At 53.1% G+C, this 115343-nt stretch carries 100 protein-coding genes (2 of these 100 running past the window's edge); 43 read left to right on the top strand and 57 right to left on the bottom strand.

Going from position 1 to position 115343, the window contains the following annotated elements:
* A protein-coding gene (rlmD, locus tag NC856_RS06650) for a 23S rRNA (uracil(1939)-C(5))-methyltransferase RlmD (protein ID WP_264089636.1) crosses the window boundary here: on the bottom strand, nucleotides 1-586 show its start. The gene continues 776 nt to the left of window position 1, outside the view; the window shows 586 of its 1362 coding nt (coding positions 1-586); the start codon lies at nucleotides 584-586; its stop codon lies beyond the left edge, outside the window.
* A 134-nt stretch (nucleotides 587-720) separates the two neighbouring features.
* Between rlmD and barA the strand changes: the two genes are divergently transcribed.
* Complete coding sequence (gene barA, locus NC856_RS06645; RefSeq protein ID WP_264089635.1) at nucleotides 721-3510, top strand: two-component sensor histidine kinase BarA; 2790 nt, start codon at nucleotides 721-723, stop codon at nucleotides 3508-3510.
* A gap of 29 nt (nucleotides 3511-3539) precedes the next feature.
* On the opposite strand, the gene NC856_RS06640 is transcribed toward barA, so the two are convergent.
* The 6 genes from NC856_RS06640 to NC856_RS06615 all read right to left on the bottom strand — a co-directional run bounded on the left by NC856_RS06640 (nucleotide 3540) and on the right by NC856_RS06615 (nucleotide 11075).
* Nucleotides 3540-4682, bottom strand: a complete 1143-nt coding sequence (locus NC856_RS06640) for a glycerate kinase (RefSeq protein ID WP_264089634.1) — start codon at nucleotides 4680-4682, stop codon at nucleotides 3540-3542.
* A 151-nt stretch (nucleotides 4683-4833) separates the two neighbouring features.
* Complete coding sequence (gene garR, locus NC856_RS06635; protein WP_264089691.1) at nucleotides 4834-5724, bottom strand: 2-hydroxy-3-oxopropionate reductase; 891 nt, start codon at nucleotides 5722-5724, stop codon at nucleotides 4834-4836.
* A gap of 56 nt (nucleotides 5725-5780) precedes the next feature.
* The gene (gene garL / locus NC856_RS06630; RefSeq protein WP_264089633.1) at nucleotides 5781-6551 is read right to left on the bottom strand and encodes a 2-dehydro-3-deoxyglucarate aldolase; all 771 of its coding nucleotides are present in this window, start codon (nucleotides 6549-6551) and stop codon (nucleotides 5781-5783) included.
* A 71-nt stretch (nucleotides 6552-6622) separates the two neighbouring features.
* Entirely contained in the window at nucleotides 6623-7963 is a 1341-nt protein-coding gene (gene gudD, locus NC856_RS06625; protein WP_264089632.1) for a glucarate dehydratase, read from the bottom strand.
* A gap of 39 nt (nucleotides 7964-8002) precedes the next feature.
* A complete protein-coding gene (locus NC856_RS06620) occupies nucleotides 8003-9346 on the bottom strand; it encodes a glucarate dehydratase family protein (protein WP_264089631.1) in 1344 nt (447 codons plus the stop codon).
* 376 nt (nucleotides 9347-9722) lie between these two features.
* Complete coding sequence (locus NC856_RS06615) at nucleotides 9723-11075, bottom strand: MFS transporter (protein WP_264089630.1); 1353 nt, start codon at nucleotides 11073-11075, stop codon at nucleotides 9723-9725.
* Between the two features lie 526 nt (nucleotides 11076-11601).
* Between NC856_RS06615 and garD the strand changes: the two genes are divergently transcribed.
* Both garD and NC856_RS06605 read left to right on the top strand, forming a co-directional pair.
* Nucleotides 11602-13176: a galactarate dehydratase gene (garD, locus tag NC856_RS06610; protein WP_264089629.1), complete on the top strand. Its 1575-nt coding sequence runs from the start codon at nucleotides 11602-11604 to the stop codon at nucleotides 13174-13176.
* Nucleotides 13177-13615: 439 nt separating this feature from the next.
* Nucleotides 13616-13969, top strand: coding sequence for a FlxA-like family protein (locus NC856_RS06605; protein WP_264089628.1), 354 nt, complete (start codon nucleotides 13616-13618; stop codon nucleotides 13967-13969).
* A gap of 78 nt (nucleotides 13970-14047) precedes the next feature.
* Here NC856_RS06605 and NC856_RS06600 read toward each other — a convergent pair whose 3' ends face one another.
* The 6 genes from NC856_RS06600 to NC856_RS06575 are packed head-to-tail and all read right to left on the bottom strand — an operon-like array spanning nucleotide 14048 to nucleotide 22230.
* Nucleotides 14048-14260 carry a DUF3820 family protein gene (locus tag NC856_RS06600; protein WP_264089627.1) on the bottom strand — a complete coding sequence of 71 codons (213 nt, stop codon included), beginning with the start codon at nucleotides 14258-14260 and terminating at the stop codon, nucleotides 14048-14050.
* A gap of 4 nt (nucleotides 14261-14264) precedes the next feature.
* Complete coding sequence (gene ligA / locus NC856_RS06595) at nucleotides 14265-16319, bottom strand: NAD-dependent DNA ligase LigA (protein WP_264089626.1); 2055 nt, start codon at nucleotides 16317-16319, stop codon at nucleotides 14265-14267.
* Nucleotides 16320-16347: 28 nt separating this feature from the next.
* Nucleotides 16348-17781, bottom strand: coding sequence for a bifunctional D-glycero-beta-D-manno-heptose-7-phosphate kinase/D-glycero-beta-D-manno-heptose 1-phosphate adenylyltransferase HldE (gene hldE / locus NC856_RS06590; RefSeq protein WP_264089625.1), 1434 nt, complete (start codon nucleotides 17779-17781; stop codon nucleotides 16348-16350).
* A 48-nt stretch (nucleotides 17782-17829) separates the two neighbouring features.
* Nucleotides 17830-20682 (bottom strand): bifunctional [glutamate--ammonia ligase]-adenylyl-L-tyrosine phosphorylase/[glutamate--ammonia-ligase] adenylyltransferase, encoded by a 2853-nt coding sequence (gene glnE / locus NC856_RS06585; protein ID WP_404802310.1) that lies wholly within the window; start codon nucleotides 20680-20682, stop codon nucleotides 17830-17832.
* A 55-nt stretch (nucleotides 20683-20737) separates the two neighbouring features.
* Complete coding sequence (locus tag NC856_RS06580) at nucleotides 20738-22072, bottom strand: CYTH domain-containing protein (protein WP_264089624.1); 1335 nt, start codon at nucleotides 22070-22072, stop codon at nucleotides 20738-20740.
* 8 nt (nucleotides 22073-22080) lie between these two features.
* Nucleotides 22081-22230 carry a hypothetical protein gene (locus NC856_RS06575; protein ID WP_264089623.1) on the bottom strand — a complete coding sequence of 50 codons (150 nt, stop codon included), beginning with the start codon at nucleotides 22228-22230 and terminating at the stop codon, nucleotides 22081-22083.
* A gap of 135 nt (nucleotides 22231-22365) precedes the next feature.
* Between NC856_RS06575 and NC856_RS06570 the strand changes: the two genes are divergently transcribed.
* The gene (locus NC856_RS06570) at nucleotides 22366-22986 is read left to right on the top strand and encodes a TIGR04211 family SH3 domain-containing protein (protein WP_264089622.1); all 621 of its coding nucleotides are present in this window, start codon (nucleotides 22366-22368) and stop codon (nucleotides 22984-22986) included.
* A 129-nt stretch (nucleotides 22987-23115) separates the two neighbouring features.
* Nucleotides 23116-24354 (top strand): multifunctional CCA addition/repair protein, encoded by a 1239-nt coding sequence (locus NC856_RS06565; protein ID WP_264089621.1) that lies wholly within the window; start codon nucleotides 23116-23118, stop codon nucleotides 24352-24354.
* Nucleotides 24355-24425: 71 nt separating this feature from the next.
* On the opposite strand, the gene bacA is transcribed toward NC856_RS06565, so the two are convergent.
* On the bottom strand, nucleotides 24426-25244 hold the full coding sequence (gene bacA / locus NC856_RS06560; protein ID WP_264089620.1) for an undecaprenyl-diphosphate phosphatase: 819 nt from the start codon (nucleotides 25242-25244) through the stop codon (nucleotides 24426-24428).
* 244 nt (nucleotides 25245-25488) lie between these two features.
* A complete protein-coding gene (gene folB / locus NC856_RS06555) occupies nucleotides 25489-25842 on the bottom strand; it encodes a bifunctional dihydroneopterin aldolase/7,8-dihydroneopterin epimerase (protein ID WP_264089619.1) in 354 nt (117 codons plus the stop codon).
* 107 nt (nucleotides 25843-25949) lie between these two features.
* Between folB and plsY the strand changes: the two genes are divergently transcribed.
* On the top strand, nucleotides 25950-26582 hold the full coding sequence (plsY, locus tag NC856_RS06550) for a glycerol-3-phosphate 1-O-acyltransferase PlsY (protein WP_264089618.1): 633 nt from the start codon (nucleotides 25950-25952) through the stop codon (nucleotides 26580-26582).
* Between the two features lie 93 nt (nucleotides 26583-26675).
* Here plsY and NC856_RS06545 read toward each other — a convergent pair whose 3' ends face one another.
* Nucleotides 26676-28262, bottom strand: coding sequence for a methyl-accepting chemotaxis protein (locus NC856_RS06545; protein ID WP_264089617.1), 1587 nt, complete (start codon nucleotides 28260-28262; stop codon nucleotides 26676-26678).
* A 290-nt stretch (nucleotides 28263-28552) separates the two neighbouring features.
* On the opposite strand from NC856_RS06545, the gene ppa reads away from it, so the two are divergent.
* On the top strand, nucleotides 28553-29083 hold the full coding sequence (gene ppa / locus NC856_RS06540) for an inorganic diphosphatase (protein WP_039350246.1): 531 nt from the start codon (nucleotides 28553-28555) through the stop codon (nucleotides 29081-29083).
* 112 nt (nucleotides 29084-29195) lie between these two features.
* Here ppa and NC856_RS06535 read toward each other — a convergent pair whose 3' ends face one another.
* From NC856_RS06535 to tamA, 3 genes are read right to left on the bottom strand one after another with little or no spacing between them, the layout of a single operon-like run.
* Nucleotides 29196-29543: a gamma-glutamylcyclotransferase family protein gene (locus NC856_RS06535; RefSeq protein ID WP_264089616.1), complete on the bottom strand. Its 348-nt coding sequence runs from the start codon at nucleotides 29541-29543 to the stop codon at nucleotides 29196-29198.
* 2 nt (nucleotides 29544-29545) lie between these two features.
* Complete coding sequence (tamB, locus tag NC856_RS06530) at nucleotides 29546-33559, bottom strand: autotransporter assembly complex protein TamB (protein WP_264089615.1); 4014 nt, start codon at nucleotides 33557-33559, stop codon at nucleotides 29546-29548.
* Nucleotides 33556-35274, bottom strand: coding sequence for an autotransporter assembly complex protein TamA (tamA, locus tag NC856_RS06525; protein WP_264089689.1), 1719 nt, complete (start codon nucleotides 35272-35274; stop codon nucleotides 33556-33558). The genes tamB and tamA overlap by 4 nt, the downstream gene beginning before the upstream one ends.
* 451 nt (nucleotides 35275-35725) lie before the next feature.
* On the opposite strand from tamA, the gene msrA reads away from it, so the two are divergent.
* Entirely contained in the window at nucleotides 35726-36367 is a 642-nt protein-coding gene (gene msrA, locus NC856_RS06520) for a peptide-methionine (S)-S-oxide reductase MsrA (protein ID WP_404802309.1), read from the top strand.
* A gap of 314 nt (nucleotides 36368-36681) precedes the next feature.
* The gene (locus tag NC856_RS06515) at nucleotides 36682-37983 is read left to right on the top strand and encodes a hemolysin family protein (RefSeq protein ID WP_264089614.1); all 1302 of its coding nucleotides are present in this window, start codon (nucleotides 36682-36684) and stop codon (nucleotides 37981-37983) included.
* 51 nt (nucleotides 37984-38034) lie between these two features.
* Here the strand turns inward: NC856_RS06515 and NC856_RS06510 are convergent, their stop codons facing one another.
* Together NC856_RS06510 and cysQ are read right to left on the bottom strand one after the other, a co-directional pair.
* Nucleotides 38035-38241: a DUF1107 domain-containing protein gene (locus NC856_RS06510; protein ID WP_264089613.1), complete on the bottom strand. Its 207-nt coding sequence runs from the start codon at nucleotides 38239-38241 to the stop codon at nucleotides 38035-38037.
* Nucleotides 38242-38527: 286 nt separating this feature from the next.
* Nucleotides 38528-39268: a 3'(2'),5'-bisphosphate nucleotidase CysQ gene (gene cysQ, locus NC856_RS06505; RefSeq protein ID WP_264089612.1), complete on the bottom strand. Its 741-nt coding sequence runs from the start codon at nucleotides 39266-39268 to the stop codon at nucleotides 38528-38530.
* A gap of 244 nt (nucleotides 39269-39512) precedes the next feature.
* Here cysQ and NC856_RS06500 point away from each other — a divergent pair, with 244 nt between their 5' ends.
* Nucleotides 39513-41468, top strand: coding sequence for a bifunctional 2',3'-cyclic-nucleotide 2'-phosphodiesterase/3'-nucleotidase (locus tag NC856_RS06500; RefSeq protein ID WP_264089611.1), 1956 nt, complete (start codon nucleotides 39513-39515; stop codon nucleotides 41466-41468).
* A 276-nt stretch (nucleotides 41469-41744) separates the two neighbouring features.
* On the opposite strand, the gene NC856_RS06495 is transcribed toward NC856_RS06500, so the two are convergent.
* Both NC856_RS06495 and fklB read right to left on the bottom strand, forming a co-directional pair.
* Nucleotides 41745-42176, bottom strand: a complete 432-nt coding sequence (locus tag NC856_RS06495; RefSeq protein ID WP_264089610.1) for a DUF2502 domain-containing protein — start codon at nucleotides 42174-42176, stop codon at nucleotides 41745-41747.
* Between the two features lie 241 nt (nucleotides 42177-42417).
* Nucleotides 42418-43038 (bottom strand): FKBP-type peptidyl-prolyl cis-trans isomerase, encoded by a 621-nt coding sequence (gene fklB / locus NC856_RS06490; RefSeq protein ID WP_264089609.1) that lies wholly within the window; start codon nucleotides 43036-43038, stop codon nucleotides 42418-42420.
* A 257-nt stretch (nucleotides 43039-43295) separates the two neighbouring features.
* On the opposite strand from fklB, the gene NC856_RS06485 reads away from it, so the two are divergent.
* Complete coding sequence (locus NC856_RS06485; protein ID WP_264089608.1) at nucleotides 43296-44009, top strand: LysM-like peptidoglycan-binding domain-containing protein; 714 nt, start codon at nucleotides 43296-43298, stop codon at nucleotides 44007-44009.
* 82 nt (nucleotides 44010-44091) lie between these two features.
* Here the strand turns inward: NC856_RS06485 and rplI are convergent, their stop codons facing one another.
* From rplI to rpsF, 4 genes are read right to left on the bottom strand one after another with little or no spacing between them, the layout of a single operon-like run.
* Nucleotides 44092-44544, bottom strand: coding sequence for a 50S ribosomal protein L9 (rplI, locus tag NC856_RS06480; RefSeq protein WP_264089607.1), 453 nt, complete (start codon nucleotides 44542-44544; stop codon nucleotides 44092-44094).
* 41 nt (nucleotides 44545-44585) lie between these two features.
* Nucleotides 44586-44813, bottom strand: a complete 228-nt coding sequence (gene rpsR / locus NC856_RS06475; RefSeq protein ID WP_048637617.1) for a 30S ribosomal protein S18 — start codon at nucleotides 44811-44813, stop codon at nucleotides 44586-44588.
* 4 nt (nucleotides 44814-44817) lie between these two features.
* On the bottom strand, nucleotides 44818-45135 hold the full coding sequence (gene priB, locus NC856_RS06470) for a primosomal replication protein N (protein WP_264089687.1): 318 nt from the start codon (nucleotides 45133-45135) through the stop codon (nucleotides 44818-44820).
* An 8-nt stretch (nucleotides 45136-45143) separates the two neighbouring features.
* Nucleotides 45144-45536: a 30S ribosomal protein S6 gene (rpsF, locus tag NC856_RS06465; protein WP_264089606.1), complete on the bottom strand. Its 393-nt coding sequence runs from the start codon at nucleotides 45534-45536 to the stop codon at nucleotides 45144-45146.
* Between the two features lie 123 nt (nucleotides 45537-45659).
* On the opposite strand from rpsF, the gene tssD reads away from it, so the two are divergent.
* Both tssD and NC856_RS06455 read left to right on the top strand, forming a co-directional pair.
* A complete protein-coding gene (tssD, locus tag NC856_RS06460) occupies nucleotides 45660-46040 on the top strand; it encodes a type VI secretion system tube protein TssD (protein WP_264089686.1) in 381 nt (126 codons plus the stop codon).
* A 4-nt stretch (nucleotides 46041-46044) separates the two neighbouring features.
* Nucleotides 46045-46788, top strand: a complete 744-nt coding sequence (locus tag NC856_RS06455) for a DUF4225 domain-containing protein (protein ID WP_264089605.1) — start codon at nucleotides 46045-46047, stop codon at nucleotides 46786-46788.
* A 337-nt stretch (nucleotides 46789-47125) separates the two neighbouring features.
* Here the strand turns inward: NC856_RS06455 and yjfP are convergent, their stop codons facing one another.
* Complete coding sequence (gene yjfP, locus NC856_RS06450; protein ID WP_264089604.1) at nucleotides 47126-47878, bottom strand: esterase; 753 nt, start codon at nucleotides 47876-47878, stop codon at nucleotides 47126-47128.
* 85 nt (nucleotides 47879-47963) lie between these two features.
* Between yjfP and bsmA the strand changes: the two genes are divergently transcribed.
* Nucleotides 47964-48269, top strand: a complete 306-nt coding sequence (bsmA, locus tag NC856_RS06445; RefSeq protein WP_264089603.1) for a biofilm peroxide resistance protein BsmA — start codon at nucleotides 47964-47966, stop codon at nucleotides 48267-48269.
* 72 nt (nucleotides 48270-48341) lie between these two features.
* On the opposite strand, the gene NC856_RS06440 is transcribed toward bsmA, so the two are convergent.
* From NC856_RS06440 to nsrR, 4 genes are all read right to left on the bottom strand, one after another.
* Entirely contained in the window at nucleotides 48342-48740 is a 399-nt protein-coding gene (locus NC856_RS06440) for a DUF350 domain-containing protein (protein ID WP_264089602.1), read from the bottom strand.
* A 39-nt stretch (nucleotides 48741-48779) separates the two neighbouring features.
* Nucleotides 48780-49511 carry a 23S rRNA (guanosine(2251)-2'-O)-methyltransferase RlmB gene (gene rlmB / locus NC856_RS06435; RefSeq protein ID WP_264089601.1) on the bottom strand — a complete coding sequence of 244 codons (732 nt, stop codon included), beginning with the start codon at nucleotides 49509-49511 and terminating at the stop codon, nucleotides 48780-48782.
* A gap of 69 nt (nucleotides 49512-49580) precedes the next feature.
* Nucleotides 49581-52019, bottom strand: coding sequence for a ribonuclease R (gene rnr / locus NC856_RS06430; protein ID WP_264089600.1), 2439 nt, complete (start codon nucleotides 52017-52019; stop codon nucleotides 49581-49583).
* 41 nt (nucleotides 52020-52060) lie between these two features.
* Nucleotides 52061-52486 (bottom strand): nitric oxide-sensing transcriptional repressor NsrR, encoded by a 426-nt coding sequence (nsrR, locus tag NC856_RS06425; protein ID WP_264089599.1) that lies wholly within the window; start codon nucleotides 52484-52486, stop codon nucleotides 52061-52063.
* A gap of 302 nt (nucleotides 52487-52788) precedes the next feature.
* On the opposite strand from nsrR, the gene NC856_RS06420 reads away from it, so the two are divergent.
* From NC856_RS06420 to NC856_RS06410, 3 genes are all read left to right on the top strand, one after another.
* Nucleotides 52789-54345, top strand: a complete 1557-nt coding sequence (locus tag NC856_RS06420; RefSeq protein ID WP_264089598.1) for a methyl-accepting chemotaxis protein — start codon at nucleotides 52789-52791, stop codon at nucleotides 54343-54345.
* A gap of 89 nt (nucleotides 54346-54434) precedes the next feature.
* Complete coding sequence (gene codA / locus NC856_RS06415) at nucleotides 54435-55679, top strand: cytosine deaminase (protein ID WP_264089597.1); 1245 nt, start codon at nucleotides 54435-54437, stop codon at nucleotides 55677-55679.
* Nucleotides 55680-56066: 387 nt separating this feature from the next.
* Nucleotides 56067-57917 (top strand): sensor domain-containing diguanylate cyclase, encoded by a 1851-nt coding sequence (locus tag NC856_RS06410; protein WP_264089596.1) that lies wholly within the window; start codon nucleotides 56067-56069, stop codon nucleotides 57915-57917.
* 60 nt (nucleotides 57918-57977) lie between these two features.
* Here NC856_RS06410 and NC856_RS06405 read toward each other — a convergent pair whose 3' ends face one another.
* The gene (locus tag NC856_RS06405) at nucleotides 57978-58973 is read right to left on the bottom strand and encodes a type IV pilus twitching motility protein PilT (protein WP_264089595.1); all 996 of its coding nucleotides are present in this window, start codon (nucleotides 58971-58973) and stop codon (nucleotides 57978-57980) included.
* Between the two features lie 21 nt (nucleotides 58974-58994).
* On the opposite strand from NC856_RS06405, the gene NC856_RS06400 reads away from it, so the two are divergent.
* The 7 genes from NC856_RS06400 (at nucleotide 58995) to NC856_RS06370 (ending at nucleotide 63436) form a co-directional block, all read left to right on the top strand.
* Nucleotides 58995-59702 (top strand): YggS family pyridoxal phosphate-dependent enzyme, encoded by a 708-nt coding sequence (locus NC856_RS06400; protein ID WP_264089594.1) that lies wholly within the window; start codon nucleotides 58995-58997, stop codon nucleotides 59700-59702.
* Nucleotides 59703-59756: 54 nt separating this feature from the next.
* Nucleotides 59757-60578, top strand: a complete 822-nt coding sequence (gene proC, locus NC856_RS06395; protein ID WP_264089593.1) for a pyrroline-5-carboxylate reductase — start codon at nucleotides 59757-59759, stop codon at nucleotides 60576-60578.
* 54 nt (nucleotides 60579-60632) lie between these two features.
* Nucleotides 60633-61187: a YggT family protein gene (locus tag NC856_RS06390; RefSeq protein WP_113864915.1), complete on the top strand. Its 555-nt coding sequence runs from the start codon at nucleotides 60633-60635 to the stop codon at nucleotides 61185-61187.
* Nucleotides 61184-61474, top strand: a complete 291-nt coding sequence (yggU, locus tag NC856_RS06385) for a DUF167 family protein YggU (RefSeq protein WP_264089592.1) — start codon at nucleotides 61184-61186, stop codon at nucleotides 61472-61474. The genes NC856_RS06390 and yggU overlap by 4 nt, the downstream gene beginning before the upstream one ends.
* 17 nt (nucleotides 61475-61491) lie before the next feature.
* Entirely contained in the window at nucleotides 61492-62085 is a 594-nt protein-coding gene (gene rdgB / locus NC856_RS06380) for an RdgB/HAM1 family non-canonical purine NTP pyrophosphatase (protein WP_264089591.1), read from the top strand.
* Nucleotides 62078-63214 carry a radical SAM family heme chaperone HemW gene (gene hemW, locus NC856_RS06375; RefSeq protein ID WP_264089590.1) on the top strand — a complete coding sequence of 379 codons (1137 nt, stop codon included), beginning with the start codon at nucleotides 62078-62080 and terminating at the stop codon, nucleotides 63212-63214. Before rdgB ends, hemW begins: the two co-directional genes overlap by 8 nt.
* 114 nt (nucleotides 63215-63328) lie before the next feature.
* The gene (locus NC856_RS06370; RefSeq protein ID WP_404802308.1) at nucleotides 63329-63436 is read left to right on the top strand and encodes an entericidin A/B family lipoprotein; all 108 of its coding nucleotides are present in this window, start codon (nucleotides 63329-63331) and stop codon (nucleotides 63434-63436) included.
* Nucleotides 63437-63492: 56 nt separating this feature from the next.
* Here the strand turns inward: NC856_RS06370 and NC856_RS06365 are convergent, their stop codons facing one another.
* The 7 genes from NC856_RS06365 to lysA form a co-directional block, all read right to left on the bottom strand.
* Nucleotides 63493-63951, bottom strand: a complete 459-nt coding sequence (locus NC856_RS06365; protein WP_264089589.1) for a GNAT family N-acetyltransferase — start codon at nucleotides 63949-63951, stop codon at nucleotides 63493-63495.
* Nucleotides 63952-63958: 7 nt separating this feature from the next.
* The gene (gene lplT / locus NC856_RS06360) at nucleotides 63959-65188 is read right to left on the bottom strand and encodes a lysophospholipid transporter LplT (protein WP_264089588.1); all 1230 of its coding nucleotides are present in this window, start codon (nucleotides 65186-65188) and stop codon (nucleotides 63959-63961) included.
* Nucleotides 65185-67401 (bottom strand): bifunctional acyl-ACP--phospholipid O-acyltransferase/long-chain-fatty-acid--ACP ligase, encoded by a 2217-nt coding sequence (aas, locus tag NC856_RS06355; RefSeq protein WP_264089587.1) that lies wholly within the window; start codon nucleotides 67399-67401, stop codon nucleotides 65185-65187. The genes lplT and aas overlap by 4 nt, the downstream gene beginning before the upstream one ends.
* 559 nt (nucleotides 67402-67960) lie before the next feature.
* Complete coding sequence (locus tag NC856_RS06350) at nucleotides 67961-68266, bottom strand: YjeO family protein (protein ID WP_264089586.1); 306 nt, start codon at nucleotides 68264-68266, stop codon at nucleotides 67961-67963.
* Between the two features lies 1 nt (nucleotide 68267).
* On the bottom strand, nucleotides 68268-68972 hold the full coding sequence (locus NC856_RS06345; protein WP_264089585.1) for a hypothetical protein: 705 nt from the start codon (nucleotides 68970-68972) through the stop codon (nucleotides 68268-68270).
* A gap of 10 nt (nucleotides 68973-68982) precedes the next feature.
* A complete protein-coding gene (locus NC856_RS06340) occupies nucleotides 68983-69462 on the bottom strand; it encodes an Hcp family type VI secretion system effector (protein ID WP_264089584.1) in 480 nt (159 codons plus the stop codon).
* A gap of 341 nt (nucleotides 69463-69803) precedes the next feature.
* Nucleotides 69804-71066, bottom strand: coding sequence for a diaminopimelate decarboxylase (gene lysA, locus NC856_RS06335; protein ID WP_264089583.1), 1263 nt, complete (start codon nucleotides 71064-71066; stop codon nucleotides 69804-69806).
* A 143-nt stretch (nucleotides 71067-71209) separates the two neighbouring features.
* Between lysA and NC856_RS06330 the strand changes: the two genes are divergently transcribed.
* The 3 genes from NC856_RS06330 (at nucleotide 71210) to pspG (ending at nucleotide 73870) form a co-directional block, all read left to right on the top strand.
* Nucleotides 71210-72136, top strand: a complete 927-nt coding sequence (locus NC856_RS06330) for a LysR family transcriptional regulator (RefSeq protein ID WP_264089685.1) — start codon at nucleotides 71210-71212, stop codon at nucleotides 72134-72136.
* Nucleotides 72137-72358: 222 nt separating this feature from the next.
* Nucleotides 72359-73375: a tRNA dihydrouridine(20/20a) synthase DusA gene (gene dusA / locus NC856_RS06325; RefSeq protein WP_264089684.1), complete on the top strand. Its 1017-nt coding sequence runs from the start codon at nucleotides 72359-72361 to the stop codon at nucleotides 73373-73375.
* 222 nt (nucleotides 73376-73597) lie between these two features.
* Nucleotides 73598-73870: an envelope stress response protein PspG gene (pspG, locus tag NC856_RS06320; protein WP_113864938.1), complete on the top strand. Its 273-nt coding sequence runs from the start codon at nucleotides 73598-73600 to the stop codon at nucleotides 73868-73870.
* Between the two features lie 22 nt (nucleotides 73871-73892).
* Here the strand turns inward: pspG and NC856_RS06315 are convergent, their stop codons facing one another.
* Together NC856_RS06315 and NC856_RS06310 are read right to left on the bottom strand one after the other, a co-directional pair.
* Nucleotides 73893-74105: a hypothetical protein gene (locus tag NC856_RS06315; RefSeq protein ID WP_264089582.1), complete on the bottom strand. Its 213-nt coding sequence runs from the start codon at nucleotides 74103-74105 to the stop codon at nucleotides 73893-73895.
* Nucleotides 74106-74223: 118 nt separating this feature from the next.
* The gene (locus tag NC856_RS06310) at nucleotides 74224-75213 is read right to left on the bottom strand and encodes a quinone oxidoreductase (protein WP_264089581.1); all 990 of its coding nucleotides are present in this window, start codon (nucleotides 75211-75213) and stop codon (nucleotides 74224-74226) included.
* Nucleotides 75214-75340: 127 nt separating this feature from the next.
* Here NC856_RS06310 and dnaB point away from each other — a divergent pair, with 127 nt between their 5' ends.
* Nucleotides 75341-76747 carry a replicative DNA helicase gene (gene dnaB, locus NC856_RS06305; protein WP_264089580.1) on the top strand — a complete coding sequence of 469 codons (1407 nt, stop codon included), beginning with the start codon at nucleotides 75341-75343 and terminating at the stop codon, nucleotides 76745-76747.
* Between the two features lie 34 nt (nucleotides 76748-76781).
* Entirely contained in the window at nucleotides 76782-77861 is a 1080-nt protein-coding gene (gene alr, locus NC856_RS06300) for an alanine racemase (RefSeq protein WP_264089579.1), read from the top strand.
* Between the two features lie 87 nt (nucleotides 77862-77948).
* Here alr and NC856_RS06295 read toward each other — a convergent pair whose 3' ends face one another.
* Entirely contained in the window at nucleotides 77949-78713 is a 765-nt protein-coding gene (locus NC856_RS06295; RefSeq protein WP_264089578.1) for a transporter substrate-binding domain-containing protein, read from the bottom strand.
* A gap of 282 nt (nucleotides 78714-78995) precedes the next feature.
* On the opposite strand from NC856_RS06295, the gene NC856_RS06290 reads away from it, so the two are divergent.
* The 4 genes from NC856_RS06290 to NC856_RS06275 all read left to right on the top strand — a co-directional run bounded on the left by NC856_RS06290 (nucleotide 78996) and on the right by NC856_RS06275 (nucleotide 82296).
* Nucleotides 78996-79460, top strand: a complete 465-nt coding sequence (locus NC856_RS06290) for an Lrp/AsnC family transcriptional regulator (protein ID WP_264089577.1) — start codon at nucleotides 78996-78998, stop codon at nucleotides 79458-79460.
* 76 nt (nucleotides 79461-79536) lie between these two features.
* Entirely contained in the window at nucleotides 79537-80730 is a 1194-nt protein-coding gene (locus tag NC856_RS06285; protein WP_264089576.1) for an amino acid aminotransferase, read from the top strand.
* Nucleotides 80731-80907: 177 nt separating this feature from the next.
* A complete protein-coding gene (locus tag NC856_RS06280; protein WP_264089575.1) occupies nucleotides 80908-82143 on the top strand; it encodes an NRAMP family divalent metal transporter in 1236 nt (411 codons plus the stop codon).
* A 12-nt stretch (nucleotides 82144-82155) separates the two neighbouring features.
* Entirely contained in the window at nucleotides 82156-82296 is a 141-nt protein-coding gene (locus tag NC856_RS06275; RefSeq protein ID WP_264089574.1) for a hypothetical protein, read from the top strand.
* On the opposite strand, the gene NC856_RS06270 is transcribed toward NC856_RS06275, so the two are convergent.
* The gene (locus NC856_RS06270; protein ID WP_264089573.1) at nucleotides 82280-82699 is read right to left on the bottom strand and encodes a secondary thiamine-phosphate synthase enzyme YjbQ; all 420 of its coding nucleotides are present in this window, start codon (nucleotides 82697-82699) and stop codon (nucleotides 82280-82282) included. The genes NC856_RS06275 and NC856_RS06270 overlap by 17 nt on opposite strands.
* An 86-nt stretch (nucleotides 82700-82785) precedes the next feature.
* A complete protein-coding gene (uvrA, locus tag NC856_RS06265; RefSeq protein WP_264089572.1) occupies nucleotides 82786-85617 on the bottom strand; it encodes an excinuclease ABC subunit UvrA in 2832 nt (943 codons plus the stop codon).
* 250 nt (nucleotides 85618-85867) lie between these two features.
* On the opposite strand from uvrA, the gene ssb1 reads away from it, so the two are divergent.
* Both ssb1 and NC856_RS06255 read left to right on the top strand, forming a co-directional pair.
* Nucleotides 85868-86407, top strand: a complete 540-nt coding sequence (ssb1, locus tag NC856_RS06260) for a single-stranded DNA-binding protein SSB1 (protein ID WP_264089571.1) — start codon at nucleotides 85868-85870, stop codon at nucleotides 86405-86407.
* 231 nt (nucleotides 86408-86638) lie between these two features.
* Entirely contained in the window at nucleotides 86639-88585 is a 1947-nt protein-coding gene (locus NC856_RS06255; RefSeq protein WP_264089570.1) for a TonB-dependent receptor domain-containing protein, read from the top strand.
* Here the strand turns inward: NC856_RS06255 and NC856_RS06250 are convergent.
* The 5 genes from NC856_RS06250 to acnB all read right to left on the bottom strand — a co-directional run bounded on the left by NC856_RS06250 (nucleotide 88582) and on the right by acnB (nucleotide 94220).
* Nucleotides 88582-89955: an ATP-binding protein gene (locus NC856_RS06250; protein WP_264089569.1), complete on the bottom strand. Its 1374-nt coding sequence runs from the start codon at nucleotides 89953-89955 to the stop codon at nucleotides 88582-88584. The genes NC856_RS06255 and NC856_RS06250 overlap by 4 nt on opposite strands.
* Nucleotides 89952-90701 (bottom strand): response regulator transcription factor, encoded by a 750-nt coding sequence (locus NC856_RS06245; protein ID WP_264089568.1) that lies wholly within the window; start codon nucleotides 90699-90701, stop codon nucleotides 89952-89954. The genes NC856_RS06250 and NC856_RS06245 overlap by 4 nt, the downstream gene beginning before the upstream one ends.
* 182 nt (nucleotides 90702-90883) lie before the next feature.
* Nucleotides 90884-91099 (bottom strand): hypothetical protein, encoded by a 216-nt coding sequence (locus NC856_RS06240; RefSeq protein ID WP_264089567.1) that lies wholly within the window; start codon nucleotides 91097-91099, stop codon nucleotides 90884-90886.
* Between the two features lie 30 nt (nucleotides 91100-91129).
* Nucleotides 91130-91492, bottom strand: coding sequence for a protein YacL (gene yacL, locus NC856_RS06235; RefSeq protein WP_264089566.1), 363 nt, complete (start codon nucleotides 91490-91492; stop codon nucleotides 91130-91132).
* 130 nt (nucleotides 91493-91622) lie between these two features.
* Nucleotides 91623-94220 carry a bifunctional aconitate hydratase 2/2-methylisocitrate dehydratase gene (gene acnB / locus NC856_RS06230; protein WP_264089565.1) on the bottom strand — a complete coding sequence of 866 codons (2598 nt, stop codon included), beginning with the start codon at nucleotides 94218-94220 and terminating at the stop codon, nucleotides 91623-91625.
* Between the two features lie 392 nt (nucleotides 94221-94612).
* Between acnB and NC856_RS06225 the strand changes: the two genes are divergently transcribed.
* Nucleotides 94613-96238 (top strand): methyl-accepting chemotaxis protein, encoded by a 1626-nt coding sequence (locus NC856_RS06225; RefSeq protein WP_264089564.1) that lies wholly within the window; start codon nucleotides 94613-94615, stop codon nucleotides 96236-96238.
* Nucleotides 96239-96324: 86 nt separating this feature from the next.
* Here NC856_RS06225 and NC856_RS06220 read toward each other — a convergent pair whose 3' ends face one another.
* Nucleotides 96325-98580, bottom strand: coding sequence for a TonB-dependent siderophore receptor (locus NC856_RS06220; RefSeq protein WP_264089563.1), 2256 nt, complete (start codon nucleotides 98578-98580; stop codon nucleotides 96325-96327).
* Nucleotides 98581-99011: 431 nt separating this feature from the next.
* Here NC856_RS06220 and NC856_RS06215 point away from each other — a divergent pair, with 431 nt between their 5' ends.
* Both NC856_RS06215 and NC856_RS06210 read left to right on the top strand, forming a co-directional pair.
* Complete coding sequence (locus tag NC856_RS06215; RefSeq protein WP_264089562.1) at nucleotides 99012-99998, top strand: helix-turn-helix transcriptional regulator; 987 nt, start codon at nucleotides 99012-99014, stop codon at nucleotides 99996-99998.
* Between the two features lie 98 nt (nucleotides 99999-100096).
* A complete protein-coding gene (locus NC856_RS06210; RefSeq protein ID WP_264089683.1) occupies nucleotides 100097-101437 on the top strand; it encodes an MmgE/PrpD family protein in 1341 nt (446 codons plus the stop codon).
* Between the two features lie 96 nt (nucleotides 101438-101533).
* On the opposite strand, the gene lpdA is transcribed toward NC856_RS06210, so the two are convergent.
* The 4 genes from lpdA to pdhR form a co-directional block, all read right to left on the bottom strand.
* On the bottom strand, nucleotides 101534-102958 hold the full coding sequence (gene lpdA / locus NC856_RS06205) for a dihydrolipoyl dehydrogenase (RefSeq protein WP_264089561.1): 1425 nt from the start codon (nucleotides 102956-102958) through the stop codon (nucleotides 101534-101536).
* Nucleotides 102959-103172: 214 nt separating this feature from the next.
* Complete coding sequence (gene aceF / locus NC856_RS06200) at nucleotides 103173-105062, bottom strand: pyruvate dehydrogenase complex dihydrolipoyllysine-residue acetyltransferase (RefSeq protein ID WP_264089560.1); 1890 nt, start codon at nucleotides 105060-105062, stop codon at nucleotides 103173-103175.
* 14 nt (nucleotides 105063-105076) lie between these two features.
* Nucleotides 105077-107740: a pyruvate dehydrogenase (acetyl-transferring), homodimeric type gene (gene aceE / locus NC856_RS06195; protein ID WP_264089559.1), complete on the bottom strand. Its 2664-nt coding sequence runs from the start codon at nucleotides 107738-107740 to the stop codon at nucleotides 105077-105079.
* Nucleotides 107741-107875: 135 nt separating this feature from the next.
* Entirely contained in the window at nucleotides 107876-108640 is a 765-nt protein-coding gene (pdhR, locus tag NC856_RS06190) for a pyruvate dehydrogenase complex transcriptional repressor PdhR (protein ID WP_264089558.1), read from the bottom strand.
* 638 nt (nucleotides 108641-109278) lie between these two features.
* On the opposite strand from pdhR, the gene NC856_RS06185 reads away from it, so the two are divergent.
* Nucleotides 109279-110637: an amino acid permease gene (locus NC856_RS06185; protein WP_264089557.1), complete on the top strand. Its 1359-nt coding sequence runs from the start codon at nucleotides 109279-109281 to the stop codon at nucleotides 110635-110637.
* A gap of 72 nt (nucleotides 110638-110709) precedes the next feature.
* Here NC856_RS06185 and ampE read toward each other — a convergent pair whose 3' ends face one another.
* Together ampE and ampD are read right to left on the bottom strand one after the other, a co-directional pair.
* Nucleotides 110710-111564, bottom strand: a complete 855-nt coding sequence (gene ampE / locus NC856_RS06180; RefSeq protein WP_264089556.1) for a beta-lactamase regulator AmpE — start codon at nucleotides 111562-111564, stop codon at nucleotides 110710-110712.
* A gap of 4 nt (nucleotides 111565-111568) precedes the next feature.
* Nucleotides 111569-112135 (bottom strand): 1,6-anhydro-N-acetylmuramyl-L-alanine amidase AmpD, encoded by a 567-nt coding sequence (gene ampD / locus NC856_RS06175; RefSeq protein ID WP_264089555.1) that lies wholly within the window; start codon nucleotides 112133-112135, stop codon nucleotides 111569-111571.
* Between the two features lie 429 nt (nucleotides 112136-112564).
* Between ampD and NC856_RS06170 the strand changes: the two genes are divergently transcribed.
* The 4 genes from NC856_RS06170 to gspE form a co-directional block, all read left to right on the top strand.
* Nucleotides 112565-113425 carry a nucleoside-specific channel-forming protein Tsx gene (locus NC856_RS06170; RefSeq protein ID WP_264089554.1) on the top strand — a complete coding sequence of 287 codons (861 nt, stop codon included), beginning with the start codon at nucleotides 112565-112567 and terminating at the stop codon, nucleotides 113423-113425.
* 220 nt (nucleotides 113426-113645) lie between these two features.
* Nucleotides 113646-114536 (top strand): carboxylating nicotinate-nucleotide diphosphorylase, encoded by an 891-nt coding sequence (gene nadC, locus NC856_RS06165; protein ID WP_264089553.1) that lies wholly within the window; start codon nucleotides 113646-113648, stop codon nucleotides 114534-114536.
* Between the two features lie 300 nt (nucleotides 114537-114836).
* Nucleotides 114837-115283, top strand: a complete 447-nt coding sequence (gene ppdD / locus NC856_RS06160; RefSeq protein WP_264089552.1) for a prepilin peptidase-dependent pilin — start codon at nucleotides 114837-114839, stop codon at nucleotides 115281-115283.
* Between the two features lie 2 nt (nucleotides 115284-115285).
* Nucleotides 115286-115343, top strand: the 5' portion of a protein-coding gene (gene gspE / locus NC856_RS06155) for a type II secretion system protein GspE (protein ID WP_264089551.1). 1385 nt of this gene lie beyond the right edge of the window; 58 of the gene's 1443 nt are visible here — the first part of the coding sequence; its start codon is at nucleotides 115286-115288; its stop codon lies off the right edge, out of view.

Here is a 115343-nt window from a genome sequence, read left to right as displayed (position 1 = left end):
AGTCACGCAGCGGCAGCAACAGGCTTTCCAGTTCCGGGCGTAAGATCGGACAGGCGTTAATGTCCACCAGATCGTGGGAACCAGACTGTCGATACCCCATAATCAGCCGTTGCTGTTTTCCCTGAGGCTGTTTTCCTTGAGACTGTTTTCCTTGAAAATAGTATAACGCAAGCCGGGTGCGCCGCCGGTAGGCATAAGCAGGGCCGGCGATCGTCGTCACTGGCAGTGAAGCCTCATCCATGTCATGGGACATCATGCGCCGCAACGCCGACGCTTTACTGCGCTGCTGCAATGCGATATCGGCATGTTGTTGCTGACAACCGCCACAGGTAGTGAAATGCGGACACCGCGGTTGAACGCGTTCAGCGCTGGGCGACAGAAGGCGTATTAGTTTAGCATGAGCGAACTGGCGCTTTTCTTCGGTTAGCTGGATTTCCGCCCGCTCTCCCGGCAAGACACCCGTCACAAAAATGGTTTTGCCCTGATGCCGCGCCACCCCTTGCCCAAAAGGATCGAGGGAGTCCACCGTCACGGTAAGCATTTGCCGGGTCGTCACGCGCCGGTTTGGAGAGTAGAATTGCGCCATAGTTTACAATCGTTTTTTCAGTACCATAATTTTACACGTTATCTACCCACTTGATTTCACGTTGCAGGCGCGATACATCTGCAATTTACAAAATAACGGGTAAGCCGGGCTTAATTCTCCCACATTGGAACCTCATGACCAAATACAGTCTGCGCGCGCGTATGCTAATCATGATTCTGGCACCGACATTAATCATCGGGCTGCTGCTCAGTGCCTTTTTCGTCATACAGCGCTATAACCAACTCCAGACTCAACTGACCGAGTTCGGCACCACCATCATTGAACCGCTGGCCATCACCAGCGCCTATGCCATTACGCAGAAACAACAGAAAACCATCCAGCCGCTGATTAATACCATCCACCGGAGTCATTCCACCACGATTCGAACCATCAGCGTATTTAATGAAAAAAACCAACTGCTGGCCAGCACCAACATTCGCCATAATAATTTACTGATGTCGTCGATAAATGACGTCCCCTTCTATCATGGTCTGCACCAACATTCGTCTGAAAATTTTCTGATCCTGCACATGCCCATCATCGCCGATAGTGAAATTACTATCGGCACTGTCACACCGCCCATCCACGATATAATTAAGCCGATCGGCTATATCGTCATCGAATTGGACATCACGGCGCTAAAACTCCAGCAATATCAAGAGATTTTCGTTGCCGTTCTTCTACTGCTGCTTTGTCTGGCGATTGCGGTGCTGTTTGCCTACCACTTGATGCGGGACGTAACCGCACCGATCCGCAATATGGTTGAAACGGTCGATCGAATCCGACGCGGACAACTGGACAGCCGGGTGGAAGGCCATATGTTGGGCGAACTCGATATGCTGAAAAACGGCATCAACTCCATGGCGATGTCATTGACCGCCTATCACGAGGAAATGCAGCAGAATATCGATCAGGCGACATCCGATTTGCGTGAGACGCTGGAGCAGATGGAGATCCAGAATGTGGAACTGGATATCGCCAAAAAACGCGCTCAGGAAGCGGCGCGTATTAAATCCGAATTTCTGGCCAACATGTCGCATGAGCTCAGAACACCGCTGAACGGGGTGATCGGCTTTACCCGCCAGACATTGAAAACGCCGCTGAATAACACGCAAACTGATTATCTGCGCACCATTGAGCGCTCCGCCAACAACCTGCTGAACATCATCAACGATGTGCTGGATTTCTCAAAACTGGACGCGGGCAAACTGGCGCTGGAGCATATTCCGTTTTCGCTGCACGACACGCTGGATGAAGTCGTGGTGCTGCTGGCTCATACCGCCCACGAAAAAGGTCTGGAACTGACGCTGGATATTCAGAACGATATCCCGGAACAGTTTATCGGCGATCCGTTACGCATTCAGCAAATCATCACCAACCTGCTGGGCAACGCGATTAAATTCACCGAACAGGGCAACATTGATATCCGGGTGGAGAAACGCCGACAGGAACACAACGAAGTCCACTTGGAAATTCAAATCCGCGACACCGGAATCGGTATTGCCAAAACACAGCAGGCACAGCTGTTTCAGGCTTTCCGTCAGGCCGATACCAGCATTTCCCGACGTCATGGCGGTACAGGGCTTGGTCTGGTGATTACCCAACGGCTGGTCAAAGAGATGGGCGGCGATATCAGTTTCCAGAGCCAGATGAATCAGGGATCGGCTTTCTGGTTCCATATCAGTTTGCCGCTGGATCCGCATGCGACGCCAGCCCAGCCGGTTTACCGGCTATTGCACGGCAAACATCTGGCTTATGTTGAAGGTAACCCGTCGGCGGCGCAGGCCACGCTGAACATTCTTGGTCAGACGCCGTTGACGGTCAGCTACAGTCCGACGCTGGAACAGCTTCCCGAAGAGGCATTCGATATTATGTTGCTCGGCATTCCGGTGCATTACCGCAACACCCTGATGGACTATACGCCGAAGTTGCGCGATGTCTGCCGTCGCGCGCCCTGTGTCATTCTGGCCCTGCCCAGCCTGGCGCAAATGGATGCGGAACAACTCAAGCGCTTTGGCGTTCACGCCTGCCTGAGCAAACCTCTCTCGTCGACGCGTTTATTGCCGCTGCTGCAAGATAGTTCCCTGTTTCAATCGTCACTGCTATCGGAAAATACGCCGCCGGTTGGAGAGCAGACAGCGCATGCGCTCCGGCTGCCACTGAACGTGATGGCGGTGGATGACAATCCGGCCAACCTGAAACTGATCGGCGCCTTGCTGCAAGAGCAGGTCGAACAAATTATTCTCTGCGAAAACGGCGCCGACGCCATCGAGCAGGCTAAACGTCAGGAAATCGACATCATACTCATGGATATCCAGATGCCGGAAATGGACGGTATCCGCACCAGCGAACTGATCCGCCAGTTGCCCAACCATATAGAAACCCCGATCGTCGCGGTTACCGCGCACACCCTGGATGACGACCGCGAGCATCTGCTGCAAGCAGGAATGGATGATTATCTGGCCAAGCCGATCGACGAGCAGATGCTAAGAAATGTACTGATCCGGTATGCGCATATTGAAGAGACGACGCCGCCGCTTGATGAACATGATAAGAGCCAGTTATCGCTGGACTGGACGCTGGCGCAGCGTCAGGCCGCCAATAAGCCCCAGTTGGCGCACGATCTGTTACAGATGCTGCTGGATTTTCTGCCGGAAGTCCGTTGCAGAGTTGAAGACGTGTTAAACAATCAGTCTGACGACAACATCGTTGATTTAATTCATAAACTACACGGCAGTTGCAGTTATAGCGGCGTTCCACGCCTGAAAAGCATTTGCTGCTATCTGGAACAGCAGTTACGTCAAGGCGTTGATGCCAGTGAGTTGGAACCAGAGTGGCTGGAACTGCTAGATGAAATAGAAAACGTCATTGAAGCCGCGAATTTACATTTTCAGCATGTCTCCGCACGTGAGCAAGCGCTTTAGGCAAAGCGCTTGCCGCTGATCCTGACGCACTACGATAAATCTTTCGACAACTTGATAACAGCGGCAATATTACGCGCGGTCATCCGTACATTGTCTGCGGCATTATCCAATGCTTCCTCCAGCGAACAAATGTTGTACAGCACGCTGAATACGGCATCCAAACCGTGCTCATGAACCCCCCCCACATCCGCCGTCAGGCTGCCGGCAATGCCGATCACCGGTTTATCGTAACGTTTAGCCACCCGCGCCACACCAATCGGCACCTTGCCGTGGATCGTCTGGCTATCGATCCGGCCTTCACCGGTAATAACCAGAGTGGCGTCTCTGACCAGTTCATCCAGCCCCAGGGCCTCGGTTACGATCTCAATGCCCTGCCGTAATTCGGCGCCGCAGAAAGCCTGCAACGCCGCGCCCATGCCGCCAGCCGCGCCAGCGCCAGGCACCTGTTCAACGTCCATATCCAGATCACGACGGATCACTGCCGCATAATGTTTAAGGGCGTTGTCGAGTTGTTCGATCATCCCGGTCGTCGCGCCTTTCTGCGGACCAAATATCGCCGAGGCGCCCTGTTTCCCGGTTAGCGGATTGGTGACATCACAGGCCACTTCAAAGCGACAATCGTTAATGCGCGGGTCCAGTTCATGAATATCTATACTTGCCAGTTCATCAAGCGCGCCGCCGCCATAGCCAATCTGGTTACCGCTATCATTGAGCAGTCTGGCGCCCAGCGCCTGCGCCATTCCCGAACCGCCGTCATTGGTGGCGCTGCCGCCAATACCGATGATGCAATGTTTCACGCCATGATCCAATGCACAACGAATCAGTTCTCCCGTTCCGTAACTGGTGGTCAGCAATGGGTTGCGCTGTTGGGCGGGTACGCGCTCCAACCCGCTGGCCGCCGCCATCTCGATAAACGCCGTTTTCTCATCACCCGACAGGCCGAAAAACGCCTCGATCCTGTCCCCTAGCGGCCCCGTCACTTTTACCTGCACTATTTTGCCGTGTGTGGCCGCAACCATGGCCTCCACCGTCCCCTCGCCCCCATCGGCGACCGGCAGTTTGATGTAGCAGGCATCGGGAAAGATGTCACGAAATCCCTTTTCGATCTGAGTAGCCACTTCGTGTGCGGACAAGCTCTCTTTATAAGAATCCGGTGCGATAACTATTTTCATAAACCATCCGATATCAAAAACCATCCGATTTCATAAACGTTCCGATTGCATCAATAATTCGCGCGCTACTGAATCGGCGCTTATCAGAATGATTATCCTCAGCCAGACAAGTGCCGACGGCGCGCTTGTCTGGCTGGGAGCTCGTCACGATTTAGCGTGATACTTCCACTTTAGCCAATTTTTCATAGTAGCAGGCCAACGCACTGTGATCGGCGCTACCCAAATCATCCGCTTTCAATGCCTGCATCATCTCCATCACCGTGGCCGTCAGCGGCAGTTGCGCCCCCACGCCGTGTGACGTATCCAGCGCATTGGCCAGATCCTTGATATGCAAATCGATACGGAAACCCGGCTTGAAGTTGCGATCTAATACCATCGGCGCTTTGGCATCCAGCACGGTGCTGCCCGCCAGACCACCGCGGATCGCCTGATAAACCAGATCCGGGTTGACGCCGGCTTTGGTCGCCAGCACCAACGCTTCCGACATCGCCGCAATGTTCAACGCCACAATCACCTGATTCGCCAGTTTGGTCACGTTGCCCGCGCCGATATCGCCGGTGTGCACCACAGAACCAGCCATCGATTTCAGGATGTCGAAACAGCGGTCGAACTGCGCTTTATCGCCGCCGACCATGACCGACAGGGTGCCATCAATCGCTTTGGGTTCGCCGCCGCTGACCGGCGCATCCAGCATCGCGATCTCTTTTTCCGCCAACACGCAGGCGATCTCCCGGCTGGCGAGCGGCGCGATCGAACTCATGTCCACCACAATGCTGCCGGCGCGCGCGCCTTCGATAACGCCGTTTTCTCCCAGCACCACCTCTTTGACATGGGGAGAATTAGGCAACATGGTGATGATCACCTCACACTGTTCCGCCACCTGCCTTGGCGTTTGCGCGGCCAGTGCGCCTGCGGCGACAACCTCGGCGACGGCCTGCTGATTTCTGTCCATCACGACTAATGAGTAACCTGCTTGCAGCAGATTTTTACTCATCGGTTTTCCCATGATACCCAGTCCAATAAAACCAATTTTCATCGCTATAACCTCATTGTCTGATGTCTTGATCACTGCCGCTGTGCGCTTAACGCACAGCGGAGCTACGCTTTAAATTTGTCGCGCAACGCCTGTGTTGCGCCACGGAACACCCCCAGATCGCTGCCGACCGCCACGAAGGTCGCGCCCCATTCCAGATACCGGCGGGCATCGGCTTCCACCGGGGCCAAAATACCGCAAGGCTTGTGGTGCGCCGCGGCGCGTTCAAAGATATGACGGATAACCCGCTGGACTTCAGGATGGTTCGGCTGCCCCAGATACCCCAGCGCGGCGGACAGATCGCCCGGCCCGACAAAAATGCCGTCCACCCCGTCCACGGCGGCGATCTCATCCAGATTGTCCACGCCTTGCTGACTTTCAATCTGCACCATGACGGTAATGTGTTGGTTAATGGTCGCGAAGTAATCAGGTTCGGTACCGTAGCAGTTGCTACGATGCGCCACCGATACCCCGCGGATGCCGGCAGGCGGATAGCGGGTTGACGCCACCGCGCGAACGGCTTCCTCCTCGGATTCCACAAAGGGGATCAAAAAGTTATTGAAACCGATATCCAGCAAACGCTTGATGATGACCGGCTCATTACACGGCGGGCGAACCACTGGCGCGCTGTGGCTGCCTTGCAGCGCCATCAATTGCGGAATAAACGTCATGATATCGTTAGGCGCATGTTCGCCATCCAGTACCAGCCAGTCAAAACCCGCCAGCCCCAGCACTTCGGTGGTTATCGGATTCCCCAACGCGCACCAGCAGCCGATCAAAGTTTTTCCCTGCCGTAGATCCTGACGAAAACGGTTAGGTAACAACGGAGTCTTCATTTTTTATCCTCAGTCATTCCGGCGCCGCCCCGGTTGAGGCGACGTCAGCAAACAGCCAATAAAAGCAACGGTTAACGAACCAGACACGGGCGTTTGTGATCAAACGTCCAGCCTGGTATCAGATACTGCATGCCCATGGCGTCGTTACGCGCTCCCAGCCCCCTGTTTTTATACAGTTCATGCGCCTTCATCACCTGCGCCATATCCAACTCGATGCCCAGGCCGGGTTTCTTCGGTACTTCCACCATGCCGCCCGCGATCTGCAACGGCGCTTTAGTCAGGCGCTGATTGCCCTCCTGCCAGATCCAATGCGTATCAATCGCCGTGATTTTGCCCGGCGCCGCCGCCGCGACATGGGTGAACATCGCCAGAGAGACATCAAAGTGGTTATTGGAGTGCGAGCCCCAGGTCAGGCCCCATTCGTGACACATCTGCGCGACACGCACAGAACCTTGCATCGTCCAGAAATGCGGGTCCGCCAACGGAATATCGACCGATTGCAGCGAAATGGTGTGTCCCATCTGCCGCCAGTCGGTGGCGATCATGTTGGTGGCGGTCGGCAGGCCAGTGGCACGCCGGAATTCCGCCATCACTTCACGCCCGGAGAACCCCTGCTCCGCGCCGCAGGGATCTTCCGCATACGCCAATACGCCGCGCAACTGCTTGCCAAGCCGGATCGCTTCTTCCAACGACCAGGCGCCATTCGGGTCAAGTGTGATACGCGCCTGTGGGAAACGTTTTGCCAGCGCGGTCACCGCTTCGGCTTCTTCACTACCCGCCAGTACGCCGCCCTTCAGTTTGAAATCATTGAAGCCGTATTTTTCGTAAGCCGCTTCCGCCAAACGCACAATGCTTTGCGGCGTCAAGGCCTCCTCATGGCGCAGCCGATACCAGTCGCATTTTTCATCCGGCTGACTTTGGTACGGGAGATCGGTTTTGTTGCGATCGCCGACGTAGAACAGATAACCCAGCATTTCCACCGCATCGCGTTGTTGACCATCGCCCAGCAACGAGGCGACGCTCACATTAAGGAACTGTCCCAGCAGATCGAGCATCGCCGCCTCGATACCGGTGACGACATGGATCGTGGTGCGCAGATCGAATGTCTGTAAACCGCGCCCGGCCGCGTCGCGGTCAGCGAACTGAGCACGAACCCTGGACATCACATTCTTATATTCCCCCAGCGTCCTACCCACCACCAGTTCGCTGGCCTCTTCCAGCGTCTGGCGTATTTTCTCGCCGCCCGGAATTTCACCCACGCCCGTATGTCCGGCGTTATCCTTAATGATCACGATATTGCGGGTGAAGTAAGGCGCGTGCGCGCCGCTGAGGTTCAGCAACATGCTGTCATACCCGGCAACGGGGATAACCTGCATGCCGGTAATAACCGGCGTCGTACTTTGCAACGTCATATTTTTATCCTTTTTATCATTTAGCGGGGTCGCGTAGGGTTAGCGACCAAATACCGGGCGTTTGCGATCAAACGTCCAACCGGGGATCAGGTATTGCATCGCCGCCGCGTCGTTACGCGCGCCGCTTGGCAATTTTTTATGGCGTTCATGCGCCTTCATCACCTGATCCATATCCAACTCAATACCGAGTCCCGGACGGTCCGGCACCCGGATTTTTCCATTGACGATTTGCAGTGGTTCTTTGGTCAGATGTTGGCCTTCCTGCCAGATCCAGTGCGTGTCGATCGCAGTTGGATTGCCTGGCGCAGCGGCCCCCACATGCGTAAACATGGCCAACGAAACATCAAAGTGGTTATTGGAGTGACATCCCCAGGTGAGACCCCATTCATCGCACATCTGCGCTACGCGCACGGCGCCGTGCATCGTCCAGAAATGCGGATCGGCCAGCGGGATATCCACAGCCTGCAACATGACGGCATGATTCATTTCACGCCAGTTGGTGGCGATCATATTGGTGGCGACCGGCAGGCCGGTGGCGCGGCGGAATTCCGCCATCACTTCCCGACCGGAAAAACCCTGTTCAGCGCCACACGGATCTTCGGCGTAAGTCAGAACGCCTTGCATGTCTTTACACAGACGAATGGCTTCATCCAGTCGCCAGGCGCCGTTCGGATCGACCGTGATACGCGCATCCGGGAAACGTTGTTTAAGCGCCTTGACGGTGTCTATTTCCTGCTCGCCCGGCAACACACCGCCTTTCAGTTTGAAATCTTTAAACCCATAACGATCGGCTGTCGCTTCAGCCAGACGGACCACCGCCTCGCTATTCATCGCTGGCTGATGACGCAGGCGATACCACTCATGCTTGCCCTGTTCACCGCTCAGATAAGGCAAATCGGTTTTTGTGCGATCGCCAATGTAGAATAGGTAGCCCAGTACCGTAACCTCATCACGCTGTTTACCCGGCCCCAGCAGTTCTGCCACCGGCACGCCCATAAACTGCCCCATCAGGTCGAGCAAGGCGGCCTCCAGCGCGGCCACGGCATTCACCCGTAATTCAAACGTCCAGGCGCCTTTACCAAAGGAATCGAAATCCGAGGACTGGTTGCCCTTATGCACGTCATGCACCAGACGGTTCATACGGGCAATTTGCTGACCTTTCACGCGTGGAATCGCTTCTGCCAACGTGTTGTAAATCACTTCGCCGCCCGGCGCTTCGCCGACACCGGTATGGCCGGCGTTATCGGTCAGGATGACGATATTACGGGTAAAATAAGCGCCATGCGCGCCGCCGATATTTAATAACATGCTGTCATAACCAGCGACGGGAATAACTTTCATATCGGTAATGATGGGGGTTTCTGAAACGTTATTGCTGCCCATTACACTCTCCTGGAATTAAACCGGTGAATAACGCTCATCTTTATGTTGAATAAGTGAGGATTGGCTGATAAAGAAAAACCAGAGAGTGGCGTTATCAAAAAGGCGCATTGATGAAATCATTAATAAAACAACACCATCATTACTTTACTCTGTCAGCTTCGATTAAAATTATAAGTTTTCTTATTTCACAACTCATTGGGCAATAGCTCAGTATTCAACCGGAAAAATCAGATTAAATATGTCATCGGCACAACTCAATGGGATGTATTTCACGAAAACCGTATCACGAAAAAACCCGCCGCCTGAGCTAAAATAAATACCGCGCCGCGCTATTGGAAAATAGCGCGGCGTTTAAAATATCAGGTAAACACCCGTGTTATTGCCGGAAGGGTTTCAGTTCAATGCGCTTGATTTCACCCACAATAAACAAGTAACTGACGATGGCGACCAGAGCATGAATACCGACATACACCAGACCGCCGTTGAATGATCCCGTCATACCGATGATGTAACCAATGGCGATTGGCGTCACGATACCGGAAGCGTTGCCGCATGTATTAAACAAACCGCCGCTTAACCCGCTGATTTCTTTAGGCGCGGTATCCGCCATCACCGCCCAGCCCAGTGCGCCGATGCCTTTACCGAAGAAGGCGGCCGACATGACCGCAATAACCACCCATTCGGTTTCAACATAATTACAAATCACCATCGACATCGAGAGGAACATCCCCAGAACAATGGGGGTTTTACGGGCAAATGTCAGTGAATTGGTGCGGCGCATCAGGTAATCGGAAATCACGCCGCCCAGCACGCCGCCCACGAAACCGCAGATAGCGGGCACAGACGCCACAAACCCGGCCTTAAGGATCGACATACCGCGCGCCTGAACCAGATAAAGCGGAAACCAGGTGATAAAAAAGTACGTCAGCGCATTTATGCAATATTGCCCGATGTAAACACCAATCATCATGCGGGATTGCAGCAATTGCTTAACCTGATACCATTTTTCTCCTTTAACCGTTTCTTTCTTCACCCCCTTGGCATCCATATTGATCAGCGCGCCGCCCGCTTCAATATAATCAAGCTCCGCCTGATTGACGCTTGGGTGATCTTTCGGATCGTGGATCACTTTCAACCACAGAATACTGATGATGATCCCCAGCCCGCCCATAAACCAGAACACGTGCGCCCAGCCGACCGCATGCGTCAACCAGCCCATAATCGGCGCAAAAATAACCGTGGCGAAATACTGTGCGGAGTTAAAAATGGAAACCGCCGTACCACGCTCCTGCGCGGGGAACCAGGCAGCGACGATACGACTGTTGCCGGGGAACGAGGGAGACTCACACAACCCGACCATAAAGCGCAGGAAGAACAGCGCAATAACAATGGATGCGGTGGTGGGGAACAGATCGACGAACCCTTGCAACAGGGTGAACAACGACCAGGTAAAAATACTCCAGAAGTAAACACGTTTGGAACCGAAGCGGTCAAGCAGCCAGCCGCCAGGGATTTGCCCAATAACATATGCCCATGAGAAGGCGGAGAAAATGAATCCCATGCCCACGGCATCCAGCCCGATTTCCTGGGACATCGCCGAACCGGCAATGGAAAGTGTGGCACGATCGCCATAGTTAAATGACGTGACGATAAACAACATCACGACAATCCAGTAGCGGGCGTTGGTTCTCTTTTGTATAGCGCCAGCCGCTGAGCTTGCTGTATTCATGATGAACTCCTGCTTCAATCGCGGTTCGCTCATTCATTCCGACTAACAGATAATGCAGGTAGGATTATCAGAATGAAGATCAGTGGAAAGTAAATTGCCATTTATTTTTTTTGCGAATAGCCAGGCTATATAGCATCAGCGTAATTAGCTGATATTTTCACTCGCCGGATAATTATAATTTTTACCCACGCCTTGCTCACTAGAGAAAAGCACAACATTAAAATAATCGTTGTCAATATGTTGGTGCACTTGCCCTATATAGTGCGAGGCATTTCACGAAAACCGAACATTTCCTGCGATTGATAACATATTTAATCCCCCGAAGCTCAGCACCTGTTTTTATAAAAAAAGAGTGTGAGCGACTTCACCAAAGATTAGCAACTCGCCCTGAAAAATAGATTTTAAAACGCACTTCTTTAGTCAAATGCATAGTGCAAGACCATTTATTGCTCACGTATACTCATTAATGGCAATGTCGCTGATATCGCAAGACGTATTTTATAAATACACAATAAAGGTTTTCATCATGTCAGAAAAACCAGAAATTAATGTTGAAAAAGAAACCCCTCTTTATATTAAAGTTAATGACGCTGATAATGTGGCCATTGTCGTGAATAATAATGGCTTACGCGCCGGAACCCGTTTTAATAATGGTCTTGAATTAATTGAACATGTTCCTCAGGGCCATAAAGTTGCGCTGGTGGATATCACCATAGGGGCCGCCATTATCCGCTATGGCGAAGTTATTGGTTACGCATTACGCGATATTCCACGGGGAAGCTGGATCGATGAGTCGCTGGTCGCGCTCCCTCAGGCGCCAAAGCTAGGCGACCTGCCATTGGCGACCAACGTTCCCGCCCCGCTTCCGCCCCTGGAAGGTTATACCTTTGCCGGTTACCGTAATACCGATGGCAGCGTCGGCACCAAAAACCTGCTTGGCATCACCACCAGCGTCCATTGCGTCGCCGGAGTGGTGGATTATGTGGTGAGGATTATCGAGCGGGACCTGCTGCCGCGTTATCCGAATGTGGATGGCGTGGTGGCGCTTAACCATCTTTACGGTTGCGGCGTCGCCATCAATGCGCCTGCGGCGGTGGTTCCCATCCGTACCCTGCATAATCTGGCGCTGAACCCCAATTTCGGCGGCGAAATCCTGGTTGTCGGCCTTGGTTGTGAGAAGTTACAACCAGAGCGTCTGCTTGAAGGCACGCCGGACGTGCAGGCCATTTCGTTGGATGACAGCAGTATTGTGCGCTTGCAGGATGAGCATCATGTCGGCTTCAAATCGATGGTCGATGATATCCTGACGATGGCCGACAAACATCTGCGTAAGTTGAACGAACGCCAGCGTGAAATCTGTCCGGCATCGGAATTAGTGGTCGGGATGCAGTGCGGCGGCAGCGATGCCTTCTCCGGCGTGACGGCCAACCCCGCAGTTGGGTTCGCTTCGGATCTGCTGGTGCGCTGTGGCGCCACCGTCATGTTCTCCGAAGTCACCGAGGTGCGTGACGCCATTCATTTGCTGACGCCGCGCGCCGTTAATCAAGAAGTCGGTAAACGCCTGCTGGAAGAGATGGCCTGGTACGATAACTATCTCGACAGCGGGCAGACCGACCGCAGCGCCAACCCGTCACCCGGCAACAAAAAAGGCGGACTGGCCAATGTGGTAGAAAAAGCGCTCGGCTCGATTGCCAAGTCCGGCACCAGCGCCATCGTTGAAGTGCTATCGCCTGGGCAGCGCCCCACCAAACGCGGCCTGATTTTTGCTGCCACCCCCGCCAGTGATTTTGTCTGCGGCACCCAACAACTCGCCTCCGGGATCACCGTTCAAGTATTTACCACCGGACGCGGCACGCCTTATGGCTTACTTGCCGTCCCCGTCATCAAGATGGCGACGCGGACCGCATTGGCAAACCGCTGGTATGATCTTATGGATATTGATGCCGGAACCATTGCTACCGGCGAAGCGACAATTGAAGACGTAGGCTGGCAACTCTTCCATTTCATTTTGGAAATTGCCAGCGGCAAAAAGAAAACCTGGTCAGATCAATGGGGACTTCACAACGCCCTGGCGGTGTTCAATCCAGCCCCCGTCACCTGATTGAAACATCAGGTCTCTTTATGGCCGGGATTTATTCCGGCCATTTTATTTATTAATTCAATAAGTGACTGTTTGACCGGCAATCAATTTAATACAGATTAGCGAATTAAAAACACGCGCAGAAAAGGTAAAAAAGCCATAATCAGCAACATTCCACATAGAAATCGCCAATAACCGCTCAATAAAATTTAACAAATCCAATATTTCCCAGTCTGACCTACCGCCATTAACGTCTATGGTAATTAATCCGGTGAAATAAAAATATCTTGTTACATGTAATGTAATAAAACAGAGGCGATTCTCTCCATTTTCTACACTATTTAGCTAATGAATATGCTCAGATCGCCGATAGAAACAGTACCTATAGCCTAAATCATTCGAATTGCAGACAAGCGGCAATGTTAAGAATGATGGGTGTGGATTATTTTCTGGAGGGAACATGTCAAATACCATTAGTAGCATCAATGTATCGACAGCTACCAGCAGTAGTAAAAGCAGCAGTAATACTGAGCAACAGATTGCGCAGTTGAGTAAGCAAATTCAGACGCTGACGCAAAAAGCCAGTAAGTTGGCGGCCTCTGCCACCAGCGCGGGAACAGAAGAAGAAAGTAAACAGATAGAGAAACAGCAGCAAATCATTCAGTCACAAATCCAGATGTTACAGGCTCAAATCGCTCGCTTACGCAATGAAGAGGCGGAAAAACAGACGGATCAGGTTTCTCAGACTCAGGCGTCTAAACAAGAAAGCGTTAATCTTCCTAATGAAAAAGGCCAGATTAATATCTATGTCTAGTCTTATTTCTTTTTGCTAATAAAACAAGGGCATCGTTAAACGATGCCTTTGTCTTATCTGTACGAATATCTGGCGGCATCATCGTTTCAGCGGCTTAATCAACCCTTGCAAACCTTCTATTTTTATCGCCAACGTCAGTTGCATCAGTTCGCCTAATCGTCCTTTAGGAAACTCGCCTTTGCGGGCAAACCACAACAGATATTCCTCCGGCAAATCGATCAGAGCACGCCCCTGATATTTACCAAAGGGCATCGGCGTATTGGCAATCTCCAGCAGATCCTGTTTTTCCATCAGATCAAGCACCCAACAGGCGGATCATTTCCGCTTCATCAATAATCGGGATCCCCAGTTCCTGTGCTTTGTTCAGTTTCGATCCGGCCGCTTCCCCGGCAATCACCATATCGGTTTTTTTCGATACGCTGCCACTGACTTTTGCCCCCAACGCCGTCAGCCGGTCTTTGGCTTCATCACGGGACAAAATGCTTAACGATCCGGTCAGCACCACCGTTTTCCCGGCAAATGGGCTGTCGATCTCATCCGCTTTGATCACCACTGGCGCAGGCCAGTGAATGTTGATGCCTGCGGGATCGGTTAACTCGCGGATCACTTTTTGATTGTGATCTTCATCAAGGAAATGACGTACATGGGCTGCCACCACTTTCCCCACGTCAGCGACGTCAAGCAACGCCTCTTCATCCGCCGCGAATAACGCGTCCAGCGAACCGAAGTGCGCCGCTAGATTCGCCGCCGTCGCCTCACCGACATCACGGATCCCCAATGCATACAGGAACCGCGCCAGCGTGGTGCTTTTCGCTTTTTGCAATGCGTTCACCAGATTCTGCGCCGACTTCGGCCCCATACGATCAAGGCCGGTCAGAATACCCGCCGTTAGCCGGAACAGATCGGCTGGTGTTTCGACATACTGTTTTTCTACCAGTTGATCGATAATTTTGTCGCCCATACCCTCTACATCCAGCGCACGACGGGAAACAAAATGCTTCAACGCCTCTTTGCGCTGCGCACCACAGATTAGCCCTCCGGTACAACGCGTAACGACTTCGCCCTCAACGCGCTCCACATCGGAATGGCACACCGGACAGTGCGTGGGGAATTCAATTGCCCGGGCATCCGCCGGACGCTCCGACGCCACCACACCTACAACCTGCGGGATCACATCCCCCGCCCGGCGGACAATAACCCGATCGCCAATCTGCAACCCAAGACGTTCAATTTCATCGGCATTGTGCAGCGTCGCATTGCTGACCATCACCCCGGCGACCGCTACCGGTTCAAGACGGGCAACAGGCGTGATGGCCCCGGTGCGCCCAACCTGAAATTCGACATCGCGTATCCAGGTCAACTGTTCCTGAGCCGGAAATTTGAAGGCCACCGCCCAACGCGGGGCTTTGGCAACAAAACCGAGGCGCGCTTGCAACGCCAGATCGTCGACTTTGATCACCACGCCATCAATGTCGAACCCCAGCGAAGCGCGATCCTGTTCAACCTGATGATAGAAATCGAGGACTTCGGCGCTGCCGGTACAACGCTTGATGCGATCGCTAACCGGCAGTCCCCACTGTTTAAACCGCATCAGGCGTTCCCAGTGGCTGTCCGGCAACTCGCCGCCCTCCAGCAAACCGACGCCATAACAGAAAAAGGTCAGCGGGCGTTTGGCCGTAATGCGGGGATCAAGCTGACGCAACGATCCGGCGGCCGCATTACGCGGATTGGCGAACACTTTGCCGCCAGTGCGTCGCGCCTCGTCATTCAGTTTTTCAAAACCGCTGTGTTTCATGAACACCTCACCGCGCACTTCCATCCGCTGCGGGATGTTGTCGCCCCTGAGACGTAGAGGAATAGCGCCGATGGTGCGAATGTTGCTGGTAATGTTCTCGCCGGTGGTGCCATCGCCGCGCGTCGCGCCGCGCACCAGCACCCCATCTTCGTACAACAGGCTGACAGCCAAACCGTCCAGTTTCAGTTCGCAACAGAACGTCAGATCCTCAGCACTTTTCAGCCGATCGCCAATACGCTTGCTGAACGCCAGATAGCTGTCTTCATCAAAGACGTTATCCAACGACAGCATCGGCACTTCGTGCCGCACCGGTTCGAACGCGGCCAACGGCGCGGCGCCTACGCGCTGAGTCGGAGAATCGGCGGTCACCAACTGTGGGTAAGCCGCTTCCAACGCCTTCAGTTTCTGCATGAGCCGATCATATTCCGCATCGGGAATTTCCGGCGCATCTTCAACGTGATATTTGTATTCATGATGACGCAACAATCCGCGCAGTTCTTCGACGCGTAACGTTGCCTCACGCACTTCGGCTGACTCTACATTCAATGGTTTCATACCTGTATCAATGACGTGATATCATTCGTTAGTCGGGTTTGCCCGCTTTAATGATATTAATGATGTTGGTGGTGGAGCAGCCATCCTCAAAATTCAGGACTTTAACTTCCCCGCCGTTAGCCCACACTTCTTCGCTACCAGCAATCTGATGCGGCTGATAATCACCGCCTTTCACCAACACATCAGGCAGCACGTCGGCAATCAGACGCTGCGGCGTATCTTCCTCGAACGGTACGACCCAGTCCACGGCGTCCAACGCACCCAGTACGATCATACGCTGCGCCAGCGGATTCACCGGACGGGTTGGTCCTTTCAGGCGCTGTGTCGACGCATCGCTGTTTACCGCAACGATCAGCCGATCGCCAAGTTTGCGCGCATTCGCTAAATAGGAAACATGTCCCGCGTGCAGAATATCGAAACAGCCATTGGTCATGACAATCTTTTCGCCACGCGCCCGCGCCTGCGCAACCGCCTCTTTCAACTGTTGTTCGCTCATCACGCCAAAGCCCGTTTCGGCGCGACCACGAATGGCGTTTTCCAGTTCAATCGGGGTAACCGTTGACGTACCCAGTTTGCCTACCACCACGCCCGCGGCGGCGTTAGCCAGAAAACAGGCTTCCTCCAGCGTGTTGCCGGCGGCCAGCGACGCGGCCAGGACGCCAATCACCGTATCTCCGGCCCCGGTCACGTCATACACTTCCTGAGCCTGCGTCGGTAAATGCAAAGGTTCCTTGCCCGGTTGCAACAACGTCATCCCCTGCTCGGAGCGGGTAATCAACAGCGCCGACAGTTCATAGTCGGCCACCAGCTTCATCCCGCGGGACACTAATTCATCCTCAGTCTTACAACGCCCCGCGACCGCTTCAAACTCGGACAAATTGGGCGTCAGTAATGTCGCGCCGCGATAGCGGGAAAAATCAGTCCCTTTGGGATCGATCAACACCGGCACACCGGCGGCTTTGGCGGTCTGGATCATGGTCTGAACATGAACCAATGCCCCTTTCGCATAGTCAGACAATACCAACGTGCCGATATGAGGTAATGCCTGCTGAATGCGCTCAACCATCGGCTGCGGATCGACGCCATCAAATCCTTCTTCAAAATCCAGTCGGATAAGCTGTTGATTACGGGAAAGAACACGCAGTTTGGTGATGGTCGGATGCGTCGGCACGGACACGAAATCGCACTTCACGTTCACCTCGCCGAGCTTCGCACTCAAGGCCCGCGCCGCGTCATCGATTCCCGTCAGGCCAACCAGACGCGAACCCGCGCCCAATGAGGCGATATTCATCGCCACGTTCGCCGCGCCGCCAGGACGTTCTTCAATGGTGTCGACCTTGACCACCGGCACCGGGGCTTCGGGGGAAATTCGACTGGTTGGACCGTACCAGTAACGATCCAACATCACATCACCAACCACTAACACTCCCGCGTTGCGGAAGTCAGGCAGCGTAACTTTCATCCCATACTCCAAACTTATTCGCAGATTGCGCGTGATAATATCACAGCCTCAGCCCAACCACTTATTCCAGCTCTGTTGCACCTGCCGCCGTTCGGCTACAAATCGGTCTTGACTGACCCGGCCCGATAGCTCCTGTAATGCCAGATGATGAAGCTCATTGCGCAAAGTGACATAAGCAAGCTTGAGCGCATTCGCTTCAGACTCTTCCATCACGCCATACTGCGCCATCAATTCCAGAATACGAACGTTATCCGACCAACGCGTGAGGCGCGGTTCCTGCGCGGCATAACACAACACCAGATATTGCGCGATAAACTCAATGTCGGTGATGCCGCCGACATCTGTTTTCAGATCAAACAGCGAACGGTCTTTATTCGCCAGGTGTTGCCGCATTTTTTCACGCATTTCACGCACTTCTTTACGTAACGTGTCCGCATCGCGCACCCGGCGCAGGATTGCCCGCCGAATAGACTCGAACTGTTGCTGTACGCCTGATTCGCCATACACCATCCGCGCCCGCACCAAAGCCTGATGTTCCCAGGTCCAAGCCTCGTTGCGCTGATACTCGTCAAACGCCTCAATGGTACTGACCAGCATCCCCGCCGCGCCCGATGGCCGCAGGCGGGCATCCACTTCATACAAAATGCCCGACGAGGTGCGGGTACTGAACAAATGCATGACACGCTGCGCCAGACGCAGATAAAACTGACGGCCATCAATACAACGTTCGCCATCCGTCATCACATCGGATGGGCAATCAATCAGAAAGACCAAATCAAGGTCTGAACCGTAACCGAGTTCCCAACCGCCCAATTTTCCATAGGCAATAACCGCAAAACCGCGTCCTTCACGTTGCTGCAAATGTGAAGGCTGGCCGTAGCGCGCCACCATTTTTCCCCACGCCTGCTGCACCACCGCAGCGATAATCGCCTCCGCCAGATAAGTTAAGTGATCGCTCACTTTCATTACCGGGAGCACACCCGCAATATCACCGGCGGCAATGCGCAACTGTTGCGCCTGCTTGAACTGGCGCATCGCCTCCAACTGCTGTTCCTCATCATCGTCAGGGATGCGCATCAGATACTGGCGCAACTCGTCCGCATACGCATCCGGCGCGGTGGGTTGGTACAATGTCGCAGAATCGAGCAGCTCATCCAGCAGCAAAGGATAACGGGCTAACTGTCCGGCCACCATGGGAGAAGCGGCGCATAACCGGATCAATTGCGCCAGCGCCGCGCGCGATTCAAGCAATAATTCCAGATAGGTGGTACGCGTTACAATCCCCAGCAAGAGCGGCGTCAACCGTGACAGAATGGTATCCGCCTCCTGACGGGCGCAGACTTCCGCCAACAGGTTCGGCATCAGTTGATCCAGCACATCCCGACCACGCGGCCCAATCGTCCGTTTCGCCACATCCTGACGAAAACCGATGATCGCACGCAACAGTTGCTCCCGCACCGGTTCGGTTAAATGCGGCGTTAACGACGCCAGATCGGTGTCATCCAGCGAATCCTGCCACAAGCTGCAATAACCGCCATGTTCCGGGATCGCATTGCCATCCGGCGCATCGTCGCCAATCAATGCATTGAATACGTCACGCACCCCCTGCATATGCCGCGACAACCTAGCCTGCAACGCCGTCCAGTCGTCACACCCCATTCCCCACGCCAGCCGCTGCTGGTTTAATTCATCGTCGGGCAATGTCTGGGTTTGTTCATCCGCAATCGCCTGCAACAAATTTTCCAGACGACGCAAAAACAGATAAGACTCGCTAAGCGTGGTCACTTGTTCCGGGCCTAACAGCCCCAGCACGCCAATATGCCGGAGCGTCGGCAGCAACGCACGCTGTTGTAAGCCGGGTTCGCGTCCACCGCGAATCAGTTGAAAAACCTGGGTGATAAACTCAATTTCACGGATCCCGCCCGCCCCCAGCTTAATGTTGTGGCGTAAATCCCGGCGGCGAACCTCACGGGATATCATGCCCTTCATATTGCGCAACGACTGGATCGCGCTGAAATCAATGTAACGGCGGAAAACAAATGGCTTCAGGGTGTTGCGCAATTCCTGACTGTAATCGTCATCCATTCCCCCCAGCAGGCGAGCTTTGACCATCGCGTAACGTTCCCAGTCCCGCCCTTGCTCCTGATAATAATCTTCTATTGCCGAAAAACTGAGCACCAGCGGCCCGCTGTCGCCAAAAGGACGCAAACGCATGTCCACGCGATAGACAAAACCATCCACTGTCGGCTGATCCAGCACTTTAATCAGGCGCTGCCCTAAGCGGGTAAAGAACTGGGCGTTATCCAATTCACGCCGCCCGCCTTGCGTCTGACCATTTTCAGGATAGACAAAAATCAGATCGATATCGGAAGAGAAATTCAGTTCTTCCCCGCCCAGTTTCCCCATACCGAGGATCAACAAGGGCTGAGGAACGCCCTGCGCATTACAAGGGGTTCCCCATTCACGGCAACACGCCTGATACAACCAGTCGCGGGCAAAAACAATCAACGTTTCCGCCAGTTCACTCAGTTGTTTGAGGGTGTGTTCGGTCGTACTGGTGCGAAGTATCTGCGACCAGGCAATCCGCACCAGAATTCGGCGTCGGAACTGACGCAACGCGGTCATCAACGCGGCTTCATCATTGACCTCCGCCACCGCCTCCCGTAACCAATCCGGGTAGTGACGCCACTCCTCCGCCTGTGGCGGTTGCTGATGGAGCGACTGCCACCAGTCGGGATTCATCGTCAATGCATCGCTGACAAAGTCGCTTAATGCCAATACCGCCTGATCATGATCGGTGACAGGATCGAGACAAGGAAGCGTTTCCTGTAAGCGTAATAAACCCCGTTGAGACTGTTGCATCAATAATGCGGGTAACGATGGCAAAGGAAGTATCGACATGCTGATTCCCTTGGTATGCCACCCACCCATATTGGCGGGTGAACGCAGTTAACGGTTAATCCCCGGCGCTGTTTAACCAGAAGGGTGACTGACCCAGTGCCTCTTTACGGCAGGTTTCCAGATACGGCGACGGCGTGTGATCGACAGCAAGCTGTTCGATTGTCCGAATCAATGCCCGCCAGCGTTCGATATACGCTTCGACCTGTTCTGTCGGATAAGCGCCCGACAACAGATAAAACGCATAAATGCTGCGCTGCAATCTCGGCAATTGCTGCACGTATTGCACTTCGCTCAAGGGATTATTGAATGTACCGCGCAAGTCGGCGACGCTTCGGCTCAGCATAATATCGGCAAAGCGTTTATAGGAGCCCTGCAACCGCATACGGCCTTTGTTATCCATATAATCGCGCCAGCCTGCTTTAACCAACCACGAAGTGAGCACCAGCTTACTTTGCAGATAGTCGACGCTGTAGCACAGTGTTTCGGCCTCGCCCGGCCCGGCGATTTTCGTCTCCAGACTGGTCAGCGCAGCCCGGAAAAGCGTCGTCACCTTGCGGGGAACCAGCCCGCCCACCAGCACCAGCATCTCGCGCATCAATTCACTGGCCTGCGGCAAAACATCACGCGCGGCCTCATTGCCTCTGATCCAGAGTTCTTCATGATATTGCCAATGCGCCAAAGCATATTCCAGCGCGGCATTGATCGCCTGATCAATATTGGCTTTCGGCGCTACCGCGAGCACCCCGACAGAGCGACATTCACGCGCCGGATCCCCTTTGGCAAGATGATAGCCTCGCGCCGCCTTGCTGAGACTGCCCTGCCGCAAGCCGCCAAAGTCAGCAATTTCCGTTGCCAGATCCAGCAGATGCGCCGTCTGCCCGACTTTGAGCTCCATCTCCAGTTCGCAGAGCGGTTCGCTCAGTTCGCCCGTCCGAATCTCGCCGCGATCAAACGCCACCTCAATAATGCTCTGATGGTAAGTAAACAACCACTTTTCACGCGTAAAGTCCGTACTGAACAAGGGATTGAGCGATGATTGCAAGCGCGTTAAATCACAATTTTCCGGCCAGATATCCGCCGGAAACAGACTGAGGTCCAGTTCCGCTTTTTCCAGCGCCGCATTGTATTCCGGGTGCTGATGTAATCCGCCGACCACTTTACCGGCCGTTTTCGCCGTCATTTCATAACGTTCGTTCTCTCCGCGGATGCGCAGGCCAATCCCGTTGCGGCGCAGATAGTTGTCCGCCGTTTCATAGTAGGTATTGGTCAGCCGCCGGGCTTGCAGGTGTTCGCTCTGACTGTACTCGCTCTGCCAGCCAGCCAACTGCCTGAGCAACGAATCAACGCTGTCGGGATGAACGATAAACTTCAATTCTATTTCTTCACTCATAACATTTACTACACCGGATTCAGCGCCATTTGCGCCAGTAAATAACATTTTACTTCAGCTTGCCACTGTTGCGGCACACTCTCTTTTTCCCCTGCGAACAAGCGCGCATTTCTTGCCCGCCGCCAGGTTGGTGTTGCATCCTGAATACGGGAAAGCACCAGAAAACGCTGTATTCCGGCTTATCGCGCCGTCGGCGGCCCAAGAGTAAGATAGTTCTCATTCAGGTTTAATCATTGCCTCGTCAGACTTAAGCCTCTACTATCAGTCTACAATTCACGCAACACGATGATCTTATGCAGAAATTATGCCTAATTTGTTTTACCTTGATGACGTTCACCTTGGGTTCGACGGCCCATGCCGAAGAAAAACGCTATGTTTCCGACGAGTTACTAACCTATATCCACAGTGGCCCCGGTAACCAATACCGCATCATCGGCACGCTGAACGCCGGCGATCAGGTCACTGTGCTTAGCGTCAATGAAGGAGCAGGTTATGCGCAAATTCGTGATGAAAAAAACCGCACCAGTTGGATCCCGCTCAATCAGTTAAGCGAAACCCCCAGCCTGCGCACTCGCGTACCTGAATTGGAAAATCAGGTCAAAGACCTGACCGACAAACTGAGTAATATCGATCAGACCTGGAATCAGCGGACGTCTGAGATGCAGCAAAAAGTCGCCGCCAGCGACGAGATCATTAACGGATTGCGTAACGAAAATCAGGATTTGAAAAATCAGTTGATCGTTGCCCAGAAAAAAGTCAGCGCCGCCAATGTCCAGCTTGACGACAAACAGCGCACCATCATTCTGCAATGGTTTATGTACGGCGGCGGAGTGGCCGGCGCGGGACTCTTGCTGGGTCTGCTGTTGCCGCATATTATCCCGCGCAGGAAAAAGAATGATCGCTGGATGGGATAACACGACAGATTCGCTTATCCGTCAAAATGGTGCTTATCGATTTTGCCTGCTTATGCAGGCATTTTTATAACGATGACGCAACAATGTTAATATACAGTAAATATCACCACATCTCTCAGGAGCCCGGCATTGAAGATTTACCTTGTCGGCGGCGCTGTTCGGGACAGCCTGCTTGATTTACCCATCACCGAGAAAGATTGGGTGGTTGTCGGCGCTACGCCGGAGCAATTACTGGCGCAGGGCTATCAACAGGTAGGAAAGGATTTTCCGGTTTTTTTACACCCTGTCAGCCACGACGAGTACGCACTGGCGCGAACCGAGAGAAAATCAGGCAATGGCTATACCGGCTTTGTCTGCCACGCCGCGCCGGAGGTCACGCTGGAGCAAGATTTACTGCGTCGGGATCTGACGATTAACGCCATCGCGCAAACAGAGCAAGGCGAACTGATTGATCCCTTCCAGGGTCGTCGCGACCTGGAAAACCGCGTGCTGCGCCATGTTTCCGACGCATTCAGCGAAGATCCGTTAAGAATCTTGCGCGTCGCGCGCTTCGCCGCTCGTTTTGCCAGTCTGGGCTTTCAGATTGCGCAAGAAACGCTGGCGCTGATGCAAACCATGACCCGTGACGGCGAACTGGCTTATCTGACGCCGGAACGTGTCTGGAAAGAAACGGAAAAAGCGCTCGGCACCCGTTCGCCGCAGGTTTACTTTCAGGTACTGCGCGATTGCGGCGCGCTGGCGGTGTTGTTCCCCGAAATCGATAAACTTTATGGCGTCCCGGCGCCGGCCAAATGGCACCCGGAAATTGATACCGGCATTCACACCCTGATGACGCTGGAAGTTGCCGCCCGCCTCAGCCCGGATATTGACGTCCGCTTCGCCACACTGTGCCATGACCTGGGCAAAGGCCTGACCCCGCCGGCGTTATGGCCCCGGCATCACGGCCACGGCCCCGCCGGGGTCAAATTGGTTGAGTCGCTGTGTCAACGTTTGCGTATTCCCAACCATATACGGGATCTGGCCAAATTGGTGGCGGAATACCATGACCTGATCCATACCGTTCAGATATTGCAGCCCAAGACGTTGATGAAACTGTTTGATGCCATTGACGTCTGGCGTAAACCACAGCGGCTCGAACAACTGGCGATAACCAGCGAGGCGGATGCCAGAGGACGCACCGGCTTTGAAGAGCGCCCTTATCCACAGGGCGATTATCTGCGCGAAGCGTTCCGCGTCGTCAGCAACGTGACCAGTGCGGAAGTGGTCGCCGACGGTTATGAGGGCATAGCGATCCGCAACGAACTGATTCGCCGCCGAATCAACGCGCTGCAACAATGGAAAGCGCAACAGCCGGACAACACCGCGTAACCGGACAAAGGCCGCCAAATGCACGGCCTTTGCCGGTCCGTTCAGGTTTATATAAACAGCTAAACAAACCGTTACATAAACACCATGTACACCACGCCCGCGACAATAAAGCGGTAGATGGCGAACGGGACGAAAGAAATGCGTTTGATAATCTGGAGGAAGGTTTTAATCGCGATTAATGCAACCACAAACGCCGTCACAAATCCCACCGCAAACATCGGCAGATCCGCCAGCGACAGGAAATGCCAGCTTTTATAGAGATCCAGTACGGTCGCCCCCATCATCATGGGAACCGCCAGGATAAAAGAGAATTCTGATGCGGCATAGCGGCTGACGCCCATCAACATGCCGCCGGAAATAGTCGCGCCTGAACGGGAGAACCCCGGCCACAACGCCAGACACTGGAAGCAGCCGATCATGAACGCCTGACGATGGGTAATGTCATCCAACCCGACGGCGCGCGGTTGTCTGGGCTTCAGCCATTCTGCGGCCAGCAGCAGGAAACCACCGACAATTAACGCATACATCACGTTTTCGGGGTTGAATAATGATTTGATGACGTCATGAAAAACCAGACCGAGCACCACTGCCGGGATCATCGCCAACAGAATATGGGTCAGTTTCAGGCGGCCTGAGGTTTGCCCTTCGTGCGGAACCTGACCGAAATGAATACCGATCAAGCCAAAAAGCCGCCGCCAGAACATGACGACCACCGCGAGAATAGAACCCAACTGGATAATCACCTCGAAGGTTTTGGCTTTCTCATCCATAAAGCCTAACCAATGCCCCACGATAATCATGTGTCCTGTCGAGGAAACAGGTAAGAATTCCGTCAGTCCTTCCACTACTCCAAGAATAAACGCGATCAACAACGTATGCAGGTCTGCCATCTAAATTCCCTTGCCTCTTGTTGTAAACAATTTGTTGTAAAAACTTTATCGTAAAAAATGAAAACGAAACCCATAAAACCGCAATAACGTGGATGACAGGCAACAAGTCCGCCATAAAAAAGCGGCTGCGCTGCCGAGCGAGCCGCCAAATTCCCGCCAGAAGCATAGCGGGTATCTCCGTTATAGACCTGTGAGGTTACCGTTTAGTTGCAGATAAATCAGTATCAATTGAGCCAAATCAGATTTATCGCGTACCGCGCTCAATAATTACGCCCACCTGACGCGCCTGCGCCACCGCGCCCGGCTTACTGACTTTGATGCGCACCCAGGGGATTGAGAAACGCCGCATCAGAAGCTGCGCCACCTCTTCAGCCACCCGCTCCACCAACGCAAAACGTTGTCCGGCAACGTGTTCGATCACCGCATCGCTGACATCCGCATAGCTCAGGCAGTCGCTCACCTCATCACTGGCCGCCGCCCGACGATTATCCCAGCCCATTTCGATATCGAACACCAGCTTTTGCTGAATGGTCTGTTCCCAGTCGTAAACACCAATGGTGGTAATGACGGTAAGTTCTTCAATAAATACGATATCCATCACGCTGTTCTCTGTTTTTGTCGTTGTCGGATACCACTTCCGACGGAATGTGCGTATTATCCATAGATGCGAAGAGTAAAACGACCCCTATTAAACGGAAACGCATTATGAGTGCAACCGCGCTTGGTATGATGTTAATCGCGTATCTATGTGGCTCTATTTCCAGTGCGATTCTGGTGTGTCGCATCGCCGGGCTGCCGGATCCGCGCCAACATGGTTCAGGCAACCCTGGCGCCACCAACGTGCTGCGTATTGGCGGGAAAGCCGCCGCTGCCGCCGTATTGGTTTTCGATGTGCTGAAAGGTATGTTGCCCGTCTGGGCGGCCTATGCGCTGGGCGTTCCGCCGTTCTATCTCGGCTTAACCGCCATTACCGCTTGTCTGGGGCATATCTATCCCGTTTTTTTTCGTTTTCGCGGCGGCAAAGGCGTCGCCACGGCTTTCGGCGCCATTGCGCCGATCGGTTGGGATCTGACCGGTCTGATGACCGGCACCTGGTTGCTGACCGTGTTGCTGAGCGGTTATTCATCACTCGGCGCCATCATCAGCGCGCTGATTGCGCCGTTTTACGTCTGGTGGTTTAAACCGCAGTTCACCTTTCCCGTCGCCATGCTCTCCTGCCTGATCCTGATGCGTCATCACGATAATATTCAACGGCTGTGGCGGGGTCAGGAAGGGAAAATCTGGAATAAGATCGGCAAGAAAAAACCATCTGATACCCAGAAAGATGAGCAATGTTGATACGCGGATGCAATAAAAATAACGTGACGAAAAGCAAAAATGCGCAAGCGCCACATACAGCGCCTGCGCCCCAATCAGGTACTCAACAACGGATTAATGCTGACCGATAGCCATCATTTCCTGTCGGTCCAGCTTGAATAACGCCATACTTTGCGCCAGTTGACGCGCCTGCTCCTCCAGCGAGCGGGTGGCCGCGGCGGACTCCTCAACCAAAGAGGCATTATGCTGCGCGACCTCATCCATCTGGGAAACCGCCAGATTGACCTGCTCAATACCGTTGCTCTGTTCACGCGTCGCCGTCGAAATCTCCCGCATCAATGTTGTTACATGCGCCACCGAAGCGGAAATTTCATCCATGGTTTTACTCGCGATCTGCGCGATGTCCTCGCCTTCTTTTACCCGCGTTTGAGAATCAATCATTAACGTTTTGATCTCTTTGGCGGACTGAGCGCTGCGTTGCGCCAGATTACGGACTTCTCCGGCGACGACGGCAAACCCGCGGCCTTGTTCACCGGCTCTGGCCGCTTCCACCGCCGCATTTAGCGCCAGAATGTTGGTTTGGAATGCAATACCGTCAATGACCGACAGAATATCGCCAATACGAGCCGAACTGCTGGAGATCGTTTGCATTTTCTCAATCATCTGGTTCATCGCGTCGCTGCCTTTATCAGCGATATCAGAAACCGTCTGCGCCAGTTCATGCCCCTGGGCAGCATTTTCCGCATTGAGTTTCACTGTCGCGGTCAATTGCTCCATGCTGGCCGCAGTCTGTTCGAGCGACGCCGCCGATTCTTCGGTGCGGGCCGCCAGGTGCGTATTCCCCATGGACAGTTCGCCAGTACCGATATCAATTTGTCCGCCAGCGTCACGTACTCGTCCTACCGCCTGCGAGAGGGAGCGCTGCATGGTTTTCATCGACTGCATCAGCCGTCCAATCTCATTTCTGCCGCCTTCTTCAATCTCCTGCGTCAAATCACCGCTGGCAATAAACGCCAACTGCCCCACCGCACGCTCAAGCGGAGAGAGAATCAGACGCTTCAAGGCGATCCAGGCGATCAATACCAGCAGCAGGACCAGCCCTGCGGAAATACCGATGATGATCAGGCGGCTGAAAGCGAAGCTCTCTGCCTGAGAGACCATATCTCGCCCCACATTCAGGGCAAAATCGCGAAAATCGTTATTGGCCTTGTCCATGTCTACGCTAAGCGGCGGAACCACGTTTTCCAGCAGCCGATAATACTCATCCACACGACCACGTTTCAGCGCATCAACCATCGGCTGAATGCCTTTGTCGATATAGACGCTATAGCTGTTCTGCACCGCCGTGGCCAGAATCGTTCCTTCTTCCGTCACCGTGCCATACCCTAAAAAGCGGGCCATTTCCTGACGAGACAGTTCAATGTAGTTTTGCGCCCGCGTTACCGAAGACTCGGCCAACTCGGTCATTCCGCTTTCCATCTGGCGGGCAGCCAGCGCCGCGCCTGTCCTTGCACGTAACGAAGCGGTATAACTGCCTGCCAACGCAGTGACTTCTTTTCCCTGAATTTTATCAATAGTAGTAAGTGACTTTATTCCCTGATTGATAGCGCTGACGCCAATCCCGCTGACCAACGTCAATAGCAACACCATCACTCCCAACAAGACAATCAAATTCACTTTGATAGTGATATTTTTTAACATTACTTATTTCACACCTTGTATTAATGAGGAAAATTTTATTAAATAGAAAACCTATCCAGCGCAATTTTTACTCCACTTCTATCGGATTAATCTTTTTATTCTTTAATCCACCTACAATTTAGTAACTTAACTACGCGTTGAAAAATTTGTTTAATTGTTACGATTTTATTAAAAACAAGATTTTTCATCCTTCATTCAACACAAGCCCTCTTCTAAAAATCGACGACTTTCTCTGTGACTTGGCTATAATGACCGCCACGCAATTTCAGGTTGAAAAGAAGGAAACTGACATGAGTCTGAACAATGTCCCGGCGGGTAAAGATCTGCCAGAAGATATTTATGTGGTTATTGAAATCCCCGCGAATGCGGATCCGATCAAATACGAAATTGATAAGGACACCGGCGCACTGTTTGTAGACCGCTTTATGTCTACCGCCATGTTCTACCCATGCAACTATGGTTACATCAACCATACCTTGTCTCTGGATGGTGATCCGGTGGATGTGCTGGTGCCGACGCCGTATCCGTTACAACCGGGTTCGGTGATTCGCTGCCGTCCGGTCGGCGTACTGAAAATGACCGACGAAGCCGGTGAAGATGCCAAGCTGGTCGCCGTCCCGCACAGCAAGCTGACCAAAGAATACGATCACATTAAAGACGTTAACGACCTGCCGGAACTGCTGCGTGCGCAGATCGGTCATTTCTTTGAACATTACAAAGATCTGGAAAAAGGCAAATGGGTGAAGGTGGAAGGTTGGGATAACGCGGAAGCGGCGAAGGCAGAAATCGTTGCCTCCTTCGAACGAGCCAAAAATAAGTAAGCGTTACCGGGAATATGTCGGTAATCCGGCGTAAAAAAACACCGCTCCGCGCGGTGTTTTTTATTGCGGACAGCAAACGCCGTCCGGCTATGGGCTGCGGCGTTGCAGCGTGTTAAGGCGCCTCATCGCGTTTCAGCCAGTCCCCGCTGGCGATACGCGGCACCCCAGCTACCGAGTGCTTATAAAGATAGATCCAGGCGTTCCCCAAAGGGGTCGAAATCAACTCACGCTGATACTCGTGGCCGTCGCGCTTTAACGCATCAAGCTCTGTCAATATTGACGAACTGATGCGATACACTTCGCAATGAATCTCCCCATCACCCACAACTACCGCCGGATAATGGCCGAGGTTGTACAACTCATACCCATTGAGTTGACAATCCCCTAACCACTGCGCGTTGGTCATCCAGTGACTATTTCCCTGTTTGCGTCGTAAACTGCCGTAAACAATAATTCGCATCGTTAAAACTCAAACTGATAGAGCACATCTAATGCCTGGCTAATCCCAGACACCGCTTCCAAGTATAACTTTGGCATTAACCGGTAACGTAGCGTTAACGTCGCCAAAGAATCAAATATCCCCACACCATATTTGACTTGCAGGCCGGGAAGAACGTAACCGCTGACCACAACCTGAGAATTGTCGCCAACACCCTGTGTATCCAGAGCTAAATTACTTACGCCAAAGGCCTCGCCGATTTTACCCACAACTTGACCGCTTTGTGCAACCCCTAAACCAACCAACATCGAAGTCATGGCGGCGCTATCCGCGCCGCTGCTCTCCAGACCTTGCCCGCGCAGCAAATAAGACAAGGCTTCCTGCTGCGACATGGTGGGGTCGGAGAACACATCGAGTTTCGGCGTGCTTGCCATGCCGGTGACCCGAACGCCTACCGTCACGTCATCTTCCGTGTTGTCTGGGTTACGGATCGCTTCAATGTTCAGCACCGGTTGATCCGGCGGGCCGGAGAACAGGATCAGGCCCTTACGGACAATCAGATCCTGCCCGTAAGCCTTGAAGCGACCGGAAGGAATATCTATCTGGCCGTTCAAGCCCAACCCGCGCTCATCCTGAACCATGTTCAGATCGCCCTGCAAACGGGCGATCAAACCGAACGCATCCAGTCGCACATCATTGCCGACACGAATAGTCAGGTTACTGTTGATGGGGATGGCCGCGGAAGCCTTTTCCAGCGGCTGGCGCTGCGCATCCAGCATCACTTCATCGGATGAAACGCCCACCGCGCTTTCCGGCATATCCTTAACCACAATTCGCGCCCAGGGGATGCTGACGGAGCCGTTCAGCGCGAACAGTTGCGGCGTGGCCTCAAAGACGATATCCGGCGATACATCCAGACGCGCCGTCGGCGGCAGCGTAACGCGCAACCGCTGGCCTTTTGCCGCAATGCGCGCACGCCAGGCATCCGGCTGCGACCAGTCCGCGTTGCCGCCCAGATTCAACTGGCCGTTATCGGTTTTCAGGAATCCCTGCAATGTGGAGGACATCCCATTAAAACTCACCGCCAGACGCCCGGTGGTGAGATCAATCGGCATCCAACTGCCGTCAATATCCACTCTTTCCAATGCCATCTGACCGAATATCTGGGGCTGCTGCGCATTGCCAGCCAGACGCAGATTCGCACTCAGCATCCCCTCCGCTTTTTCCCCTGTGCGCAATATCGGGTTCAACAGCGCCAGAGAAAGCGCATTGATAGTGACATTACCGCCAAGATTGCGTTGTCCCTGCGGATCGGTGATCTGGATATCGCCGCTGAAACGTCCGTTATCCCGAATCGCCATCAGCCAGCCCAGTTGCGCTCGTCCGCGATCAAGACCGGCGTTCAGCGTGAAGGTGTCAAACGCCACCGGCAGCGTATTCCCCTGTACCTGCTGACGCACATTCACATTGTTGCCCACCAGCGTGATTTTCGCCTGCGGCAAATCCTGATCAGCCTGCCAACTGACGTCAGCGCCGCCGCTGAATGTTCCCGCCAGCACCGTATCCTCACTCAGGAACGGCTTGAGCATCGCCAAATCAAAGCGATTAAGGCGGATAGCGGCCTGTCCGCTCGGCCCGATCTCAATGGTTTGCGGCACGCAAAGTCCCGCATTGGGGTTACGCCAGCAATGCGTGCCGATACTGACTTTCTGCTGCGCATGCTGATAATCCAGCGCGATCGCCTGTGTCAGATTCCATTCCCCAACCGGGGTATCAAACCGGGTATTGCTCAACGAACCGCGCCAGCGCTGCGCCTGACGGTCAAAACTTCCCGACAACGCCAGTTGACCGGCAACCGGCTCGCCCTGAAGATTCAGACGTAGTTGATGCTGCTGCTCGTTACCTTCGGCATTCAGCGTCAGCAAACCGATGTTCAGGCTATCCTGACGCAATTGCTCAACGCGCACCGCAAGCTTGCCCGCAACCTGCCCGGTTGGAGACGATGGCGCGGCAGACGGTTGCCCGGAACGGACGTCAGCATCCACTTTTATCTGGCTGATGGTCATCGTCTGCCAGCGCAGGCCCGATGCGGTAAGATCCGCCAGGATCTGCGGCTCGCGTAAATTGCCGCGCAATCTCAGGGTTCCCAGCGCGCGACCGGCAAGACCGGGCAGTATGCCGGTTAACGCCGGCGCATTGAGATCGGCATCCAGTCGCCACTGATCACTCAGTTCGCCATTGATGTTCAATTGGTTACGTCCCAGCGCCAGATTCAGCCCCGGTATTTGCCACTGTCCCGCCGCGTTGCCGCGTAATTCGCCTCTGGCGGTCAGCTTGTTCTCCTTCACATTGCCATCCAGACGCAGTTCCGGCACCTGGAGTTGCCAGCTTCCGCCATAAACGCTGCCCCGCGTAGTGATCTTGCCATCCACCTTCGCGGGCCATTCCGACCATTGCTGCGCGGTATTGATCCCCTTGAGCAGCAATTCACTGCGCCAACTGATGGCTTTACTCCAGTCCACCAGCGCGCTCAGGTCGGCATTACCCTGCAAGACGGCGACACGCAGCCGGGTTAAATTGAATTGCTGAACATTGCCTTTACCGTCCAGCAGCAACGTAGCCGACGGCAAATCCGTTGCGCGAATATCACTGCGTAACGACAGCGCATAGTCCGTCGCTTTTCCGTTGAATCGCACGCGCAGATCGTTCGCCTGATATTGCGCCTCGCCGGTCAGCGGCCAGCGGACCTGTGCGGATTCCAGCGTCAGCGCCAACGGCAAGCCAGCTTCCGCCAGCTTGGTTTGCGCCGTTAACTGCGCGCGTTGCGGGCCAGACAGATTCAGCGCCACGTTGAGTTGTTCGCGCAACCCGCCATCGACCGTCAGCTTAAGTTTTTCGCCTTTCAATGGATCAACATTCAGTACGCCATTGGCCGACAGGGATACCGGCCAATTTTCACTAAGCGTCGCCTCGCCCCGGACATTCAGCCCGCCCTGCGGCGATTGCACCACCAACCGATCCAGACGCAGATGCTGATTTTGTGTGGATGCCTGCATCATCAGATCAGAAATCAGTATGTCCTGATCGCCGGTCAGCCGCAGTTGTTGCGCATGGATGTCTGTAATCGTCACATCCAGCGGTAACGTGAACTGCGGTAAATCCGGCAGGAGAGGTTTGGAGAATAGTTCGCTCAGACGCTCACCCAGCGGCGCTTCCTCCGGTTGCGTCGTTTCCTGACTCGCGGTTTTCAGCGGCGGCGATGCGGGGGAGACTGACCGTTTTTTGGCTATCTCAATCTCTTGCGAGGCGCCGTTTTCAATCGACTCGCGTACCGTGTTGGTGGTTTCCTTTACCACTGCGGCGACTTCGGCGGCGGTAACTTTTCCATCCTCCAGCACATCAACCGGCGTTTTCGGTAAGGCGACCAACAGCGCGCTGATTTTGGTTGGCAGCAGCGTAAGCGCCCGTTCCCGCCATTGCATCCCGGTGCGCAACGATGCCAGCGAAATGGCGGTGTCATCCACCGTGATCTTCACATTATCCAGCGTCAATTGACTCAGCGAGATGGGAAACGGCGCGGACAACGCCGTCAGCGGCTCGCCGGATGCCGGGGGCGTTTCTGTCGCAGGAAGCGCCGTGGTATCCACCGTTACGTCAACATCTTTTGCCGACAGGTCATTTATACAAAGCTGGCTTTTACGCAAACAACCGGTAGCCAGCGATAAATGGAACTCGCCCGCGCGCACCGTCACGCCGGGCATGTGATAACTGACCTGCCGGAGCGTGAGATCGCGCCAACCGCCGCTGACCTGCGCAATATCCAGTCCCGGCACAAAACGCGCCGCGCCGTTCAACAGCAGGTGCAAACCTGACGTCGTCCCGACCAGCAATACCAGCGAGATCAGGCTTAACAACAGGAAAGCGCTGATGCCAATGCCCAGTCTTTTAAGCCATTTACCCCGTTTTTTCGTGCTCACTTCGCGTGCCGCGTCGCCATCGTGGGTCGAGGTTTTGTTTTCTTTCATCTCTTCCGTCATAACTCAGGCCCCAACGCGATATAGAACTGCACGCCATTTTTTTCGGGATCGCCGACTGGCATGGCGATATCCAGCTTCACCGGGCCAATGGGAGAGGCCCAGCGAATACCCACACCGGCCCCGGTTTTGAAATTGTCTTCCTTGATGTCATTTACCGCCTCGCCGGAATCGACAAACATCGCGCCCCACCATTTCCCGGTAAAGTTGTACTGATACTCCAATGAACCGGTCGCCAGTTTAGAGGCGCCGGTCAGTTTGCCTTCGCTGTCACGTGGTGAGATCGATTTGTATTTGTAGCCGCGAATGCTGCGATCGCCGCCAGCGAAGAAACGCAGAGAAGGCGGGACACGCGAGAAACTATTGGTTTCAATCCACCCCAGATTGCCGCGGGCGACAAACCGGTGTTTCTCCGCCAGGGTTCTGATCCAGACGTTTTGCGCCTGAAAAATCGCAAAATCAATGTCCGATCCCCACAGAGTATCGGAAACATCGATCGAATAACGCTGGGAATCGCCCCAAACCGGCATTAATCCACCGCGCTGGCGGGTACGGTTAATACTCACGCCGGGATAAATCAGCATGGTCGTGTCGGTCACGCTGCCTTGTGTAAAGTGGTCGAGGCTCCAGCGCAGATTAATCGCCCGTTGCCAGCCGCTGGAGAGATCCCAGTAGCGCGCCACATTCAGCGTGGTGGCATCGGATTGGGTGTCGTTGAGGTCTTCGCGCTTAAAGCCGCCCTGCAACAGGTAATACTGTTCCAGCGGGTTTTTCAATAGCGGGATCTTATAGCTCAGGTCGAGCGATTGCTCTGGCGCCGATACGCTCAGACTGCTCTCAAGACTATGACCGCGAGAGTTAAGCCAGGGTTTGTTCCAGGTGGTTTTAAAACGCGGCCCCACATCGGTCGCGTAGCCTACCCCGGTTTCGATCTGATTACGGGTTCGCGGGCTGACCACCGCTTCCAGAGGCAGAACCTTGGTGGTTTTCGATTGTTCAAAATCAGGCGAAACCACCACCGAATTGAACCAGCCCGTCGCGGACAGACGGCGGTTTAGCTCGCCTAATTCTTCACTGCTGTAAACGTCGCCCGAATGGAAGGGCACCAGATTTTGCAGATAATCGTCGCGGATTTGCGCGCCATGAAATGTTACCTTGCCAAAGCGGTAACGTTCGCCGCTATCGAAATCGATATCCCAGAATGCCAGTTTCTCTTCGCGCTGGATCCCTAACTGACTGCGTTGGAAATGAGCATCGAAATATCCTTTACGCAGGGAGAGATTATTCAGCCCGCTTTTAAAGCTATCATAGTCACTGTGGTTCAACACTGAACCGATCGCGGGCTTATCGTCCCGCAATCGTTGCTGAAAATCGCTGTCGTCGCGGGCGCCTCCCCGCAGAATGACATTCACTTCGGCGATCCTGACCGGTTCGCCTGGCGTCACGCTGGCTATCAGAACAGGCCGTCCGCCATTCACGGCTGGCCTGAATTCAAAAGCAATCTGCGGATCGTAATACCCCAATGCGCGCAATCCCTGACGAATAGCCTCATCAACCCTGGCGCGAAAACGACCATCCGCGTTGACTTCATCGGCGGCGATGGTTGACAAGCGCGCACGCACATTTTTTTGCAACGCGCCTTCCAGCCCCGTCACCTGCAAACGAACATTGGCGGCATAGGTCGGCGGGGCGAACAACAATGCAGTTAATAAACTGATTGCGGTTAATAAACCGGATGCGCTCAATGCCTTAAAGGGACGATACCGTGGCACGCCAAAGCCAGAAAAGCCGAGTTTTGATCCTGTAAGAATGGTCACTGAACTCCCTGATTACATCAATCTGTCACACCAAATCTATAGCATGACTTTTATAACATCGCTGCGTTGACATCGGTTTTACTGCCGCGCGCATACGCACTGACCGGAGAAAAATCGGTCTCAATCGTGGTTGAGACGGCTTAGCCCATTAAGGTTAGCGATAAATACTGATTTTTTTCCTTAAAAATGGATTAAAACCTGTAAAAATTAAAGTGCAGCGTTATAGATAAACATAATCTTAACATTAAACAATCTTCAGTGATAAAGACAGAACAAAACTTCTCGGTTATTCTCTCAGTACCTGCTTTCGCCAAAATACCATGATAGCCACCGCCACGCGGGAGTTGACAAAGTGATATTTCATACCGATAAAACATTGCGTATAAAACCTTCGGACGCCCTACCGGGACGCACCACACCCATGCCGGTAGCCAGATTGCATGCGGTAAACGAGCGCTCGATGACGCACGTCCCGGATAATATGGATGTCGCCTTTTTCGCTATGGGATGTTTCTGGGGAGCCGAGCGTTTATTCTGGCAACAGCCCGGCGTCTATAGCACGGCGGCGGGGTATATCGGCGGTTACACGCCGAATCCGACCTATCGGGAAGTTTGCAGTGGAAAGACCGATCACGCTGAAGCCGTGCGGGTGGTGTTTGATCCCGCCGTTATCAGCTATAGCCAGTTACTGAAACTATTTTGGGAAAACCACGATCCTGCGCAGGGAATGCGTCAGGGCGGCGACATCGGCACGCAATATCGCTCCGGCATTTATACGCTCACGCTGGCACAGGAACAGGCCGCGCAGGAAAGCTATCAGCAATTTCAGCAGGCGATGCAAGCGAGCGGCGATAACCGCGCCATCAGTACCGAAATCGTCCCCGCAGGTCCTTTCTATTATGCTGAGGATGAGCATCAGCAATATTTGCACAAAAATCCCGGCGGCTATTGCGGATTGGGCGGCACCGGGGTTTGCCTGCCGCCTCAGCCTTGATCGCTGGCGGGACTTTCATCACTCCTGTTATACTGCGCACGTTATATCCAATTGATTTCCAGATGCGGACAAGTCGCTCCCCCCGCATCTGGGAATATGACAGAGATATACCCTGAATAATTCAAGTTGCGGCGACGCCCATTAATGGGATGAGTCATAAAGCCAACGCCCCGGCAACTTGAAGTATGACAGGATATTCATTTAACTCATTCGGGCTGACTTCCAGCTTTGTTAACGGGTAACCATGCGTTATCTGAAATGATTTATCTTTCTGAGGATCGTCTGTTCCCCTTGCGGGAAAATGCGAAAAAAACATGTTAAACAGTCTATTACTGATACTTCTGCTGATTGCCGTCAGCGCCTTTTTCTCGATGTCTGAAATATCGCTTGCGGCATCCCGTAAAATAAAACTTAAATTGATGGCGGATGAGGGAAACCTTAACGCCGATCTGGTGTTAAAGTTTCAGGAAACGCCAGGTATTTTCTTTACCGTTATTCAAATTGGCGTCAATGCCGTCGCTATTCTGGCGGGTATTATTGGCGATGCCGCCTTCTCCCCCACCTTATCCGCGCTGTTTGAGCAGTTTATGTCGCCAGAGGCAGCCGCAAAGATCAGCTTTATCTGTTCGTTCGTCTTGGTCACCAGCTTGTTTATTCTGTTTGGCGATCTGACGCCGAAACGCATCGGTATGATTGCGCCGGAAGCCGTCGCTGTGCGCATCATCAACCCCATGCGCTTCTGCCTGCTGATATTCCGTCCGCTGGTCTGGTTTTTCAACGGACTGGCAAATGTGATCTTTCGTTTACTGAAATTGCCTATGGTGCGTAAAGACGATATTACCTCCGACGATATCTACGCCGTGGTCGAAGCAGGAGCGTTGGCCGGTGTGCTGCGTAAACAAGAACATGAACTGATCGAAAACGTATTTGAGCTTGAATCACGCACGGTGCCTTCTTCCATGACGTCAAGGGAAAGCATTATCTTCTTCGATCTGCGCGAGTCCGAGCAGCAAATCAAAGAGAAGATTGCCGAACAACCGCACTCGAAATTCCTGGTTTGCGACGGTCATATCGACCAGATTGTTGGCTATGTTGATTCAAAAGATCTGTTGAACCGGGTGCTGGGCAATCAGAGTCTGGAATTGAACAGCGGCGTGCAGATCCGCCCGGCGCTGATCGTACCTGATACGCTCACCCTTTCTGAAGCGTTGGAGAGTTTTAAAACCGCCGGTGAGGATTTCGCCGTCATTCTGAATGAATACGCATTGGTCGTCGGTATTATTACACTGAACGATGTGATGACCACGCTGATGGGAGATTTGGTCGGTCAGGGGCAGGAGGAACAGATCGTCGCCCGTGACGAAAATTCCTGGTTAATCGAAGGCGGCACGCCGATAGAAGATGTGATGCGCGCCCTGAATATTGATGATTTCCCGCATTCGGGCAACTATGAAACCATCGGCGGCTTCATGATGTATACGCTGCGCAAGATCCCGAAACGCACGGATTTTGTACGCTTCTCCGGTTATAAATTCGAAGTGGTGGATATTGATAGCTATAAGATCGACCAGTTGCTGGTTACGCGTCTGGAAGCGGCTACCGCGAAGCCCGAATAAATCGGATAATACGCAAACAACAACGGCCCGCAGCGGGCCGTTGTTGTTTCGTCATCCCATTTCGGCCTGTAGCCTGATGACCTGACGGTTAACTTCGGACATCACCAGCAAATGCTGTTTATCCTGCTTCTGTGGCAGTAAAATTTTGCCGTAGTCGAATTCAAAAGCACCAACCCCCTTGATATACAGCCGCCCGCGAAACAAGGTTTTCACATACTTGGCAACTTTCATGGGATTGTAACGCTCGAAGATTTTCATTTTTTTTACTCTCCTCCCGTTTTACTTTTCTTTCGCCATCCCCGATCCAAAACAGACCAGGACTCAAAGCGCGAAGAAATGTTATCGGATGCCATACTTAGTCTCGCTGCAATGGGTTTAGTTCCCGTCCGAACAGCATCCTTAACTGTTTTTACACACGTTTACAGAAGAAATTTTAATTAATCGGCTTAGTGTTAGTATAAAAATTCATCGAACTTATCCCAAAGCCTGAGTTCGCAGCAGGTTGTGCTCTGCTGCGTCAGTCGCCGGATTGAAAAGCGCGCATTCAGAACAACGAAACCCTAAAACCGGGATTAAGGAACGATTCTCGCGGCGCGTAAGACAAGTCTTTTCCCTGCCAGTCATGAATCTGCGCGCCGGCGGCGGCGGCAACCGCGTGACCGGCGGCGGTATCCCAGATATTGGTCGGCCCAAAGCGCGGATAAAGCTGGGCCTTGCCTTCCGCGACCAGACAAAATTTCAAAGACGAACCGATCGCCACCGTCTGGTGTTCCCCCAACTGACTGAGATAGTCCTTCAGTTCCTGATCCGCATGGGAGCGGCTGACCACAACCAATGGCGGACGAGCGTCCAGAACCTGAATCTGACGACGTTCACCGTTCTCTTCCTTCCAGGCTTTACCATCCGCCGCGCAATACATCACATCGGTTACCGGCACATACACCACACCCAGCACCGCTTGCCCTTGTTCGATCAGCGCAATGTTTACCGTAAACTCACCATTGCGGCTGAGAAACTCTTTGGTGCCGTCCAGTGGATCAACCAACCAGTAGCGTTGCCAGTGCTGACGTTCCGACCACGATGGCGGGTCTTCTTCCGACAGTAACGGGATATCGGGAAATGCCGCCGCCAATCCTGCTCGAATAACCTGATGCGCCGCCAGATCCGCCGCCGTCACGGGCGAGTCATCCTTTTTATGCATGACTTCAGTAGGCCGATGCCCTTCATAAACCTGCATAATGGCGGCGCCTGCATCGCGGGCCAGTTGGCAAATATGTTCTAGCATTTTCCCACCTCATCGTTACGGGTTAATTACAGAGTGACGGATACTTCCCACGACTCGGACTTCCCTCCCATCATTCATTATACAGCGGTGAAGTTACCTACGATTATTGCCTTTATTCTGAGTCTCGTCACAATTTACCGTGATAATTCCCTCCAAATTCATAATTATATTGGAACATATCGAGGATAATCAGCCTTGACGGGCAAATTCACGTCCTGCCCCTTCGCACAGGAGTTAAGTAATAATGAAGCATTCGCTGGCGCTCAGCCTGCTTACCATGTTGGTGACCTCCACCGCTCAAGCCTCAATCGTTGATTTACGGGTAATGGCAACGACCGATCTGCACAGTAATATGATGGATTTCGACTACTACAAGGATACGCCAACAGAAAAATTTGGGCTGGTGCGTACCGCCAGCCTGATCCACGCGGCGCGCGAGCAGGCGACCAACAGCGTGCTGGTGGATAATGGCGACTTGATTCAGGGCAGCCCGCTGGGAGATTATATGGCCGCCAAAGGGCTGAAAGCAGGAGAAATCCATCCGGTTTATCAGGCGATGAACACGCTCGATTACGCCGTGGGCAATATCGGCAACCACGAATTCAACTATGGTCTGGATTATCTGCATAACGCCTTGGCTGGCGCGAAATTCCCCTATGTGAACGCCAACGTACTGGATGCCACAACCGGTAAACCGCTGTTTACCCCCTACCGGATCGAAAATAAATCGGTTAAAGACCGCGAAGGTCAATGGCATATTCTGCGTATCGGGTACATTGGTTTCGTGCCGCCGCAAATTATGGTGTGGGATAAAGCCAACCTTGCGGGGAAAGTCCGTGTTGAAGACATTACCGAAAGCGCCCAAAAGTGGGTGCCGGAAATGCGCAAACAGGGCGCCGATGTGGTTATCGCCATTCCCCACTCCGGGCTCTCAGCCCAGCCTTACAAGGCCATGGCGGAAAACTCGGTCTATTATCTGAGCCAGATGATGGGTATTGACGCCATTATGTTCGGTCATGCGCATGCCGTATTCCCCAGCAACGATTTTGCCGGTATCAAAGGGGCTGATATCAAGCGGGGCACACTCAACGGCGTGCCTGCGGTTATGCCCGGACAATGGGGCGACCACCTCGGCGTGGTTGATTTTATTCTGAATAATGACAGCGGGAAGTGGGTTATCGAACAGGCAACCGCGGAAGCACGCCCGATTTATGACAATGTGCAGAAAAAATCGCTGGCCGCCGAAGACGCAAAACTTATCAATATCTTGTCGGACGCGCACAACAACACCCGCGATTTCGTCAGCAAACCGATTGGTCAATCCGCGGACAACATGTATAGCTACCTCTCGCTGATTCAGGACGATCCGACAGTTCAAATCGTCAATAACGCTCAGCGCGCTTATGTGGAACACTTTATTCAGGGCGATCCCGATCTGGCCGATCTGCCGGTGCTGTCCGCCGCCGCGCCGTTTAAAGCCGGCGGGCGCAAAAACGATCCGACCAGCTACGTCGAGGTAGAGAAAGGCCCGTTGACCTTCCGTCATGCCGCCGACCTGTATCTGTATCCCAACACGCTGGTGACGGTAAAAGTTAACGGACAGGAGGTTCGGGAGTGGCTGGAATGTTCCGCGGGCCAGTTCAAACAGATAGATGTCAACAGCGGCAAGCCGCAGTCGCTGCTCAACTGGGATAATTTCCGCACCTATAATTTTGATGTTATTGATGGCGTTGATTATCAGATTGATGTCACGCAGCCCGCACGCTATGACGGTGAATGCGCCCTGATCAACGATAACGCGCACCGCATCAAAAATCTGACCTTTCAGGGCAAACCTATCGATCCTCAGGCGACGTTCCTGATCGCCACCAACAACTATCGCGCTTACGGTGAGAAATTTGCCGGAACCGGGGAAAAATACGTGGTGTTTGCCTCACCGGATGAAAACCGTGCTGTCCTGGCGGCTTACATCAGCGCTGAAACCCAAAAGTTCGGGGACGTGAAGCCGCAAGCGGACAATAACTGGCGGCTGGCGCCGATCGCCAGCGACACGCCGCTGGATATCCGCGTTGAAACCTCGCCGTCCGCCAAGGCTGGCGCGTTTATTAAAGAAAAAGCGCAATATCCACTGACAGCCGTCGGCACTGACGATACCGGGTTTGCGGTTTATCGCATCGATCTGCAAACCAGCGCACGCTAGGGGCGGCATCGCGTGGTTGAGTTTGATGACAAACGTTTACATCACGGAATGATTCTCTACCATGCAAAGAACGGAGACGATTTCGTGCGTGATCAATAAGCGGCATTTCTCTGTCGCGCTGGCACCACGCACGACTCAGGGCGCTCAAACGCCAGCGCCCTGAGAACCCGGACTTTTGGCGGGAATTACGCCGGAGAAAAAAACCGTGAAATATGCAGGCTGGCAGATGTTTGTCAGCAATCGGAACCACGGCGCAACGTGGCTTTTTTCCGTCCGTTAACGACGGAAAGCGCCGCGGTCATCACGATCGTACCGATCGTGGCCCCGTGCCTGACGATAGTCCCTTTTATCCCGAAAATCCCGACCAGGGCCGCGATCGTCAATGCGATACGGGCGATCAGCACGACGATGATCAAAACCTTTCGGGCCGCGTTGCTGCGCGCGCCACCAACTCGCTTCACGCCAGCGCCAGCCATCCCAATAGTGGCCATAACGATTACGTTCACCCTGGCGATAACCGCGATACTCACGCCACCACCGTTCGCTGCGCCAGTCATAACCGTCCCAGTAATTACCTCGCCGATCCCGGTCACCGATGTTCAGCGTCACACCGGGGAGCAGTTCGATACTGACGCTATCGGCCTCCGCCATTGGCGTCATGGCAAACATTCCTACTAACAGCGTACTAACGAACAGTGGCTTAAACATAACGTCACTCCATACATGCGCCAATGGCGAATGTGCAAAGATATACGGGGGAACAGTTATGTTCGCCATCAGACGCCAGCGCATTTTACTGGTTTTACGTTTCTTAACGATTTACTGACACGGTCTGTTCCAGACGCATGGAGGACAAAACCTGATCTGAGGTGGTTACCCGCGCAGGCGTAACATTTAGGCCACAGAAAGACGCTCAATAAGCGCCTTTCCGCTCTTTAGCAGATTAAGATTACAGAATCTCCAACAGTTCAACTTCAAAGATCAGCGCGCTGAATGGCGGAATAGACGCGCCCGCGCCACGTTCGCCATAAGCCAGATGATGGGGGATATACAGTTCCCACTTCGAGCCAACCGGCATCAGGGTTAACGCTTCAATCCAGCCTGGGATCACGCCATTGACCGGAAACTCCGCCGGCTGACCGCGCTGAACGGAACTGTCAAACACGCTGCCGTCAATCAAACGTCCGGTATAGTGCACACGAACGCGATCCTGACGCGCTGGGATGTCACCTTCGCCCTGAGTCAGTACGCGGAATTGCAGACCGGATTCCGTGCTGCTTACCCCCTCTTTGCGGGCATTTTCAGCCAGAAACTGTTGACCTTGCTCCGCCATCGCCTGCTGGCGCTCACGGCTTACCGCGTCAGCACGCTCGTGGACTTCGCGCAAGGCACGATGAACCACATCCACTGGAACCGCAGGCGCATTACCTTCCAACGCATCACGTAAACCCGCGAGCAGGGCTTCCGGGATCAAACCTTCAAGGCCAGATTCCTGTAATTGTTGACCAACCTGTAAGCCGATGCCGTAACTTGCCTGCGCTTCGACGCTATCAAAAGAAGGGGTTGTCATGGATGTTCCTTTTTATCTGTAAAAAACCGAAAGCGAAGCATAACAGCGCAGGAGATTAGGGTAAAATCCTGTATGCAGATGAACACAGGATTCATCGGCCAAACGCATAATCCTGGCCGGCTAACCTATACTGGTAAATCGAACACGTTGACATCACCGTTATCTTAAACATCAACGCGTTAACTGGTCATCATTAGCGAGTTATCGGTATACTGCGTTGTCTTTCTATTTTTTATACCGTTGCAAGAGAGGTTACCATGGGCAGAATCGCGCCCAGGAAGCGAAAAACAACCTGGGATTATCAAGCGCTATTACGCCTCTGCCAACGTTTTACCCGGCGCGGCCCAGAACGTTCCAGCGAGGATTTGCAGGAAAATTCGGGGGCGTCAGTGCGCTCATCAGGGCAACGGATTACATCATCCCTGAAAAAAATCTGGCATCTGCCCGACGGTTATCGTTGGATGGAACCGCTTCCGCCGTTCCATCGTCGTTGGATTTTAATCGCCATCGCTTTGCTGCTGGCGATCCTGCTGTGGCCTTACAATCCGCCTCAGACATCGTCGCCCCAGCCGATTAACGCGCCGGTGAAACAAGCTGACAACAGCGCTTCCATGCAGGCTGAAATCATTGAAAATCGCCCGCCACCAGAGCAGATGCCGGTTCTCCCGCCCGCAGAACCGGTCCAACCGGCGCCTCAGAATACGGAAATCCCCTGGCGTAACTATGAAATTGCTTCAGGCCAGACCTTAGCGCAGCTATTTCGTGACAACAACCTGCCGGTCGGCGACGTTTTCGCTATGGCTCAAGTGGAGGGCAACGACAAGCCGCTCAGCAACCTGCGCGCCGGTCAGAAAGTCAAAGTTCAGGTGAATGCGCAAGGCACAGTAACGGCGCTGGAAATAGAAACCACGGATAATCAACAAGTCAGATTCACCCGTCACGCCGATGGCGCGTTTACCCGTACCCGTTGACGGCACGCACGACTTTTCCCCGCTCCATAAACGCAAAACGCTGGCACAAGGCCAGCGTTTTACTCGTTAGCAAAAACGTTAATTACGCTTCAGCAACGACTACCACATTCAGCGTAGCGAATACATCGCTATGTACCTGGAAGCTCACTTCGTGCTCGCCCAGAGTACGCAGAACGCCATTCGGCAGGCGAACTTCGCTCTTCGCAACATCCACACCGGCTGCCGTTACCGCATCAGCGATATCGCGAGTACCGATGGAACCGAACAGTTTACCTTCGTCGCCTGCTTTAGACGCGATAGTAACGCTGCCCAGTTCTTTGATCTTGGCGGCGCGAGCTTCAGCAGCAGCCTGAACGTCAGCCAGTTTAGCTTCCAGTTCAGCACGGCGTGCTTCAAAGAACTCAACGTTTTTCTTGGTTGCCGGCACAGCTTTGCCCTGCGGAACCAGGAAATTACGAGCATAGCCCGCTTTAACGTTTACCTGGTCGCCCAGGCTGCCCAGATTTGCTACTTTATCAAGCAGAATAACTTGCATTACCTTATCCTCTCAAAGTCTCGTTAATGGACAGTGGCCGATTACTGATGACGATCAGTGTACGGCAACAAAGACAAGTAACGCGCACGCTTGATAGCGCGAGCCAGCTGACGCTGGTATTTTGCACGAGTACCGGTGATACGGCTCGGAACAATCTTGCCGCTTTCAGTGATATAGTTTTTCAGCGTAGCGATGTCTTTATAGTCGATCTCGATAACGCCTTCCGCGGTGAAACGGCAGAACTTGCGACGACGGAAATAACGTGCCATTTGGCTAGTCTCCAGAATCTATCAATTCAATCTGCTCGGCATGTAACACCAGCTTGCTCAGGCCATTGCGTCCTTGATGGCAGCTAATGAACCCGTGCACGGTGAGTTGCGTGCCGACCGTTATACTGTGGGTAAGTGCTTGTGACGTGGGTCCACTGACAATCACGGGCATACGACACCATGCTTGCCGGTTGAATCCGGCTTCCACCTGCGTTGATCGGTGCTCAAGCACAAACTGGCAATGTGGAATACCCGAAGGACTGACTTTACGAATGGGCGCCTTGCACACGGTGCCGGACAACGCCAGACGATTGGTCGTCACCACAACAATTACTCTTCAGAATCCCCTGCATCCACATCATCGCCAGCTTCAGCGAAATCTTCACGACGCTCACGGCGTTCGTCTTTCGCTTTAACCATCGGGGATGCTTCGGTTACCGCGTGCTTAACGCGCATAACCATGCTACGGATAACGGCGTCGTTGAAGCGGAAGTTTGTTTCCAACTCATCGATCACTTCCTGCGGCGCTTCAACGTTCATCAAAACGTAGTGCGCTTTGTGCAGTTTGTTGATCGGGTAAGCCAGTTGACGGCGGCCCCAGTCTTCCAGACGGTGGATCGTGCCCTGCGCACCGGTGATAGCACCGGTGTAGCGCTCGATCATACCTGGAACCTGTTCGCTTTGGTCAGGATGAACCATAAAAACGATTTCGTAATGACGCATCGAATTGCTCCTTACGGATTATTCAGCCTCCTGTCAGGGTCAACCGCGGCCCATGGAAGCAAGGAACGTGTATGTGTGTGCGGCTGAAAAAATGACGCGTAAGTATAGTGCCCTAATGCGGCAATAGCAAGACGGCGTTTAGCCCATCCCTTTACAAATCCTTTTAGGCCGGATAACACCCTTGAACACCATGACAATGTTGCGCTCCACCCTCTGGAAATAAGAAAACCGATCGATAAATCGTCCCCATTGCTGGCGATGGCGCTGAGTAACCATGAAGTATTGCAATGCGAATTCGCTTTCTATCGAATTTCTGAAACGGGCGGAATGGCGAAGTACTTCGTAATAAAACTCAGGGATGCCCGGATTGTCGAATTAAAGCTGTCAGCCCCGCATTCAATGACGCAAAATGAAATGCCGCCGCAGGAAAGCGTCTCCTTTAAATACGCCTGTATCGAATGGGAACACAGCAAAGCGGGCACCAGCGCCTATTGTTTATGGTGATATAATGTCAGCCATGAATCTGGAAAGAAAGATAACCCAATTAAACCGGCTGGCTAATGAGCTTGCGCTGCTGTATATCCAGGGCTATGAGGCCCGCCGGGCGTTTCTGAAAGAAATCTCCATGCTGACGAACCAGCTAAGACAACAGGTGCTTAACTTTTGCATAACGCAAGACGCGGCTATCCGTTTACTCGATAAAGAAATAAAAAACCTGAAAAAACAGCAGTTTGATTTATCGACGCAAAAGATGATGCAGTATTATGTTTTTGCAAAAGAGAAGAAAGCGCAATCTTTTAATATTATATTAAAACAGATTGGCTTTATCGGCGGGGGAACACAGGTCGTGGCCGGTATTGCCACCTGTGCGGCTTCTGCGGGTTATCTTTGCGCTGGCTTTGGCTCGCTGAATATCTCGCATGGCTTAAATAACCTCTATGAAAACGGTTATTACCTGTTGTTTAGAGAAAACCGTTCGGGCTGGACGCGGGACGCCTATCGAGCGATTGCTCAATCGATAGGCCAAAGTGAAAATCATGCAGATTTAGCCTATACCACCGTTGACTTGGGGATCTCCGCTTATGGGTTATCCAGGCATCTCGTGAGAGAAGATACCTTCCGACTTTTCAGGTATATTAATAGCGATTTTGTTCGTGGATGGAAGACAATGGGGCCAGTACCTTTGGTTGCTGATATTCTTGTTGACGTATCAACAATCAATGGAATTTACACATTATATAAAAATGAATGATATCATAATTTACTCATATGTTTGGCCTGTCTATGTATACATAACTGTATCCATAATCTGTTTTATTTTATTTTACAAAAGCAGGGTGATATTAATCATACTCGGTTCGTTTCATATGATCGCTTTTAGATATGATTTAAAAAATGCGCCTTTTTTTAAACTTCTTGATATCCCTATAAATTCAAGCATAAGTATTAACTATATCTCTTTATTCTTTTTCTTTACATGCTTACTTTTATATTATTTAGAAAACAAAAGAAACCTTTAACTTCTTCTTAATCATTCTGGCAGATCTATTCCTGCCAGAATCCGGTTTCAATAATAGATTACGATTGTGCTAAAAATGCCGCTGAAAAAAATCCGCCCCGGCCCGCAAAGCAGTGGGAGTAATGCGATGTCCGACGCCCGCTTCAGTCAGATAGAGAAGATTGCCATCCTGTCGGCTTTCGTGCAAAGCACGATAAAGACGTGCGCTTTCTTGCGCCGGCACCACGTCATCCGCCTCGCCATGCCATACCAGCAAAGGCCTGCCGGACAAGGCTGTCAGCCGGGAGGAAACATCATAGTCGGCAAGCGTGGCCGACAGTTGTCGCAATAACGCCTCCGCCCCCTCTTCGCCAGCCTCGACGGGGGGAAACAGAGTACGTGATAGCGTTGAGAAATAACCGGAACCCATAAACGCCGCGACAGCAGAAATCCAGGGATAACGCGCCATGCAACCCAACGCACTCATTCCGCCAAGCGACGCGCCGCAGACGCCGATGCGCTGGTCTGCGATCAGTCCGCGCTGTTGATACGCCGCAACGTAGTCAGGCAGTTCCTGAATATTTGATTGCAGAATATCCCAAAAGCGACGCAACCGGCGTGGCTCATCGCCGTCATAGCGAGCGCCGTGCATCAGGGCATCCGGCAGAATGACCCGGAATCCCGCGTTCGCCAGCGCATAACCGAAATAGGAGTACACCTCTTTTGACGAGGAATAGCCGTGAAAGAAAAAAATCGTCGGTAATGGCGCATCGCGTTTACCCGCCGGAACCGCGTGAATGACTTCAATGTCACGGCAAATCACCTCGACCGACATTTCAACCATCATCTTCCCCTCTGTTTTGCAGATCATGACATCCGCACGACGATAGCGCTACACTTCTGCTTTGCTTTCGTCCCAGGCTTAGTCGATGAACATTTTACGGATCTTTTTATTACCGCTGGTCATGCTGCTTTCCGCCTGCCAGATATTGCAGGGCAAGCCCGTCGCTGCTCCGCCGCCCGCGGATCACGCCCTTGAAATTACCTATGCGCAGGCCACGGCGCTGGAAAAGTTTGGGACAGTTTCGGTCACGGTTCATGGCAGCCCGGATGATGCGGAACGCGCGATTCAACAAAAGGCGGATGCCGGCGGCGCGCGCTACTATGTGATTGTTATGAAAACAGACACGACGCTTCCCGGCATGTGGCACGCCAGAGCAGTGCTGTATCGTTGACGTAGCCGACAAAAAACAGGGCAGTGGTTGCCCTGTGTTAGTATGCTTCTATGATTCATCAATCCCTATGATTCAATACGACATACAGGCGGCATTCAGAATGCCGCCGCTCAACGATGCCGCACCGAGAAATATGCCGGACGCGACTTCATTATCACGGATATGCTGGCTAAGCCCCGGCATATAAAGCCGCACCGCGCCGTAAATCAGCAGTTGAACCACCAGCGCCACGATGCCCCAGGTAATGTAATCGATCAGACTCACCGAGTTAATCGCCGCGCTGGATAGCGGGATCACATAGCCGATAAATGCCCCCGCGAACCCCACCGCCGCCGCGCGATTATTTTCTTTAATCAGCGCCCATTCATCATGCGGCGTGACGCGGGTATAGATAAACAAGAATGCCAGCACCATGACAAAACCAATGAAAAAGTAAGAAGCAAACGCCAATAACGCGGTAACAATAGTCATACCGTAAATGTCCTTTGGGTTGTTGTTGACAAGCGTGCGTCAGCCGCGCTGACGAACCGCTTCAAACAGGCACACGCCCGTCGCCACCGATACGTTCAATGACGATACGCTGCCCGCCATCGGGATACTGATCAACTCATCGCAGTGCTCACGCGTCAGCCGACGCATACCTTCCCCTTCCGCGCCCATCACCAGCGCCATCGGCCCGGTCAATTTGCTCTGATACAGCGTGTGATCGGCCTCGCCCGCGGTTCCGACGATCCAGACATGGTGCTCCTGCAACAATCGCAGCGTGCGCGCCAGGTTGGTCACGCTGATCAGCGGAACACTTTCCGCCGCGCCGCTGGCGACTTTCTTCACCGTGGCGTTCATCTGCGCCGAACGGTCGCGCGGCACGATCACCGCATGCACCCCGGCCGCATCAGCATTGCGCAAACAGGCGCCAAGATTATGCGGATCGGTAACGCCATCCAGCACCAGTAAAAAAGGGGTGTCCAGGCTTGCCAGTAGTGTCGGCAGATCGTTCTCCTGAAACTTTTTCCCTTCTTTAACTTTCGCGACAATCCCCTGATGCACCGCCCCCTCAGCCTGACTATCCAGCCACTGACGGTTCGCCACCTGAATCACGATACCTTGCGCTTCCAGTTCGGCAATCACCGGCTGTAGACGGCGATCATCGCGTCCTTTAAGAATAAAGACTTCCTGAAAGCGCTGGGGATCTCGCGCTAGTAATGCTTTAACCGCATGGATACCGTAAATAATTTCGCTCATTGCCACTCTTCAAATTAATCGTAAACAGGCCGTGTCTGCCTGTTGGTTGTCAACGCCTGCGCAGTAAGATTACGCCGCAGGCTTCTTTCTGGCGCGTTTGGCTTTGGTTGCCGCCGCAATCTTACGTGTTTTTTCACCACTCTTTTTTGCTTTATCCGCGTTCTTTTTCGGCTTCGCCTTCGCTGATTTGGCATCCTGACGGAAAGCGGCATCAGGTTCGAAATTAGCTGCGGACTTGGCCGTATTGCGATGGCGGCGAGTCGGCTTCGCTTCGCGGCTATCCGGCTTTTTAGCCCGATCGCGGGCCGTTTTACCCTCACCCCGCGGTTTGCGCGTGCTGGATACCAGCGCAAAATCAATGTTGCGCTCATCCATATGGACCGCCTCAACGCGAATTTCCACTTCATCGCCCAAACGGTAAACCTGACCGCGAGACTCGCCGATCAACCGCTGGCCGACATTATCGTAGCGATAGTAGTCATTATCCAATGTGGATACATGCACCAGCCCATCGATAAATAAATCATTCAGACGCACAAAGAATCCAAAGCCGGTAACGCTGGCGATAATCCCCGTAAACACCTCGCCCACATGATCCTGCATGAAATCACACTTCAGCCAGTCCGCCACATCCCGCGTCGCTTCATCCGCGCGGCGTTCGGTCATCGAACAGTGCATACCCAGTTGCAGCATTTCCTTCATATCGCTGTGCCAACCGCCGGTCGGCGTCCAGCGCGCTTTACGATCACTGAGCAGATATTTGATCGCACGGTGCAACGACAAATCGGGATAACGACGGATAGGCGAAGTGAAATGCGCATAAGAGGTTAAAGCCAGACCAAAATGCCCCCGGTTTTCAGGATCGTAGACCGCCTGCTTCATGGAGCGCAGCAACATGGTTTGCAACATTTCATGGTCGGGACGATTGGCTACTTCCACCATCAGTTCGGCATAATCTTTTGGTTGCGGCTTCATTCCGCCTTTCAACGTCAGCCCCAGTTCCCCCAGTACGCTGCGCAACGCCAGCACATGGTCTTCGCTCGGCTGATCGTGAATGCGGAACAGTGCCGGCTCTTCATTTTTCTCCATAAATTTCGCCGCGGAGATATTCGCCAGGATCATGCACTCTTCAATCAGTTTGTGCGCATCGTTGCGCACCACCGATTCAACCCGTTCAATACGGCGCTCAGCGTTGAAAATAAATTTCGCTTCCTCAGTTTCAAACGCGATGCCGCCCCGCACTTCACGGGCATGCTCCAGCATTCTGTATAACTTGTGCAATTCTTCCAGTCCGCCCACCAGCGGTTTATACTGCTCGCGCAGTTCAGCGTCGCCCCGCAGGATATTCCACACTTTAGTGTAGGTCAGACGGGCATGAGAGCTCATCACCGCTTCATAAAACTTGTACGAAGTCAGTTTGCCCAGCGCCGATATGGTCATCTCGCACACCATACATAGGCGATCCACCTGCGGGTTGAGCGAACACAAGCCGTTGGACAGCACTTCCGGCAGCATCGGCACCACTTGCGACGGGAAATAGACCGACGTTCCTCGCGCGCGCGCTTCATGATCCAGCGGCGTATTCGGACGCACATAATAGCTGACATCAGCAATCGCCACCCACAGACGCCAGCCGCCGCCGCGTTTCTTCTCGCAATAAACCGCATCGTCAAAATCGCGGGCGTCTTCTCCGTCGATGGTCACCAGCGGCAGCTTGCGTAAATCCACTCGGCCTTTTTTCGCTGCCTCCGGCACCAACTCGGACAGATCTTTAACCTGCTCTTCCACCTGCGGCGGCCAGCTATGCGGGATATCGTGAGTGCGCAGCGCGATTTCGACAGCCAGTCCGGTTCCCATGTTATCGCCGAGGATCTCGACAATTTTTCCGACCGCCTTGGTGCGGCGGGTAGCGCGTTGGGTAAGCGCCACCACGACCACAAATCCCATACGAGCGCCGTTGATCTCTTCTTTCGGGATCAGAATATCGAAACTCAGGCGGCTGTCGTCCGGGACGACAAAGCCGACGCCGGCATCGACAAAATACCGCCCGACAATCTGGCCGGTGCGCGGTTCGAGCACGCGTACAATGCGGCCTTCACGACGGCCTTTGCGATCGGCAGCCAACGGCTGCGCCAGCACCACATCGCCGTGAATGGCGCGTTTCATCTCGTCCGCGGAGAGATAAAGGTCATCTTTGCGTCCTTCGACGCGCAGAAAGCCGAAACCGTCGCGATGACCGATTACCGTACCGCGCAGCAGATCCAGCTTTTCCGGCAGCGCATAGCATTGGCGGCGGGTAAACACCAGTTGCCCGTCGCGCTCCATCGCCCGCAACCGACGGCGTAGCGCTTCAAGCGGTTCTTCGCCGGTTAATTGTAAATCAGCAGCCAGTTCTTCGCGGCTAATCGGCGTATCCCGTTTGGCGATATGCGCCAGAATGAATTCACGACTTGGGATTGGGGATTCGTATTTTTCTGCTTCGCGTTCCAGAAAAGGATCTTGTGACATTGCGGTTCCTCCGTTGTCATCAGCAGGAGGCTGAATAGAACTCATTCAACCAACAATAATTTGTAAAGCGGTGGGTTTTCTTTGACCAAATCAGCCAACGTGTAATGATCGAGTTCTTGCAAAAAATGTTGTACTGCCTGCTGGAGTACCTGTTTGAGTCGACAGGCCGACGTGATGTGGCAGAAATCGCTGCCGCAGTTAACCAATGAAAGCGGCTCCAGTTCACGCACCACATCACCAATCCGAATTGAATCCGCCGGTTTCCCTAGCCTGATGCCGCCATTTTTTCCACGCACGGCCATAACCAATCCGGCGCGACTAAGTTGATTGATAATTTTGACCATATGATTACGCGATACGCCATACACTTCCGTTACTTCCGAAATGCTGGTCATTTTCCCACCGGGTAATGACGCCATATAGATAAGCGCCCGCAAGCCATAATCCGTAAAACTTGTTAACTGCACATAAACCTCGGATACCTCTGGGTATCATTGCCTGGCGACTTGAAGCCGCCCCATACAGTAGCGACTGTAACGTTAAAACATAGGTGTACATGAAAAATAATGTGTATATAAGCAGATAATAAACCAGGCGCAAACACTACGGCTAATTATTTAGCCGCAACGGGCGGGATATCTTCACGGATACCTCATCCCCCCGTCCTGCCATATCTTTTTAATTTTATCTCCCAGCCATTCACATAACGTATGCTCTGGAGAGCAACGCACTCCGCCATGTTTTAGTAAAGCGTAAGGAAAAGAAAATCATGGATCTGAAAAATCTCTCCATCCGTACCGGATTACTGACGTTATTATTACTGACGACGCTCCTGCTATTGCTCGTCAGCGGCATGGGCATACTGGCTATCAAAAAAGACCGGCAGGCGCTGACGGCGCAGAACCAGATCCAGGGGATTGAACTGGGTAATCTAATGAGCGGTTATAACCTGACGTTGCAAGCCAGAGCGTCCGCGACGCTGGCGGTCAGAAAGATCGAAATGGGGCGTCTTGAGGAAGGGGAACAAGAGACAGGAATCGTGGAAGCGAACCTGCGTCAGTCACAGCAGGATATTAACCTTGCCGTGAACTCCGTCGAGGCGGATACCCAACGATACCCGTTGGCGCAGGACGTACAGAAAACCTATCTGGCCTATCTCGAACAAGGCATGACGCCCATGTTGAGCGCGCTGCAAAAACAATATACCGACGAATATTATGACGTGCTGGAAAAACAGCTTGGCCCGCTGAGCAATGCTTTTGACAAATCCATTCAGGCTTTTCGCGCTCACGCGCAAATGCTTTCCGAGCAAGGCATGGCGCAATCCGCGCAAAACGAACGCCAGATGCTGCTGCTCATGGTGATCGCTTGCTTGCTGTCGGTGGCGCTGGTCACGCTTGCCTGGATTGCTCTGCGTCATCTATTGTTAAAACCGCTGGATCACGCGATTGAGCAACTGGAGTATGTGGCGGCGGGCGACCTGACACACCGCTTGCTGCATGGCGGCAGCAACGAACTAGGGCGGCTCAACGATGCCATCGGACGGATGCAGAGCGCCTTGCTAGAGTCGGTGAGTCAGGTTCGTGACGCCAGCACGCGTATCGATCTCGGCAGTCGTGAGTTATTTGAAGAAAACATCCAGCTTTCTCAGCGCACCGAAGAGTCTGTCGCCGCGCTGGAACAGACAGCCGCCAGCATGGAACAACTCAGCGCTACGGTGAAACAGAATGCCGATCACGCAGAACTGGCGCATCAACTCGCCAATAATGTTTCTGACACCAGCGACCGCAGCAATGAATCCGTCTGCTACGTGATTGAAAAAATGCAGGAGATTGCCAATAGCGCCAAACGAATCAACGATATCCTGAGCGTGATTGACGGCATCGCTTTCCAGACCAATATTCTGGCGCTGAATGCTTCGGTGGAGTCTGCCCGCGCGGGCGAACAGGGACGCGGTTTTGCCGTCGTCGCCGGAGAAGTGCGTAATCTGGCGCAGCACAGCGCTCAGGCGGCAAAAGAGATTCGCTCGCTGATTCTCGATTCGCAGACCCGGATATCGGAAGGCCTGGAACTGGCTTCCAGGGCCGGAGAAACTATGGATGAAGTGACGGATGAAATCATGCGGATCACCCGGTTGATGAAAGATATCTCTAATGCCACCCAGGAGCAGTACCGGGGCATCGAGCAAGTCAACATCGCGTTCGCGCAAATCGACAAAGTGGCGCAACAAAACGCCCAACTGGTCAAAGCCTCCTCCGATACCACGCAATCGCTGGAACAGCAGTCGCAGCAGTTGATGCGCTCCATGGCGGTTTTTCAAATGTAGGCGGGTTGCTTGTCGAAGAACGCGCTCCCTTACGCGCTGGGAGCTCACTGAGTCTGGCGCCTCCCCAATGCGCAACAGCAGGAGTTTTTATGAAAATCATCAACGCCGCGCTTCGCCGTCAAACCGGACTTTTCACTCTCAGTCTCGATAACGGCCTGATCACCGCGATCGACGCCCAGCCAGCGTCATTAACTACGGCGGAAAACCGTGATGTGATCGATGCCGACAGCCAGTTGGTCATTCCGCCGCTAGTTGAACCGCACATTCATCTGGATGCGACGCTGACCGCCGGTGAACCGGAATGGAACATGAGCGGCACATTGTTTGAAGGTATTGAGCGTTGGGGACAGCGCAAAGCCACCATCACTCACGATGACACCAAGCGCCGGGCGCACACCGCCATCGGCATGCTGCGGGATCATGGTATTCAGCATGTGCGCACGCATATTGATGTCACCGATCCCAGTCTGGCCGCGCTGACCGCCATGCTGGAAGTCAAACAGGAAGCCCGCGACCTGATCGACCTGCAAATCGTCGCTTTTCCGCAGGAAGGCATTGAATCCTTTGCCAACGGACGCCAACTGATGGCGCGCGCCATCGAGATGGGCGCCGATGTGGTCGGCGGCATTCCCCATTTCGAGAACACCCGCGATCAGGGCGTCAGTTCCATCAAATTCCTGATGGAACTGGCTGAACGTACTGGTTGTCTGGTCGATGTACACTGTGACGAAACCGATGACGCCCAATCACGCTTTCTGGAAGTCCTGGCGGAAGAAGCGCGGGTACGCCAGATGGGGTCACGGGTTACCGCCAGCCATACGGTGGCTATGGGTTCTTACGATAACGCTTATTGCTACAAACTGTTCCGCCTGCTCAAACTGTCAGGCATCAACTTTGTTTCCTGCCCCACGGAGAGTATTCATCTGCAAGGACGTTTCGATACCTTCCCCAAACGGCGCGGCGTGACGCGGGTGGCCGAACTCGACCGCGCAGGTCTGAATGTCTGCTTCGCACAGGACTCCATCAAAGATCCGTGGTATCCGCTCGGTAACGGCAACATTCTGCGCGTCCTGGATGCCGGACTGCATATCTGCCATATGATGGGTTATGAAGACCTGCAACGCTGCCTGGATTTCGTCACGGATAACAGCGCCAAAGCCATGAATCTGGGCGAGGGTTACGGTATTGCGGTCGGACGTCCGGCCAATCTGGTGATCCTGGATGCGAAGAACGACTATGAAACCGTGCGCCGTCAGGCAAAAGCCAGCGTGTCGATCCGTCATGGTAAGGTCATCATGCGCCGCATACCTGAACAGTTGAGCTATCAGGATTAATCAGCGGCGGACATCCGGGTATCACCCGGATGTCCGCCGCCCTGGAGCCTGAGCGGGCGCCCCAAATAGAGACGGAGAAGAATAAATTTAAAAAATAATCATCGACCTCACAAAAAAAAATCCTTGCGTTATACTTTCCTGTAATTGAAAGGCGACACGCTTCCTTCCCAAACGCCTGCCGTGGATAAACTCCCACACAGCACATACCATGGACTATGCACAACACGCCTTTTCGCACCGCATGAAATAGTGTTTGAAACAAAAATGAAAGAGGTACACAACAAACCAATTATCATTCTCAGACATTCGTAGCAGCATTATTCTATGCCAAATACATAGCAATATATTGAATAAACACACGGGCAAGAATGACAGGTAAAGATGAATATGAATACGAATACGAATACGAATAATAAAATATCCGATATTGATTTGATTGGTAAATTTGACAATCGAGCCAAATTGACTGCGCTGGATAAAGCTTATGCCATCGCCGAATTTGATCTGTTCGGCACGTTGATTGAAGCTAACAGCAACTTTTGCCGCATACTTGGTTACGACAGAACCGAGATGATAAACCAGAATCACAGGATGTTTTTATTTGAAGAACAGCGCCAGGAACACGACCATTTCTGGCCCAGTGTAATTAGCGGCAACATCCGCTCCGGGGAATTTCGGCGCCGAAACAAACACGGCGATCACATCTGGATTCATGCCGCCTATACGCCGATCATCGATGACGATGGCCAACATATTGGGGTGATTAAACTGGCGCTGGATATTACTCAGCAAAAATATCTTACCAACGAACATCGTATTAAAATCGAAGCTATCGATAACTCACAAGGCGTAATTGAATTTGACCGGGAAGGATATATCACTTATGTCAACGAAAATTATCTCGAATTGACGGGTTATGAAGAAAATGAATTGCTTCGGCAACATCATAAATTATTATATGAAAAAAATTATCTTAACACACCGGAATACGACAAGTTCTGGGCAACATTACAACGTGGTCAATCCATTAGCGGACGCTTTCACCGGCTGGGAAAAAATAATAAATCTTTTTGGATACAGGCGACTTACAATCCAATCATGGATGATGATGGCACGATAAAGAAAGTCATTAAGTACGCCCACAATATTACGCACAACGTAGAGACAGAAAAAAAAGCGGAACAGCAAGGGGCGATACTGGATATTCTGCTCTCCGCCCACGACAGTTTTCTGATCGATCACAATTTACCTTCCGCCTGCGATAAGGTCTTTTCCCGCCTGCTCAACGTGACAAATAGTGAATTTGGTTTTATTGCCAAGGTGCAGGAAGATGAAGAAGGCAAATCGCTTTATATTCCCTCTATCTCCAACCTATCGTGGGATAAGGAAACGCGGGAGTGGTATAACCAGCAGCGTAAAATCAATGGCGGACTGGTATTTCGCCAACTCGACAATCTGTTCGGTTATGCCGTCACCCACAATAAGGTGGTATGCACCAACAACCTGGCGGCGCATCCTGCCAGCCGCGGTTTTCCACCCGGACACCCAACGCTATACGCGTTTCTGGCTATTCCCATCACCCACAATGACAAGCCCATCGGCATGATAGCCCTGGCCAACCGTCCTGATGGTTACGACCAGCATCTGATTAACCTGTTGGCTCCTCTGGTTAAAACCCTGGGGATTATCATCCACGCCCGCGTGCTGGAAGATGAACGTAAACAGATAGAAGAAACACTACGCTTTAATGCCGGGCATGATTTTCTTACCGGACTGCCCAACCGCAGCAATTTCTTTGAACAGGCTAATGAGCTCTTTCACTGCGGAAAACCACGCGCAAGCATAAAAAAATGCTACCTGGCGCTGCTGGATATCGATTTTTTCAAGAAAATAAATGATAAATACGGCCATTTGGCGGGCGATGCCGTGCTCAAAGAACTGGCCACGCTGCTACGATTATCGCTTCGCAGCGATGACCTGTTCGCCCGCATTGGCGGCGAAGAATTTATTATTCTGCTCAATAACGTCTCGCACAAAACGGCGATGAACATCGTCGAACGCATCCGCATGCAGATTGAGCAGCATACATTATTGTATGAACAACAAATGCTGAAATTCACAATCAGCGTGGGCGTCGCGCCCTGGCGCCCGCACTTTACCTCTGTGGACGACTGGATCCAGTTGGCGGACGAAAACCTCTATGCCGCAAAACGCCAGGGGCGTAATTGCGTGAAGTAACTGGCAATTATTTGCCAGTCAAGGTTTTTCCTATCAGGGCCATACAAGCCGCGATAGTCGTCACACCAGCAACCCCTCACTACAGCGCTGCCGCCAGCTTTGCTCGAAGGTTTGCATCCCTGCCTGCGCCCCTGTCTGCATCAGGCTGGGCAACTGATGACTTTTCCCTTCCCGAATCAAATTGCTCACTGCTGCGGTCGCGGTCAGGATATCAAACAAGGCTACTCTTCCCCCCTGCGGCATCGGCAATAATTTTTGCGCCGCCACCGCCTGTAGACAGGCCGCCAGTTGGCTGCGAACAAAGGCTTTTTCCTCTCCCGGAAAAACATCAATCAGCCGATCGACCGCCTGCGCCGCACTGCGGGTATGCAACGTGGCGAGCACCAGATGCCCGGTTTCCGCCGCCGTCAATGCCAGGCGGATAGTTGCGGTATCGCGCAATTCCCCCAGCAAGATAACATCAGGATCTTCACGCAATGCGGCGCGCAGAGCCTGCGCGAACGATGCGCAATGCTGGCCGATTTCACGCTGCTGGATCAGGCATTGCCGACTGGCGTGCAGAAACTCAATCGGATCTTCCAGCGTAATGATATGACGGGAATGCCGTTCGTTCAGGGCGGCAATCATGGCGGCCAATGTAGTGGATTTCCCGCTCCCCGTCGCCCCGGTGACTAAAATCAATCCATCCCGCCGTTCCAGCAGATCCGACAACACCGGCGGCGCGCGCAGCGCAGCCAGTGAGAGAAGGGATGAGGGAATAAGCCGCATCGTGATGGAAAGCCCGGCGCGTTGACGAAATACGTTAACGCGCAGGCGCTGTCCGTTCGCCAGCGTCAACGCGCCGTCAACCTGCCCGTATTGCTGCAACTGCTGTTGTTGAGTCGCTTCCAGCCAGATAGCGCACCACTGTTCAAGTTGTTCGCTACCTAAACGTGATAAGGTATTTTCAAATCGTAACCGACCATCAATACGCAATATCGGCGGATGTCCGCTACACAGGTGCAGATCCGACGCATTATGTTTTACACTAAGCGCCACCCATTCACTCACATCCATAGATTAATCTCCTGAACCACTATGACGACTATCCAGCAGAATCTACAGGACATCCGGCGACAGATCTCAATGGCCGCACAACAGTGCGCAAGAGCGCCAGAGGAAATCACGCTGCTTGCAGTCAGTAAAACCAAACCTGTGACGGCGATCGAAGCCGCCATCAACGCCGGACAGCGAGCATTTGGCGAAAACTATGTTCAGGAAGGCGTGGATAAGATCCGTTACTTTCGGGAAAGCCAGCCGAAAACCCATTTGGAATGGCACTTTATCGGCCCGTTGCAGTCGAATAAAAGCCGTCTGGTGGCGGAAAATTTTGACTGGTTCCACACCGTGGATCGTTTGCGCATCGCCCAGCGGCTAAGCGAACAGCGTCCGGCGACGCTGCCGCCGCTGAATGTGCTGCTGCAAATCAACATCAGTAACGAACCGAGTAAATCCGGCATTATGACCGATCAATTGGCTGATCTGGCCGCCAGCGTGATGGGATTGCCGAATCTGCGACTACGTGGTCTGATGGCGATACCGGCGCCCGAAACAGACTATCAGCGCCAGTTGGCCGTTTTCCGGCAGATGACCGACCTGTTTCAGCAGTTAGCCGTGCGCTACCCTCATATTGATACCTTATCGATGGGGATGACCGATGATATGAAGGCGGCCATCGCCGCCGGCAGTACGCTGGTGCGCATCGGCACCGCTATTTTCGGCGCGCGCGACTATCCCGCCGTCTAAGGCGAAATCACGATATGGCTTTTCAAAGACAAACGGTAATCAGCGAGAATGCAGATGCAACAACGTAAAATAGCGTTTATTGGTGCCGGGAATATGGCGCAGGCCATTATTGCCGGGTTGATTGAAAGCGGTTACCCTGCCAGCCTTATCTGCGTATGCGCGCCTTCCGGCAACCGCCGTGATGCATTGGCGGCCAAATATGGCGTCATCAGCAGTAGCGATAACGTGCGCGGCGCACAGCAAGCGGACGTCATTATACTGGCGGTCAAACCGCAGATGATGGCAAGCGTGTGCGAACCCTTGCGGCAACAGGTGGATTTCAGCGGTAAACTGGTGTTATCGATAGCCGCTGGCGTCAACATTACCCGTTTTCAGGCGTTGCTGGGCGAAAAACCGGCAATTGTGCGCATTATGCCCAATACGCCGTCGCTGGTGGGCAAAGGCATGAGCGGGCTCTATGCGCCCGTGACCGTCAGCGATGCTGACCGGACATTCGCCGCCGCGCTGATGCAAAGCGTCGGCAAAGTATGCTGGGTGGAACAGGAATCCGGCATCAACGGAGTTATCGCCGCCGCAGGCAGCGCGCCCGCCTATTTCTTCCTGTTTATGGAAGCCATGCAACAAGAGGCGTTGCGCCAGGGATTTGATCAGGATACCGCGCGCCTGCTGGTGCAACAGGCCGCTAGCGGCGCCGCGGCGCTGGTCGAAGCCAATCCCGATACGCCGCTGTCGACGCTGCGCGAAAACGTGACTTCCAAAGGCGGCACCACGGCGCAAGCGCTGCGGGTGTTTAACGAGCGTGAGTTGACGCAAACGGTAGCCGAGGCGATGCAGGCCGCCGTTAACCGCGCTCAGGAAATGGAAAAGCTGTTTTAATACAACGTGCCAATCATCCGCCCGTTTACTCTTTAATAAGGAACCGATGTATCTATGCTTACCCTGACTTTTCTGGTCAAGACGCTGGTCGACCTCTACGTGATGGTATTGCTGTTGCGCATTTGGATGCAGTGGTCGCGCAGCGATTTCTATAATCCCTTGTCGCAATTCGTGGTAAAAATCACGCAGCCGATTGTCGGGCCATTGCGTCGCATTTTGCCGTCGTTGGGCCCGATTGACAGCGCATCGTTACTGCTGGCATTTGTCCTGACCACCATCAAGTATCCTTTACTGTTGCTGATTCAGGTGGGGGCGTTGTCGCTGAGTCCGATGAATCTGCTGGTCGGTTTGATCTCGCTGATTAAATCAGCCGGTTTCCTGGTGTTCTGGGTGGTGATTATCCGCTCGCTGATGAGTTGGATCAGTCAGGGCCGCAGCCCTGTCGAGTATCTTTTGCATCAGTTGACTGAACCGTTTATGGCGCCGATCCGCCGCATTATCCCGGCGATGGGCGGCATCGATTTCTCCGCCATGGTGGTGATCCTGATCCTGTATCTGCTCAATTATCTGGGCATGGATCTGTTTCCGGGGCTGTGGTTCTTGCTGTGAGCGCCATTACCCGCAGCAACGACGCGCTGATCATTCGGCTGTATATTCAGCCGAAAGCCAGCCGTGATCAGATTATCGGACTGCATGGCGATGAACTGAAAGTCGCCATCACCGCCCCGCCGGTCGATGGACAGGCGAATGCCCATCTGACCAAATTCCTCGCCAAACAATTCCGGGTAGCCAAAAGTCTGGTCATTATCGAAAAAGGCGAACTCGGTCGGCATAAACAGATTAAAATCATCAACCCGCAAGTTATCCCGGCGGAAGTCGCGGATCTCATTCTATAACGACGCAGGAAAACAGCATGCAAAAAGTGGTTTTGGCTACCGGTAATCCCGGTAAAGTGCGTGAACTCGCCAGTCTGCTGGCGGATGTTGGTCTGGATATCGTGGCCCAAACCGAGCTTGGGGTGGATGGCGCCGAAGAAACCGGCCTGACATTTATTGAAAATGCGATCCTCAAAGCGCGTCACGCCGCACAAATCACCGGCTTGCCCGCCATTGCGGACGACTCCGGGCTGGCGGTGGACGCCTTAGGCGGCGCGCCGGGAATTTATTCCGCACGCTATGCCGGCGTTGACGCCAGCGATCAGCAAAATCTGGAGAAACTGCTGCATACCCTGAAAGCAGTGCCTGACGCGCAGCGCGGCGCCAGTTTCCATTGCGTGCTGGTTTATCTGCGTCATGCGCAAGATCCGACGCCGCTGGTGTGCCACGCTCGCTGGCAAGGCGTACTGAGTCATCAACCCGTCGGCGCGGGCGGTTTTGGTTACGATCCGATCTTCTTCGTACCGGAACTGGGCAAAACCGCCGCCGAACTGACGCGTGAAGAGAAGAACGCGCAGTCTCATCGCGGTCAGGCGCTGCGGTTGTTATTGGATGCCCTGCGCAATGCTTAAACTGCCGCCGCTCAGCCTGTACCTCCATATTCCCTGGTGCGTGCAAAAGTGTCCTTATTGCGATTTCAATTCCCATGCCCTGAAAGGCGATGTACCGCATCAGGAATACGTTGAACACCTGTTGGCCGACCTGGATGCCGATCTGCCGCTGGCGGGCAACCGCCCGCTGCACACCATTTTTATCGGCGGCGGCACCCCCAGCCTGCTGAGCGCGCAAGCCATGCAATCCTTGCTGGACGGCGTGCGGGCGCGACTGCCTCTCGCGCCTGATGCCGAAATCACCATGGAAGCCAATCCAGGAACAGTTGAAACCGATCGCTTCAGCGGCTATCAGCGGGCGGGCATCAACCGGATTTCTATCGGCGTACAGAGTTTCGATGCGCAAAAGCTGATCCGGCTGGGACGCATTCACGGCCCGCAAGAGGCCAAACGCGCAGCCAACCTTGCGGCAGGGCTGGGACTGCGCAGTTTCAACCTCGATCTGATGCATGGGCTGCCGGACCAATCGCTGGCAGAGGCGCTGGACGATCTGCGTCAGGCCATCGCGCTGAATCCGCCCCACTTGTCGTGGTATCAACTGACCATTGAACCCAACACACTGTTTAGTTCACGCCCGCCGACGCTGCCGGATGACGACGCGCTGTGGGATATCTATGAGCAAGGCCATCAGTTGCTGAGCGCCGCCGGCTACCAGCAATACGAAACCTCAGCCTATGCCAAGCCGGGTTATCAATGTCAGCACAACCTCAACTACTGGCGCTTTGGCGATTATCTGGGCATCGGCTGCGGCGCGCATGGCAAACTGACTTTCAGTGACGGACGCCTTCTACGCACGGTGAAAACCCGCCATCCCCGCGGCTACATGCAGGGTAATTATCTGGACAAACAGCATGACGTGGCGCTTACAGACCGGCCTTTCGAGTTTTTCATGAACCGTTTTCGTCTACTGGAAGCCGCGCCGCGCGTTGATTTCACCGCCTATACCGGGCTGGATGAAAGCGTTATTCGCACCCAACTGGATCAGGCGCTGGCACAAGGCTATCTGAGTGAAACCAGCACGCACTGGCAGGTAACCGAACACGGCAAACTGTTTCTGAATTCGTTGCTGGAACTGTTTTTGGCGGATTAAGGATAAACATCAACCTTTTCAGGCGCACGGGATTGAATTTTTTCCGGGGATTATGACAAAGTGTAGCGATGTGCAACCCTGCTGGTAACGATGATGAGATTGGTAAAATTAATAATGGTATCACTATTGGTGGCGGCAACAGTAAGCGGGTGTAATACCGCTCGCGGCTTTGGCGAGGATGTGCAGAAATTAGGCAGCAAGATTTCAAATTCCGCTAGTTGACAGGCTCCACGCGCCCTTTACGCTAACAGACCCGCCGCGATGACGCAGCGGGTTTTTTACGCCGGGTAAAAACGCATATCAATATGCGCAATTCCATCCTCGTCATAGACCTCGCCCGTCGCCACAAAACCAAAACCGGCATAGAAGCGTTGCAGATGAGCCTGTGCGGACAGAAACACCGTTTTTTGCGGCCAGTGACGCGCGCAGGCAAACAGCGCCTGTTCCATCAGTTGATGCCCCAACTGTCGTCCCCTGACAGGAGGCGCGACGATCACCCGTCCGATAGTCGCCGCCTCATTGCCCGGATGCGGCGCCAGCAGCCGCGCATAAGCCGCCAGTTTATCGTTATCATAGGCTGCGATATGACGATTGCCGTCAACCATATCGCGTCCATCGATATCCTGATACGGGCAGGTCTGCTCAACCACAAAAACCTGATTACGCAGGGCAAGAATGTCATGTAATGCATAGACATTCAGATCCTCGATTCCCCAGTCATGCCAAACCAGACGCATCGGTGTCTTAAGCGCCTGTCTGATGATTATCCACCTGGCGCCGCCGGGCGAAAATCAGCCATACCCATAACAAGACTATCGCCAACGCAAACAATACGCCGAACCCGATACCGATGGTGATGACCGACACCCCCAGTTTTACCACCAGCGAGTAGAGTCCCAGCATCAGCAACATGGCGGTGTTTTCCCCCAGATTCTGGACGGCGATGGCGTTGCCCGCGCCTACGCTGGCCTTGCCGCGCGCCTGTAACAACGCATTGAGCGGCACGATGAAAAAGCCGCCTAACGCGCCGAGCAAAATCAATAAACCATAGGCGCTGATCAGATTGTGCTGGAGAGTAAAAATCACCACCGCCACGCCAATCAGCACGCCGGCAGGCAGGCAACGCTGTACGGTCTTGAGCGTAATCAACCTGGCCGCCGCGCCTGCCCCCAGCACAATCCCCACCGCAACCATCGCATTCAGCAATGTCGGCGTCGCGTTATCCGTGATGCCCAGCGCCAACGGCACCCATAGCACCAGCAGGAAACGCAACGTCACGCCCGCCCCCCAGAACAGGCTGGTGCCCAGCAGCGAAAAGCGGGTTTCCCCGTCACGCCACAACACACGACAGGCGGAGAAAAAGCTGCGTGTCATCCGCGCCGGATGCCACGGCTGCCCCGGACGGGCGGCATTAAGCCGCGGGATCAACAGGTTGGCGCCCAGCGCAATACCGTAGGCGACGGCGCAAATCGCCAGCGCCGCAGGCAGGTTCCAGTCAGCCAGCACCCCGCCGGCAACCGAACCGGTGAGGATCGCCGCGATAGTCGAGGCTTCCATCAGGCCATTGGCTTTAACCAGTTGATCGCCACGGGTGATCTCGCCCAGGATGCCGTACTTGGCAGGCGAGTAGGCGGCCGCCCCCACGCCTACCAGCGTGTAGCCCAGAAACGGATTGCCGCCGACGAAAATCAGCAGCGCCCCCACCAGCTTCAGGCCATTGGCGAACATCATCACCCGCCCTTTGGCAAAGCTGTCCGCCACCTGCCCGACGAAAGGCGCCAGAATGATATACGCCGCCACAAAGCCCATCTGTAAAAACGGCTGGCTCCAGTCGGGATAAACGAGTTGTTTGATCAACGCAATGGTGGCGAACAGCAGCGCATTGTCGCCAAAGGCGGAAAAGAACTGCGCGATAATGACCGCACTCATACTGCGCGACAACAACGGCGTCGCGGGTTCCGACGTCTGATTCATGATGGCTGCTCCGGTTGTTCGGCACTCGGTTGTTCGCCAGTGGATTGCCCGGCGATAGACTGTTCGTCGATGGATTGCTCAGCCATCTGGCGCAAGGTGACAAAATCAGGTTTACCGCTGCCCAGCAACGGTAATGCCTTCACGCAGCGGATATCTCGCGGCACCGCCAGTTCAGGCACGCCGCCTGCGCGCGCCCGCGCCAGCAGTTTCTCACGGGTTAGCTCGCCGTCGGTGGTAAACAGCACCAGCGCTTCCCCTTTGCTGCTGTCGCTTTTGGCGCTGGCGGCATGTTGCGCGTCCGGGGAAACTTTTATCGCCAGTTGTTCCACGCTTTCCAGCGAAACCATCTCGCCCGCCAGCTTCGCGAAGCGTTTCACCCGCCCGATGATGGTACAGAATCCTTTGGCGTCCAGTTCGACGATATCGCCAGTGTCATACCAGCCCGCCTGCCATTCGCCCTGCGCGTTTTCCGCCGTCGGCGCTTCCAGCACCCCTGGATGTTCAACCCGCAAATAGCCTTTCATGATATTCGGCCCGCGCAGTTGTAAGCGACCGCCGCGCGCGATCCCCGGCACATCGATCAGCCGGGATTCCATTTCCGGCAGCAAACGGCCCACGGAATGAATTTTGGTCGCCATCGGCACATTGATCGCCACTACCGGCGCGCACTCCGTCACGCCATAGCCTTCCAGAATGCGGATGCCGAATTTGTCCTGCCATATCTGACGGGTCGACTCCGACAGTTTTTCCGCTCCCGCCACCACATAGCGCAAGCGGGCAAAATCATACGGATGGGCAAAACGCGCATAGTTACCTAGAAAGGTGGATGTGCCAAACAGCACGGTGCAGTTCTGGTCATACACCAGTTCCGGTACAATCCGGTAGTGCAACGGGCTGGGATAAAGAAACACTCTGGCGCCGGTGATCAACGGCGTGAGCAACCCGACTGTCAATCCAAAAGCATGGAAGAGCGGCAATGCCGACATAAAGCGATCGCGCGGGGTAAAATCCGCCACGGTGCGGATCTGCTCGACGTTCGCCAGCAGGCTGTCATGCGAGTGCACCACGCCTTTCGGCGCGCCTTCCGAACCGGAGGTAAACAGTACAATCGCGGCATCCTCCGCCTGCTGCGGCAGCATGGCTCTGGCCGGAAACAACAGATGAAACAGGATCCACAGCTTATCGGCCAGCGTTACGGTGTCTTTCAAATCCTCCAGATAAACCCAGTTGGCCTCACTCACCCGCACGGGCAAATCGGTCAGTTTGCCTTTTTCTAAAAACTGGCGGGAGGTCACAATGGTTTTGATAGTGGCGGCTTGCATAGCGCTTTGCAGCCCTTTGGCGCCTGACGTGTAATTCAGCATCGCAGGCACGCGGTTACGCAATGTCGCGCCCAGAATGGCGGCGGCGGCGATGGTAGCGTTAGGCAGCAATAAGCCCACATGTTCACCTGCCTGGGTAAAACGTTGCAGAATGCGCGCGACGCCAAGCGATTTTTTCAGTAAGCCCTGATAGCTGCCTTCCTGGAACGAAATGTCCGCAATAGACGGTGAACCGCGACCATAGCGCCCGCGGGCAGCCAAAAACGCCTGATACAGCGTGTGACTTGAGCGTGTGGTCATTCTCGCCGCCATCATGATCTGATGCAGATGCTCCCCGGCCAGAATACGCCGTTCTTTGGCGCTGTTGGCTTCTGGCATCGGTAGCCGGGCGGGAGGCAGGTAACTGAGGGTTATCTGTGGGAACCAATGCCGTTTAACGACACCTCGCAGACGACCAAACGGTGAAAGCTCCGCGCCGTCAATACGTACCGGGATCAGGGTCGCGCCTGATTTCGCCGCCACAAACGCCGCGCCGCTGTATATTTTCATCAGCGAGCCCGTGACGGTGATACGTCCTTCGGGGAAAACCACCACCGGCTGTCCGCGCTCTATCAGCTTAATCAACCGCTTGATGGCCAACGGCTTGGTGGGGTCCAGCGGCATAAAATCGATGTAGGGTCGCAGCCAGCGGATATACCAGCGCTCAGAAATAGAGGAATAGACGGCAAAAACCGGTTTTATGGGTAAGAACAGCGCCAACAGCACGCCATCAAGAAAAGAAACGTGGTTGGGTGTAATCAGCAATTTTTTTTGCTGAAAATGGCTGCTGTCGCCCTCAATCCTAATGCGGTACAAACGGCGGAAAACCCAACGTAACAAGGTATAAATCATGTCTTCTCCCATAGACAGATAAATAATGTCGCCTGCGCAAAAGCAGGTCAGTCGGTCACCACGTCAAAATACGCCTGTGACCTATCCACCAACAGCATAACCGACACCAGGCTGACGGCAAGATAGCGTATCGGGGTAATTTATCTTTATTTGTATAAACATGGGAGAAATAAAGCACGGCCCGCCGTTACCGCGCAGGTCGGGGAGAATAATGGTTCATAGCAAGCGCCTCGCCTCACCACGTCAAACAGGTAAAAAAAAACCTACGCGTCCGCGTAGGTTGGTGTAATCACATGGTTCAATGTACAGAGCACATTGATATATCACCAATCAATACCTCTGGGACTTGATACTTTAGAGCGGTAGCCATGCATAAACCAGCGTAGAATCGCAAGCGTTAACCTCTAAGTGCAACCAACTGTAAAATTTTACCGTATCCTGTAAGGTAAGGATCGTATGACATACTATCTCATCTGATGATGCATCGGGATTTGGCAAGAGAGAGCAGATTGCTGCGTCTGTGGCAAAGCGTAACCTTCCTGAAGGGAATATGGCATAATCAGCATAAATTAAGCCTGATAAAAAAGCGCCATATCCAATACGATAATAAAAAGACAGAAAGTATATTCAGACCAATATCCTTTCCTCTTCTTTTAATACATAAAAATAAAAAAGGAAAAACAAAAATAAAAAAGGAAACGGTGCCAGTAAAATCCCGAATATCATCAACCACAAACGTTTTAAAAGCCATGCATGCATTTACTATTTCTTTTCCATCAATATAAATCTCTTCCTCAAACGAGGACAAAAAATAGACAACTATACAGCAAAAAACAAATAATATACCTCTTTTATATATTGCCACGTTAAATTCCTTTCAATATTCGATATATGGACTCTCTTTTTTCTATAATTCGTCTGCCGTAAGAGGTATATTCTCGTTCCGGTGAACCAATTGGGGAAGATAGCGATTGTAAAAAATCACGTTTTGCTCTTTCAGTCCCTCTGTTGTATCTGGAGCCTGCTAAAATAATCTGCTCATCAGTTAGATTACTTGTATCTGTTATAGAAGGGTTGTCAAATAAAATCAACTGTCTGAGATGTCTTGCCACTATCTTTATATTAAAGTCATCAGAAAGTAAGCAATTAGAAAGCTGTAATTGTTGCCTTGACGTTAATGCCAAAGGATCCAATCCCATAGTTTCTGCTGCGGCTCGCAACTGGATTGCCAACGAACCAACCGAAGTGGCATTAGATGACTTATTTGTGCGATTAATCGTATCATTCACCATCTGTCTGAATTGCAAAACACCATAGGCTTTTAATCTTTCAGGAACTCCGCCAACCTCTGCAACAGCCACTCCTGCCAGCAATAAAACAGGAATCCTTTCCTCCTGAGCATACCTTATTATTTTATCTCTGTTGTAATATAAATAAGCAGCCTTATAAGTCAATAAATAAGATTTTCCTGTAACATATCGAGTACTATCCGGTAAATGATATCTTATAAAATCAAATCCCGTGAATTTTGGAAAACCTAAATCATCAACATCACAATATTTATTTTTCATTGATTCTTCCTTAAAAAGTACTTTCACCCCATAGGCTATATCCTGATGTTCTGGCAATATGATGATTCCATTCTATATCAGAGTACTTTATACTCACTAACTCCTCTGGCTGATTATCAGTATGATTGATGGCATGAGGATACATAACACTAAGTTTGACAATAAAGGCTTTCCTTACTTTTATTGAATAATAAAGTTCATTACCACCCTTATCGGATGTTCGATAAAATTTAAATTTAAGAAAAAGTTCTTCATTTTTTGTTATGGCTGTTCCTAATAAAGGCGATGACTTATCAATAAGCTTGGTAAATGACACTGGCATGTGCGTTATATTCATCACCCTATTCATATCATGTTCAAAAGATAACACGAAGATTTCATCCTTATGCATTGACTGATATTTATTGCCTATTGATTCAAACGTAGAGCATCCTGATGATATTAACCCTTGTTCTTTGCCTTCTATTGTTACATAGATTAAATTTGACATATATAAAACACTCCATGTTATATATAAAAAAACATTAACCCCTACAAAAAAGAGAGTGAGAAATTATTATTTCAGCATAAAACAGAACCGTCAATTTTTTCTTATAAATAAATAGATTTATATGAAATTATTATCATTAAAATTGAAATCATGTTATATAACCTTGTAAAAAACATGTATCAACTCTATGTTTATATCATTGTTTTTTATGAAAATTCATTATCTAATCCCCACATCATTAAAGGGAGAAATCGAATAATTTATTCTGAGTACCCAGATACAGAAAAGCCAAATATTAAATAAAGGAGGCATCAACCGACGCCTCCCGCAAATCATCCCAATTAGATCGACTCCAGCGCCAGCAATTCTTCCAGCGTCTGACGGCGGCGAATCAGCCGCGGTTCGCCATTTTCAAACAACACTTCCGGCAGCAGTGGTCGGCTGTTGTAATTGGAGGACATTGAGGCGCCATAGGCGCCGGTATCGTGGAATACCAGATAATCCCCCACTTGCGCATCCGGCAACGCGATGGTTTCCACGCCGCCGCCTGCCTGCTGGGTAAATACGTCCCCGGATTCACACAGCGGCCCGCCAATCACGCTGTCGCGCAGCGTAGCCTGACTGAGATCGCGGCCATCTCCCGCCAGCAAGGATATGTGATGATAGCTGCCATACATTGCCGGACGCATCAGATCGTTAAATCCTGCATCAACCAGAACAAAGTGACGGCGCCCCATTTCTTTCACCGCGCGAACTTCAGCCACCAGCACGCCCGATTCCGCCACCAGAAAACGGCCTGGCTCGATTTCCAGCGTCACCTGATGACCCAGATGAGCGGCAATTTTTTCACGCGCCGCATTCCATAGACTGAAATAGTGCTTAGTATCGATCGCCTCTTCGCCCTTACGATACGGGATCGATAATCCGCCGCCCGCAGAAATCGCCTGAAGATCCTGATCCAGTGAGATAACCTGTTGTACCATCGCGTCGCATACCTGCTCCAGATGGCCATAGTCCACACCGGAGCCAATGTGCATATGGATCCCCACCAGTTTTAACTGATAGCGCTGGATATGCGCCAGCGCCAACGGCAGATCGCCGAACCAGATGCCGTGCTTGCTGTTTTCGCCGCCGGTGTTGGTTTTCTGACTATGACCGTGACCGAAACCGGGATTCACGCGCAACCAGACCGGATGCCCCGGCGACTGACTGCCCAACTGCTCCAGCATATCCACCGAACCGGCGTTAACCGGGATAGTTAACGCCGCAACCCGCTGTAATGTCTGACGATCAAGCAGATCGGCAGTAAACACGATCTCATGCGCCTCGGTCCCCGGCACAAAACCGGCCGCCAGCGCACGCTCGATTTCCCCCAGCGAAACCGAATCCACTTTCACCCCTTGTTGACGCATCAGACGCAGAATATGCGTATTGGAGCAGGCTTTCTGTGCAAAACGAATGGTATCGAACTGACGCAATTGCGCGATGCGATCAATGATGGTTTGCGCATCATACGCCCAAACCGGGCAGCCAAAACGAGCGGGAAGTTCACGCAGGCTTGCTGTATTCAGTGCGTGCGTCATGTCGTTGAGATCGTGTGGCATGATATAAATTACCCATTATTCATAAAGCGTTTGAAATGACCGATCCCCACTATAAAAATGACCATAATGATAAACAAATATCGTTTTAAGCAGAGTCTATTCATTTATGATATGGATTAAGGCAGGTGGCTAATGAGGACGACATGGCGGCGATATCACTGCGACACATTGAGATTTTCCATGCGGTCATGACTTCCGGCAATCTGACGGAAGCGGCAGCATTGTTGAACACCTCGCAGCCGACGGTCAGCCGGGAGTTGGCGCGGTTTGAAAAACTGATTCAAATGACCCTGTTTGAGCGAGTACGGGGGCGGCTTTATCCCACGGCACAAGGATTACAATTATTTGAAGAAGTGCAGCGCTCTTACTACGGGCTGGACAGAATTATCAACGCCGCCAACGATATCCGCCGTTTTCAGCAAGCACAGCTTTCGATCGCCTGTCTGCCGGTATTTTCCCAATCGCTGCTGCCTGAGGTGTGCAAACCGCTGCTGACCCGTTATCCTCAACTTAGCCTGCACATCATTCCACAAGAGTCGCCGCTGCTCGAAGAGTGGCTTTCCGCTCAACGACACGATCTGGGGCTGACGGAAACCAACATAACGCCTGCCGGTACAGAGCGACAAACATTAATGTTGCTCAACGAAGTCTGCGTACTGCCCGCCGCACATACTCTGGCGGCAAAAACCGTGCTGACGCCAGCCGATTTTACCGGCGAACCCTTTATCAGCCTGTCCAGCGCCGACAGCTATCGCCAATTGCTGGATAAACTGTTTCAGGAACAAAACATAACGCGCCGGATGGTGCTGGAAACACACAACGCTGCCTCGGTCTGCGCCATGGTACGCGCTGGCCTCGGCCTCTCGATTGTCAATCCGCTGACCGCGCTGGATTACGCCGCTTCCGGTATTGCCGTGCGTCCTTTCAGTATTGATGTCCCTTTCACCGTCAGCTTGATTCGCCCGTTGCATCGCCCTGCCTCGGCGCTGGTGGATACGTTTGTTCATCAACTTAAGCAGTATGCCGCTGGCGTCCCATTGCGTTTACAGCAAGCGCTACAGCAGCGATGAGGCGAATACAGTAATGATACGGCTTACTGGTTGAGCCGTATAAAGGCGGGCTATAACTACAGGATGATAACTACAGGATGGCTCTGACAACACCATCAGGCTCCCTGTTCGATGCAGAGCAAATCAAGGTACTTAACCATTTTATGCTATAGTGCGCACCATTCGTTTATGACATTTCTCCCTGTGGAGAAACTGACGCAACCACTGACCCAAATAACCGCCATGCCACAATATAGCCAAACCCGCCACGACTCACGCCCTACCTTCCCTCTGGGCCGCTTCTCCATTGCGCCGATGCTCGATTGGACCGATCGCCATTGCCGTTATTTTCTCCGCCAGTTGAGCCGTCATACCCTGCTGTATAGCGAAATGGTCACCACGGGCGCCATTATTCATGGCAAAGGCGACTATCTGGCTTATAGCGAGGAAGAACATCCGCTGGCATTGCAACTGGGCGGCAGCGACCCGGCGGCGCTGGCGCACTGTGCGCTTCTGGCCGAACAGCGCGGTTATGATGAGGTGAATCTGAACGTCGGTTGCCCGTCCGATCGGGTGCAAAACGGTCGTTTCGGCGCCTGTCTGATGGGAGAAGCAGCGTTGGTGGCTGACTGCATCAAGGCGATGAAAGATCGGGTATCGATCCCGGTTACGGTAAAAACGCGTATTGGTATCGACCATCAGGACAGCTATGCATTCCTGTGCGATTTTATCCACACCGTGGCCGATCTCGGTGGTTGCGATACGTTTATTGTCCATGCCCGCAAAGCCTGGCTGTCTGGGTTGAGCCCAAAAGAAAACCGCGAAATCCCACCGCTGGATTACCCGCGCGTTTACCAGCTTAAACGTGATTTTCCCGCGCTGACGATCGCCATCAACGGCGGCATCAAAACGCTGGCGGAGGCGAAAACGCATCTGCACTATCTCGATGGCGTTATGGTGGGACGTGAGGCTTACCAAAACCCCGGCATTCTGGCGCACGTGGATCACGAACTGTTCGGCGAACCGGCGGCCAGCCCGAATATCGTGGACGTGGTAGAATCCATGTATCCCTACATTGAACGCGAGCTTTCGAACGGCGCGGCATTAGGGCATATAACCCGTCATATGCTCGGTCTGTTTCAGGGGGTGCCGGGCGCGCGCCAGTGGCGGCGTTACCTGAGTGAAAATGCGCATAAACCAGGGGCGGATGCCGCCGTGGTCGAGCGAGCGCTGACATGGGTTCGCCACTCCGCCCGTTGAAAAAGACCAAGAGTTAGTCCTTTTAACCAACATCTCACCGACAACTTTTTTACGTCACTGATAAATCAATAACTTATCAGTGACGCATTCTGGCACGATTCTTGTAACTCTCCCTGAGACGCAAAACGATATCGGTCATCGCGTTCTTAACAACCGCATTCATCACTGCGGCCTTTTATTCTTAGCGTTCAAAAAAAGATTTCGCGGCTACGGGAGCACACCATGTTGGAGATTTTCTTCGTTATAGGCTTTTTTATCATGCTGATGGTGACAGGCGTATCGCTGTTAGGTGTTATCGCGGCATTGTTTGTCGCTTCTCTTTTTATGCTGATTGGCGGACTGTTTGTCATGGCGATTGAAGTCCTGCCGTGGTTGCTGCTGGCGGTAGCGGCGGTATGGCTGTGGCGCCGGTGGCAGCGTAAACCGGCATATAATTCGCACCGCGACATGTACCGTAAATATGCTTATCGCAACCGCAGAAGTAACGAGTGGTAAGCCAGCAAGCGCACAGACTGCATTATGCATAGGGAAGCAAAACCGCCTTTAATGCAAAACTGTGCGCCAGCAGATATTTTTTTCCGATCGCTGCTGCTAGGATATCGCCACGACCAGTTGTCCATCTTGCCTGGCGCCCGATTTTATTATTATCAGGAAAACATCCGATAAAAAACAAATAATTAAGGGCAATGGACAACACGATTTCATCATCGTCAGGAAAAATAATAGTCACGCAGTGACACCTCCAGACGACTATCCCGCTGTACCCTACATACGGCCTGATGAAATTGGCGAAAACGGCAAAGGCCTCCCATTGGGGGGCCTTCTGCTTTTTCAGAGGCGGCGACGCATTACCGCCCCGGAATCAATAAACAGGAACCCTGTGTACGGCGGCTTTCCAGCGCCTGATGCGCGCCTTGCGCATCGGACAGCGCAAACACTTGTTCAGGCGGCACATCCACCTTGATGGCGCCGCTGGCTAACAACGAGAACAATTCATTGCTCGCCTGATCCAGTTCAGCACGATCCGTGACATAGCCAAACAGCGATGGACGCGTCACGTACAGCGAACCTTTCTGATTGAGGATCCCCAAATTGACGCCGGTTACCGGCCCCGACGCATTGCCGAAGCTGACCATTAGTCCGCGGCGGCGCAAGCTGTCCAGCGACGCTTCCCAGGTCGCTTTACCGACCGAATCATACACTACCGCAACCTTGTTGCCGTCGGTGAGTTCAGCAACGCGCTGGGCGATATTTTCCGTACTGTAGTTAATCGTTGCCCAGGCGCCAGCCTGTTTCGCCCGCCGCGCTTTTTCATCGGAACCCACCGTACCAATCAATTTAGCGCCCAGCGCTTGCGCCCACTGGCAGGCAATCAGTCCCACGCCGCCGGCCGCCGCATGGAACAGGAAAATTTCATTGGGTTTGATTTCATAGGTCTGACGCAACAAATAGTACACCGTCAATCCTTTCAGGAAAGACGCGGCGGCCTGCTCGAAGCTGATGGCATCCGGCAGGAGAGCGACGCGCGGCTCGGCGACATTATGCACCTCGCTGTAGGCGCCCAATCCTGACTGCGCGTAAACCACGCGATCGCCGACTTTAAGCGTACTGACGCCAGCGCCGACTTTGGTTACCACGCCCGCCGCTTCCGTACCCAACCCAGAAGGTAAATCCGGCACCGGATACAAGCCGCTGCGAATGTAGGTGTCGATGAAATTGACCCCTATGGCGCGGTTTTCCACCTGAACTTCGCCCGCTGCCGGTTCACTGGGCGTGAAATCGTCATATTGCAGCACCTCTGGCCCGCCGTAGGCCTTGAACTGAACACGTTTTGCCATGTTATCTCCTTAACCGTGACGGATTCGTTGTCTCACTATAATACGTATTGCAGTGTGTCATTTCATGCGTTCAGATATACAATGCCCCCTTAACCAATGACAAATCAACCGGTAAAGAACTCCCTTCATGGCAGAAAAAAGACCAACCAATAAATCGAATCAACCCCGTGACCGCCAAATGGAAGGGTTGAAGCTTCCGCCACACTCATTGGAAGCGGAACAATCGGTATTGGGTGGACTGATGCTCGATAATGAGCGCTGGGATAATGTGGCGGAACGGGTTGTCGCCAACGATTTCTATAATCGCGCCCACCGTCTGATCTTCACCGAAATGCAGCGTCTGTTGGAAATGAACCGACCAATCGACCTGATCACGCTGTCTGAATCGCTGGAACAGAAAGGCGATCTGGAATCGGCCGGCGGTTTCGCCTATCTCGCGGAACTGGCGAAAAATACGCCCAGCGCCGCTAATATCGGCGCCTACGCCGATATTGTGCGAGAGCGCGCCGTAGTGCGGGAGATGATTGCCGTCGCCAATGAAATTGCCGACGCGGGTTACGATCCGCAAGGGCGCAGCAGCGAAGACCTCCTCGATCTAGCGGAATCCCGTGTTTTCCAGATCGCCGAAAATCGCGCCAGTAAAGATGAAGGTCCGAAAAGCATCGACCGCATTCTGGAAGATACCGTTTCCCGTATCGAGCAGCTTTACCAGCGTCCCCATGACGGCGTCACCGGCGTGTCCACCGGCTATCAGGATCTGGACAAGAAAACCGCCGGTTTGCAGAAATCGGATCTGATTATCGTCGCGGCGCGTCCTTCGATGGGGAAAACCACTTTCGCCATGAACCTGTGTGAAAACGCCGCCATGATGCAGGATAAACCGGTGCTGATTTTCAGTCTGGAGATGCCCGGCGAACAGATCATGATGCGTATGCTGGCGTCACTGTCCCGCGTCGATCAAACCCGCATTCGTACCGGTCAACTGGATGATGAAGACTGGGCGCGTATTTCCAGCACCATGGGACTTCTGCTGGAAAAACGCAATATGTACATTGATGACTCGTCCGGCCTGACGCCAACGGAAGTTCGCTCCCGCGCCCGTCGAGTCTTCCGCGAACATGACGGCCTGAGCCTGATTATGATCGACTACCTGCAATTAATGCGCGTGCCGTCCCTGTCGGACAACCGCACCCTGGAAATTGCAGAAATATCCCGTTCGCTCAAAGCATTGGCAAAAGAATTGCAAGTTCCTGTTGTCGCGCTGTCCCAGCTTAACCGAAGCCTGGAACAACGCGCGGATAAACGGCCGGTAAACTCCGACCTGCGTGAGTCCGGCTCCATCGAGCAGGATGCCGATCTGATAATGTTTATCTATCGTGATGAGGTTTATCATGAAAACAGTGACCTGAAGGGAATTGCGGAAATCATTTTAGGGAAACAGCGTAACGGCCCGATCGGTTCGGTACGTTTAACCTTTAACGGGCAGTGGTCGCGCTTTGATAACTATGCCGGCCCACAATACGATGATGAATAGCGCACAATGATAATCTTGCGTTAAGGATTAAAGAATGAAAACGGCAACTGCCGTCATTAACCGCCGTGCTTTGCGTCATAACCTGCAACGGATCCGCCAGTTGGCCCCTGAAAGCCGTCTGGTGGCGGTGGTAAAGGCCAATGCTTACGGCCACGGACTGGTTGAAGCGGCCCAGACTTTTCATGACGCCGACTGCTACGGCGTCGCGCGTCTCACCGAGGCCCTGACGCTGCGGGCGGCGGGCATCACCAAACCTATCTTGCTGCTTGAAGGGTTTTTCTCCGCCGACGACCTTCCCCTGCTGGCGGCCCATCAGCTTGAAACCGCGATCCATAGCGTTGAGCAACTCACGGCGCTGGAACAAGCGAACCTCCCTCACCCGATCCGCGTGTGGATGAAACTCGATACCGGCATGCATCGCCTCGGCGTGCTGCCTGAACAGGCGGAAGTATTTTGGCAACGGCTGACCGAATGCCACAATGTAGTGCAACCGGTGAACATGATGAGTCATTTCTGCCGTGCCGATGAACCGGGATCGGGCATAACGGAACGTCAACTGACCTGCCTTGATGCGTTTGCGCAGGGAAAACCAGGGGCGCAATCCATCGCCGCCTCCGCCGGTATCTTACTGTGGCCGCAGGCGCATCGCGATCAGGTTCGTCCCGGTATCATTCTGTATGGCGTCTCGCCCCTCGACGATAAATATGCCGCACATTTCGGCTTACAACCCGCCATGACCTTGACGTCGCACCTGATCGCCGTACGTGAGCACAAAACCGGGGAAGCCGTCGGCTATGGCGGCACCTGGAGCAGTCCGCACGATACGCGACTGGGCGTGGTGGCTATCGGTTACGGTGATGGTTATCCGCGCTGCGCGCCAGCCGGCACGCCGGTGTGGATCAACGGACGTGAAGTTCCCCTGTCCGGGCGGGTTTCCATGGACATGATCACTGTCGATCTTGGCCCCGATGCGCAAGATCAGGTGGGCGATGACGTTATCCTGTGGGGCGCCGTTCTGCCGGTAGAGAAAATCGCCGCCCATACCGGCGTCAGCGCTTACGAGTTGATTACCCGCCTGACACAGCGCGCCCGACTGGAATACATTGAGAGTTAAATCGTGATAGTTCCATTGTGACAGTTAAACCGTACTCTGCGGCTAATGTGAAAGGAAGCGCCAGCACGCTTCCTTTGCCTGACAACATTACCGCCCGACGGCTAACCACTCGCCGACTATCTTCTGGTATGCGCCGCTGGCCTTGGTCAAGTGCAACCACTGATCCACATACAGCTTCCAGATCATGTCATCCTGCGGCAACATATACGCTTTTTCCCCATACTGTAACGGTTTTTCCGGGTTGATCGCACAGAGTTCCGGGTGATGCTTCTGCTGAAACAAGGCTTCCGAGGCATCGGTAATCATTACATCCGCCTTCTTATCCACCAATTGCTGAAAGATAGTCACGTTATCATGCAACATTAGCTTCGCTTGCGGCAGATAAGCGTGAACAAACGCTTCATTAGTACCGCCAGCCGGTTCAATTAAGCGCACAGATGGTCGATTAAGTTGCTCAATGGTTTGGTATTTATCTTTATTCTCGCATCGCGCCAGCGGGATTTTTCCATCCACATCCAGCGTATTGGTGAAAAACACTTTTTTCTGACGCGCCAGCGTAACGGAAATACCGCCCATCGCAATATCGCATTTATCCGTCAGAAAATCAGACATCAAGGTTTTCCAGGTTGTCGGCACAAAATTCACCCTGGCCCCCAGACTTTTTGCCAACGATCCCGCCATGGCAACATCAATTCCCTCGTAATCGCCCTCGTCACGGAGAAAGGTATAGGGTTTATAATCGCCGGTGGCGCAAACATTCAGTACGCCAGTCTGCTGCACCTTCTCCAGATGAGACTCAGCCCTCACGCTCCCGGCTATCAGCAACAAGGCCAGCGCCCCCCATTTCGTCATGATTTACCCCTTTTAAGAAATAACCTGATTTTTATTACGTTAACCGCTCTCGAAATGTATAGCGCGGCGAAAAAATTTGCACGGTCAAACGGATGATTACGTGTTATGGAAAAGTGAGAAAATGCATAGTTCGGAGGAATAGGCCTAATGAAATGCTTCCTAAGATTTAAAAGCCTGAGTATATTTTTACAATGTTTAATACACCGCACGCAGCAATAGGCGTTATGCGTATTCAAAAGAAATAGAGACTACGGAGCAGTCTGACGCCGTTTAGGAAAAACCATGTACGCCATTGATGACTTTGATATGAAAATCCTGACGCTGCTACAGGCCAATGGCCGTCTGACCAATCAGGAACTGAGCGATCTGGTCGGGCTTTCCGCCTCGCAGTGCTCCCGACGCCGTATCGCGCTGGAGCAGGCGCAACTCATTCTCGGTTATCATGCCCGTTTGTCGCCCAACGCCGTCGGGCTGGAATGCCTGGGATTGATCGAAGTCCGATTGATAAACCACACCGTCGAATATGTCGAAAGATTCCACCAGATGCTGGGGGAAGTGGATGCCATTATTGACGCCTATAAAACCACAGGCGATGCCGATTATCTGCTGAAAGTGGCGGTTGCCGATCTGCCAGGGCTGAGTACGCTGATTAGCGAGATCCTGGCGCAGAACAAGAGCATAGCGCATCTGAAAACGTCGGTGGTGCTCAACAGATTGAAAGAAAATGGCCTGATGGCGCCCGATTAGCGCCATGAATCAGCTAATATATTGATTAACTCAGTGCAATAACCCGATACCTTACTATATACAGGAGAACGACACAGTGTTCCAAAATGTTGATGCCTACGCGGGCGATCCCATCCTGTCGCTGATGGAGACGTTTAAACAGGATCCGCGTGCGGATAAGATAAATTTGAGTATCGGGCTGTACTATAACGAGCAAAATATTATTCCCAGGCTTGGCGCCGTCAGCGCGGCGGAAGAGGCGTTGCAACAATTACCCAAGAACGCAAGTTCCTACTTGCCGATGGAAGGTCTGTCCTCTTACCGCACCGCTATCCAGAACCTGCTGTTCGGCGAGGATCACCCGGCATTGAACGCTGGCCGCATCGCCACCATTCAGACGCTGGGCGGTTCCGGCGCGCTGAAAATCGGCGCCGATTTCCTGAAATGTTACTTCCCGGATTCAGAAGTATGGGTCAGCGATCCAACCTGGGAAAACCATATCGCCATTTTCTCCGGCGCGGGTTTCAACGTTCATACCTATCCTTATTTTGATGCTGACAGCCTGGGCGTGAAATTCGATGCCATGCTGTCTACGCTGCAACAACTACCGGCGCACAGCATTGTACTCTTGCATCCATGCTGCCATAACCCGACCGGTTCGGATCTGACCAATGAACAGTGGGATCGGGTTATCGAAGTGATAAGCAGTCGTGAACTGATCCCGTTTATGGATATCGCCTATCAGGGCTTTGGCGCGGGGATCGCGGAAGATGCCTATGCCATTCGTACTATTGCCAACGCAGGCCTTCCGGCGTTGATCGCCAACTCGTTCTCCAAAATATTCTCGCTGTACAGCGAGCGCGTCGGCGGACTTTCCATCGTGTGTGACGAGGCCGACAGCGCACAACGCGTACTGGGGCAATTAAAAGCAACCGTTCGTCGCAACTACTCCTCTCCGCCGAACTTCGGCGCGCAGATCGTTTCCAAAGTGTTGAACGATGCACAACTGAATGCCAACTGGCGCGCCGAAGTGGAAGCGATGCGCTCGCGCATCCAGGAAATGCGCCAAACGCTGGTCGCCGCGCTAAAAACGGCATTGCCGAACCATAACGCTGATTATCTGCTGACTCAGCGGGGCATGTTCAGCTATACCGGTTTCAGCCCGGAGCAGGTCGATCGTCTGCGTGAAGAATTCGGCGTTTACCTGATTGCCAGCGGTCGTATGTGTTTGGCGGGGCTGAACCACGGTAATGTTCAGCGCGTTGCCGCGGCTTTCGCCGCCGTTCAGTAAAAGACGCAGACGCCGGGCTTAATCTGCCAGCAACCGATAACAGATTGTTGGTTTGGTTAATCCCGGCGGCGCACCCAACAACTCGTATTAACCAATAACGTGCCGGTTCCCCATATCGTCTTGGCACAGCTATTGCACTATTTATTGGCAATCCTTCCACCACCAGGAGCTCACATTATGCCTACTCAGGCAACCGGTGATTTTGCCAAAAAACGTCGCGCTTCACTGACCGCCGCGATATTTCTGATGGCCACATCAGCAATCGGCCCCGGCTTTATTACTCAAACCGCAACGTTTACCGCAACCATGGGCGCCGCCTTCGCCTTCGGCATTCTCGCCTCAATCCTCATCGACTTCGTCGTGCAGTTGAATGTCTGGCGTATCGTAACCCTGACCGGGATGCGGGCTTCCGATATCGCCAACGCCACGCTGCCCGGCAGCGGCTATCTGCTGGCGATACTGGTGATTTTCGGCGGACTGGTGTTTAACATCGGTAATATTGCCGGGGCCGGCCTCGGACTGAATGCCATGCTCGGCCTGCCGCCGAAATGGGGAGGCGCGCTCAGCGCCGTCATCGCGATCGGCATTTTCCTGTCACGTCGGGCGGGCGTCGCCGTCGATCGCGTCATGATTGTACTCGGGCTGATGATGATCGGCCTGACGCTGTTCGTTGCTTATGCTTCCAATCCGCCGCTGGGTGAAGCGCTGCGCCAGACCGTATGGCCGGATCATATCAACTTCGCCACCATTACCACTATTGTCGGCGGCACCGTCGGCGGCTATATCACCTATGCGGGCGCGCACCGTCTGCTCGATAAGGGAACCACCGGCGCCGAGCACATCCATGAGGTGTCCAAAGCCGCGCTGCACGGGATAATGGTCACTGGCGTAATGCGTTACGTGCTATTCCTCGCCATTCTTGGCGTGGTCGCCAGCGGCGTCATGATCGATATCTCCGGTCAGAGCGCCAATCCAGCGGCACAGGCTTTCCAGGCCGCCGCCGGTGAGTTCGGCCTGCGCATATTCGGTCTGATCCTGTGGGCCGCCGGGATCACCAGCGTGATCGGCGCAGCCTACACCTCGATATCGTTCGTTACCGTTTTCAAACCACAGATTACCGAACGTGGGCGCAATCAGGCCACGGTGATTTTTATCGCCCTCTCCCTGCTGACCTATCTGCTGCTGGGGACGCCGCCCGCGGCGCTGCTGGTATTTGCTGGTGGATTCAACGGGCTGATCCTGCCCATCGGTCTGACGCTGTTTATGTACGTCGGCTGGCGGCGCACCGATCTGATGAATAACTATCCCTATCCGCGCTGGTTGCTGCTGCTGGGCGCCCTTACCTGTTTGCTGACCTGGTACATGGCGATTAAATCCATCGGGCCAATCTTCGCTTTCCTCAGACTGGCCTGATAAGCGCAGGAGATGGTGATAACCACCATCGTTCTGAACAGCGATCTGGGTGAAAGTTTCGGTCAGGGGAAAATGGGCGACGCCGTCGCGCCAGTGTCGGCTGCGCTGTACGCGCGGCTGGTGGAAAACGCGGCGGCTATTCCCCTTGAATAGTGATAATCAGCGTTCGGCTGCCGCCCTGATTACGGTGCTCGCATAAATAGATCCCCTGCCAGGTTCCCATATTTAACCGCCCGTTGCTGATCGGAACCGTCACATTATTTCCCAGCAGACTGCCTTTCAGATGAGCAGGCATATCGTCGCTGCCTTCGTATACATGACGATAATAAGGTTCATCTTCCGGCACCAGTTGATTAAAGAAACGTTCAAAATCCTGCCGCACAGTGGGATCGGCATTTTCATTGATCGTCAGCGCTGCCGACGTGTGTTTGATAAAAACATGCATTAGCCCGACGTTGATTTGCCGTAACGTTTTTACCTGCGCCAGCACCTCGTCGGTGATCAGATGAAAGCCCCTGGCTCTCGGCTTAAGACGGATTTCATGTTGTATCCACATCGTGCTGTTCCCCTTATCAGACCGCCATGCCGCGAATAAAAACAAAGACGCCGCGCATCATTCCCTGCATACGGCGTCCCTCAAATTTATTCACGCGCCAGAATCGGTTTCAGGAAACGCGCGGTATGCGATTTTTCACACTCGGCAACGGTTTCCGGCGTGCCGGAAACCAGGATCTCGCCGCCGCCGCTGCCCCCTTCCGGCCCCAGATCAACGATCCAGTCAGCGGTTTTTATCACATCAAGGTTGTGTTCAATCACCACAATGGTATTTCCCTGATCACGCAACTGATGCAACACCGCCAGCAATTGCTCGATATCGGCAAAATGCAAACCGGTGGTCGGCTCATCCAGAATGTAGAGCGTCTGACCAGTGCCGCGCTTCGACAGTTCACGCGCCAGCTTCACGCGCTGCGCCTCACCGCCGGATAACGTGGTCGCCGATTGTCCCAGACGAATATACGATAACCCAACGTCTATCAACGTTTGCAGCTTACGGGCCAGCGCCGGGATCGCATCAAAGAACTCGCGGGCTTCTTCGATGGTCATCTCCAGCACTTCGTGAATGCCTTTGCCTTTGTATTTGATTTCCAGCGTCTCGCGATTATAGCGTTTGCCTTTGCACTGATCGCAAGGGACATAAATATCCGGTAAGAAGTGCATTTCAACCTTGATTACGCCATCCCCCTGACACGCTTCGCAGCGGCCGCCACGCACATTAAAGCTGAAGCGGCCAGGATTGTAGCCGCGCGATCGCGATTCGGGTACGCCAGCGAACAGTTCCCGGATCGGGGTGAAAATGCCGGTATAGGTCGCCGGATTGGAACGTGGCGTGCGGCCTATCGGACTCTGATCGATGTCAATAACCTTATCGAAATGCTCCAGCCCTTCGATGGCGCGATAGGCCGCCGGTTCCGCCAGCGTCGCGCCGTTTAACTGACGCTGCGCCAGCGGGAACAGCGTGTCGTTAATCAACGTGGATTTCCCCGAACCCGATACGCCGGTCACACAGGTGAACAGCCCGACCGGTAAAGTCAGCGTGACATCTTTAAGGTTATTGCCTCTCGCGCCAATCAGTTTCAATACTTTGGTTGGATCAGCCGGAACACGCCGTTCGGGGATTTCAATTTTACGTTTGCCGCTCAGGAACTGCCCGGTAAGCGAGTCCGGCACCGCCATGATTTGTTCCATCGTGCCTTCCGCGACAATCTGGCCGCCGTGAACCCCCGCCCCCGGCCCGATATCAATCACATGGTCAGCGGCGCGGATCGCATCTTCATCATGCTCGACCACAATCACGGTATTGCCCAGATCGCGCAGATGAATCAGGGTTTCCAGCAGCCGTTCATTATCGCGCTGGTGCAGGCCAATCGACGGTTCATCCAGCACATACATCACCCCGACCAGTCCGGCGCCGATCTGACTTGCCAGACGAATACGCTGAGCCTCGCCGCCCGACAGGGTTTCCGCCGAACGCGACAGCGACAGATAATTAAGCCCGACATTCACCAGAAACTTCAAGCGATCGCCGATTTCTTTCAGCACTTTCTCAGCAATTTTGGCGCGTTGCCCGCTGAGCTTCATATTCTGGAAGAAGCTCATCGCATGGCCGATGCTCATGTCGGAAATCTGCGGCAGAGTCGTCTGTTCAACAAACACATGGCGCGCCTCTTCACGCAGACGCGTACCGCGACAACTGGCGCAAGGGCGATTGCTGATAAACTTCGCCAGTTCTTCCCGCACCGCGCTGGATTCCGTTTCTTTATAGCGGCGTTCCATATTGTGCAACACGCCCTCGAACGGATGACGGCGCACCGAGGTATCGCCCCGGTCGTTAATGTATTTAAACTCGATATTTTCTTTGCCGGAACCGGACAGAATCAGCTTCTGAACGGCGGCATCAAGACTTTCAAACGGCGCGTCGACATCAAATTTGTAGTGTTCGGCCAGCGAGCGCAGCATCTGAAAATAGTAGAAGTTGCGGCGATCCCAGCCACGGATCGCGCCACCGGCCAGCGACAACTCCGCATTCTGCACCACGCGGGCAGGATCGAAAAATTGCTGAACCCCCAGACCATCACAGCTTGGACACGCCCCGGCAGGGTTGTTGAATGAAAACATCCGCGGTTCAAGTTCATGCATGCTGTAACCGCAGATCGGACAAGCGAAGTTGGCGGAAAACAGCAGTTCCGGCGTGGTCGGATCATCCATATCGGCCACCACCGCGCTGCCCCCGGAAAGCTCCAGCGCCGTCTCAAACGACTCCGCCAGACGCTGAGCGAGATCGTCACGCACTTTGAAACGATCCACCACCACTTCAATAGTATGTTTTTTCTGTAATTCCAGTGACGGCGGGTCGGACAGATCGCAAACTTCGCCATCAATACGCGCGCGGATATATCCCTGCGTCGCCAGATTCTCCAGCGTTTTGGTGTGCTCGCCTTTGCGATCTTTCACAATCGGCGCCAGCAACATCAGGCGTTTCCCTTCCGGCTGCGCCAGCACGTTGTCCACCATCTGGCTGACCGTCTGCGCATCCAGCGGGACATCATGCTGCGGACAGCGCGGCTCGCCCACGCGGGCAAACAGCAAGCGCAGATAGTCATGAATTTCGGTGATGGTTCCGACTGTGGATCGCGGATTATGGGAAGTGGACTTCTGCTCAATGGAGATCGCCGGCGACAGACCTTCTATATGATCGACATCCGGTTTTTCCATCAGCGACAGGAACTGACGCGCGTAAGCGGAAAGCGACTCGACGTAACGCCGCTGTCCCTCGGCATACAGGGTGTCAAACGCCAGCGATGATTTGCCGGAACCGGACAGTCCTGTGATCACTATCAGCTTATCGCGGGGAATTATCAGGTTGATATTCTTGAGATTATGAGTACGAGCACCACGAACTTCGATCTTATCCATTCACACACTTCCCGGAATAAATACGGTTTTGCATCATCTCACTGACAGAGACAACCGGTACGAAACGTGCAATTATGACACAAAAAAAGCTGAATGAATATCCAGTACCCAATCCAGCCATGATGTAAAGGTTGCAAACTTCTTCTTCATTTTTGATCGCGCTTCGCAGGTATGACAGAGACTTTTCCCATGTTAAGATTGATCGTTTAGACTTAAAAATAAATTTATCGATTCATCAGGAGACACGAGCATGGCCAGCAGAGGCGTTAATAAAGTGATTCTTGTCGGACATCTGGGGCAAGACCCGGAAGTTCGCTATATGCCGAATGGCGGTGCGGTTGCCAACATCACGCTGGCCACGTCCGAAAGCTGGCGTGATAAGCAGACCGGCGAGCAGAAAGAAAAAACCGAGTGGCACCGTGTCGTACTGTTCGGCAAGCTGGCGGAAGTCGCGGGCGAATACCTGCGCAAAGGCTCTCAGGTTTATATTGAAGGCTCGCTGCAAACCCGCAAATGGACCGATCAGGCCGGCGCAGACCGCTACACCACTGAAATCGTGGTTAATGTCGGCGGCACCATGCAAATGCTGGGCGGACGCCAGAGCGGTGCTGGCAACGCGCCCGCAGGCGGCGGCCAGCAACAAGGCGGTTGGGGCCAGCCACAACAACCACAGGGCGGCAACCAATTTAGCGGCGGCGCTCAACCCCAGCAGCCACGTCCGGCGCAGAATAATACGCCAGCGCAAAGTAATGAACCGCCAATGGATTTTGATGATGACATTCCATTCTAATTGACTGTTTTAAATAAATAAAATGTTTTTCCACAAAGCCCCGTTTACGGGGCTTTGTGTTTGATGCCAGATAACATGGCACGCCATTATCAGTTTTCACGCCGCCAACCTTTATCCGCTCGATAACTCTCTCTGACCGCCAATTTCGGACAGTTGTCACACTTTGTCCAATTTTAAGTAATGCGGATGAATATGATTCGTATTTAATGAATTCCAAGAGAGATACCTATCATGCAATCCCGTTTTCACAAGCGCCCGCTGGCCGTCATCATCAAATTGGCGCTGGCGCTCCCTTTCAGTTTCTCCGCTTACGCAGACGATCAGGCTGGCGATACGCTGGTGGTAACGGCTTCCGGGTTCGAGCAAAATCAGGAAGACGCCCCAGCCTCCATCACCGTGATTAAAGGTGAAGAATTGCGTAAACGTTCTATACAAAATCTGGGGGATGCGGTTCGTAACGTGGAAGGCGTGGTGGTTAATGGCGGCGCCAACGAAACGGATATCTCCATTCGCGGCATGCCGGGCGACTACACGTTACTGATGGTGGACGGTAAGCGACAGAGCGGACGCGATTCCCGCGTCAATGGCAATTCAGGGTATGAGCAAAGTTTTGTTCCGCCCGCCGCCGCCATTGAACGTATCGAAGTGATCCGCGGCCCGATGTCGTCGCTGTATGGTTCGGACGCCATCGGCGGCGTGATTAATATCATCACGCGGAAAGTGTCCCGCGCATGGGGCGGTTCCGTCTCTTATGACTATTCGGCGCGCCAGCACAGCGATCAGGGCAACGCCAGCCAGACGCAATTTTATCTCAACGGCCCTGTCGTTGAAGACTTTGTGGGCCTGCAACTGTGGGGACGCTATCTGGATCGTCAGGCTGATGATGACGTACAAACGACCAATGGCTTCACCAAAGCCGACCATCGGGATTTGACTGGACGACTGGCCTTTACTCCAACGGAAAATCACGACATTTTACTGGAAGCTGGCGCCACGCGTCTGAAAAACGGCGAAGGCACCAGTCCCAACTGGGCCACCCGCGAACAAAAGAACAATCGCGATCACTGGTCGGTATCGCATGAAGGACGCTGGCGTTGGGCCACTTCAAATGTGTCATTGTCGCAGGAAAAAACCAGCCGCGAAGGTGTCGCCACTGCCAGCCAAGCCGATGTTCTGGGGCGCAAACCTGAAATCAAGAACACGGTATTTGATGCCAAACTGGTCGCGCCGACCGACTATCATATCGTATCCGCCGGGGTGCAATGGAATCAAAGTACTCTGCATGACTGGAACCAGGGGGTGGGCGATCAGAGAAACTACAAATTCCAGGTCATTCAAAAGGCGCTGTTTGTGGAAGACGAATGGCGGCTCACTGACAGCTTTGCCCTGACCACCGGTCTGCGTCTGGATAATCATGAACAATACGGCAACCATTTCAATCCCCGTCTCTACGGCGTCTGGCATCTGAATGACGAATGGACCCTCAAAGGCGGCGTCGCCCGCGGCTTTAAAGCGCCAGAACTGCGTGCTGTGATCGATGATTACGCGGTGCTGCGTCGTAATAGATTCGTCATGTTCGGCAATTCCGACCTGAAGCCGGAAACCAGCACCAACTACGAGCTATCCGCGCTCTGGTCAAACCGCGACAACTTATCCGTCGGGGCGACCGTGTTCTATAACGACTTCAGGGACAAACTTTCCACGCGCACCACCGATGAACGCTGGAACAATTTCATCATCATGGAACGAATCAATATCGATAAAGCAATTATCAGAGGTGTGGAACTGAACGGCGGCTGGCAGATTACGCCCACCCTGTCCCTGAAAGGCAACTTTACTTATACCGACTCAGAGCAGAAAAGCGGTCCCAATGCGGGCGCGCCGCTGGCGCTGACGCCAAAGCAAAAAGCCAACCTACGCACCGAGTGGAATGTGACCGAGAAAGCGCAACTGTGGGCTGCCGCCAACTATTACGGCAAAGAATTCGGCAATACGATCAGCGCGGAACCGTCTCCCGGTTACACCACAGCGGATATCGGCGTGTCTTACCAGTTGACCCGTGCAGTGGCGCTTAACGGCGCGGTCTACAATCTGAACGACAAGCGTCTGGATGATGAAACCTACGGCACGGTCAATTACGGTCGTACTTTCTGGTTCGGCACCAACATCACGTTCTAATCCATCGGTAGCCACACCACCGCACACAATCCAGCGGGCGGACGATTCTCCAGAATCAGTTCGCCGCCGTGAGCATGAATACAGGCGCGGGCAATAGATAGCCCCAGTCCGACCCCCGCGCCAATTTCACCGTCCTCGCGCCCGCGGTGTTGCGCCAGTTGAACAAAAGGCTCGAACGCTTGTTCCAGAAAGGCTGGCTCAATACCTTTACCGTGATCAAGTATCTCAATGCGAATATTATTATCCCCTTCGCGCCACAGACTGAGGGCGGCATCCCCGCCATACACTATCGCATTGTCGATCAAATTACCCAATGCGCGCTTGAGCGCCAATGGCCGGCAGCGGACCGTCATCGGTTCAGCGCCTCCCCAGTTCACCTGGTGTCCCAAATTACGATAGCGTCTCGCTAAATCGTCAAGCATCGCGCTAATCGACAGGCTGCTCGTTGGCTCCTGCATGGCGTCGCCGCGCACGAAGTTAAGGGTTTCATTCACCATCGCGCTCAACTCCGCCAGGCTTTCCAACATATCGTCGCGGGCGGCTCCGTCCTCCAGCAGTTCCACCTGCAACCGCAGTTCGGTAATGGGCGTATTCAGATCATGACTGACGGCGGCTAACATACGGGTTCTACTCTCAATATGACGGGCGATGCGCTCTTGCATCACATTGAATGCCTGCGTCAGTTCACGTGCTTCCTGCGGCCCGGACAGCGGCAACGACGCTATCCACTCTCCCCGGCTGACGCGATCCGTAGCATTGGCCAGCGTCTTAACCGGGTGTACCACGCGCCGCATAAAGAACACCACTATCAGCAAAACCGGTACGCTGGTCACCGGCAGCGAATACGACAACAGGCGACTCCATTCATAGGCCTGAATCGGGTGTTGCACACCATTGAGATATCGTCCGTCCGGTAACCGGATGCTGGTACGAAGTCGCAGCGGCTCCCAGCGGGCGATGCTGAACAAATGTCCGCGCGCCAGTCCGCCATCGGTACGTTCAAGCTGCATCACAATGGATGCATCCTGCGCTATCGGGGGACGAGAAGCCAAATCCGCGACCAATCGACGCTCCTCGGATTTCATATCGAACGGGCTGACATCAGGTTGGGCGGCGATCCAGAAGCGGGTATCGCTGGCATTCATGGAGCCAAGAAGTTGCCCGGCGTCCGTCCCTGACAGGCTTTCCGCCGCTTGATAGGCAATCGTCAAACGCTCAAGCGCCAGCGTACGCGATACAGGGTGGAGCAACGCGCCCGTCAATTGAATGCAGGCGATGGCAATAACGTTAGACACCACCAGCGCCAGCACCAACAATAATGCCAACTGGTTGGCCATCCGTCTGGGAAAACATTGAGCGATCCACTTCATGCCGACTGGACGCTCACATCGGCAGCCAGAAGATAGCCGCTGCCCCAGACCGTAATCAATAATTCCTGATCGCGCAGGAAATGAGAAAGCTTGCTGCGCAGGCGGCTGACTTGCCGATCGATCGCCCTATCGAACACATCGCCCTTGCGAACACACAGATCGATCAACCGATCCCGGCTTAACACACAATGCGGGTGTTGCAGAAAGGCGCTCAGCAAACGCCCTTCCATGGTGCTCAATTGCACGGCGGCGCCCTCGTCGTCGCTGAGCATCCCGATTGCCGGTACGAAATGCAGACCGGAAAAACGGTAAGTCACCCGCTCATTGCGCATATCGGCACACGAAGGATCAACGTGCTGCCGTCCGCTTCGGCGCAGAACGCTATGGATACGGGCGACCAGTTCCCTGGGTTCGAACGGCTTAACCACATAATCATCGGCCCCCAGATCCAGCCCCCGAATGCGATCATCCGCGTCGCCACGCGCGGTCAGCAGAATGACCGGGGTTTTGGTGCGCCGATGAAGCTGATGGCACAGCGTCATGCCATCGCCATCGGGCAACATGACATCCAGAATAACGATATCAAACGGCTGGTTTTTCAACATCAGCCACATCCCCGCCGCATTCTCGGCCGTGCGGACATCAAACGCCTGACGGCGCAAGTAAACAGCGAGAGGATCGCGGATCTTACGCTGATCATCCACAACCAATACGCGCGGCATCACGGCAATCTGAGCGGTGTTCATCAACCTTCCTGCATCCTGAAATCTACCGGGTATCATACCTTTCATGTCCGGTCATACTACGCCACCCCTTATGTTTTCTGGCAACCATTTATTGATTCTCTTTTTTCTTTTCGTACCGCTTCGCAAATTTTTCCTTCGCACCTGTCGTTCACACGCTGATGCATTACCATGCTCGTGCACAATCAGGGAAGGAAAGAGTATGCAACAGCGCCGCGCCACTGACAGATAACCGGGGGAAACGCATGGACGCCATCACACAGCAACTGAAACGAATGGGATTTGAGGAAGGCATGCAACAGGAAAAAGAAAGGTGGTGAGAACCAGGCATCCAAGCCAGTGAACGGCGTATTGCCCGCCAGTACCGGCGTCTCTTTCAACGCCTTAACGACTACCCTCACGCCTTACGCGCTGAACCGTTAGGCGCTGATTCAGCGTTGCTGGACAAACTCACGATATTTCGCCACCAACCGCAGGAAATCCTCCAGGCCGCACAGAGACAGGCTTTCTTCATCGTAGTAACTCATGCCTTCTTCCATTTCATCTACCGTAAATTCAAGCTGATTCGCCTGAATCATCACTTCTTCATCGTCCAGCAGCAACGTGTATTCATGTCCGACTTTCCGCCACTGACGCTCGCTTCCCGCCACCGAACGGGCAGCGGCTTCCACCTCATCCAATACATCCAGCCGGCCTTTTACTTCTTCATTTAACCAGTGGCCCACGGCTTCATGCCCCATCGACATTCGTACCATCACCTGCCCGGTAACGTCCCGCAAGAATTCATAGTCCATGATGCCGCCCTCAATGATATGTCTGTTTGTAGTGTAATGGTCATGTCGCATTGTCACAGTGACAGTTCGCAAACTTGGCTCAAAAAAAGGGAGGCCCAATGGCCTCCCCGAAACAGCGAACTATAACGATTTAGACGGTTGTCTGGAAGATCACGCCATCCGCTTTTTCCGTATATTGACCCAGACGATCAAAATTCAGATAACGGTAAGTGTCTTGCGCGGTTTTATCGACCTGAGCCATATAGGTCTGGTATTCATCCGCGCTCGGCAAACGCCCCAACAGCGACGCCACGGCAGCCAGTTCAGCAGAGGCCAGGTAAACATTGGCCCCCGTTCCCAGACGGTTCGGGAAATTACGCGTGGAGGTTGAAACCACCGTCGCGCCATCGGCCACACGCGCCTGGTTGCCCATGCACAGTGAACAGCCTGGGATTTCAATCCGCGCGCCGCTCTTGCCGAACACGCTGTAGTATCCCTCTTCCGTCAGTTGAGCCGCGTCCATTTTAGTCGGCGGCGCAACCCACAGACGCGTCGGCAACTGACCTTTGTGGCTATCCAGCAACTTACCGGCCGCACGGAAGTGACCGATGTTGGTCATACAGGAACCGATAAAGACTTCATCGATCTTCTCGCCCTGTACGTCAGACAGCCAGCGGGCATCGTCAGGATCGTTCGGCGCACACAGGATCGGTTCTTTAATTTCAGCCAGATCGATGTCGATAACGGCGGCATATTCCGCATCGGCATCCGCTTCCAGCAGTTGCGGATCCGCCAGCCATTTTTGCATTCCCTGAATACGACGCTCCAGCGTGCGCCGATCGCCGTAACCTTCCGAAATCATCCATTTCAACAGCACGATATTGGAATTCAGATACTCGATAATCGGCGCTTTATCCAGCTTGATGGTACAACCCGCGGCGGAACGTTCCGCCGAGGCATCCGTCAATTCAAATGCCTGCTCCACCTTCAGATCCGGCAAACCTTCAATCTCCAGGATCCGACCGGAGAAAATATTTTTCTTACCCTTTTTCTCAACAGTCAGCAAACCTTGCCTGATGGCGTAGAGCGGAATGGCATGAACCAGGTCGCGTAGTGTGATCCCCGGCTGCATTTTGCCTTTGAAACGCACCAGAACCGATTCCGGCATATCCAGCGGCATCACGCCGGTGGCGGCGGCAAATGCCACCAGCCCGGAGCCCGCCGGGAAAGAAATACCGATCGGGAAACGGGTGTGGGAATCGCCCCCCGTCCCCACGGTATCCGGCAGCAGCATACGATTCAGCCAGGAGTGGATAACGCCATCGCCCGGACGCAGGGAAACCCCGCCACGGTTCATAATAAAATCAGGCAAGGTATGGTGCGTGGTCACGTCCACCGGCTTCGGATACGCCGCCGTATGACAGAAAGATTGCATAACCAGATCAGCGGAGAACCCCAAACAAGCCAGATCCTTCAGTTCATCACGCGTCATCGGCCCGGTGGTATCCTGCGATCCCACGGAGGTCATCTTCGGCTCACAGTATTCGTTAGGGCGAATACCGGCGACGCCACAGGCGCGGCCCACCATTTTCTGCGCCAGCGAGAAGCCTTTGCTGCTGGCCGCCACCGCTTTGGAAACGCGGAATAGGTCACTGGACGGCAGCCCCAAAGCGTCGCGGGCTTTGGAGGTCAGTCCACGGCCAATGATCAACGGGATACGACCGCCCGCGCGCACTTCATCAAGCAATACGTCGGTTTTCAGTTCAAATTTTGCCAGCACTTCGTTGGTGTCATGACGGCAAACTTCGCCCCGATATGGGTAGATATCAATTACATCACCCATATTCAGATCGTTGACATCCACTTCGATCGGCAACGCACCGGCATCTTCCATGGTATTAAAGAAGATTGGAGCAATTTTACCGCCTAGCACCACGCCGCCGCCGCGTTTGTTAGGTACATGAGGAATATCATCCCCCATAAACCACAGTACGGAGTTGGTGGCGGATTTACGTGAAGATCCGGTGCCGACCACATCCCCAACGTAAGCCAGCGGGAAGCCTTTTTTGTTCAGTTCTTCAATTTGTTTGATTGGACCGACCACGCCCGGCTGATCGGGTTCAATGCCTTCGCGGGCATTTTTCAGCATCGCCAGCGCATGCAACGGAATATCAGGGCGCGACCAGGCATCCGGCGCGGGCGACAGGTCATCGGTGTTGGTTTCGCCGGTCACTTTAAACACGGTTACGGTAATCTTTTCCGCCAGTTCAGGGCGGGACAGGAACCACTCGGCATCCGCCCAGGATTGGATAACCTGTCTGGCATAAGCATTACCCGCTTTGGCTTTCTCTTCCACATCATAAAAATTGTCGAACATCAGCAAAGTATGGGACAGGGCTTTGGCGGCAATCGGCGCCAGCGCGTCATTATCCAGCGCTTCAATCAATGGATGGATGTTGTAACCACCCTGCATGGTGCCGAGCAATTCAACGGCTTTCTCAGGCGTTATCAGGGGAGAAGCGGCCTCGCCTTTTGCAATGGCGGCCAGAAAACCCGCCTTCACATACGCGGCTTCATCGACGCCAGGGGGAACGCGATTGGTCAACAGATCCATCAAAACGTCTTCTTCGCCTGCGGGTGGGTGCTTTAATGACTCAACCAACGCTGCCATCTGTGCGGCATCCAACGGCTTGGGAACAATCCCCTGTGCAGCCCGGTCGGCTACGTGCTTACGATATTCTTCTAGCACGACTTTCTCCTCGCTCTCATTGTCTTCGTTATGCCCGGCGCTCTTGTTCCCGCTCTTGATGTCCATGCCTGGTGTAAGCGTGTGGATGTAAGGTAATAGAGTGCCCGGTTCAGCCTCGTCAGCATATCAGGATTTGAATCAATTGTTAATTCGTTCACATAATGGCAACATTAAATGGGTTTAACCGCTTCACAATCACGACAGATCGCCGCCGACGCGAAGCAGAATAACATTGTTAGGCCCCCATCTTTCCACAACTTTCTGGCTTTGGCGAATCGGGTATTGCGCTGCGCATATCATGACCACGCTCATAATAAATCAGTATGCAAATAATCGCTCCGACTGCCGATAGGCTGTTAATAGCTAAAATAATATTGACACCGGGAGTCGCTATGTATTTTTTGCGCAATATCACTATCAGGAAAGTATTGTTAATTATTCTCAGTCTTTTTCTGCTGTTATGGGGGGGCGTCTCATGGTTCACCTTATCCTCACTTAATCAGGCGACACATTTCCTCACCGTCGGTAATACACAGGTAGAAGCATTAAATACCCTGACCGATGGCAATAATCAGGCGTTGCGCGCCGCCATCCGTCTTAATCAGGCGATGACGCTGATGCAAAGCGGCAAGTTGGACGACATTGACGTCACGGTTTCCTCAGCCGTCGATGCACTAAAAAGCAGCCAGACCAACCTGGAAAAATTCAAACAACAAACGCATCCGCAGATTGATCAACAGATCGTAAATAGTGTGATAGCTTCCTGGAGCAAGCTGGTCGAACAGGGATTACAGCCCATGCTGGCTACCCTGCAAGAAAAACGCTTTGCCGAGTACCGTCGTTTATTCCGTGATGATTTTCAGTCATTGAATGAATCATTTATCACCGAGTTGAACCGTTATCAGACCTTGTCCGCGGATAACCATACGCTGCAACAGATCTATGCGCTGGTCGACTGGTGTAAAAAGATCCTGGTTGCCGCCATGATCGCGGGCGCCCTCATCCTGCTATTGACCGACCGTTATCTGTCAAACTTTGTGGTCAAGCCCCTGACGTCGATTAAAGCGCATTTCCGCACGCTGGCGGAAGGACGGCTTGATCGCGCGCTGGAAAATTTTGGCCGCAACGATGCAGGTCAGTTGATCCCCTATCTGCAAGAAATGCAGGAAAGTCTGAAAACAACGGTTGCCACGATCCGCGACAGCGCCCATTCCATTTATCAAGGAACGGCTGAGATCAGCGCGGGCAACAACGACCTTTCTTCCCGCACGGAGCAGCAGGCTTCGGCATTGCAGCAGACCGCCGCCAGCATGGAACAGTTAGGCATCACGGTGAAACATAATGCCGATAACGTTCATCAGGCCACAAGACTGGCGGAGAATGCCGCCACAGTCGCCAGACAAGGCTGGGAAATGGAGCGGGAACTTGGCGTCATTATGCAAAGCATCGCCACCAGTTCGCACAAAATCACCGAAATCACCGGCATGATCAACAGTATTGCCTTTCAGACCAATATACTGGCGTTGAACGCCGCCGTAGAAGCGGCGCGCGCCGGCGAGCAAGGGCGTGGCTTCGCGGTCGTCGCGGGCGAAGTGCGTAATCTGGCGCAAAAAAGCGCTCAGGCAGCGAAAGAAATCGAAGGGCTGATTGCTGAATCCGTTGAACGCGTTGACGCTGGCTCCAGACAAGTGGTGAGAACCGGCGAAGTGATGGACGGCGTGATTACCTCTATCCGGCAGGTAAACGACCTGATGGGCGAGATTGCCTCGGCTTCCGACGAACAGGCGCAGGGGATCAGTCAGGTCAGTCAGGCGGTGACGGAGATGGACAGCGTCACGCAGCAGAACGCCGCATTGGTGGAGCAATCCGCGGCGGCGGCGGCATCGTTGGAAGAGCAGGCGCGTCAGCTTACCCAGGCGGCGGCCATCTTCCAACTGGATCAGGAGGAGCGACAGGAAGACCACAACGCTTTCACGCAGCGGGCGCCGCAGTTGGCGATGCTTGAAGCGACATCCTGATGCTCTGAATCTTCTCTGTCATTCCCCTTGAGTAAACGTCTTTTCCAGCCCATGCCGACAACACGGCATGGGCTGATCATCAAGGCTTAGAAGCGGGTATTGAGGCTGACGAAGAAGGTTCTGCCCGGTTCATTGTAGGTGGCGGCGCCAGCGCCTGCGCCATTGTTATTGAGGCTTTGCGTGTTGCCGGCCCTGAACTGGCGTTTATCGAACAGGTTATCCACGCCCGCCGTGATACTGGCGTACTTGTTGACATCATAAGTGCCGCTCAGACCGAAAACCGCGTAAGGGCTGACTTCATGGCGATCATAACCGCTGGTCGGCTGACCATGGTAGTCATATTTTTTCGGCTTCTGGCGACCATACCAGGTCATATCCGCCAGGAAGGAGAGATCTTCTGTCGCCTGCCAGCTTACCGATGAATTGAACGTAAACTCTGGTGTAATCGACAGTCGATCGCCAGTGGTTTTATTTTCTGAACGCAACATCCAGGTCATATTATTGTTCCAACTCACTGTCTCGGATACCGGAATATTTAATGTGCCCTCCAGTCCCTCCACTAATGCTTTGGGGACATTTTCCCACTTAAAGATATTGGCATTGCGCCCACCGACCGCGCTGCCAAGTATGGTTCGGCCTGATTCGATTTTATTGCGATAGTCGTTGCGGAAATAGGTCACGCCGGCCTGATAACCCGCGCGATTAAACTCTAAGCCGACTTCTTTATTAATACTGGTTTCCGCCTTCAAATCCTCATTCCCCATCAGGTAACAGGCTGAACCGCCGTAACACCCATTGCCATTGCTATATAACAGATAGTTAGGGTTCATCTGATACAGGTTCGGGGCTTTATACGCGCGGGCGATCCCCATTTTCAGCGTAAAATCCTCGCCCAACTGTTGAGATAAGTTCAGCGACGGGCTCCAGTTGTTACCGACAAGACTGTGGTGATCGAAACGTAAAGCGGGCGTCAGCATGGTGCTATCCGTCACTTCAATATTGTCTTCAGCAAAAACCGAGGCAATTCGGGCGGATATATTCTTGCCACGCGTACCGGTAGGATAGCCTTCTATCGTACCGCCTTGCTGTGCTTGCGTATTCGACGCAGGATCGTTTAATTCTTGTTCAACCCACTCAATACCGACGGTCGCGGTCTGATTAATCCACGCCTCAAATGGAATATTCACCTCACTGTGACCGGTAAATGCATCCAGCTTGATAGTGGTGAAATCATTTCCCTCCGGCCTGCCCGCTGGCCCTCCCGCCAACTGTTCGAAAATGCGAGTATTATGGGTGCGCTCATATTGCAGATAAGAGGTTGAACTTACTCCGCTGTCCCAGTAACCGCGATGGGTAACGGCAAAATTCTGCCGATACATACGATTGGTTTCCTGACCGTATTTATCCAGCGAGGCGGCGCTACTGTTGTTATTTTCCGTGTCGCCGGCATAGATATTACCCTGACGGCTGAATCCGGCTTCAAACTCCAGCGATTGCTGTTTACTGATATCCCAGCGCAACAAGCCATTGATATCCTTGTTACGCACCCCCTCCCGCCCTGCGGGAATGGTCGTTACGCGGGGATTCAACTGATGCCCGTCGTTAATATCCCAGGCATCGGCCTGCGTTTTATTAATATTACCGAAAAGACGGAAACTCAGACTATCCGTCAATCCGCCCATTAGACTGAAATCGGTGCGTTTGGTGGCCCCTTCCGCTTTATGTTCCGGCATGTTCATATAGGTATTCCAGCTACCGTGCAGTTCCTGCGTTGGCTGTTTGGTAATGATGTTCACCACCCCGCCCGCAGCGCCATTGCCGTAGCGTGCCGCCGCCGGACCACGCAGCACTTCGATCTTTTCCACCATGTCTGCCGGCACCCAGTTGGTGTCGCCACGGGTATCGCGCTCGCCGCGCCAGCCATAACGCACAGCGTTACGGCTGGAAACCGGTTTGCCATCCACCAGAATCAGGGTATTTTCCGGCCCCATACCACGCAGGTCTATCTGACGGTTATTTCCACGCGAACCACTGTTTGAATTACCCGACAGGTTAACCCCCGGCATGGTGCGAATCAGTTCAGATAGATCGTTGGCCGGTGGACGTTTACTGATATCTTCCGCGGTAATCACCGACACCCCTGGCGCTTGACGGGTCTGTTCCGCAGCGGTCACCACCAGCGTATCGCCTGAGATCGTCTCAGTTTCTGCCTGATGCTGAACCTGGGCGGCAGGCTCGTCAGATGCGGCGTCTGTCGTTTGCGCAACTGTCAGAAACGCGTTCATCCCACAGCTGACGCCAATAAGTGTCGCCAGATAATGGCGTGGTTGTGGTAATTTCATCAAAATTTTTGCCCTGTAATCAATGAGTCTATCGTCTGAACAGATGTTCTAATGCCGCTACGGATACCGCCAGATGTAACGGACAATCAGCAACGCGTTGGATAAAGGCGGAGAGAAAACCGGCGCAAAGCACGGTTGTTATCAAGGAGAGCTTGTATATCGTTGTGAACGCATATTGTTACAAACAGCTGTTGTTCTACCAATGCGTCGTGTAGTCACTCCTTTTCTCCGCAATGCCGAAAATGGAATATGCGCCTGTACGTCGCGGCGTCGATCCTCAACGAAAAATGCTATTGAGAAGTATTTGCATTACCATTTTGACGCAGCCATTGTTACATTTGTTTTTTCAGACGGGGTTTGTGGAAACGGCAAATTGCTTTGCGAAAACGGCAAAATGACGGACGACAACGTGACAACATAGAGAGGGGATCATGCAAAATCAGCTTCCAACATCAAAAGCGATCGATAAGCGCCACCTTGTCCAACTGTCCAGTCTGGTGTCAAATAACTATCGCTTGCTGGGGCCAGGATTGATTGACGATACGCCAGTGCTGTTTGGCAGCTTCAGTGTGGTACAACTGAACCGCGATCTGATTCTGCATACGGCTGATGTGATCAACCTGCGCACGATGAAAACCCAAGGCATGCTGAATGGCGCGATAAAACTGGCTATCGTGGTCAATGGCAATGCGCATATTACGTATGATGAAAAGGTGTTACATCTGGGAAATCATCAGCCCGCCTCACTGATTTCACTGGTCGACCCCACGTCGTTCAGTCACAACGGTAAACGAGATGAATATGAGCGTACCGTTTCGCTCACCTTTAGCCGGGAATGGCTGTACGGCAATCTGATGGATACCGTCAGCGACTGGCAGGCAATTTATGACTTCACGCAAACGCATCTTTCCACCCATTTATGGATCCCGTCGCGTCAGGCGATGGCTATCGCCTGGCAGATCCTGAATACCGGTCCCTGCCAGACGCCTCTGCAACGTCTGTACCTGGAAACTCAGTGTATGTCGTTGATTATCGAAGCGTTCAGTTCAGTCGCCAGCCGCGCGTCACAGGAGAAAACCGCCTCCGGCGTCACGCTGCGCAATCATCATCGCATCCATCAGGTCAGGGATATGCTGGAAAGCGGCGCCGCCGACCTGCTCTCCATTGCTGAAATTGCCCAAAGCGTCAATATGAGCGAAAGCACGCTGCAACGCCATTTTCGTCAGACATTTAACATGACGGTATTCGAATATCTGCGTAACTGCCGGTTACAGCGGGCGATGCTGGCGTTGAAAAAAGATGGCGTCGGCATCGCGCAAGCGGCCAGTCTCGCGGGCTATAACAGTCCGGCCAATTTCGCCACCGCCCTGCGGCGCGCCTATGGCGTTACGCCGGGACAGCTTAAAGATCGTTTCTGATTTCGGGTATATAGCCAAAATAAATAATTCATGCCATTTACCCCATCAACCGGGCACAGTAGATTAAGATATCTTTGTTGCTGACCTCCCTGCTGCTTATGACTAACCAGACTGATTTAACCACCACGCTCGCCCGGTTCATTTCCCGCAGTTTACCCAACCCGCCGGCAATCGATGCCGCGCGTCGAGGTGTAACCGATTTTATTGCTACAGCCTTGCCGATTACTCAGGGCGCGATTGCCGACAGCGGTTTGATCCCGTTAAAGCAGGTTTTCAACGCTACGGATAGCCAGACAAACAGTGTGATCCTGGGATATGTCGGTCATGCTCTGGACTTTGATGACTACCATCCGGCATTTCGCGGTCACCCCAGTACAGTGATCCTGCCGGCGCTGTTTGCTCTGGCAGCGGAAAACCGGCACATCACCGAAGAGGCCTTTTTGACCGCCTATGTTATCGGCGTGGAAGTCGCAGGCAGAATCGGTCTGGCTTGCGGACCGCGTCATTACAGTCTCGGCTATCACAATACCGCCACATTAGGCGCGATTGCGGCGGCGGCGGCGGCGGCGCGGCTGCTTGGCGCCAGCGTTGAACAAACCGAAAATATCCTTGGTCTGGCGGCGACGCAGGCGGCGGGCTTACGCGCACAGTTTGGTTCAGCGGTAAAACCGCTTCATGCGGGGCTTGCGGCCAGAACCGGCGTCACAGCAGCCTTGCTTGCGTTGGCGGGTTTCAATGGCAACTCCGGGCAGGTTATCGAGGCTTTTCTGGCCGCGCATGGCGATCAACAACAGCAACCACGGTTACTGACCGAATCCTGGGGAGCGCCGTGGCGCATCGTCGCGCCCGGTCTGGCATTCAAACGCTACCCAACCTGCGGCGGAACACACAGCGCGGCGGAAGCGGCTTTTGCGCTAAGAGAGCAGTGGCAAGCGCAATATGACGCCAACGCTTCACTCACCGATAGCGTGGCGCGTATTACCGTATCCTTCCCACCGGGCGGCGACATTGCACCGTTTATCCGTCGTGCCGCAACCGGCGTAGAAGCGCGTTTCAGCCTGGAATATGTGATTGCCGCGGCGCTGCTGGAAGGCGAACTCAAGCTGACGCGTTTTGCCGAAGGGCCGGTTGATCCCGCTATTCTGGCGCTGGCCGACAAGGTCACCCGGATAGCGGACGACACCGCCCCGCCGGACGAACTGGATCCTGAGGCCCGTTTCCATGAGGTCACCCTGTACCTGCACAACGGTTCAACGCTCACCTGTCGAGTCACGCGTCAGGAAACGGCGGCCAAACCCACCGATCTTGACGCGAAGCTGGCACAGAACATCAGCGCACTGCCGCACCTGGACAGCAACCAGATTCTGGCACGCTGCGCATTAAGAGCCTCCGGCGATTTGCCTTATCTGCTTGGATTATTGATTAGCGATCCAACCTGATCAACCAACATTGCCGACGGTTCCCGTTTTTACAAAAAAAATCCGGCATCGTGAGATGCCGGATTAGGAATGATTAACCGCTAATTGAAGGCGAAATTATTTCTTCTTCGCTTTCGGGTTCGGCAAGTCGGTAATGCTGCCTTCAAAAATCTCAGCAGCCAGCCCCACGGATTCATGTAGCGTCGGGTGAGCATGGATGGTCAGCGCGATATCTTCCGCATCACAACCCATCTCGATCGCCAGACCGATTTCACCCAACAGTTCGCCGCCGTTGGTGCCGACAATCGCGCCGCCGATAACACGGTGCGTTTCTTTGTCGAAAATCAGTTTGGTCATGCCATCCGCACAGTCGGATGCGATAGCGCGACCGGATGCCGCCCAGGGGAAGGTCGCCGTCTCATAGCTGATGCCTTTCTCTTTCGCTTCTTTCTCAGTCAGACCGACCCATGCGACTTCCGGTTCGGTATAAGCAATAGAAGGAATGACTTTCGGATCGAAGTAATGTTTCTTACCCGCGATAACTTCAGCCGCAACGTGACCTTCATGCACGCCTTTATGCGCCAGCATCGGCTGACCGACAATGTCGCCAATCGCATAGATGTGCGGCACGTTGGTGCGCATTTGCTTATCAACGTGGATAAAACCGCGATCGTCCACTTCCACGCCCGCTTTACCCGCCTCCAGATTTTTACCATTCGGTACGCGACCGATAGCCACCAGCACCGCATCGTAACGCTGCGGTTCGGCCGGCGCTTTTTTGCCTTCCATCGTCACGTAGATGCCGTCTTCTTTGGCTTCCACCGCCGTCACCTTGGTTTCCAGCATCAGCGTAAACTGCTTACTGATACGCTTGGTGAAGACTTTAACGATATCTTTATCGGCAGCCGGGATCACCTGATCGAACATTTCCACCACGTCGATCTGAGAACCCAGCGCATGATACACGGTTCCCATTTCCAGACCGATGATACCGCCGCCCATGATCAGCAAACGTTCGGGAACCGTTTTCAGTTCCAGCGCATCGGTGGAATCCCATACACGCGGATCTTCGTGCGGAATAAATGGCAGTTGGATCGGACGGGAACCTGCCGCAATAATCGCGTTATCGAAGTTGATGGTGGTTTTACCGTTTTCACCCTCAACCTCCAGCGTGTTGGCGCCGGTGAATTTACCCAGACCGTTCACCACTTTGACTTTACGGCCTTTAGCCATACCAGCCAGACCACCGGTCAATTGGTTGATGACTTTCTCTTTCCACAACCGGATCTTGTCAATATCGGTTTTCGGCTCGCCAAATACGATGCCATGCTCAGCCAGCGCTTTGGCTTCTTCAATGACTTTGGCAACGTGCAGTAATGCTTTGGAAGGGATACAGCCAACGTTCAGACACACACCACCCAGCGTGGCGTAGCGCTCCACCAGTACGGTTTCCAGGCCTAAGTCCGCGCAGCGGAATGCCGCGGAATACCCGGCAGGGCCGGCACCAAGTACCACTACCTGAGCTTTAATTTCAGTACTCATCATGACCTCTTAATTAATTTCCGGCGGGTCTGTGACGTCATTGTTATTGAGTCTCAACGCCCTCTTCCACCGGGACGTGTCTTTGTCGCCGTAGTTTACAAAACCGTTAACATTTTTGAAACAATAAGCGACTAACGATTTGTCCTTAATCACGGATAGCTGTAACAAACGACAGCTTACCAGAAAAAAGCCGACCGTCAGGCCGGCTTTTCGATTACATCACCAGACGGCGAATGTCAGACAACATGTTGTTGATGATGGTAATAAAACGCGCACCATCAGCACCGTCAATGACACGGTGGTCGAAGGACAGAGATATCGGCATCATCAGACGCGGCGTAAACTCTTTACCGTTCCATACGGGTTCCATCGCGGACTTGGACACACCGAGGATAGCGACTTCCGGCGCGTTGACAATCGGCGCGAAATGCGTCGTACCCAGGCCGCCGATGCTGGAGATGGTGAAGCATCCGCCTTGCATTTCGCCGGCGGTCAACTTACCGTCACGGGCTTTTTTGGAGATCGTCATCAGTTCACGAGAAAGCTCGATGATGCCTTTCTTGTTCACGTCTTTGAACACGGGAACCACCAGACCATTCGGGGTATCCACCGCCACGCCGATATTGATGTATTTCTTCAGCGTCAGTTTCTGAGCGTCTTCGGACAGCGAACTGTTGAAACGCGGCATCTGCTCCAGCGCATAAGCAACGGCTTTCATGATGAAAACAACCGGGGTGATCTTCACATCCAGTTTTTTCTTCTCCGCTTCCAGATTCTGCTGTTTACGGAATGCTTCCAGATCGGTGATATCCGTTTTGTCGAAGTGCGTAACGTGCGGGATCATTACCCAGTTACGGCTCAGGTTGGCACCGGAAATTTTCTGGATGCGGCCCAGTTCGACCTCTTCAACTTCACCGAACTTGCTGAAGTCCACTTTCGGCCATGGCAACATGCCCGGCAGACCGCCACCGGTAGCCGCTGGCGCGGACTCCGCACGTTTCACCGCGTCTTTCACGTAAGCCTGAACGTCTTCGCGCAGGATGCGGCCTTTACGACCGGTGCCCTTCACTTTTGCCAGATTCACGCCGAATTCACGCGCCAGACGTCGGATAACCGGCGTCGCGTGCACATAGGCATCATTCTCGGCAAACTCGCCCTTGCTTTCCGCTTTCGCCGCAGGCGCGACGGCGGTTTCTTCTTTCCTGGCCGGTGCAGACTCCTGCTTGGCCGCCGGCGCCGAAGCAGCGGCAGGCGCCGCGCCTTCAACCTCGAAGACCATAATCAGCGAACCGGTTTTCACTTTATCGCCGGTACTGATCTTGATTTCTTTCACCGTACCGGCGAATGGCGCCGGGACTTCCATGGACGCCTTGTCGCCTTCAACGGTAATCAGTGATTGTTCAGCGGCGATTTTATCGCCCACTTTAACCATCACTTCCGTGACTTCAACTTCGTCGCCGCCGATATCCGGCACATTGACGTCTTTCGCCGCCGCTGCGCCGCTGGCGGCGGCTGGCGCCGCTTCCGTGTTGCTTTCGGCTTTAACCGGCGCTGAACCACCTGCGCCCGCCACGTCAAAGACCATAATCAGCGAGCCGGTTTTCACTTTGTCGCCGGTGCTGATTTTGATTTCTTTAACCGTGCCGGCAAACGGCGCCGGCACTTCCATGGACGCTTTATCACCTTCTACGGTGATCAGGGATTGCTCGGCTTCAACGCTGTCGCCGACGTTGACCAGCACTTCGGTGACTTCAACTTCATCCGCGCCGATATCCGGCACTTCAACCTCTTTGCTGGCGCTGGCGGCAGCGGCTGGTTTGGCGTCTTCCTGCTTCTCTTCCGCCTTGGCGGGCGCAGCATCGGCTGCGCCGTCGGCGGAATCGAAAATCATGATAAGTTTGCCGGTTTCCACTTTGTCGCCGACCGCTACTTTGATCTCTTTAACCACACCGGCCTGCGGCGAAGGCACTTCCATAGAAGCCTTGTCGCCCTCTACGGTTATCAGCGACTGTTCAGCTTCGACTTTATCGCCCACCTTCACCATCACTTCGGTGACTTCAACTTCATCTGCACCGATATCCGGTACGTTGATTTCGATAGCCATGTAATCTTTACCTCTTATGCCAGACGCGGGTTGACTTTATCTGCATCGATTTCGAATTTAGTGATGGCGTCGGCAACCACTTTCTTATCAATTTCACCGCGTTTAGCCAGTTCACCCAATGCCGCAACCACAACGTAAGACGCATCCACTTCGAAGTGATGACGCAAATTCTCACGGCTGTCGGAACGACCGAAACCGTCAGTACCCAGAACACGATAATCGCTGGCCGGGATAAAGTTACGGATTTGCTCGGCAAACAGCTTCATGTAATCGGTTGACGCTACCGCTGGCGCATCGCTCAAAACCTGAGCCACATAAGGTACGCGTGGTTCTTCGGTCGGGTGCAGCATGTTCCAGCGCTCACAATCCTGACCATCGCGCGCCAGTTCAGTGAAGGAGGTAACGCTGAACACATCAGAACCGATACCGTAGTCTTTCGCCAGGATCTGCGCCGCTTCACGCACATGACGCAGGATGGAGCCGGAACCCAGCAACTGCACTTTACCTTTGCCACCTTCAACCGTTTCCAGTTTGTAAATACCCTTGCGGATACCCTCTTCCGCCCCTTGCGGCATCGCAGGCATATGGTAGTTTTCGTTCAGCGTGGTGATGTAGTAGTAAATGTTCTCCTGCGCTTCGCCATACATACGATGCAAACCGTCATGCATAATGACAGCGACTTCATAAGCATAGGCCGGATCGTAGGAAATGCAGTTCGGGATAGTCAGGGACTGAATATGGCTGTGACCATCTTCGTGCTGCAAACCTTCGCCGTTCAGCGTAGTACGACCGGACGTACCGCCGATCAGGAAACCGCGCGCCTGTTGGTCGCCTGCCGCCCAGCACAGATCGCCGATACGTTGGAAGCCGAACATGGAGTAGTAAATGTAGAACGGGATCATCGGCAGATCGTTGGTGCTGTAAGACGTCGCCGCCGCCAGCCAGGATGAACCGGCGCCCAGTTCGTTAATCCCTTCTTGCAGGATCTGACCTTTCTTGTCTTCTTTGTAGTAAGCAACCTGCTCACGGTCCTGCGGGGTATATTGCTGACCGTTCGGGCTGTAAATACCAATCTGACGGAACAGACCTTCCATACCGAAGGTACGCGCTTCATCGGCGATGATCGGCACCAGACGATCTTTGATCGATTGGTTCTTCAGCATCACGTTCAGAACACGCACAAACGCGATAGTGGTGGAGATCTCTTTGTTCTGCTCTTCCAGCAGGGTGCTGAAATCTTCCAGCGTCGGCAGTTCCAGTTTTTCACTGAAGTTCGGCTGACGGCTTGGCAGGTAACCTTCCAGCGCCTGACGACGTTCGTGCAGGTATTTGTATTCCGCCGAGTCTTTATCGAAAGTGATATACGGCAGTTTTTCGATGTTTTCATCGCTGACCGGCACATTGAAACGATCGCGGAAGTAACGCACGCCGTCCATGTTGATTTTCTTAACCTGGTGAGCGATGTTTTTACCCTCAGCGGCATCACCCATACCATAACCTTTGATGGTATGCGCAAGAATCACGACCGGTTTGTCTTTGGTTTCCTGCGCTTTTTTCAGTGCGGCAAAGACTTTCTTCGGATCATGACCACCACGGTTCAATGACCAAATCTGATCGTCGGTCCAGTCTTTGACCAGAGCCGCTGTTTCCGGGTATTTACCGAAGAAGTGCTCACGAACATACGCGCCATTTTTGGATTTGAAGGTCTGGTAGTCGCCATCGACGGTTTCGTTCATCAATTGGATCAGTTTACCGCTGGTGTCTTTACGCAGCAGTTCGTCCCAACGTCCGCCCCAGATCACCTTGATCACTTCCCAACCAGCGCCGCCGAAAATGCCTTCCAGTTCGTTAATGATTTTACCATTACCGGTAACCGGGCCATCCAGACGTTGCAGGTTACAGTTGATCACGAACACCAGATTATCCAGTTTTTCACGGGTGGCGATGGTGATAGCCCCCTTGGATTCCGGTTCGTCCATTTCACCGTCGCCCAGGAAAGCGTAAACGGTTTGTTTAGACGTATCCTTCAGACCACGATGCTCCAGATATTTCAGGAATTTAGCTTGATAGATGGCGCCGATCGGCCCCAATCCCATGGAAACGGTCGGGAACTGCCAGAATTCCGGCATCAATTTAGGATGCGGGTAAGAAGACAGGCCTTTGCCATGCACTTCCTGACGGAAGTTGTTCATCTGCTCTTCAGTCAAACGACCTTCAAGGAAAGCGCGGGCATAAACGCCGGGAGAAATGTGGCCCTGGAAGTAAACCAGATCGCCGCCGTCCTGCGCATTACGTGCGCGGAAGAAGTGGTTGAAGCACACTTCATAGAACGTTGCGGAAGACTGAAAAGACGCCATGTGGCCGCCCAGGTCCAGATCTTTTTTCGACGCACGCAGAACCGTCATGACCGCGTTCCAGCGAATCGCTGAGCGAATACGTCTTTCCAGATCCAGATTACCTGGGTATTCCGGCTCGTCTTCCACTGCGATGGTATTGACGTATAGACGTGCGGCACTGCCGGCAGCAATGCTCACACCACCTTTACGTGCTTCACTCAGCACCTGATCAATCAGATACTGAGCACGCTCAACACCCTCTTCACGGATGACCGATTCGATCGCCTGCAGCCAGTCGCGGGTTTCGATCGGATCCACGTCATTATTTAAACGATCTGACATGGTTGTTCCTTATCTTCTCTAATAAGTTGGTTTATTGGAGCCTGTCTTCTTGTGCTCTGACTTATTCATAAGTAAAGCACATGAAGACAGGCCCATCGTCATAGTTACCGCATTCAGAGCCCTGAAACAGGACGCTCAATCCTTGCGTTGCTGGAGCCGACGCAGCGATCGCTCACGCCGACTATGTTCCCGGTTAAGATCCAGCAATACCTCCTCAATAAACGCCAGATGGCGGTGTGATGCTTCGCGAGCCTTTTCTGGTTCACGGGCAACAATCGCCTCAAAAATTCCAGCGCGATGAATGCTTACCTGCGCCAGCACTTCACGGCTTAGATAGAGCAATTCAAAATTCTGTCTTACGTTCTGTTCCAGCAACGGTCCCATGCAGCGCAGCAAGTGCAGCAACACCACATTGTGCGTGGCCTCTGTAACCGCGACCTGATACTGCATCACCGCTTCCGATTCCGCGTTCAAATCTCCTGACTCTCTGGCCTGCTGAATGACGGCGTGACAATCCCGGATGCGTTGCAGATCCGATTCCGTACCGCGTAATGCCGCGTAATAGGCGGCAATCCCTTCCAAAGCGTGACGGGTTTCCAGCAGATCGAATTGTGATTCGGGATGCGTGCTCAGTAGTTCCGCCAGCGGATCGCTGACGCTTTGCCAAAGATTGGTTTGAACGAAAGTACCACCACCCTGACGGCGCAAAAGTAACCCTTTGGCTTCCAGGCGTTGAATGGCTTCTCTCAGAGAAGGACGGGAGACATCGAACTGTTTTGCCAGTTCGCGCTCCGGGGGGAGCTTTTCGCCGGGGCGCAAGGTTCCCTCAAGGATCAGAAACTCCAATTGCTGCTCAATCACATCTGACAGCTTAGGCTGACGGATCTTGCTGTATGCCATGGTGAATTCTTCTCTGCGAATGGCGCGGAGTCAATTGGTAATACCAATTTCAAAAACATGACGCTAAAGTAACAAAGTATTCACCTTCTGTCCATAAGGACGTTGAGCAAAATCACCAATCCCACCAGATTTTAACAAACGCACCAGCAATATGAGGCAAAGTGACAACCCGCCAGTGATACTCCCCTTGATCCGCCTGATTAATTTTTTAACTTTTTTGAAACGCCAGGCAATCATTGCTGAACCGTTAAACCTTCAACATAATTAAATATAAATTCACTTATTGTGAATTGTTATTCTATTTTTTTTGTGATAAAACATTTTTTCATTGTGCCTTTTACCTGCGATCCTCACCCCGCTGGTAAAAAGAGAATAATGACGATGGCTTTGTAAAATATTCGTAAAACGTGAGCCGCAATTCTTATACACACCAGCTTGATGGCGATAACTTTTTATCTATTGATACGTAAAGAAATCAGTGCAATTTGGCGTGCATATCACTATTCTCTGACAAATGGTAGATACCGCAGGATATTAGCCGGTATTTCACCGTAAAAATAAAATTACACAAACGTAAAGCAAAACACGTTTTGCTGCCGCATCCGTGTTTTGCTTGCCATGGCAGAGGATTAAATTTGATGGATGACCAACAACAAGACGGGACGCTAAAGCGCGGCTTGAAAAATCGTCATATCCAGTTGATCGCCTTAGGCGGCGCGGTAGGAACCGGGCTTTTTCTCGGTATCGCGCAAACAATCAAAATGGCTGGGCCATCGGTACTGTTGGGTTATGCGATCGGCGGATTTATTGCTTTTCTTATTATGCGTCAACTTGGCGAAATGGTGGTGGAAGAGCCTGTTGCCGGTTCTTTCAGCCACTTCGCCTATAAATACTGGGGCAATTTTGCCGGTTTTGCCTCCGGCTGGAACTACTGGGTGCTGTATGTGCTGGTCGCCATGGCGGAACTAAGCGCCGTCGGCATCTATGTACAATACTGGTGGCCGGATATCCCGACCTGGGTCTCCGCCGCCGCTTTCTTTCTACTCATTAACGCGATCAACCTGGCGAACGTCAAAGTTTACGGCGAAATGGAATTCTGGTTCGCCATCATCAAAGTCGCGGCCATTATCGGCATGATCGTGTTCGGCAGCTGGTTGCTGATTAGCGGTTCTGGCGGCCCGGAAGCAACGATAACCAACCTGTGGGCGCAGGGCGGCTTTTTCCCGAACGGCATCGCCGGGCTGGTGATGGCGATGGCCGTTATCATGTTCTCATTTGGCGGACTGGAACTGGTCGGGATCACCGCGGCCGAAGCTGATAACCCGGAAAAAAGCATTCCACGCGCCACCAATCAGGTCATCTACCGTATTCTGATCTTTTATATCGGCTCACTGACCATCCTGCTGTCGCTTTATCCCTGGGGTAAAGTGGTCGAAGGCGGCAGTCCGTTTGTCATGATCTTCCACGAACTGAACAGCAATGTGGTGGCAACCGTACTGAACATCGTGGTACTGACTGCGGCGTTATCGGTCTATAACAGTTGCGTTTATTGCAATAGCCGCATGTTGTTTGGTTTGGCGAAACAGGGCAATGGCCCCAAAGTATTGCAAACGGTTGATGGGCGCGGCGTGCCTGTCGTGGCGATCGGCGTATCGGCGCTGGCGACCGCACTGTGTGTTGTGATCAACTATCTGCTCCCCGGCAAGGCTTTTGAGTTACTGATGGCGCTGGTGGTTTCTGCGTTGGTCATTAACTGGGCGATGATCAGTCTGGCGCACCTGAAATTCCGGGCGCAAAAAGACAGAGAAGGCACTGTCACCAGATTTAAAGCATTGCTTTATCCGCTGGGCAACTATCTCTGCCTGCTGTTCCTGGCTGGCATACTGGTCATTATGTATCTGACGCCCGGCATCCAGATTTCAGTGTTGTTGATTCCGGTCTGGTTGATTATTTTGGGTCTCGGCTACTTCTTTAAGCAGAAGAAGACCGCCCGTTAAGACTTCATCCACAGAATAAACAAATGGCCGATAATTTCGGCCATTTGTCATGCTGTATATCGGTTGCCTGATTTAAACCAGCGCGCCATAAATCGTCAGTAGCGCCACCACAACCACCAGCACCATGGTCACTTTTTTCGCCAATGCCACAGCCGCCTTCGGCGTTGCCACCGGATCAATATGCGGCTCACGCGCCAGAGAGAACTGCGCCAGTTGCGTTAACACCCAATATTGCGAATTGCGGGTATCGCCAAGCGAGGAAAACCAGGCTGGCAAGGCCTTCTCACCGTGGCCCAACAAAGCATACGCCGCGCCCGCCAAACGTACCGGGATCCAATCAAGCCAGTGCAACAACGCATCGACACCGGACTGCGCTCGCGCCAACGGCGTATGATGTCGCGCCAGCCAGGTTTGTCTGGCGCGTAAAAAAGCATAACCCGCCAACGCGACCGGTCCATAAGGCCCGGCCACCGTAAACCAGAACAGCGGTGCCAGATAAAAGCGGAAATTAATCCATAGCAACGCGTTCTGTAACTCCTTCAGACGTTCCGTCTCCCCGGTTCCTAGCGGCAATCCGTGGATTAAAGCCAACTCCGTCGCCAATTGCTGGCTGGCATCTTTTTCACCGCGCTGCGCCGCCTGAAGATAACGCCGATAATGCTGGCGAACTTCACCCGCCCCGATACACATCAGGCTGATGACAATCCACAGCAATAGCAGAACAACACCAAACAGCACGCCGCTTACCAGCCATAGCAATACCGCCACGCTCGCCATACAGCAAAAAGTCAGAAACAGAGTCTGCAATAACGAAGGCGAAGACAAACGGCGAAACACCACTTCAAGACGGTGATCAATCTGCCAATGTTCGCCCTGTTTGAACAGACGCTCCCCCGCCAAAACCAGCAACAATGTAAACAGCGTCATCGTTTTATACTCCCTCGTTCTCTTTCCCGCCTTCGTGAATCAGGCGATGGTAGTAATCCCAATCAAAAGCGGGGCCTGGATCGGTTTTACGCCCCGGGGCGATATGGCTGTGACCGGTGATCCTGGACGGTGTTATCGGGTAAGCGCTGACGAGTAGCCGGGTTATCACCGCCAACTGATGATATTGCTCAGTAGTAAAAGGTAGCGTATCCGTTCCTTCCAGTTCGACACCGATTGAAAAATCGTTACACCGCTCGCGGCCTGCAAAACAGGAAACCCCTGCATGCCACGCTCGCTGGTCAAAAGAAACATACTGAATCACCTCCCCATCCCGACGGATCAGACAGTGCGCCGACACACGCAAATGGGCGATATCAGCAAAATAAGGATGAGCGCACGGATCGAGCGTAGCAGTAAATAACTGATCAATATAAGGCCCGCCGAATTCGCCCGGCGGCAGACTGATATTATGAATCACCAGCAGGGAAGGCGCTTCCGCCTTCGGGCGACAATCAAAATGAGGTGAAGGTATATGTTTTATTTCAGATAACCAGCCATTTTCCAAAAGCATCGGCGCTAACCTCGCATTATGTCGTTTGCCGGGCTGAATAAGGTGCGGTAAATGGGATCTGCGTTTAACAAAAATGCCGTTGCCAACAGCGTACCATATTTCTTGACATCATTCCTAACCAATTGGATACAAAAAGGTTTTATTATTTCGCTGCCCGCTTTTTCGATATTTCCCATCCATTAAAAGATAAAAAACCATTCAGATAATCATCACGGCCAATTCCTTTGTGTAGAAACTTACAGAGTTATATTTGTGATGCGGATCACAATATCATTGCAATATTGTGAATATGCGAACCAGACTCCGTGCATAGCGTCAATTTTTATTTAAAATAATCGCGGGAGCTTTATCCTATTTTTTTAGATATTACAAAAACTTATTTCACAACACTCACCGCCGCAGCGTTCCGCTAAACACAGGTTAACCGACATGAAAAAAACACTCACCGCTGGTGCTTTAATCGCTTTATCCTACAGCGCGCCAACGCTCGCTGACACCAATAAACCAGAATACCTTTCCGACTGGTGGCACCAGAGTGTCAATGTGGTGGGCAGCTACCACACCCGCTTTGGGCCGCAATTAAATAACACCACCTATCTGGAATATGAGGCGTTTGCCCGTAAAGACTGGTTCGATTTTTACGGTTATGCGGATATACCCAAATTTTTCGGTGGGAATACAGACAGCCGGGGCGTTTGGGACAAAGGCTCGCCGTTATTCGTGGAAATAGAACCACGCTTTTCCATCGATAAACTAACAGGAACCGACCTCAGTTTCGGTCCATTTAAAGAGTGGTATATCGCCAATAACATTATCTATGACCAGGGCCGCAATAGCGACTCACGCCAAAGCACCTGGTACATGGGTATCGGCACCGATATTGATACCGGCACTGATCTCTCGCTCTCCCTGAACGGCTATGCCAAATATCAGTGGCAGAACTACGATGCCGGCAACGAAAACGAGTGGGATGGCTACCGCGTTAAAGTCAAATATTTCTATCCGTTAGGCAGTCTGTGGGGGGGTAATGTGACCTACATCAGTTTCACTAACTTTGACTTTGGATCAGACCTGCGCAATAAAGATGGCCGCTCTCGCACCAGTAACTCGATCGCCTCCAGCCATATCCTGGCCCTGGGTTATGATAACTGGCACTACTCTGTGGTCGCCCGTTATTTCCATAACGGCGGACAGTGGGCGGATGGAACCGAACTGAATTTCGGCAAAGGTCCGTTTGAAGTGAAATCGACTGGCTGGGGCTACTATCTGGTCGTAGGTTATAATTTCTAATTTTTTCAATTAGATAAATATAACATCGGGGCGAAGCGTTGTATAAGGAGGCTTCACCCCGTCGTAATAAAAACGTTTTTCAGACCATCTTCGCTCCCCGATGTTTTGCAATTAATCATCAAAACAAGTAACCAACTGAATTACAAAGACTATTCATTCTGGATGTCTGTCTGTAAACAAGGTAGCATATCGTCCCGAATCCCCCTTCGGAGCCTTTGTGATGCCAACTCGTCGTTACAGTCAGGAACAGCGCCAGGCCGATCTGCTTGCGCGTATTGAGCATGATATCCCCGCCAGCGTTAATCTGGCCTTGAGTGAAGATTTAGGCGGTATCGCTGATGCCAGTCAGGACATTACCGCGCATTTGCTCGCGGACGAAACGCAGGCGCACGCTCGCATCATCACCCGTGAAGCGGGTGTTTTCTGTGGCAAACACTGGCTTGAGGAGGTCTTTTCTCAGCTTGGCGCCGCGACCAGCATCGTCTGGCATGTCGCCGACGGCGATGCCATCCGACCCAACCAGACGCTGTGTGAAATCACCGGATCGGCAAAACAACTGCTGACCGGGGAACGCACCGCCCTGAATTTCCTGCAAACGCTATCCGGCGTCGCCACCGAAGTCAGCCGTTACGTCGCGTTATTACAAGGCACCCGCACCTGTCTGCTCGATACTCGCAAAACCCTGCCGGGCCTGAGAACAGCCCTGAAATACGCCGTTTCCTGTGGAGGGGGCGAGAACCATCGCCTGGGGCTCGCCGATGCATTCCTGATCAAGGAAAACCATATCATTGCGGCAGGTTCAATCCGGCAAGCGGTGGAAAAAGCGCGATTGTTGCGTAGCGATGTGCCGGTGGAAGTCGAGGTCGAATCACTGGATGAACTGCGCCAGGCGCTGGATGCCGGCGCGGACATCATTATGTTGGATAACTTCAGTCTGGAGAAAATCCGCGAGGCGGTCACTATCGCGCAAGGACGAGCACTGCTGGAAATATCAGGGAATGTCACCATGGAGACATTACGTGATTACGCCGAAACCGGCGTGGACTATATTTCCGTCGGCGCGCTGACTAAGCACGTACGGGCATTGGATTTATCCATGCGCTTCCTCTGAGTCTTCTTTTATGGTGGGCACCCCCTGCCTTCTCCTTGCCCCACTACCCTTCGGGCCGTCACTATACGGCGTTGAAAAATGCGCCCGCCATTTTTCAACGCCGCTTTCCACTGGCATCCGGCATTTATCTTGTCGGTTATTCCGCTTCACAAATTGCGTAACCGCTCGCAAAACTCGTTTAATCAGCAGCAATTTTAAACATCTTTTTCATAACGTATTCCGGTTTAGAACCTACCTGGTCGCCAGCCTTGCTTCCGTTTTCTATCCTGTCGCCACAGACAATAAACAGGGAAATCCGACATGGGAAAACAACGGGGATTTACGCTGGTCGAATTGATGATCGTTATTGCGATTGTCGCCATCCTGAGCGCTATCGGCGTTCCTGCTTACCAAGGCTATCTACACAAAGCCGCCATGACCGACATGCTGCAAACCATGATGTCCTATAAAACGGCTGTCGATTTATGCGGCCTGGAAAATGCCGCCTTTACCGCCTGCAATTCAGGCAATCAGAGCATTCCCGCCGGCATAACTTCACGCTATGTCAGTGACGTCGCCGTGAATCAAGGCATCATCACGTTGACCGGGCAATCAACATTGCAAGGACTGCGCGTTGTTCTGACGCCAGCCTGGGATTCGGCGACCAGCACGTCACGCTGGACAAAGCGCTGCGTAACGGACAACAAGGCGGAAAGCTTACAATCCGCGTGTCAGAATGTTTTCCGCTTTGCTAATACGGCGGAGTGATCATGACTGACACCGCGCATCTGATGGACGAATTACAACAACTGTGCCGTCGTTATCATG

It is taken from the genome of Brenneria izbisi (assembly GCF_025840185.1).
GTDB lineage: Bacteria > Pseudomonadota > Gammaproteobacteria > Enterobacterales > Enterobacteriaceae > Brenneria > Brenneria izbisi.
The sequence above is the reverse complement of the archived record's forward strand: the minus strand, read 5'-3'. Positions and strand labels throughout refer to the sequence as shown.

Coding starts and splice junctions, on each gene's coding strand:
- glnE (WP_404802310.1), bottom strand. CDS start 20,682: ATGTCGATACTTCCTTTGCCATCGTTACCCGCATTATTGATGCAACAG.
- proC (WP_264089593.1), top strand. CDS start 59,757: ATGCAACAACGTAAAATAGCGTTTATTGGTGCCGGGAATATGGCGCAG.
- NC856_RS06485 (WP_264089608.1), top strand. CDS start 43,296: ATGGGCAGAATCGCGCCCAGGAAGCGAAAAACAACCTGGGATTATCAA.
- cysQ (WP_264089612.1), bottom strand. CDS start 39,268: ATGCTAGAACATATTTGCCAACTGGCCCGCGATGCAGGCGCCGCCATT.
- NC856_RS06510 (WP_264089613.1), bottom strand. CDS start 38,241: ATGAAAATCTTCGAGCGTTACAATCCCATGAAAGTTGCCAAGTATGTG.
- NC856_RS06220 (WP_264089563.1), bottom strand. CDS start 98,580: ATGAAATTACCACAACCACGCCATTATCTGGCGACACTTATTGGCGTC.
- NC856_RS06275 (WP_264089574.1), top strand. CDS start 82,156: ATGGTGATAACCACCATCGTTCTGAACAGCGATCTGGGTGAAAGTTTC.
- NC856_RS06640 (WP_264089634.1), bottom strand. CDS start 4,682: ATGAAAATAGTTATCGCACCGGATTCTTATAAAGAGAGCTTGTCCGCA.
- NC856_RS06340 (WP_264089584.1), bottom strand. CDS start 69,462: ATGTCAAATTTAATCTATGTAACAATAGAAGGCAAAGAACAAGGGTTA.
- bacA (WP_264089620.1), bottom strand. CDS start 25,244: ATGGCAGACCTGCATACGTTGTTGATCGCGTTTATTCTTGGAGTAGTG.
- NC856_RS06280 (WP_264089575.1), top strand. CDS start 80,908: ATGCCTACTCAGGCAACCGGTGATTTTGCCAAAAAACGTCGCGCTTCA.
- NC856_RS06250 (WP_264089569.1), bottom strand. CDS start 89,955: ATGAAGTGGATCGCTCAATGTTTTCCCAGACGGATGGCCAACCAGTTG.
- ppdD (WP_264089552.1), top strand. CDS start 114,837: ATGGGAAAACAACGGGGATTTACGCTGGTCGAATTGATGATCGTTATT.
- NC856_RS06210 (WP_264089683.1), top strand. CDS start 100,097: ATGACTAACCAGACTGATTTAACCACCACGCTCGCCCGGTTCATTTCC.
- gudD (WP_264089632.1), bottom strand. CDS start 7,963: ATGACGTTGCAAAGTACGACGCCGGTTATTACCGGCATGCAGGTTATC.
- rlmB (WP_264089601.1), bottom strand. CDS start 49,511: ATGAGCGAAATTATTTACGGTATCCATGCGGTTAAAGCATTACTAGCG.
- NC856_RS06310 (WP_264089581.1), bottom strand. CDS start 75,213: ATGGCAAAACGTGTTCAGTTCAAGGCCTACGGCGGGCCAGAGGTGCTG.
- bsmA (WP_264089603.1), top strand. CDS start 47,964: ATGAACATTTTACGGATCTTTTTATTACCGCTGGTCATGCTGCTTTCC.
- NC856_RS06455 (WP_264089605.1), top strand. CDS start 46,045: ATGTCAGCCATGAATCTGGAAAGAAAGATAACCCAATTAAACCGGCTG.
- hemW (WP_264089590.1), top strand. CDS start 62,078: ATGCTTAAACTGCCGCCGCTCAGCCTGTACCTCCATATTCCCTGGTGC.
- NC856_RS06185 (WP_264089557.1), top strand. CDS start 109,279: ATGGATGACCAACAACAAGACGGGACGCTAAAGCGCGGCTTGAAAAAT.
- garD (WP_264089629.1), top strand. CDS start 11,602: ATGTCAGAAAAACCAGAAATTAATGTTGAAAAAGAAACCCCTCTTTAT.
- plsY (WP_264089618.1), top strand. CDS start 25,950: ATGAGTGCAACCGCGCTTGGTATGATGTTAATCGCGTATCTATGTGGC.
- NC856_RS06420 (WP_264089598.1), top strand. CDS start 52,789: ATGGATCTGAAAAATCTCTCCATCCGTACCGGATTACTGACGTTATTA.
- NC856_RS06535 (WP_264089616.1), bottom strand. CDS start 29,543: ATGCGAATTATTGTTTACGGCAGTTTACGACGCAAACAGGGAAATAGT.
- pdhR (WP_264089558.1), bottom strand. CDS start 108,640: ATGGCATACAGCAAGATCCGTCAGCCTAAGCTGTCAGATGTGATTGAG.
- NC856_RS06410 (WP_264089596.1), top strand. CDS start 56,067: ATGAATACGAATACGAATACGAATAATAAAATATCCGATATTGATTTG.
- NC856_RS06515 (WP_264089614.1), top strand. CDS start 36,682: ATGTTAAACAGTCTATTACTGATACTTCTGCTGATTGCCGTCAGCGCC.
- dusA (WP_264089684.1), top strand. CDS start 72,359: ATGCCACAATATAGCCAAACCCGCCACGACTCACGCCCTACCTTCCCT.
- rplI (WP_264089607.1), bottom strand. CDS start 44,544: ATGCAAGTTATTCTGCTTGATAAAGTAGCAAATCTGGGCAGCCTGGGC.
- rpsF (WP_264089606.1), bottom strand. CDS start 45,536: ATGCGTCATTACGAAATCGTTTTTATGGTTCATCCTGACCAAAGCGAA.
- barA (WP_264089635.1), top strand. CDS start 721: ATGACCAAATACAGTCTGCGCGCGCGTATGCTAATCATGATTCTGGCA.
- lplT (WP_264089588.1), bottom strand. CDS start 65,188: ATGAATCAGACGTCGGAACCCGCGACGCCGTTGTTGTCGCGCAGTATG.
- NC856_RS06345 (WP_264089585.1), bottom strand. CDS start 68,972: ATGAAAAATAAATATTGTGATGTTGATGATTTAGGTTTTCCAAAATTC.
- NC856_RS06495 (WP_264089610.1), bottom strand. CDS start 42,176: ATGTTTAAGCCACTGTTCGTTAGTACGCTGTTAGTAGGAATGTTTGCC.
- pspG (WP_113864938.1), top strand. CDS start 73,598: ATGTTGGAGATTTTCTTCGTTATAGGCTTTTTTATCATGCTGATGGTG.
- NC856_RS06295 (WP_264089578.1), bottom strand. CDS start 78,713: ATGACGAAATGGGGGGCGCTGGCCTTGTTGCTGATAGCCGGGAGCGTG.
- folB (WP_264089619.1), bottom strand. CDS start 25,842: ATGGATATCGTATTTATTGAAGAACTTACCGTCATTACCACCATTGGT.
- ppa (WP_039350246.1), top strand. CDS start 28,553: ATGAGTCTGAACAATGTCCCGGCGGGTAAAGATCTGCCAGAAGATATT.
- NC856_RS06400 (WP_264089594.1), top strand. CDS start 58,995: ATGACGACTATCCAGCAGAATCTACAGGACATCCGGCGACAGATCTCA.
- NC856_RS06245 (WP_264089568.1), bottom strand. CDS start 90,701: ATGAACACCGCTCAGATTGCCGTGATGCCGCGCGTATTGGTTGTGGAT.
- NC856_RS06370 (WP_404802308.1), top strand. CDS start 63,329: ATGGTATCACTATTGGTGGCGGCAACAGTAAGCGGGTGTAATACCGCT.
- nadC (WP_264089553.1), top strand. CDS start 113,646: ATGCCAACTCGTCGTTACAGTCAGGAACAGCGCCAGGCCGATCTGCTT.
- NC856_RS06615 (WP_264089630.1), bottom strand. CDS start 11,075: ATGAATACAGCAAGCTCAGCGGCTGGCGCTATACAAAAGAGAACCAAC.
- NC856_RS06330 (WP_264089685.1), top strand. CDS start 71,210: ATGGCGGCGATATCACTGCGACACATTGAGATTTTCCATGCGGTCATG.
- aceF (WP_264089560.1), bottom strand. CDS start 105,062: ATGGCTATCGAAATCAACGTACCGGATATCGGTGCAGATGAAGTTGAA.
- uvrA (WP_264089572.1), bottom strand. CDS start 85,617: ATGGATAAGATCGAAGTTCGTGGTGCTCGTACTCATAATCTCAAGAAT.
- yacL (WP_264089566.1), bottom strand. CDS start 91,492: ATGGACTATGAATTCTTGCGGGACGTTACCGGGCAGGTGATGGTACGA.
- ssb1 (WP_264089571.1), top strand. CDS start 85,868: ATGGCCAGCAGAGGCGTTAATAAAGTGATTCTTGTCGGACATCTGGGG.
- NC856_RS06600 (WP_264089627.1), bottom strand. CDS start 14,260: ATGGAAAAACAGGATCTGCTGGAGATTGCCAATACGCCGATGCCCTTT.
- NC856_RS06290 (WP_264089577.1), top strand. CDS start 78,996: ATGTACGCCATTGATGACTTTGATATGAAAATCCTGACGCTGCTACAG.
- dnaB (WP_264089580.1), top strand. CDS start 75,341: ATGGCAGAAAAAAGACCAACCAATAAATCGAATCAACCCCGTGACCGC.
- NC856_RS06580 (WP_264089624.1), bottom strand. CDS start 22,072: ATGAGTGAAGAAATAGAATTGAAGTTTATCGTTCATCCCGACAGCGTT.
- lysA (WP_264089583.1), bottom strand. CDS start 71,066: ATGCCACACGATCTCAACGACATGACGCACGCACTGAATACAGCAAGC.
- rpsR (WP_048637617.1), bottom strand. CDS start 44,813: ATGGCACGTTATTTCCGTCGTCGCAAGTTCTGCCGTTTCACCGCGGAA.
- aceE (WP_264089559.1), bottom strand. CDS start 107,740: ATGTCAGATCGTTTAAATAATGACGTGGATCCGATCGAAACCCGCGAC.
- NC856_RS06570 (WP_264089622.1), top strand. CDS start 22,366: ATGCAGAAATTATGCCTAATTTGTTTTACCTTGATGACGTTCACCTTG.
- lpdA (WP_264089561.1), bottom strand. CDS start 102,958: ATGAGTACTGAAATTAAAGCTCAGGTAGTGGTACTTGGTGCCGGCCCT.
- alr (WP_264089579.1), top strand. CDS start 76,782: ATGAAAACGGCAACTGCCGTCATTAACCGCCGTGCTTTGCGTCATAAC.
- NC856_RS06215 (WP_264089562.1), top strand. CDS start 99,012: ATGCAAAATCAGCTTCCAACATCAAAAGCGATCGATAAGCGCCACCTT.
- NC856_RS06365 (WP_264089589.1), bottom strand. CDS start 63,951: ATGCGTCTGGTTTGGCATGACTGGGGAATCGAGGATCTGAATGTCTAT.
- tamB (WP_264089615.1), bottom strand. CDS start 33,559: ATGACGGAAGAGATGAAAGAAAACAAAACCTCGACCCACGATGGCGAC.
- fklB (WP_264089609.1), bottom strand. CDS start 43,038: ATGACAACCCCTTCTTTTGATAGCGTCGAAGCGCAGGCAAGTTACGGC.
- NC856_RS06270 (WP_264089573.1), bottom strand. CDS start 82,699: ATGTGGATACAACATGAAATCCGTCTTAAGCCGAGAGCCAGGGGCTTT.
- NC856_RS06255 (WP_264089570.1), top strand. CDS start 86,639: ATGCAATCCCGTTTTCACAAGCGCCCGCTGGCCGTCATCATCAAATTG.
- NC856_RS06500 (WP_264089611.1), top strand. CDS start 39,513: ATGAAGCATTCGCTGGCGCTCAGCCTGCTTACCATGTTGGTGACCTCC.
- NC856_RS06390 (WP_113864915.1), top strand. CDS start 60,633: ATGCTTACCCTGACTTTTCTGGTCAAGACGCTGGTCGACCTCTACGTG.
- ligA (WP_264089626.1), bottom strand. CDS start 16,319: ATGAAACCATTGAATGTAGAGTCAGCCGAAGTGCGTGAGGCAACGTTA.
- NC856_RS06440 (WP_264089602.1), bottom strand. CDS start 48,740: ATGACTATTGTTACCGCGTTATTGGCGTTTGCTTCTTACTTTTTCATT.
- ampD (WP_264089555.1), bottom strand. CDS start 112,135: ATGCTTTTGGAAAATGGCTGGTTATCTGAAATAAAACATATACCTTCA.
- NC856_RS06620 (WP_264089631.1), bottom strand. CDS start 9,346: ATGGGCAGCAATAACGTTTCAGAAACCCCCATCATTACCGATATGAAA.
- ampE (WP_264089556.1), bottom strand. CDS start 111,564: ATGACGCTGTTTACATTGTTGCTGGTTTTGGCGGGGGAGCGTCTGTTC.
- NC856_RS06170 (WP_264089554.1), top strand. CDS start 112,565: ATGAAAAAAACACTCACCGCTGGTGCTTTAATCGCTTTATCCTACAGC.
- NC856_RS06405 (WP_264089595.1), bottom strand. CDS start 58,973: ATGGATGTGAGTGAATGGGTGGCGCTTAGTGTAAAACATAATGCGTCG.
- rdgB (WP_264089591.1), top strand. CDS start 61,492: ATGCAAAAAGTGGTTTTGGCTACCGGTAATCCCGGTAAAGTGCGTGAA.
- aas (WP_264089587.1), bottom strand. CDS start 67,401: ATGATTTATACCTTGTTACGTTGGGTTTTCCGCCGTTTGTACCGCATT.
- NC856_RS06605 (WP_264089628.1), top strand. CDS start 13,616: ATGTCAAATACCATTAGTAGCATCAATGTATCGACAGCTACCAGCAGT.
- yjfP (WP_264089604.1), bottom strand. CDS start 47,878: ATGGTTGAAATGTCGGTCGAGGTGATTTGCCGTGACATTGAAGTCATT.
- rnr (WP_264089600.1), bottom strand. CDS start 52,019: ATGTCACAAGATCCTTTTCTGGAACGCGAAGCAGAAAAATACGAATCC.
- codA (WP_264089597.1), top strand. CDS start 54,435: ATGAAAATCATCAACGCCGCGCTTCGCCGTCAAACCGGACTTTTCACT.
- NC856_RS06545 (WP_264089617.1), bottom strand. CDS start 28,262: ATGTTAAAAAATATCACTATCAAAGTGAATTTGATTGTCTTGTTGGGA.
- hldE (WP_264089625.1), bottom strand. CDS start 17,781: ATGAAAGTTACGCTGCCTGACTTCCGCAACGCGGGAGTGTTAGTGGTT.
- garL (WP_264089633.1), bottom strand. CDS start 6,551: ATGAAGACTCCGTTGTTACCTAACCGTTTTCGTCAGGATCTACGGCAG.
- NC856_RS06225 (WP_264089564.1), top strand. CDS start 94,613: ATGTATTTTTTGCGCAATATCACTATCAGGAAAGTATTGTTAATTATT.